The organism is Peribacillus sp. NPDC006672 (genome assembly GCF_050274955.1).
In the GTDB taxonomy this organism is placed as follows: Bacteria; Bacillota; Bacilli; order Bacillales; family DSM-1321; genus Peribacillus.
Genome location: NZ_JBNNOR010000007.1, coordinates 115,343 through 230,685, shown reverse-complemented (window position 1 = coordinate 230,685; position 115,343 = coordinate 115,343). Strand labels below are relative to the sequence as shown.

Genomic DNA, 115,343 nt, shown 5'->3' with positions numbered 1-115,343 from the left:
AACAAATGAACGAGGAAATAATGGCAGTTGTGAACGAAGCGACTGATTATGCGGAAAATGCTCCATTTGCAAATGAAGACACGCTTTCAAAATACGTTTATGCAGATAAGTAAGGAGGAAAGAAGATGGCAGTGATATCTTATATAGATGCCGTGATAATGGCTATGCGAGAAGAAATGGAACGTGATTCCCGTGTATTTGTCTTAGGGGAGGACGTAGGGAAAAAAGGCGGCGTTTTTAAAGCGACATCAGGTTTATACGAACAATTCGGGGAACAGCGGGTCATTGATACTCCGCTTGCGGAATCGGCAATCGCAGGAGTGGGCATTGGCGCGGCCATGTATGGGATGAGGCCGATTGCAGAAATGCAATTTGCTGACTTTATCATGCCTGCGATTAACCAAATCATTTCAGAAGCTGCAAAAATTCGTTATCGTTCCAATAATGACTGGCAATGCCCTATCGTCATCAGGGCTCCATACGGCGGGGGAGTACATGGTGCGTTATACCATTCACAATCTGTTGAAGCCATTTTTGCCAATCAACCGGGACTTAAAATTGTCATGCCATCTACTCCCTACGACGTGAAAGGGTTATTAAAAGCGGCAATTCGTGATGAGGACCCAGTCCTTTTCTTTGAACATAAACGTGCTTATCGCCTTATTAAAGAAGAAGTGCCGACTGATGATTATGTTTTACCCATTGGTAAGGCGGATGTAAAACGTGACGGCGAGGACGTTACCGTAATTACTTACGGCCTTTGTGTTCACTTTGCGCTCCAGGCAGCTGAAAGACTTGCCAGTGATGGCATATCTGTTCATATACTTGATCTGCGAACCGTTTATCCATTGGATCAAGAAGCCATTATTGAAGCTGCATCGAAAACAGGAAAAGTCCTATTGATTACTGAAGATAATAAGGAAGGGAGCATCATTGGTGAAGTCTCGGCAATTATTGCAGAAAACTGCCTCTTCGATCTCGATGCCCCAATCATGAGATTGGCGGGTCCGGATGTTCCAGCGATGCCATATTCCCCATCATTGGAGAAATCCTTCATGGTGAATCCTGAAAAAGTCGAAAAGGCACTGCGGGACCTGGCAGCCTATTGAACGAACCTTAAAATAGAACAAACAAAGCATCCTCCATCTGGGGGGATGCTTTGTTTGTTCCCGTGATTTACCAATTGTGATTTTTTTATTTCGTAAATTAAATTTATTCATGATAAGATAAAAAAAATAAATACTAGTAAGGTAGGGTGGAGTCAGTCAATTCTGACTCTACCTTGTTTTTTTGCCCACCCGATATTTGGAGGTTTTTTTTTGAAAGTTATCGTAAACAAATTTAAAAAAATGGGTTACAAGCATATTTCTTTGTACGCCATTATAGCACTTTGTATTGTCGCTTCTGTTTTCTTTGTTCATCACAATTATTCATTCTATGAACGTCCAATAGCCAAAGTCATCAAAACAAATCTGGAAAATACAACTGAATTGAATGATATGTATCAAAATGAAGATCGACTATTTACCCAGAGTATAATAGCCGAAATACAAAATGGAGAAGAAAAAGGAAAACTTATTCATTTAAATAATGAATATTCCTCATCCGGAGCTTATGATCAAGAATATCATGTTGGAAATGATTTATTTGTTTCGATTGATACGAAGACAGAAGAAAATTCAGAGTTAACTGGAACCATAAAAGACGTAAAGCGTGATAAATTTGTGTTGATTGTAGCATGGATTTTTATCTTGTCGTTACTTATCGTTGGCAAAAAGCAAGGGCTGTTTTCTATTATTAGTATGGCAGTTAATGCCGTTTTGTTATCATATGCTTTAGATGTTTATCTGAATACATCAGGCATTAGTTTGTTATTGATAAGCAGTATATGTATTATTCTATTTACGGTCATTTCCCTTTTACTATCTAACGGGTTTAATGAAAAAACATATGCAGCTATTGTAGTGACCCTGCTGGGAACTTTTATGTCGCTGTTTATTACTTATCTAGTTATGTATTTTACTTCCGAAAAAGGCCTTCGATATGAAGAAATGCAATTTCTCACTCGCCCTTATAAAATGATTTTTATGGCAGGGTTATTTATCGGATCTATAGGAGCTGTAATGGATGTAGCCATTACCATCTCATCTTCTATTTTTGGGTTGTATGAAAAAAATAACCAGATAACAGTTAAAGCACTTAAAACTTCAGGATTAGAGATTGGAAAAGATATTATGGGAACCATGACAAATATTTTGTTTTTTGCCTATGTAAGTGGTTCTATTCCAATGCTTATTTTGTATTTAAAGAATGCTTCTCCATTGATGTTTACCCTTTCCATGAACCTTTCATTGGAATTGACCCGGGCCCTGGCTGGTGGTATTGGAATTGTCTTAACGATTCCGATAGGTATATATACTTCTATTTTTTTCATTAATCGAAAGAGGGCAAAACAATGAATGTATTAGTGTGTCTGGCAGCCATTTTATTTATATCGATGACACTGATTGGCGGAAAAAAAGGAGCACGTTCATTTATGGCTTTATTCTTCAACTTTGGTGTGCTGCTCCTTACCATATTTATTATGACAAATCCATATGTTAATCCGATTATCTTAACATTGATTGCATGTATTGTGATTAGTTATATAAATCTATTTTATATAAATGAAGTGAACATAAAAACTATAACAGCATTTATTTCTTCTGTTATCACCATTGTTATTTTATTCATTTTTATTGTCGTTGTAACGGAAAAAACGATGATACAGGGTTTTGGTGAAGAAGAAATAGAGGAACTTGGCATCTTCTCTCTTTATATTGGAGTTGATTTTGTTAAAATTGGAGCTTCAGTGATTATTATGAGTACGATTGGCGCCATTATTGATACAGCCATGGCCATTTCATCTCCCATGAGGGAAATGTTTCATCACAATCCATCCATTAGCAAGAAAGATTTATTTACATTTGGATTAAGTATTGGGAAGGATATCTTAGGAACAAATGCGAATACATTATTTTTTGCCTTCTTTGGAGGCTATTTGGCATTGCTTATATGGTTTAAAGATTTATCCTATTCTGTTGGAGAAATCGTAAATTCAAAAATATTTAGTGCTGAAATGATCATTATATTTTGTGCTGGAACAGGTGTAGCTCTGATAATTCCTATTACTGCCTTGATTACTGCTTATTTTTTAGTGAAAACAAGAGAAAATAATGAGAAAGTTATATAGGTTTCATGGCAAAAAAGCTTATAAGCACTCATTTGTATAAGAGGAACAAATCTTTGGGTTGTTCCCTAAAAGCATTGCAAAGAGTTTCCATCTGCTCTGTTTAACCCTCTTTACTGTTTCATTTGGAGGGAAGTTTAGTTTTGCGAAGCCTTCAATAAGGGCATTATGTAAAAACAGATAGAGAAGGAGGCTGCCAATTGGCGGCCTTTTGAAAGTGTGATTCTTAACATTATCATACTTTCAAATTAAAGGGAAAAATCACCTCTTCAACTTAAGGGGAAGATTAGTAGCTAATGATTATTAATCAATCGGTTCGTCTGTTTTTTCTTGCTTTTTGAGATTCATTCAATAGATTAAAGGATAAATACAATGATTTATAGTATTCTATAGAACAATGGAATAATACGTCTTCTATATGAAAATATTTGTGTTGATTTTAAGAATTATCACTAAATTATATAGTGTTTGATATCTGAATTTTATGACTATTGATTTGATCCCAAATAAAAGGATAATGAAATAATGTTTAATAAATATTTCCATCAATATGCAATCGGTGAAACGTGCTTGTCGAAAGGACGTACTATAACCGAGGCAGATCTAGTAATGTTTTCTGCATTTAGCGGTTACTGGTTTCCCCTCCAAACTGATAAGGCGTTAAGCAATGGATAGCCCACGGAATGCTTATACTTTCGGCTGCAATCGGCCTATTTCATTTTGAACCAGGAATCGTCGTTGCATTTCTTTTGTTTTTTATGACATGAAAAAACATTTATGTGGATTCGAAATCTATGGCATTTTGATCCTTCCTTTATAAGGTTTTGTTTATCCTATAACGATTTTGGCAGAAAATAAATTTCAAGTTCATCTTATATTTTATATGAAATCCCTAACAATGTTTGTCATAATAAGAAAGTAGGAAGGGGGGAACATCATGCTTCGATTATACGGGGCTTTAATCGGCCTTAGTTTGATATGGGGTTTATCGTTTGTTTTTATGAAGTGGCTGCTCCCGCCAGCGGGCATTTGGGGGATTGTTTTTCTCCGCTGTTTGGCAGGTGCTGTTATGCTGCTCCCCATTTTATGGTTGAAGCGCAGGAGTATCAACTGGAAATTGCCGTGGAAAGCACTGGTCGTTGTCGGAATCTTCAATTGCGGATTAGCATGGGGATTAATAGCTTTAAGTGAAACAGAGATTAATAGCAGCACGGCTTCGATTCTTAATGCAACCACTCCGATCTGGACGGGGATCATCGGATTTATCATTTTTTCATATGTTCTAACCGCCCGACAATGGCTGGGCATTCTTATCGGTTTTTTCGGAATACTAGTATTGATGGATTTTCAAGTCGGTCAGCTTTTCGGCAAGGAATTCATCGGGATTGGGACAATGCTGCTAGCGTCCACCTGTTATGGTTTTGCCGGCCAATTTACGAAAAGATTTCTTTCCAATACCAGTATCTTGGTCATTACGACGTTTACGCTGCTCACGGGTGCCGTTATCGGTTTGATCGGGATGCTAATAACAGAGCCGATTAAGCCAGTGATGTTGATGGAACCGCTAACGATTTTATCCATAGTCGGTCTTGGGTGTTTTGGCTCTGGGCTCGGCCATCTGATCTACTTCTACATCAATAAAAATGGCAGCCCAGAGTTAGCCGCAACGGTTACATATCTTATTCCTGCAACCGCTATGGTTTGGGGCTATGTCCTGCTTGGAGAAGCGATTAATCCTAATGTAATTGTTGGCCTGCTGATTATTTTCGCAGGAGTTTATCTTTCTTCTAAGAAGTCAAAAGAAAAAGATGGTACAAACTCTTCATCCGGAAAACAAGGGGAATTGCGTCACGTAAAATAAAAAACAAAACGAAATAGCCCTCACGTAAAGGTATTGTTTTTTCCTGGGGGCTTTCGTATTGAAACACATTTAATTCTGATTCTTTGCCAAGACTTGAAAATGGACAAGGGTGTTTTTTTTTTGTTTAAATTATTTTGAAGTTGAGATATATTAATTTAAGGTAATGTTGTTGACAACAATTGTTATTCATGATAAATTACCTTTAAATAAAGATATATTAATTCGAGATAATAAACCTCCTTAATGAATAGGCCACTCTTATTGAAGGAAGAATGTAGGGAATTAAGGAAAAAGCTGAACATCCAAAAGTTGAATCGTTTTAATGGGAGGAATAAAATATGAACGGATTAAAAGGAATACACCACGTAACGGCCATAACAAGCAGTGCAGAAAAGAATTATGAATTTTTCACAAATATATTAGGCATGCGTTTAGTCAAGAAAACAGTTAACCAAGATGATATCCAAACGTATCACCTGTTTTTTGCTGACGATGTAGGCGGTCCAGGTACTGACATGACTTTCTTCGACTTTCCTGGTATTCCAAAAGGAGTGCATGGGACTAATGAAATTTCAAAAACATCCTTCCGTGTACCGAATGATGCAGCATTAGATTATTGGGTTAAACGTTTTGATCGTCTAGAGGTTAAAAATACCGGAATTCAAGAACAATTTGGTAAAAAGATCATTTCTTTTGTTGATTTTGATGACCAGCAATATCAATTGATTTCAGATGAAAACAATGAAGGTGTTGCTGCCGGTATACCATGGCAAAAAGGACCAATTCCTTTAGAATATGCTATTACAGGATTAGGCCCCATTTTTATTCGGATTGCCAACTTTGATTATTTTAAAGAAATGTTGGAAAAAGTTTTATTATTTAAAGAAATAGGTAAAGAAGGATCATTTCATTTATTCGAAGTAGGGGAAGGTGGGAATGGTGCACAAGTAATTGTCGAACATAATTCGATCCTTCCTCAGGCACGGCAGGGGTTTGGAACTGTTCACCATACAGCCTTCCGTGTAGAAGACCGTTCCGTTCTGGAAGAATGGATCAAAAGAATGGAAAGCTTCCAATTTCATACGTCTGGTTATGTTGATCGTCACTTTTTTGAATCGCTTTACGTACGAGTGGCGCCGCAAATTTTATTCGAGTTTGCCACGGATGGTCCTGGATTTATGGGGGATGAGCCATATGAAAGCCTTGGGGAAAAGTTATCTTTACCACCGTTCTTAGAACCGAAAAGGGGTCAAATCGAAAAATTGGTCCGTCCCATTGATACAGTAAGAAGCACCAAGGAATTCATTAAAGAATAATTGATAGCGTTTTGCGAATTATATATTGGTTTATGCCCATACTAAAACAGGTAGAAATAAAACATGGAATAAAATCATTAGAAATAGAAATCAGGTTCTGGAGGAATGAATGATGACAAAAGATTTTTACACGGCCATTAAAGAGAGACGTTCATATTATGGAATCAATAAAGAGGTTCAAGTATCGGATGAGAAAATTAAAGAAATTGTTGAATTTGCCGTAAAACACACGCCATCGGCTTTTAATTCTCAATCTTCCCGCCTTGTTGTTTTGACAGGCTCAGCACATGATAAATTATGGGATATTACGACTCAAGCGTTAAGGAAAGCGGTTGGAGAGGGAGATTTCTCTGGCACTCAACAAAAAATGGATTCCTTTAAAGCGGGATATGGTTCAGTTTTATTCTTTGAAGATGAAACTGTTGTGAAATCACTTCAAGAACAATTTGCAACTTATGCCGATAACTTCCCTATCTGGTCACAACAAACATCAGGCATGCACCAATTAGTTGTTTGGACTGCACTTGAAGCAGAAGGGATGGGAGCAACTTTACAGCATTATAATCCTCTAATTGATGATGAAGTGAAAAAAGAATGGAATGTTCCAAGTAATTGGAAATTGATTGCACAAATGCCATTTGGAAATCCAACAGCTCAACCGGGTGATAAAGAGTTCAAACCACTTGAGGATCGAATAAAATTTTATAAATAAAGTGGACTGTAAGAGAAACATTGTTGAGAGCCAATTCTAATTGGCTCTTTTTTGTTTGTGCTCATTTTGCACATGCTTTTAGTTACGGTATTTTATCACAATCCTTTGAATCAAGTTATCATATTAATCTTATTGTTTACTTCTAGGATTTCTATACCCACGACAACCCAGCTGCTGTTAAATCAAAGGGCTCTTTTCTGATACTTCAATGGTATGTGTTCCTCTGGCGGTTTTTACATAAATTCGATGAAACAGAATTTCAACTCATCACTATTACTTGATCATTAGCATTAAAAAAGGAATGTTGCATGGCGTTTCCTCATTTTAAAAGTGTATCTGATATTTTTTCAGCTTGTATTTGAGACTTTGCCTTGAAATACTAAGATGTTCCCCAGCTTTGGTAATATTTCCTTTTGTACTATTCATTGCCTGCTCGATCATGGTGCGCTCCAAACTTTCAATCTGCTCTGGTAGACTTCCTGAAAACTGTAATGACTGTTCTTTTAGCAAAAGCGTTTCTTGCTGTTGAATTTTATTTTTGAAAATAGGTGGCAAATGATCATAACCTATTGTGCGCTCATCATAAACAAGATTCAAACAGCCCTCAATGACATGTTCTAATTGACGGGCGTTGCCTGGCCAATGATAATTCATGAAATACTGAAAAATATCCGAATCTAATTCGTCAATCGTTACACCTAAAATGTCAGCGTGTTTATTAATAAAATGTTCAATTAATCCTTTTATATCTTCTTTTCGATTTCTTAGAGGGGGAATCACTAAGTTTACGACACCTAGACGATAATATAAATCTTCACGGAGTCGCCCGTTGGAAATGGCTTTTAACGGCTCTTCATTTATCGTAGCGATGACTCGAACATCCATATCAATTACTTTTGGAGAACCTAAGCGTTGAACCTTCCGTTCTTGAAGAACTCGTAAAAGCTTTGCCTGTAAGTTTGTACTCATCGAGTTAACTTCATCAAGCATGAGCGTTCCATAATTTGCTTGTTCAAATAAACCAGCCCTATCAACGGCCCCGGTGAAGCTTCCGGCAGTGGTACCAAAAAGCAAGCTTTCAAGTAAGGACTCAGGGAGGGCAGCACAATTTTGTGCAATGAAAGATTTGTCTTTTCTCGGACTTTCATTATGGATGCTTTGAGCGAAAAGCTCTTTACCAGTTCCCGTTTCACCATAGATTAAGATATTTGATTTTGATCGCGAGGAACGACGGGCTTGTTCAACAGTTTGGGCCATCTCCCGGCTAGAAAAAATAATACTTTCAAACTGAAATCGAGTATTGTTTTTTCGTGAGGAATGGGGGCATTGGGACTTTTCAGTACCTTGATCCTGTTTTTGCAGTTGCATGATTGTTTTGGAAAGTTGTTTTTGTTCGGTAATATCCTTTGAAATTTCCATGGCACCAGCAATGCTTCCATCAAAAATTAGTGGTATCGTCCGAACTAGAGACGTAATAGATTTTCCGTTGGTTGAGAATTGGGTTTCTCTATGATTAAGCGTCCTTTTGGTTCGAACGGATGTTAACAATGTGCTTGTGGTTTCATCCAAGTTCCAAACATCGTGAACCCGTTTATTTCGAACTGAATCAGGCTCCAACGTATCCAATTCACCAGACTTACGGTTATAAAAAAGGATTGTTCCATGCTCGTCAATAACACAAATTCCCTCATCTAGCTGATCAAGAATGACATCATATAATTGTTTAGTTTTATTCATTTTTTGTATTTGATGACGGAGCAACTGTATTTGTGAAATATCTTTTAAGGTTAAAAGATATGTATCATAAGTATTTTCGTTACTAAAAAAGGAAATATTTGCAATTAATTGTTTTGTACCTAATGAAATGGGTATACCTGTTTTCTCAATTTTCTGAAATTTTTTTCGGAAATCTTCAGATGGAATAATTTCGAAAATAGAAGAACCAATCAGAGTAGAAGGACTTTCCGAAAACAATCTTGTAGCTGGTCGATTTAATGAAACAATATTTCCCTCTTCACTAACAAGAATCATTGAGTCAAATGATAGATTCCAAACATCTTCTAATGAGAGCTTGGTCATCTCATTCATATAATTACCCTCCTTCGAGAATAAAAGCCACTATTAATATCTGAAAATTCCAGTATATTCATTATCTATCAAAATATTATCATAACTCCATAGGATTAAATATCATAAAAAGTTTTTTATATTGAAAAAAGCAAAAAAATTAACGCAAAAATTTTTTCTTTCGCAATTTATTTTACATCTTGATTTAGTGTAACAAGCAAAAATTTAGTGCTCAACTACCTAAATAGTAGGTTTTCAAATTTTTCTTTAATCTTTGATCAAATGGCATGATAATTGCATCTAAAAAAATAAGAAGAAAAAATATAAAAAATAAAAGGGAGAGATAAATTTGAAGGTATCATTAAAAGAAATTCAGGCGATTGATGTTCATGCACATCCATATTTAGCAAATATGGAGCCTTATACTCCCGAAGAATTTGTAAGAAAGTTATCTCTTTCTATCATTCCAAATCAAGTCCCAGAACATTATAAGCGAGTAAAAAAACAGCCCTTTCCAGGAAGTAATATGTGGGTTCAAATCCTCATACAGCGTTTAGCAAAATATTTTTCATGTGAGACAACACTTGAAGCTGTTGTAAATGAACGCAATGCAAGGGCCACTGATTTTAGAAAATATACTCGTGAGCTGTTTTCAGATGCTAAGCTAACTGGAGTGATAGCTGATTTCGGTTATCCTCAGCCGCCATTAAGTAAAGAAGATTATACTGATTTATGTGGTGCGCGAATATGGGAGATTCATCGTATAGAACCTGTCATGGTTAAATTAAGTAAAGAGTGTCAAAAATTTGCTGATTTTAGAGAGAAATATCGAACCAATCTAGCTAAAGCATTAAAACAAGATGGAGTTGTTGGGCTAAAATCGATCATTGCTTATCGAAGCGGTTTAGAAATCTCAAAAAAAGATGAAAAGCTTGCAGCTGATGAATATAAAGAATTTAAAGAAAACAGTCGTGAGAAGGCAAAAAACTTTCGAGATTATTGTCTTCATGTTGCAATGGAGGAATGCACAAAATCAAATAAAGTAATGCATATCCATACTGGAATCGGTGATGGAGAAGTAGTTCTTCCTAAAGCAAGTCCTAGCTTTTTAATCGATATGCTTAGAGATGAAAAATATGTAAATACAAAAGTACACCTCGTCCACGGTGGATATCCATGGATAGAAGAAGCAGCTTTCATTGTCAGTATTCTTCCAAATGTATATATGGATCTATCATTACAAAATCCATTTAGCGGACATGGTGTAAAGCGGATTATATCCCAGGTATTTGAATTTGCACCATTTGATAAGGTGATGTACGGTTCAGATGCCTTTACAGTACCCGAAATGAATTGGCTAGGAGTTCACTTGTTTAAAGAGTGTTTCGAAAATGTGCTAAATTCCTGGATTAAAGCGGATTATATGGATTCGGAAACAGCTCATATTATCGGTGAGATGGTGCTTTTTCGCAATTTTGAAAATGTTTATCAGAATCATTTAAGAGAGGATAAAATATGAGTAATCAAAGTGAATTAGAGCTAAATCCTCAAAAGAAATTGGGGTTTTGGGCTGTTTGGGCTCTCGGTGTTGGATCTGTTATTGGGGATGGGATTTTCCTTTTAATGGGTCAGGGAATTGCAATAGCAGGACCTGGGTCGATTGTTGCTTATGGGATAGCAGGATTTTCGCAATTATTTTTGCTGATTGCGCTGGGAGAGTTGGCTGTAGGGATGCCGAGTGCAGGAGCAATGTCGCATTGGGTTGACCGCTTCATGGGAAAATGGTGGGGGTTTTTAGCTGGATTTACCTTTGCAATCGGGTGGGTTATTGCAGGGGGGAGCGTGGGGATTGGAATAGGAAAAATAACAATGTGGTTTTTCCCGCAGCTTCAGGGTGATTTTTGGCCACTGTTTTTCTCGATCCTATTTATTTCGATTTTTGCGATCTTAAATATTCTTGGAACTGAAATCGCTGCTAAAACTCAGCTGTTGTTAGTAGCCATCATGACAATCATCATGGCACTTTTTTCGATTATTGGATTAAAGGATATTAATATAAATCATTTCACACCTTTCCTACCACATGGTGCCGAAGGGTTCTGGTCAGCTATTCCATTAGGTGCATATGCTTACTTGGGCGCAGTTACTTTAACAACCGCGGGTGGTGAAGTTAAAAATCCAAAAGATTTACCAAAAGCAATGATCTGGGCAAGTATTACCTTTTTAATTTTATATTCAGCCGCCCAGTTTGTATTACAAGGACTAATTCCCTGGAATGAAATCACGATAGATAGTTCTCCATTCACTGTAGCAGCTGAAATGGTATTTGGCATTGCTGGTGCCTACATCATGAATATGACAGCTTGGATTGCAGCGGCTACTTGTTTATTAATGGGAACATTCTATGCTTCTTCTCGTATTTTTTATGCTCAAGCAAAAAGCGGCTATCTACCTGCATTCTTTGGACGTATTCATCCAAAAACAGGGACTCCAGTATATGGGATTACAGTTGTTTGGCTTCTTTCTATTGCTTTGGTCTTCTTAGGTTCTTCGAATCCAAATTTCCTCTATATTGAGCTTTCTAATCAAATGGTATTCGCGTGGTTAATTTCATGGTCATTGGCGCTAGTAGCTGGCGTTCTGTATCGTAGAAACAATCTTCAAGAAGTGAAGCGACTCGCATGGAATCAGCCCCTTTATCCATTGTTCCCGATTCTTGGATTCATAGGGATAATGATTGTGTTTTTCGGTAGTTTCGTTGGTTCACCAATAACTTTAGTCCGTGGTGTAATTTGGATGGGGATTCTGTACATTCTATTTAAGATTTTCAACAAAACTAAAAAAAGTTCAAACACTGTTGGAAAAGGTAAATCCATGTAAGGAGGTACTACAGAGTGGTCATTAACAGAGGGGTTCAAGTAAACGAGGAACTTTCTAGTAAACTAATTGAAGTTCGTCGGTATATTCATCAGTATCCTGAGCTTTCGTTTCAGGAATATAATACTTGTGATTATATTGCAAAAATATTAAAACAATGGGGAATTCCTTATAATAAAATAGGAGAAACAGGGATTTTCGTAGACATTATTGGTGAAAATGGTGGGGGACCTCATATCGGGATTAGAGCGGATATTGATGCCCTCCCGATTCAGGAACAAACTGGTCTTCCATTTTCATCCATGAATCAAGGTGTTATGCATGCCTGTGGTCATGACGGTCATACGACGATTCTACTCGGAACGGCTTATCAACTCTTTAAGCAAAGAAGCAAATTAGCAGGACGTGTTCGTTGTATCTTTCAGCCTGGGGAGGAAGCAGATGGTGCTGCTCAGCATTTAATTGATCTCGGTGTGCTAGAGAGCCCATCCGTGGATGGAATGTTGGCGCTTCATTTATGGCCACATTTGCCACATGGGACGATCGGCGTGAAATATGGGGCAATTACTGCATCGTGTGATGACTTTGTGATTGAAATTGAAGGAGAAAGTGGACATAGTGCAAGACCACATCAAGCAATTGATGCGATTACAATCAGTTCCCAAATTATACAGGCCCTTCATACGCTTGTAACAAAATCTAGTAATCCAGTAGAACCCGTCGTTGTTCATGTAGGAAAAATAAACGGGGGTACAGCTAGCAACATCGTGGCCAATCGTGTTGTATTAGAAGGAACGATAAGAGCCGTCACATATGAAACTAGAAATAAATTAAAATCCCAGGTCAGCAATCTATGTAAACAGCTAGCAGAGGCATTTAGTGGAAAAGCTACAGTCCATTATAAGGAGGGGCTTCCCCCAGTCATAAATAGTGAGTTAATGACAAGAGCAGTTGAAGAAAGTGCAATTGGAATTTTCGGTCCTGATAAAGTGGTCCATTTAAAGGAACCATCGATGGGAGCGGATGATTTTGGAGAATTTGCTAAAAAGGTACCAAGCGCATATTTCAGGCTTGGTACAGCAATTGAAGGTAAGCAGGTATTTGATTTACACCACCCACAATTTGAATTTGATGAATCAATCATTGTGATAGGAGTCGAATTGTTCACATTTATTATATTGAACAGACTACAAAAAGGAGTCGATCAATAATGATGACAGAAGAAAAAAGCAAAGAGGTCATGACAAAAGCGAAAGTTCTTGAAATTGTAAAAAAAGAAAAAATTGAATTCATCCGGATGGAGTTTTTAGATTATGCAGGGATAACTCGTGGAAGAACAGTCCGTCCAAACCAACTTGAGGCTACTATGGATAAGGGGATTAACTTTAGTACAGCTATCATGAGTTATGATGTTTTTGATGAATACATTGCAAATCCTACATTTGGTCCCAATGATGGTGACTTTTTTGCCATCCCTGACTTAAATACATTTGCCATCCTCCCATATCGTAAAAACACTGCACGCATGCTTTGTGATCTTGTAGATCTAAACGGTGATCCATGGCATGGTTGCCCAAGAAGTGCTTTAAAGCGTCTTTTGAATGAGGTGGAAACACTTCTTGGCGGAAAAATGAATATGGCCTTTGAGCAGGAAGCATATTTATTAAAGGAACAAGACGGGCAACTTGTTCCAGCAGATAACAGCCATTGTTTTTCAATAGAAGGAGCAGACATTCAAGAGGACTTCATTCAAGATTTTGTGTATTCGCTTGAGACTATGGGTGTAGAAACCGAACAATTATCAAGTGAATACGGTCCAGGTCAACTCGAAATTAATTTAAAATATACGAATGCATTGAAAGCAGCTGATGATCAAGTTACCTTCATGCATTTATATAAACAGATTGCCCGGGACAAAGGATTAGTGGGCACATTAATGCCGAAACCATTTCAAAATCTTGCTGGAAGCGGCCTTCATGTTCATATTAGTTTATTTGACGAGAATGGTGACAACTTATTCGAAGATTCTACTGATCAACGTGGCCTTGATATGTCCGAAAAAGCCTATCACTTTATTGGTGGACTTTTAAAACATGGATCTTCCCTAATAGCAATAGGTGCCCCGAGTATTAATTCATATAAAAGAATGCAGCCAGGCTCATGGGCACCTGCACATATTTGTTATGGTTCAGGAAATCGTTCAGTATTAGTACGTATTCCTGAAAAAAGACGTACAAGAAGATTTGAATATAGGGGAGCAGACGGAACTTGTAATCCGTATCTCCTTGCTGCATGTTTGGTTGCTGCCGGTCTTCGAGGTATTCAAAACCAAATGAATCCTGGTGAGCCCATCGAATTTGATGTTAGCAAAGCGAGCGAGTTCCAATTAAAAGAAAATGAAATTAGCTGGGTTCCAAGAAACTTAAATGAAGCAATTCAAGCTCTTTCCGAAGACTCTGTATTAGCACAAACCATCGGTAGAACGATATGGGAAGAATTTATAAAGATCAAACGGACAGAATGGGATAAGTTCAGCAAACATGTAAGTGATTGGGAACGAAATCTATTTGCTAGGAGATTCTAGTTCTTTATAAATGTTCTTAATTGAGTATAGTGAGAATTAGGGCTTTTTAGGAAAGATAAGTAATATTAATATATAAACTGCAAATACCATTAAATAGCCTTTGCTTAAGGAAGCAAAGGCTATTTAATGGAGTATACTTATAGCTTTAGAACTTTTATCATAATTATGGTATTGCAGAACGTACCTTCTACTGCTTTAATCATTTCTTTTTTTTCTTTATAATGAATCGCATCAATCAATGTAGGTTTTATTTATTCCACACATAAGCTAAATTATGGATGACCTGTTTCATCTATTGAATTAGATCTTGATGATTTCTCGGAATACTCGTTTCAATCGGAGAACTTTTTTATGCTTGATGCAAGCACCTCGGTTACGTAATTCTAGGGCGATGCGGCGATACACAAAACGCCCTTTATGCATGGAAAATCTCTTCGATAAAGGATTTATTTCTGTGTATTTATCCTCAGCCCGACGTTTACCCAATAATAGAACGTACTCCTTACCATGTTAGAAATCGATAGAATTTCAAATTTAAATCAAATTGTAGTTCATGGATTACTTTCATTTTGTCTTTCTGTGGAAGGCTTCCTTTTCGTGAACGAAGGAATTCAACTTTTTAAGATAGGCATTCTCTGCACGTAAGTATTTTAATTTGGCTAGATGTGCCTCTTGAGAGCCTTTAGCTTGCGATGGTTTTCTTGGTTTCTTTTTTTAGGCCACTTTTTACACATGTTTTTTTGTTACGGTATTTTATATGTAATAATTTTGCTTGTTATTCAATTCTTTAAAAATGAGAGCTATTCCTTGTTCAAGTTTTTGTATATTTGTATTGGAAACGTTTATCTTTAATATTTTTTCCTGGTGAAAACCATCTATATAATTTTGACCTATCGTCTCTACCAGTACTTGTTGATTTTGTAAGTTTTTGATGAGGTGAGCACTATTTAAACGATGAGGCAGTATGATATGAGCGTTCATACATATGGATGATGGGCGATAAAAGCCTTGAGCAGAGTGCTTTTCTAGAGCATCATATAGCAATTTTGCACGCCCTAGATAGGACAGACGTACTTTGTTTCTATGGCGTTCAAACATACCGCTCTTTATATAGATTTCCAAGGCTGCTTGTGAAATCATTGAACTATCAATATCCGCTGTTCTTTTATATAGTTGAAAGCTGACCGCTAATGGTTTAGGCAATACCGCAACACCTATGCGCAATCCTGGAAACATTATTTTAGAGAAGCTTTTTAAATAAATGACCATGTGATGAGTATCCCCGGAAAAAATGGGGTCTACCTTCATATTCTCTTCGAAATCTGCTAAATAATCATCTTCTACAATATAGACACCATACTTTACAGCAAGTTTTAGTATCTCTTCTCGATCCTTTTTAGAATAAGAAGTCCCTAACGGATTATGGAAACGAGGCATCGTATAAAAGAATTTAATTTTCTGACTGCTGAAAATCCGCTCTAATTCCCCAAAATCAATACCTGCTGCTGTTCGTTGGATTCCTAGCACGGAAATCTTGTAGGCTTTCAATTGCTCCACAAATAGATGATAACTAGGCTGTTCAACAAGTATATGGGTACGTTCATTAGGAAATGGGATGAGCGTTAATAAGGAAAGTGCTTGTTGCACGCCAGAAGTAATGAAAATCTGTTCTTCTTTTCCGAATACCTGATACTGCTCTAATTGTTTTTGTATCACTTTAATTAAAGTGGGTAGTCCTTTTGGAGTGCCATAGATAAACAATTCTTGCTGATACGTATCGATGGCTTTGTTGATACAATGTTGAAAGTCATGATACGGAAATTGATGCCAAGAGGGGGCGGAAGTAACAAAGTCGATTTCCGCTGTTGGTTCACTTTTACCATCAAATTCTTTTTGAACGACATAATATCCACTTTTAGGAACCGCGTAGATTAAATGCCTTTTTTCCAATTCTTGCAGGGCTTTCAAGACTGTACTTTTACTATATTGATGTTGTTCGCTTAATCGACGAATCGATGGGAGTTTAAAGCCAGCTTTCAGCTGTCCATTTTGGATGAGAGATTCAAATTCATTAAACAAAGCTTCGTATTTTAACATGAATTCCTCCTAAAAACTGTACCGTTACAGATGCTTCTTATTTGTATTGTATCGTAGTGAAGCTTTTAATACGATATTAACAACCGGCCGGGTGTTAAAAAGGAGGATTGACTCAATTTGCCAGAACAAAAAAAAGTCTATTTTGCGGCGATACTATATGCTTTTATTATTGGATTTTCATTTATTTTTACAAAAATATCATTAATGGAAGCGAGTCCGCTAGATATATTGGCACATAGATTTACGATGGCTTTTTTGATCGCGATAATTTATAAGCTGTATAGGAGAACATCAGTGGAAATCAGTGCAAAGGATACTTTGAAAATTCTTCCGTTGGTGCTCCTTTATCCAATTTCATTCTTTACCTTTCAAGTGTTTGGTCTCGTATATACCTCATCTTCAGAGGCGGGTATTATCCAAGCGACCATACCAATTTTCACGTTATTATCAGCTTCATTATTTTTGAACGAATATGCGGGTAAAAGTCAAAAATTTTTCCTTTATTTATCTGTGATGGGGGTTATCTTTATCTTTGTCATGAACGACTTGCAACTTGAGGCCCATAGTCTGAAAGGAACGATACTGATTTTATTATCCTCGATTGCTGCCGCTTTCTATAATGTGGTAGCAAGGACATTAACAAAGCAATATTCACTATTTACGTTAACTTATGTGATGACGTTCTTTGGTTTTGTTGCTTTTAATAGTATGGCCATCATCAACCATATAATTAATCAATCAATTAGTAGCTTTTTTTTACCCTTAACAAGTAGTTCATTTCTCATTTCAACCGTATATCTTGGTGCATTATCGTCACTGCTTACTGGTTTTTTATCAAACTATGCATTATCTATATTACCTGCCTCTAAAATGAGCGTTTTTAGTAATTTAGCGACATTGATTACGATCATAGCTGGGGTAATTTTCTTACATGAAACCATTCACTATTATCACGTTGTAGGTGCAATGATTATTCTTGTTGGTGTAATCGGCACGAACTATTTTGGTGGAAATCGGTCAAAGCATATTAGTAAGACTATTGCCGAGCCTTTGATGAAAAGGGAGGTAAAGTGAATGAATAAATATGTGTTGTTACTCTTGATTAGTGGTATATGGGGATCTCAATTCTTCTTTATTGCATTAGTTATAGATGATGTTGGGGTTATTACTTTGTCAGCCATCAAAGCATGTATAGGTAGTATCTGTTTACTTTTCATTGGTTTGTTTTTATCGAAAGAAGAGCGAAGAGTAAATAAGAGTTATTATAAATGGTATATAATCATTGCGGTTTTCGAGGTTGTACTGCCATTCGCGTTTATTGCACAAGGGCAGAAAACGGTGCCTAGCAGTATCGCAGCGATGCTGATTGGAATGGTTCCTGTCTTTACCATCCTCTTTTTAATAGCATTTTTCAAAAGAAAAAGCACAAGGCCGGAGATTACAAGTATCCTATTCGGATTCGCAGGTATTGTTTTCGTATCCTGGCCAACACAAGGATTCCAAACCTTTTTTAATAGTATTCAGGGTAGTATTCTATTGATATTGGCTGCCATGAGTTTTGGATTATCATTGATTATCATGGAGAAATTAAACGAAGGATCTTCCGTTATTCATATGAGAAATGTATTACTGATTGCCAGTGCATTTCTAATCCCCATGTCCCTTTTGTTTGAGCAATCATTCAAATTGGATTTAGAACGATCTCAATCTATTTACTTAGTCATTTTAGGCATTTTCCATGCAGGTGTTGTTTATGCATTATTTAATAAGCTGATTCGGCAAGAAGGCGCGTTATTTACTTCATTTAGTAATTATTTAGTGCCTGTCATAGGAATGATTTTAGGCTTTTTCTTTTTACATGAAGTGTTGTCTATTCATCAGTTGGTTGGAATGGGTGTTATTATGATGTCATTAGTTTTATCGGACGAAAAAATAATAACCAAGTTGATAAGAAAGTAGTATTTTATTATATATGCTCTGGTCCGTTAGCTTTGTACAAATAAACGCAGTAATTTTAGAATTCGTAAAAATGGTGATGCCAAAGTGAGTAAAGGGAGCTGGTTTAATTTATCTTTGTAAGATGGAATTTTTGATAGAGGTAGCATAAGAACTACAAGCCATTTTTTTATTAACTAGATTCTATATCGGCGCTATTATGTATTTCAATTATGGAAGAAGAAGCAATCTACTGAGGTTAAAGCAGATGCTTCTTCTACTAAAAGGGGGGAACTGATTTATTATTGCTAACCAGAAATAAATCCTTATGTTTTTTATTCTGCAATAGATAGTGAAGCTTTTTTCTCCATCTTCATTATAATAAATCCACTCCAGGCAAACATTAAGGATGCAAGATAAAAGATGCTCCCAATCGTTAAAAAGTCGACTAAATAACCGGTTGCAATCACGGCAGCTGCAGCACCAATGGATGTCCAAACATGGTAGTTTCCAATTTCCTTACCCGCTGTAGTTTTCTTAACATACCTTGCAAGTACCGTTTTTTCAGTATTTTTTTGAACAGCGCCAAGCACCCCCATAATAATTTGCAGGAGATAGACATGCCAAATTTCATATGCGAGAGGAAAGGCAAGAAGGATTAGTGCCATCCCCCATGAATAGATAAGGAGAAATGCTTTGTCACCGGATTTATCAGTTAATTTTCCGATTAAAGGGTAACTAAGTGCTGCAGTCAGTGAGAATATGCCATATGCCCATCCGAATTGCGAATAGCTGGTACCTACATTTTTGATTAGCAAAATATAAAAAGGGAAGATCATGCTGGCGGCCATTCCAACAGTGCCTTGGTAAAAAACGAAACGTTTATAATTCATGGATGGTACTCCTCATAGAAAAGATTCATGAAGCGGTTATCAGGATCATATTTCTTTTTTAATTGAAAGAATTCCTCAGTACGAGGGTAAGCTTCAAATAATTGTGTCTTGGTTGGATACCCATAATAGGGCAAATAGTAGCTGCCATTATGGTCAAGCGTCACATTGATCATGTCGCGGATGACCCTTTCCGTATTTTCCTTACTTTCGTTATCTATCCCTTGATTGATGAGCATTACAAGAGCGAACATATCATCTTTGGCATAGGACATGAGTGATTCATCATTATGTTCCACATAACGAATGGTAATATTTAATAAATTAAAATCTTTTTCATCTAATAAAGTTTTTCTTAGATCATCGATATAATCAGCAAATTGATCTATCGGAACGAAGTATTCTTGCAGCACTTCAGTTTTGGAGGGATTGCTGTAATCCATAAAGGCAGAGTCCGACCGCATCACATTGTTCCTGGAAACCAAGTTACCATCAATATTGGCGGTGTAGGTCTCTTGAGTTTCCCAAAACCTATTTTTACCCCAGTCATTATAACGCGATAGACCAAGAAAGAATTTAGGCACGGCAACGATCGTTTCCCGTTTAAGAGTATTGTAGTTTGATAGCTGCGCTTGGTCATCTGCCCTATAATAATCCGTTACATACATTTCGTCCAAATAGGAGCCAGGAGCAACAGATATTCTTGCCAGATGCATTTTGACATCATCGTTTTGAAGAACATCACTTTTAAAATACGATGTATATTCATCATAATGGAGTGATTTAGTTTTAATTTTATAAAGTTCGTCATCGGTAAGGTGGAGGGTCACATCAAGTATCACTCCAAACAAACCATATCCGCCAATAACCGAAGAGAAGAGCTCCGGATTTTCTTTTCGGCTCACCGTCAGGATTTGTCCTTTTGCGTTAAGCAATCTAAAAGATTCCACGGTTTCTATCAAGGCATGATGACGGATATCGCGGCCATGGACATTAACGCTCAAAGAACCGCCTATGGTAAAAATGTTTTGGGATTGACTGACCTTCAGTGCAAGTCCATATGGGTTGATATATCCCTGTAGATCAGCCCAGGTTGCTCCGCTTTGGACCGTGATGCGTTTTTCTTTTACATCCAAATCAAGGATTTTATCATATTGCTTCATATCAAGCAGAATCCCTTTTGGATATAATGTCTGTCCCCCTTGGCTATGCTGCATTCCGGCAATGGAAATGGGATCATCATTTTTTGCAGCTTCCAAAACGACCTTTTTGATTGCTTCTTCACTATCTCCTGCCTTTATCGCTTTCATTTTAACTGGCATCAGCCGGCTTATATCTTCTGCAATAGGGTGGTCAAGCTTGAAATGGAAGGCCTGCAGGGAAAGACCAAATAATATTGCATATAGGATGATAAAGAAAAATCGTTTCATATAATTAGCTTTCGACTCCTCGTTAAATCTGTATGACACTCAAGTGAAATAATAAAAATGTATGAACTTTATAGAATAATTTAGTTACTCCACCAATCAGTGAGATTGCTGGGATTAATATTCATTTAACAGTCAGCAGTTTTTAAATTATGTATTGGTTCTCATTTCAGTCCATTAATGATTGTTTCGGTTTGCGGTATGGATAATGATTCCAAGCTTTTTTCTGAGTTGTTTAATCCCCAATGATAGATGATTCCCATCAAGCTTTGGGTGATAAGTGTTGAAATTTCATTTACTGATTGGTCAGAGCCAATGCTGTTTTGTTCTTTCGCATCTTCAATTAATGAACGAATAATTTGGAAGAGTGAGCGATTTGAATTTGAAAAGTAAGTATGTTCTTTCAAATCTAATGCGGAACTGTAAATCACTTTCATTAAATCTTTGCCCATTTCTTCTTCCAGAAAACACATCAATTTCCGTATGAAAACAAACAATTTCTCGGTAGAGTTCATATAAATCGGTAGGGAATGGAAGAATTCGCGATAGTAATCATCGACTTCTGTGAACCTTACTAAAAAAATATCCGATTTCGCTGAAAAGTGTTGGCAAAATGACCCTTTTGACGTGCCGCTTTTTTTCACGATTTCGTCAACTGTAACTTTATCATAACCTTTTTCGCTAAATAGCTCTAAAGATATTTTTAAAATTTTTTCACGAGTCTTTTGTCCCTATGCTGTTTCTTTCTTGGTTCAATCATGGAAAAACCTCCAAGGAATAATTGACAGAATATTCCTGCGTAGTTTAATATCAGACTACAGTCTGGTTAGAGAGCAGATAGTCTATATAATTGTGAATAATCACAACGCTTTCTTCATTTTATTAATATATTATGAAAGCGCTTTCTGACGTTCCGGATCATGTAGGGAGGGGTATTTTTACCCTGAGGATATGAACTCGTTTAATAATATTGTTGGGTTCAATGAATGTAAATGGAGGGGAGGTGGTATGGGGGTAATTTGATGGTATAGGGGAATTGAACCAAAAAGTCGGGGAGCAAGGAAAGGATCAGCAGTAATCGCATGTTTTTGGGGAAAGGGTAGCTTGAAAAGGGAGGAAATAATCATGAATCATTTTAGTGGAGAAATAGAGAAAAGAACGATTAATAAAACGATGAGACGCATTCTTCCATTTATCTTGATCCTTTATATCATTGCTTACTTGGACAGGGTCAATTTAGGCTATGCTGCTTTACAAATGAACGCAGAATTAGCCTTATCCGCTGAGGTTTTTGGATTGCTTTCCGGTATTTTCTTTATTGGCTATTTCTTCTTTGAAGTTCCAAGCAACATGATCATGCATAAAGTGGGAGCTCGGATATGGATTGCCCGTATAATGCTTTCGTGGGGACTTGTGGTCGTATTAACAGGTTTTGCGCAAACAACGATGCACTTATACATTCTCCGTTTTTTATTAGGTGTCGCCGAAGCTGGGTTTTTCCCTGGTATAATTTTGTATTTAACTTATTGGTTCAGGGCCCGCGAAAGAGGACGGGCAACAGCGGCCCTGCTTTTAGCTTTACCGATTGGCGGATTGATTGGTGCACCTGTGTCGACATGGATTCTTGACAATATTTCCTGGTTCGGTATGGCAGGGTGGAGATGGATGTTCATCCTTGAAGGCATCCCGGCCATTATTATTGGAGTTGTTGCTGTTTTCTATTTAACTAATAGACCCACTGACGCTAAATGGTTATCTAAGGAAGAAAGCGTTTGGTTAGAAGGTGAGTTGAGTGCTGAAAGAAAAGTAAGCTCGAAAATAAATAAAGTCACTAAGCTTGATATGCTAAAAGATTCGAAAATCTGGAAGTTGGCACTTTTTTATTTCGCTGGGTACACATCTATCTATGGATTGTCATTCTGGATGCCAACCATCATAAAATCTTTATCGGAAAATGCAACAACCAATTTAGAAATAGGCTGGTTAGCGATGATTCCTCCGTTAGTGGGTATACCTGCGGTTATTTTTGTTGGCTGGAACTCTGATCGGACGAATGCACATAAACCACACTTGCTCGTTTGTCTCCTGGTAGCAGTTATCGGATTTATCGGGTGCGGCTTTTCAGATGGTGTCTTTATGATGGTGCTGATGTTAACGATTACATCATTCGGGTTATACGGGTTCAGTGGATGTTTCTTTGCCTATATGACATTTTTCTTCACTGAGTCCACTGCACCCGTTGGAATAGCTCTAGTCAATTCATTTGCGGCATTAGGCGGTTTTGTAGGACCGATGATTCTTGGTACTGTTGCATTTTCTCAAGGTATGTTTATTTTATCAGGATTACTTGTGATAGGAGTCATCACTCTATTATCATTAAAATTGTCAAGTGCTCCAGAAGAAAACAAAATAAAAGAAGTTGAAGTCAATATTAATCATTTATAACAGATCCAACTGAAAACTAAATGGAAGCATTAAATGGTCTAAAAAAAGAAACATCATTGGAAACCACATGTTTCTATGGTGTTTTTTTAAATATTTTCATATAGTTATACCGTTAATAATGTGTTAAATATGGTACTTTCCTTAGATATAAAATACAGTTTGAGCATGTCAAAATTAATCTTAGAGCAGCTTCTGCTTAATATGACTTGTTTGAAGTATTCAACGGGATTAGAATGGAGATTAGATACAAGTTACTTTGTAAAGACCAGGGATTTCCTTTTCTTTCAAAGGCTGACTTCATATTTATTAGATGAAAGGAATATGAGGTGGGAATGGGGGGATGATGTGGAAATTCATTTGGTGGCAAAAGATGAGATTGAAGCTCAAGGAATTCGTTGGATAATCGAGTCGCACCTAACGGGAGTTAGACTGATCTTGTGGAAAACGATTGAAGAATTTGAAAAGGGCATTCGTAATAAGCAACCGGAATTCGTTATTTTGGATATGGATATTTGGACGGATGAAAGTGAGGCGATGGGTGTTTCGTTAAAACGGAGGGGAATTCGATGGTTAGGCATTTCGTCTGAGCGAATCTTTCAAACAGCATATCGGGCCTTGCGTTTTCGTGCGGAAGATGTCCTATTCCGTCCTTTTTCTTCAGCGGATTTGGTAAAGCATATCCAACAATTGCGTTTTCAATTAAGAAATGATCAAGGTCTTTTCTTGACAAACGCCATGGATGGTGAGAAAACACTTGATATTGGTTATCCTGATTTCTTCTTGACAGACCGGAAGCATGAAAGTCGAATAACCATGGTGGCCTTTTTGACACCTGATAACAAGACCCTTCCTTTAGTTTATGATGAACTGCAACGATATTCTTTTACTGGGAAAAATCAAACCTTCGCTTTATCGGATTTTATTTTATGCGTCCAGGAAACAAAGGAAATTGATGTATATAAGGAAGAATACCAAGCGTTCCTGGCTCACTGGAAAGAAAGAATGGATGAGCCTCTTGCCATCATAATAAAAGCGGCAAATCCTGATGAATCTTTAAAAAGGATGTACCAGCAAACACGTGAATTTACAAGACAAATCTTTTTCGATGGATATGATATCATTTTAGCCGAAAGTCAACAAACCTCGCCTCAGGAGATGGATCCATTCCTCACTCCCCTTGAACAAAGACTTTGGATAGAAATGCTCGAAAGACGGGATGCAAAAGCCATCAGGAACTGGATCGAACGTGAATTCCTTACTTTTCAACAACCATACCCTGACCCGGAAATCGTTCGGATTCGCCTTACAAGCGTATTAGCGCAGATCCGCAGGCATATGAAATCATACAATTTGCAAAATGCTTCTCTAGAAGCAATATACTATGACGTATTTCAGCAAATCGTACATAAACCAGTCATTCATCAAATAGTAAAAGAACTGCATGCGTTCACCACCCATTTACTTCTGCAGGATCATGGGCAATTACAGGAAGGGGCTCGCACACTTAGCGAAAAAGCAAGAGAGCTGATCGAGTCCAACTATTGGGACGCCCAGTGGAATCTAGCAACCTGTGCAGATACTCTGCGTGTCAATAAAAGCACACTAAGCCGTCGTTTTGCGGCTGAATCCGGCGAGTCTTTTCGCAATACGCTGCATCAAGTTCGAATTAGGGAAGCTAAACGTTTATTAAAGGAAACGGATTTATCATTGGAGGAAATCGCACAATTAGCCGGTTATTCACATCAAACTTATTTCAACGCCAAATTCAAACTTCTTGAAGCTTGTACACCATCAGCTTATCGGTCTGGATTATAAAAAGGGACGATTCAGTATATTGAATCGTTCTTTCAGAATGTAGACAAACTCGATGAAAATTGAGTTTGTCTACATTTTTTTTTGGCTTGTACAATAATTGAACGTTGATTGGAACGTAGGGGCACTCGCTTTCCGCGGACGTTGAATCCACACATGTGAAAGCCAGTGAGAATGAGCAGAAATTTGAAAAGAAAATCGTTCGTAAGGAAACACGTGCGTATCAAGGACAATTCATTTATATTGAATCGTCCTTTTTAAAAGTTTTTAATATTATTCATAAAAAAGTGAAGTTAACTACAAAGTATTGATTTATTTTATAAAATAATCATTAAATTATAATAAATTATTCTGAATTTTTCATATAGAATGAAAATATAACAAAAACAAGGAGGAAATAAAAATGAACACGATTACAAATAAGGTTATCCGCTATACAGGTACTGATTTGCATACGAAAGGATGGCAACAAGAGGCAGTGCTTAGAATGCTTATGAATAATTTGGATCCTGAAGTCGCTGAACGTCCAGAAGATTTGGTGGTATACGGAGGGATTGGGAAAGCGGCTCGTAACTGGGAATGCTTTGATGCAATCGTCAAATCACTAAAAGAGCTTGAAGAAGATGAAACTTTATTGGTCCAATCAGGGAAACCGGTGGCCATTTTTAAAACGCATACGGATGCACCACGTGTCCTGCTTGCAAATTCAAATATCGTCCCTGCATACGCGAACTGGGAAACATTCCATGAACTTGATAAAAAGGGATTGATGATGTACGGGCAAATGACAGCTGGTAGCTGGATTTATATTGGTTCGCAAGGAATCGTGCAGGGTACATACGAGACCTTTGCCGAGCTTGCAAAACAACATTTCAATAACTCGTTAAAAGGCACCATTACCCTAACGGCAGGTTTAGGCGGAATGGGAGGGGCACAGCCGCTAGCAGTTACGATGAACGGTGGTGTCTGTATCGGGATCGATGTTGATGAGACAAGAATTGACAGGAGAATTGAGACGCGTTATACCGATGTGAAAACAGATTCTTTGGATGAAGCCATTCGTTTAGCAACAGAAGCCAAACTTGCAGGGAAAGCATTATCCATTGGTCTGATTGGGAATGCTTCTGATCTTCTTCCTGAAATGATCGCAAGGAACTTTATTCCGGATGTCTTGACGGATCAGACGTCCGCCCATGATCCACTAAATGGATATACTCCTTCAGGCCTGTCAATGGAAGAGGCTGCAGAATTACGGAATGCACACCCAGAAGAGTATATTAAACTCTCTAAAGCTTCAATGGCCAAACATGTAAGAGCGATGCTTGAAATGATGGAAAAAGGAGCCGTGACGTTTGATTATGGTAACAATATCCGTCAAGTTGCGAAAGATGAAGGGGTAGAGAATGCTTTTGACTTCCCCGGCTTCGTTCCAGCTTATATCCGTCCCCAATTTTGTGAAGGTAAAGGTCCATTCCGCTGGGTGGCTTTATCTGGTGATCCAGAAGACATTTATAAAACAGACCAAGCGATTTTACGCGAATTCGCTGATAATGAACATTTGTGTAACTGGATCAGAATGGCTCAAGAAAAAATCCAGTTCCAAGGCCTGCCGTCCCGCATCTGCTGGCTTGGTTATGGGGAGCGCGCCCGTTTTGGTAAAATCCTCAATGATATGGTTGCAAGCGGTGAATTGAAGGCCCCGATAGTAATTGGGCGTGACCATTTGGATTCAGGCTCTGTTGCTTCGCCAAATCGTGAAACGGAAGCCATGAAGGATGGTTCGGATGTAGTGGCTGACTGGCCGATCTTAAATGCAATGGTGAATGCAGTGGGCGGTGCAACCTGGGTTTCCGTACATCATGGCGGCGGCGTAGGTATGGGTTACTCCATGCATGCAGGCGTTGTAATTGTGGCAGACGGCACCAAAGAAGCAGGAGCAAGGATTGAGCGAGTGTTGACAACGGACCCAGGGATGGGCGTAGTGCGTCACGTTGATGCAGGGTATGAACTGGCAGAGGAAACAGCCCGTGAAAGAGGAATTAATATCCCAATGCTTGATAAAGGAATTGATAAACAATGACAAAACCAATTTGGATAAAACATGCCACTCAGCTTGCTACGCTTACCTCTGAAAGGAAAGGTCCTCGTACCAAAGAGGGAATGTCGGAGCTTGGTTTGATAGAAGATGGAAGTATATGGATGGAATCTGGTTTGATCCAAGCTGTCGGTACGACCAGGGACTTGGAAGAACTATATGCAGATAGAATACATGAAGCTGAAGTTTTCGATGCTTCTGGTCATTTAGTGACGCCAGGGCTAGTTGATCCCCATACGCATGTTGTATATGGCGGGAGTCGTGAGCGTGAATTTGAAATGCGTCTCGAAGGTGCAACATATATGGACATAATGAACGGGGGCGGGGGCATTCATGCAACCACCCGCATGACCCGGGAAGCAAGTGAAGAAGAGTTGATGGAACAAACCACACGGCGTCTTGATTCGTTTCTTGCACATGGCGTGACTACAGTAGAAGGTAAAAGCGGTTACGGAATGAATTTGGAAACTGAGTTAAAGCAATTACGGGTGATGAAGAAGTTACAGGAGGAGCATCCGATTGACCTTGTTCCTACTTTTATGGGAGCCCATGCAGTTCCAAAGGAATATAAGGGCCGTGAGGATGAATTTGTCGATCATTTGATAAATGATATGCTTCCAATTGTCTCTGAAGAGAAGCTTGCTGAATTCAATGATGTATTTTGTGAAAAGGGGGTCTTTACCCCTGAACAATCGGAGCGGATTTTAAAGGCCGGAAAAAAATACGGCTTGATTCCTAAAATTCATGCCGATGAAATTGAGCCATACGGTGGAGCAGAACTAGCTGCCGAAATAGGAGCGATTTCAGCTGAACATTTGTTAAAGGCTTCTGATGAGGGGATTACTGCTATGGCTAAGTCAGGCACCATTGCCTGCTTGCTTCCAGCCACAGCTTTGTATTTAAGAGAAGATGCGGCTCCAGGACGCCGAATGGTTGATGAAGGTGTAGCAGTTGCCATTTCGACCGATTGCAATCCCGGTTCCTCGCCGACGACTTCTATGCCTCTTGTCATGAACCTGGCATGCATCTCGATGCGTCTTACCCCTGCTGAAGCACTTACGGCGGCAACATACAATGCTGCTTGTGCAATCAACAGACAAGAAAAGGTAGGTTCGCTTGAAGTCGGAAAACAAGCGGATGTCGTTTTATGGAACGTAGAAAACTATCAGGAATTGCAATATTTATTTGGTGTCAATCACGTTAAGTCCGTATGGAAAAATGGTGTGCAAGTAGTGAATGATAGGGTGAAGACTGAATCCAAAAGCCTGACTGGACTATAAAATTCACTAAAAGACGATAGACTATACCCATCGCCCATCATTAGGTTGACCGTATCTCTCATGAAATAACCATTTGATGGACTTCAATCAGTGTATCAGGAGCCTTTTTATATCCGCTGAAATTTCGGCGGATGTGAAAGGCTTTGATACCTACAACATGGGAAAAAACTAGATAAAGAGCAGCAATACTTACTGTTTTTATATTTAAAATCAGTAAGTATTGCTGCTCTCTAATAAACATCAAGGCGGGGATTACATGTTGAGAAATAACTATCGTTATTTTATCATTTTTATGATTATTCTTATTACAATCATTAATTATATTGATAGAGGTGCACTTTCATATGCCCAAGCTGAAATCATCAAGGAGTTCAATTTAGATCCAGTAAGTTGGGGAGCAATCCTTGGATATTTTGGATATGGTTATATATTCGGTGCACTATTTGGAGGAGCATTAGCAGATAAGAAAGGTCCTAAATTCATGTGGATCATTGCCGGAACTACATGGTCTTTTTTTGAAATCGGGACAATATTCGCAGGTCACATAGGTGCAGCATTATTTGGAGGCTCTGCCTTGGCAGGATTTGCGGTATTTCGTGTTTTATTTGGTTTAGCTGAAGGACCTACCTTATCAACGATGAACCGAACGATGGCAAACTGGGTATCCCCTAAAGAAAAAGGGTTTGCTGTAGCACTTGGATTAGTTGGAACGCCAATTGGAGCATTAATTACTGCACCCATCGTAGTAGGTCTTCTAACATTCACTAACTGGAAAGTAACATTTGTTATTCTCGGTATATTAGGCTTTATTTGGGTAGCAATTTGGAACAAAGTATTTACAAACTTACCAGAAGATCATCCAAGAGTCTCGAAAACCGAACTAGAAGAAATTAGAAGAGCAGATATTTTAATAGAAGGTGAGACGAAATTAGACGAACAAATAAATGTACCATGGTACCATTTTTTTAAGAACCCTACGTTAGTATTTAATGCCATTGGATATTTTGCCTTTTTATATGTAAATATTTTATTACTTACATGGACCCCAAAATATCTGCAAGATGAATTTAATTATTCACTTTCTTCACTTTCATATATTGGTATGATTCCCTGGGTAGGTGCTATTATCACTGGTCTATTAGGTGGTAAAATCTCGGATATATTACGTAGAAAAACAGGGAATTTACGTATTGCCAGATCTTGGTTCACGGTAGCATCCTTATTTTGTACAGCTGTTTGTTTTATGTTGATCCCAACAGTCGATAGTGCTGCAGCAGTACTTGCATTAATGTGTATAGGTAATGCCTTTAATTATTTACCAAATTCCATCTATTGGATAGTTGTCCTTGATACAGAACCAAATAAAGCAGGAACTTTTGGGGGAGTAACTCATTTTATTGCGAATCTAGCGACTATTATTGCCCCAACCCTAACAGGAAGTCTTGTTGCCATTTATGGATATAATGCCATGTTTATCGCAGCTTCAATAGCCGTAACGATCGGCATGATAGCCATGGTTTTCGTGAAACCAGGCAAACAAGGTAACTCATCTGAAACTACCAATAATCTGGTTAGCTAAGATAAGTCATCAGGTGTATTGATTACGAATATGTTTAAAATTTATTTCATTTCACTTTAAAAAGAATAAAAAAAGCCGTTACTTCATTTCAGAAGAAGTTACAGGAAGAGCATCCGATTGACCCTGAAATTCATGCTAGTGAAATAGAACCAAACGAGGGCGCGGAACTGGCTGCCAAAATAGGGGCTATTTCTGCTTAGCATTTATTAAAGACTTCCGAAGAAGTCAGGAACCATTGCCTGCTTGCTTCCAGCCACAGCTTTGTATTTAAGTAAAGATGCGGCCCCAGGACGCCGAATCGTTGAGGAAGGTGTAGCTGTTACCATTTCGACCGATTGCAATCCCGGATCCCCGCCGTCGACTTCTCTATGCCTCTTGTCATGAACCTGGCATGAATCGTGATGCGTTTTACCCCTGCTGAAGCACTTACGGCGGTAGCATACAATACTGCTTGTGCAATCAGGTTCGCTTGAAGTCGGAAATCAAGCGGATGGAATGGGCTTATAGAAGTATTTGTCCACATGTAATAGTGCTGAATCGTAGGATGGTGGATTATCATCCTACCCATTGTCAGCGTTAAACACTTTACCGCTTTACAGTGGAGAATAAATAAAGGGGTTTTAAGGAAATCGTGGAATAAAACCTTCTATGTGGAGGAGATATTATGTGGATAATTACTATCCATTCGAAGAATGGCTTTAAAATGTTTGAGTTTTATACAGAAAAGGAAGCAAGGGAGAAATTCGAGGTAATAGAAGGCTGTAAAATCCTTAGTGAAGTCATTTATTTCAATGATAAACAATTGGTCAAACCTTGAAGCTATATATTCATGATTAAAAAGACAAAAAAGTTAGAATGGTTTGATATAAGTTATAAAAAAATGCTATTTTATAATTTTCATTGCTGTAATTTCATTATAGTATTAGTCTTAACCATAAAATGAAAAACTACCTGTAAGTAAATTTCTAACTTGCATGGAGGTGTACATGGTAGGGTCAGCAAAATATCATTATTTTATGTGAACTAAAAACTTTGGGTGCTACCGGAGAATTAGTAATGGTGTTTTTTGGATTGATATATCTGAAAAATCAAAAAATGGGGGAGGTTCTTTGAACGAACAAAAATTCACAATTGACGATGCCCCATTTAATAAGCTTCATTTTCGTATTGCATGTGGACAGGGCTGATCGGCAGTTCTGCTTTAATTGGTCCTTATTATTTCAGGTAAGAGTGAGAATGATATCTCAGTATTTTCTATAAATCGATTTTAATGAAATAAGTCCTTTCCGTTTCACATCGAATGTAATTGTATACTTCCCTTTAAACTTGTAATCAAGACCGTTGCTTTCCTTATTAGTGGAAACAATGGTTTTTTTATTACTTTATATTCTACCATTTAGATTTTGAATCTAATTATATGTTAGGTTATCTAACAAAGTATTGTCGAAATTAAAAAAACATGGTAGAATATGAATATTCCGAAATATGAAACAATAATTCCGAATTTCAGAACTTTTGAAAGTGAAATACTTATTTTTTCCTACATATTTATAAGTCTTAATATTCGAAAATTCTGTAAATAGGAGAGTGTATGATGAATACAGTTGATTTGAATTCTGATTTAGGTGAGAGCTTTGGCACATATCGAATTGGAAATGATGCAGAGATTTTGGATTTTGTAACATCTGTCAATGTAGCGTGTGGATTTCATGCTGGCGATCCTACCGTTATGAGAAAAACGGTTCAACTTGCTTTAGAGAAAAATGTGAAAATTGGTGCCCACCCAGGATTACAAGATTTAATTGGTTTTGGCCGACGCAATATTAATATTTCCCCACAGGAAGCTTATGATATTGTTGTCTATCAAATAGGTGCATTAAATGGCTTCTTGCAATCTGAAGGCGGAAATATGCAACATGTTAAACCACATGGTGCTTTGTACAATATGGCGGCAAAGAATAAAGAGTTGTCCCTTGCCATTGCAGAGGCTGTATACAAGATTAATCCTGAGCTCATTTTATTTGGCCTGTCTGGAAGTGAATTAATACGTGCTGGACAAACCATTGGATTACAAACGGCTAGTGAAGTGTTTGCGGATCGGACATATCAACAAGATGGTTCATTGACTTCTCGAATGGAAGCGCATGCAATGATAGAAAATGATGATGTTGCTGTTGCACAGGTAGTTCGAATGGTTAAAGAAGGAAAGGTTTTGTCACAGCAAGGGACTGATGTGACTTTAAAGGCAGATACCATTTGTATTCATGGGGATGGAGCACATGCTTTAACCTTTGCTCGTCATGTAAAAAAATCCTTGGAAATATCTGAAATTACAGTTAAGTCTATTTCTAAATAAAAATCACAAACACCTAGGAGGCAGATTTCATTGGAGCCAATCAAGAATATAACTGACGAGAAAAAAAATCATTCTAAGCCAAAAACTAACTGGACATTATTACTAGGTGCAGCATTTCTTATGGCAACATCAGCCATAGGACCAGGTTTTTTAATGCAGACAACGGTTTATACCCAAAGTCTTGCAGCAAGTTTTGGGTTTGTTATTCTAATTTCAGTTATTCTTGATATTTTTGCACAAACAAATGTATGGCGCATTATTGCTGTATCTGAAAAACGAGGACAAGAGATTGCAAACATGGTTCTTCCAGGCCTGGGTTATGTTCTAGCGGCACTCATTGTTATGGGTGGGCTCGCATTTAATATAGGGAACATCGCAGGAGCTGGACTTGGTCTAAATGCGATGACAGGAATTTCCCCAACAACTGGAGCAGCAATTAGTGCAGTTATTGCAATATTAATTTTTGTTGTAAAAGAAGCGGGTAAAGCGATGGACCGCTTTACACAAATTGCCGGCTTTTTTATGATCTGTTTGATGATATATGTTGCATGGACGACTTCTCCTCCAGTTGGAGAAGCAGTAGTGAAGACATTCGCCCCTGATAAGATTAATATTATCGCAATCGTTACATTAGTTGGAGGGTCTGTAGGTGGCTATATTACATTTGCTGGCGGTCATCGTCTATTGGATGCAGGCGTGAAAGGTGTCGGAGCACTGCCAGAAGTCACAAAGAGTTCAGTAATGGGTATTTTAATAACCACAGTTATGCGAGTTGCTTTATTTTTAGCAGTTCTAGGTGTTGTATCTAAAGGCTTGCAAATTGATTCAGAAAACCCTGCGGCATCCGTTTTTCAACTTGCTGCTGGAAATGTTGGTTATAAAATCTTTGGTATTGTTATGTGGGCTGCAGCAATCACATCAGTAGTTGGTGCTGCATATACTTCAGTTTCGTTTATCAGAACATTCAGTGAAAAAATAAATAAAAAAGCTAATTGGATTATAATTGGCTTTATAGTCGTTTCAACAATTTGCTTTATGTTAATTGGTAAACCGGTAAAAGTACTGCTTGTAGTAGGAGCTATTAACGGACTTATTTTACCAATTGCCCTTGGAACATTATTAATTGCTGCTTATAAGAAAAACATTGTAGGTGAATATAAACATCCTTTATGGTTAACGATATCAGGTGTATTTGTGGTAGTTGTTATGGCGTTAATGGGTGGATATACTTTATTTACTCAGCTACCATTACTATTTAAATAAACAAATTAATTATATTTATTCAATAGGGCTGGTAGCTTTTCAAAGCTGCAGTTATATATAGGAGATGTATAATATGATTGACCTTTCGCAAGTAACCCCGGCTCAATTGCGCGCAATGATTCGCAACAATAAATGGGTTAAACCAACTGCTGGAATGGCAAACGGATATGCACAAGCAAATCTAGCAATCTTAAAAAAAGAGCATGCGTTTGATTTTTTATTATTTTGTCAACGAAACCCTAAGTCTTGTCCACTTCTAGACGTAACTGAAATTGGTTCCCCTATTCCTAAATTTGCTGCGCAGTCTAGTGATATACGTACAGATATTCCAAAATATCGGATATATAAATATGGTGAATTAGTGGAAGAAGTAACGGATATTTCAGATTATTGGGAAGATGATATGGTTGGATTTTTAATTGGGTGCAGCTTTACATTCGAACATGCCCTTTTGAATAATGATATATCGATTCGTCACATTGAAGAGGGATGTAATGTACCAATGTATAAAACGAATATTTCATGTATTGAAGCAGGGATATTTCATGGGGAAATGGTAGCCAGCATGCGTCCGATTCCTCAGAAAGATGTCGTACGAGCGGCTCAGGTTACATCGCGTTTTCCTGCTGTTCATGGGGGGCCGATCCATATTGGAGATCCGGAGGCGATTGGTGTTTCTAACATACAGCAACCTGATTTTGGCGATGCAGTAACGATTCGTGAAGGAGAAGTGCCAGTATTCTGGGCTTGTGGTGTAACGCCTCAATCTATCGCAATGGAAACCAAACCGGCGATTATGATTACGCATGCACCAGGACATATGTTTATAACGGATATTCGTGATGAAAAATTAGGCGTTTTATAATAGACAGAAAGAGTTGAGTTCTATGCCGGAAAAGCTTTTGAATAAAACTACATACGTACTGTCTCCCTTAGGCGATTCCGCAATCGTGATTACATTTGGGAATGAGATGAAATACGACATTCACAAAAAAATTAAAATGTTTATGGATTTGCTTGAAGATGAAACTTTTGTTGGATTTATAGAATGTGTGCCGGCTTTTACTAATTTGACGGTTTTTTACGACCCTCTAGTTATCTATAAGGATCAAAAACAAAGCAATGAAACTAAAACCATTTCTCCCTATGAAGTGGTACGTTCCATCTTGGAAACGAAATTACAGGATTTAAAAGGAGATAAAAAACTCTCACATCGAACGGTGTCCATTCCTGTGTGTTATGGGAAGGAATATGGCCCGGATTTGGAATATGTAGCCCGTTATAATAATTTAACTACTGATGAAGTCATCCATATTCATTCAAACGGTGAGTATTTGGCCTATATGATTGGATTTGCACCAGGCTTTCCATTTCTCGGTGGACTATCAGAAAAAATTTCAGCGCCTAGGCGTTCCTCTCCACGAATGACCATTCCTGCAGGGGCAGTAGGAATTGCTGGTATGCAAACGGGAGTATATCCTATATCAACACCTGGTGGATGGCAATTAATCGGTCAAACGCCAACCAAACTATTCTTACCAAATATAAATCCCCCAAGTTTATTACAAGCAGGGGACATTGTAAAATTCCATCCTATTTCTAATCAAGAGTATAAAGAAATTATTCTTAAGGAGGGGTTACAGTGAGCCTGCGTGTAATCAAACCGGGATTATTAACTAGTATTCAGGATCTTGGAAGAAAAGGATTTCAGCAACATGGAGTGATAGTAAGCGGTGCAATGGATGCATATTCCCTACGAATTGCAAATATGTTAGTTGGCAATAAAGAAGGTGAAGCTGCTCTTGAAATTACGTTAATGGGCCCGACTCTTAAAATAGAAAAAAATTGCTTGATCGCGATAACAGGTGGGAATTTATCACCTACTATTGACAGTCAGGCTGTTCCAATGTGGAAGCCTATTTATGTAAAAAAGGGAACCATTCTTCGATTCGCCGGATGTAAATCAGGTTGTAGGGCTTATTTGTCTGTTGCGGGAGGATATGCTATTTCTACAGTTATGAAAAGTAAAAGTACATATTTAAGAGGGGAAATTGGCGGCTATAAAGGAAGATCATTAAAAGTAGATGATGTTGTGGATTTTAATGAAACTTCTACTATACTAGATAACCGGGAGTTTAAGGAAGCGTTTAGTGCTCCAAATTGGTTTGTCAATGAAAAGGAGTTTATGCCAAGTCGCATGCCAGTTATTCGTTTCATAGATGGAAGCCAGTACGATTATTTTACTGAATCAAGTAAAGTTAGTTTTACAGAAAATTTGTTTAAAGTTTCAAACCAATCTGATCGTATGGGCTATAGAATATCTGGCCCTTTGCTAGAGTTACAGGAAAAACGTGAGCTATTGTCTGAAGCAGTAACTAATGGGTCAATTCAAGTTCCACCTGATGGAAACCCTATCATTCTTCTTGCGGATAGTCAAACAACGGGAGGGTATCCTAAGATAGCTCAAGTGATTACAGTTGATTTACCATTAATTGCCCAGGTCAAACCAGGGGAATCTATTCAATTTTCACGAGTAACCTTAAAAGAAGCCGAGCAGCTTTTCCTTCAAAAAGAACAACAATTAAAAGAATTAAAGGTTTCGATTTCATTAGCTCTAAAAAAACAGCACGTCTAATAGTAGCCTCATCAAAAAGTAGTAAAAGGGAAGAGAGTACTCTTATTAAAAGAGCACTTTCTTTTTTTGTTTATTCTCCGAAAACAGCCTTACCTCAAGAAAAACTTCCAACAGTATTTCCTCCTTCACAATAAAGACTAGAAAAGAGAAAATTTGAAATAAAGTACAGGCAGTTCTGCACACCAGAACTGTGAGTTTTTAGACAAAAGGGTTTCCATCTAAATGTTAAAACAAAGTGATCGGAACAGGTGTGCGAGACTCCTGCGGGAAAAGCGCGTCCAAGGGAGACCCCGCAGGCGCAAAAGGCGCCGAGGGCGGACCGCCTGCGGAAAGCGAGTGCCTGAAGTGGAAATCAACGTTCAAATTGTACAAGCCATAAAAATAGACAAACTCGATTTTCATCGAGTTTGTCTACAGTCTGGCAGTTCTGTACATCAGAACTGTTTTTTTATTTTTCAAAGATAGGGGAATTTTCCCCATAGGATAGGGAAGTTCCCCGATATGGAAAAATCGGGGCAGCTCTTACAATAAGGGTATGGTAATTGTTTGTAATGAGGAGGAATAGTAATGCAGGCAAAAGTAGCAGCAAATCAAAAAACAGGGAAATCAATTGATAATGCTTTTGCATCACATTTTGCTAAGTCTATGTTTCTAGCAGTTTGCGGACTTGTAATCTTATCGTTTGTTGGCACGAAAATGTTTACACACGTAGATTTAAACCTTTATGGCTATATGGTAGGGACGATTATTTTTATTGGGGGGTTCTTTTACAGGTTTATCGCATGGGGTGAAAGGCCTCCAACAAAGATTTTTATAAAAAAAGGCATCAAACTTCTATTTAGAAAATCAACGCCTAAAACATCAGTTGAACATTTAGCAACATACAATTTCATCTGGAATAGGGGAATTTACCGATGGACTCAGCACGTTCTAATCGGATGGGGATGTATCCTTTCCTGCTTCGTTACATTCCCTCTAGTATTTGGATGGATGTACTTCACCATGGACGACAATGGCTACTACAACATTATCGCAATGGGGATCAAGGTAATAACAGTACCAGCTAATGGGATCATTGCGAATTTATCATATAACGCTCTGAACATTACTGCTGTAATGGTTATCGCCGGAGTATGCATGGCACTTTACCGCCGTTTGAAAAATATGCAGGCAAGAGCAGAACAAAAATTCATGTATGACTTTCTTCCATTATATATGCTGTTATTGGTTAGCGTTACAGGCTTGTCACTAACGTTTATGAACATCTCTTTGCACGGTGCAGGGCAGCCAGCTATGTCCCTGATTCACCAGTGGTCAGTCATTATTACATTGATTTATCTTCCATTCGGAAAACTTGCTCACATACCTTTCCGCCCTATGAGTGTATTTGCAAGAAACTACAGAGAGCATTATGCGGAACAATCCATGAAAGGATGCAAAGTATGCGGTGTTGAGTTTGTTTCAACAGAGCAATCAAAAGATGTCGTAGAGGTTCTCGGCGTGAACGATATTGAATTTCAAACGAAGGAAGGTTATCATCTCGCTGAAATGTGCCTACCTTGCCGAAGAAAATACCGGATTGCTCAATTTTCCGGTTTCCCTATCCATGAGCTAAAAGTTAAGGAGGCAAACCAGAATGCAGAGGGATAAGTTTTTTAAAGAAGTAGAGAATGTGATACACCCGAATGAAACACTGGTCAAAACGCATTGTGCGTATTGTGGAATGCAGTGCGGAATGAATTTAAGGGTAAATAGAGCGACAAATAAAATCATTGGGGTTGAACCACGTTATGACTGGCCTGTAACGGTTGGGAAAATGTGTCCAAAAGGGGTTACAGCTTACCAGCAGACGAACCATGATGATCGTATTTTAAAACCGCTTATTCGTGATGATGCATCATTAAAGGGAACAAAGGAAGGCTTTCGTGAAGCAAGCTGGAATGAAGCATATGATTTAATCGCGAAAAAGTTCAGTGAGCTTCAAAATAAATATGGAAAAGATTCATTATCCGTTTTTAGCGGTGTATCAATGACAAATGAAAAATGCTATTTAACAGGGAAATTTGCACGTGTGGCTCTTGGAACACGCTACATTGACTATAATGGCCGTTTCTGTATGTCAAGTGCGGCCGGGGGATTCCTTCGTTCTTTCGGCGTAGATAGAGGTTCAACATTACCCTGGACAAATATTCATGAAACAGATTGCTTATTTATTGCAGGAAGTAACACAGCAGAATGTCATCCAACTTCTATGTTCAGAGTCTGGAACGTTCAAGAAAGAGGCGGATACATTATCGTGGTAGATCCCCGCGAAACGCCTATTGCGAGAAGAGCGGATGTGCACCTTGACCTGAAACCAGGAACGGATCTTGCCCTTGCTAATGGAATCTTAAATTTATTAATTCAAAATGGTTATGCTGACGAAGAGTTTATTAATAATCATACAAACGGATTTGAAGAAACAAAAGAGCTTGTAAAAGAATTCACACCGGAATATACGAGTGAGCTTACAGGTGTGGCACCGGAAAAAATCATTCGCGCAGCAGAGATTTATGGAAAAGCACCGAATGCAGTTGTCATGTTTGCCCGTGGAATTGAACAGCAGCATAAGGGTGTTGACAATGTTTCTGGATATACAAACTTGGCGCTTGTAACAGGTAAGATTGGCCGTCCGAAGTCTGGTGTAGCAACATTCACTGGTCAAGGAAATGGACAGGGTGGTCGAGAGCATGGTCAGAAAGCGGATTTATTGCCAGGATACCGAAAAATTACAAATCCTAAACATGTAGAAGAAGTTTGTAAAGTATGGAAAATCACTCCGGAAGAAATGCCTCAGCCGGGTGTTTCTGCTTATGAAATGTTTGAACTAATGGAACAAAAAACGATCCGCGGATTGTATCTGCTATGTTCTAATCCTGCAGTATCCGCGCCGAATTTAAATTTCGTCAGGAGCGCGATGAAAAACCTGGATTTTATGTTGTGTTCGGATTTCTATCTTTCTGAATCAGCAGAGTTTGCGGATGTGATCCTGCCGTCTGTAACGTGGTCAGAAGATGAAGGGACAGTTACAAACCTGGAAGGAAGAATTATTAAGATAAATAAGGCACAAGAACCAATCGGTGAATCTAAGCCCGATTGGCAAATACAAGTAGAGCTTGCAGAACGTCTCGGAAGAGGAAAATATTTTTCATATTTGAAAACAGCAAAAGATATAGCTGATGAATTCAGACTGGCTAGTAAAGGCGGATATGCCGATTATTACGGTGCTACATGGGATAAAATCGACAAACAGGATGGAGTATTCTGGCCTTGCAAGGGTGAAAATGATAAGGGAACGCCGCATATGTTCCTGGATAAAAAATTCTATCACGCAGACGGAAAAGCAAGAATTTGTGCGCTTCCTTACCGTCCCCCAGCTGAAGAACCAGATGAAAAATATCCGCTTCGTTTAACAACTGGACGTGTCGTTTACCACTACTTATCAGGGAACCAGACGAGAAGGATCCAGTTCCTTCGTGATATGTGTCCGGAGCCATACGTCGAAGTACATCCAGAAACAGCGAAAAAATACAATATGGAACATGAGGAAAGGGTCCGCCTATTTACCCGAAGAGGTGAGGCAATCTATAAAGTGAAAATTACAGAAGCAATTCGGAAAGATACTGTATTTGTTCCGTACCACTTTGGTCACGAGCAATCTATCAATCTATTAACCATTGCAGCACTTGATCCGATCTCTCGTATGCCGGAATATAAGGCGTGTGCTGCTCAATTGGAAAAAGTAGAAATAAAGAAGGTGCAATAAATGAAAAAGAGGCTCTACTTAGAACTTGAAAACTGTATAGGATGCCGTTCATGCCTCGCAGCATGTACACAATGCGGAGGGCATGAAGAGCGGAACAGAAACTATGTTTATGATGTAAACCCTATGGTTAATCGGCAAACCATGCCTCTAATGTGCCTTCATTGTGTGAATCCGGCCTGTGCAAGAAGCTGTCCAGCCCAGGCAATCCAAATTCATGAAACAGGGGCCGTGTTATCAGCTCTCGTTGAAAAATGTATTGGCTGCCAAAACTGTACAATTGCTTGTCCATACGGAATTCCAAAATTTGATACTGAACAAAACTTAATGTACAAATGCGATTTATGTATCGACCGGACAAAAGACAGTATCCCGCCAATGTGTGCAAGTGTTTGCCCGACTGATACACTTCAGTGGCTATCTGATGAAGAAATTGAAAATAAGAAAAAACAATTTAATCTAGATAATGGAAAATGGGTGACTAGCATGCCATATCTTGAAGGTGAAACGAACGTTAAAGTAAATTTGCCTGGTATTTTACAGGGGATAACAAAGCTATTTTAGGAGGGATTAAGATGCCGTCAGATAAAAATAATAAAATTCCCTTTAATGAAGATAATTACACCCATAATATTGAACGGAATAATGAAAGAAAGCTTGATAGACGTGGGTTCATGAAAACATTAGTGGGAGCTGCTGGCGTATTCGCAATTTCCTCCCTTCCTTGGGGAGCGGTAGCGGCTAAAGAATTGCTGGGGCTTGGGGAAAAGGAGTATCCTCACAAAAAAATCACAGATGTAAGCAAACTTGCAATTGGTGACGCTTTAGAGTTCAAATTTCCAGGTGATCATGATGATGCTATTTTGATCAGATTGTCAGAAAAGAAATACGTAGCTTACCAAAATGCATGCACACATCTTCGTTGCCCGGTTTTCTGGGTGAAGGAAGAAGGGGAGATGGTTTGTCCTTGTCATCATGGGAAATTTGATGTTGAAACAGGTGCTCCAACTGCCGGTCCGCCAAGAAGGCCGCTGCCCGAGATTCAGGTGAAAGTTGAAAATGGCGCAGTATACGCAGTAAGGGTGAAGCGTTATGAGGCTTAAGTTTATTGGTGTCGTGTTGCTTTGTGCCTTCTTTATGATGAATATTGTATTTACCCAATTTATGGTTCACCAATATTATTATGAAAATTATGTAAATGTATTAATATTTGGGGGATTAAACATTGTGGTGTTTCCCTTAGCGTTATTTACTTATAAAAAAACGAAAAATGAAATGGAGTGAATTAAATGAACAGTGAAACATACCTTGATTTTTGTTTTATAAAAGAAGCATCTGGAAATTTTGCTGTTGAAATCGATAAGCTCCTTTCAGACCTTTTTAAAGATGTCCGACTAAACTGGTATTTAGATGAAAAGTCAATCGATGGGGTCGATATCGTAGTTGCTGAAGTAAAAGGAATGAGCAGATGGGAGTCTGAAGAGGAAGCAATTGAATTTATCGAGATTCATGCAAAAGATACATTCTGGAAATATTTGCAGGGTTATCAAATGAATGTTTACATGGCAAAGAGAGGGTGCAATACCTGTGGAGCTCATTAAAATAGAAGATATACAACCGTTAGTATCAGAAAAAGCGAGTGTAGCCATCCTAGATGATGGTGGTCAGGATAAAGCTTCTTTCGTTACAAAAACGATTGTTAAGGTGGAGCTTTGTCCTGACACCACACATCTGCGCATTTATTTTGACGACATTAACTTTTTTGCTGTCCCATTGATATCGATTGTGACTAAAAATGTAAATGAGTGGTCTGCTTTTGATGAAAATTCGGGTTTACACTATATAATTAGAAGAGAGAGTGGTCACGATGTTTAAAAAAATTCAGCTGCCATTACAAACCTTGAATCTCGTTGTAGGATTTATGGTGTGGGTATTAATTTCTTCACTGCTGCCTTTTATTAAAGAAGATATCAATATACCGGAGGGGCAGCTTGCACTGGTAACAGCTGTTCCGGTTATTTTAGGATCTATCCTTCGTATTCCCCTTGGCTTTTACGCCAATCAGTTCGGGGCCAGGAAAATTTTCCTGATTAGCTTTATATCGCTGTTATTCCCTGTTTATTACATCAGTATCGCGGATTCTCTTGCTGATTTGTTGATTGGAGGGCTTTTCCTTGGTATTGGGGGAGCGATATTCTCTGTTGGAGTAACCTCTTTACCGAAGTATTATCCTAAGGAACGCCATGGTTTTATTAACGGAATTTACGGTGCAGGAAACCTCGGAACGGCTATATCAGCGTTTGCAGCACCTGTTGTAGCTTCGAAGTTTGGCTGGTCAACAACCGTGCAGCTTTATCTTGTGATTTTGGCAGTCTTTATTGCAGGTAACTTCCTATTAGGAGATAAAAAGGAACAGAGAGTAAAAACACCGCTTTTAGAACAGATTAAGGGTGTCTACAAAAATGAAAAACTATGGCTGCTAAGCTTATTTTACTTTATAACATTCGGTTCTTTTGTTGCATTTACTATTTATCTGCCAAACTTTCTTGTAGCGAACTTTGGATTAGATAAAGTGGATGCTGGTATAAGGACCGCAGGCTTTATTGTCCTTGCTACTCTTATGAGACCAATTGGCGGATGGCTTGCCGACCGCTTCCATTCTCTTATTCTACTCATGTTTGTTTTTGGAGTTTATACGATTTCAGCCATGATCCTATCCTTTGCTCCATCAATTGGCTGGTACACATTTGGCTGTTTAAGTATTGCTCTCTGTGCTGGAATGGGAAATGGTGTTATTTTTAAGCTTGTGCCGATGTATTTTCAAAAGCAAGCTGGTATTGTGAATGGTATTGTGTCCGCAATGGGAGGTTTGGGAGGATTTTTCCCGCCGTTAATTCTATCGTTGTTATTCAATATCACAGGCCATTATGCAATCGGGTTCATGGCATTGTCTGAAGTTGCTCTTGCAAGTTTGATTTTAGTTGTCTGGATGTATTTCCAAGGTAAAATGGGGCTTGCCAAAGAAGTGATGGACCATACAATAGAAGGCATTTTGATCACCGATATCAGTGGTAAAATCATTTCAGTAAACCCTGCGTTTACTAATATTACGGGCTATCAGGAAAATGAGGTAATTGGAAAGAATCCTAGTATACTTAAGTCAGGTAAACAGCCTCAAACTTTTTATGAGGATTTGTGGAAATCTATTAAAAAAAATGGTTTCTGGCAAGGTGAAATCTTGAATAGCCGGAAGGATGGACAACAATATCTACAATGGCTGACAATTAGTGCAATAAAAAATGATGCCGGGGATGTCGTTCAATATGCCGGGATGTTTAGTGACATTTCTAATCATAAAGTGAAAAAAGCATAAAAAATCTATGTGCAGCAAATCAATGAAATCCCAGTCTTGAAGCAGAGTTTTCGACATACACGAAGTACTAGTACAAACTTTCCCACTGGACAAGAAAATCTTCGTCAGCTTTTACATCGCACGACCAAAAGCGTAACTTTTGGGAGGACGTGGCGTTTTAGTCAGCCTGCCCGATAATTTGCGACAAACAAGTAAGGAGGGTGGGAATGAATACTCAGCCACTCAAAAAAAACATCAGTTCTTATATTATTCAAACTCATGAAGAAGAGATTAAACGAATTGCAATGGAGCTTCATGAAGGTGTGGGACAGTCCCTCTACAGTCTCTTTACGGGTATGCAGCTTATTGAAAAGGCAATCGAACAGCCTGACATGAAAAGCTATGCAGGTGATATGAATCAGCTATTGGAAAAGACAATTCAAGAAATCAGGCTCTTGGCTGTAGAATTGCATCCTCCTACCCTTACAACTCTGGGGCTGATTTCCGCTATGAAAAGCTATATAAAATTATACACTTCAACATATGGCATTGAAGTTGAGGTAGAGAATCTGGGTGTTGAATCAAAAATATCTGATAGAGATAGCATTACACTTTTCAGAGTCTGCCAGGAAGCATTAGTGAATATAGCAAGATATGCTGATACAATGAAGGCAAGTATAATATTCACATGGAAAAAAAGCAGGTTATTGATTAAGATTAAAGATTCAGGAAAAGGGTTTGAGGTGGAAACCGCTATGAATAAGTCGAGCGGGCTTGCAGCCATGAGTGAAAGAATGCATTTGATAGGAGGAAAATGTTTCATATTTTCAAAAATAGATGAAGGGACATCTATAGAGATTTCCCTTCCATTATATTAAAATGTACTAAACAAGGGGTTTGCTAATTGGGCAATCCCCGTTGTTGTTTCATATTCAACTAATAACAATACATATACGAACAGAGCAAAGGGGGGGCAGCTTTGATAAAAATTTTGCTTTGCGATGATCACGCCGTTGTAAGAATGGGCTTAAAGATGCTATTAAATAATCATGCTGATATGGAAGTCATAGCGGAAGCTTCCGAAGGGAACGAAGGAATACAGCAAGCGCTAGAGCACCAGCCTAATGTGGTAGTCATGGATTTAAGCATGCCTCATGGGAAAGATGGCTTATCAGCAACTTCAGAACTGAAAAAACTAATGCCTGAAGTATCCATATTAATACTTACAATGCATGATGATGAAGAATATTTATTCAGAGCCATTCAAGCGGGGGCTTCAGGCTGTATTTTAAAAAGTGCACCGCATGAAGAATTATTACTAGCTATTCGCTCTGTATCAACCGGAAATGCTTACCTTCATCCATCTGCAACAAAAAGGTTAATGGAGGTATACATAGGCAGTGTGAAGCAGGGGACCTCTGATATTTTCAATCTGCTTTCGGACCGTGAAAAAGAGGTACTGACATTGATTGCGAAAGGATTTTCCAATAAAGAAATTGCCGGACAACTTGTCATAAGTGTCAAAACGGTTGAAACCCATAAAGGAAACCTGATGGAGAAGCTTCAGATGAAAACAAGACATGAACTTGTTGCATTTGCTTTAAAAAAGGGGTTATTAGGGCATGGAATTTAACGTGTGCAATAAATCAAAAAAAGATCAACCATTTAAACAAACGTGTGAACAAGTATTGAAAGAGTTGGACTGTGATTTTGTTGGTCTTGCTTTACAAAACAGCAACGGTCCAGATGTAAGCTGGCATTATGCCGCCGGGAACAGAAATGATAAATACAAAAGAATAACTGTTCGATATGGGAAAGGGATAGCAGGTAAGGTCATCTCTACAGGCAGGCCGATGAAAATTGAAGATTTTCCTAATAATATCCTCGGCAAAGCACTAGAATATCCTATCATGCTCGCGGAAAATCTCAAATTCGCTTTCGCAGTTCCAATTCAATTTAAAGTTGTTCTCAAAGGAGTATTATTGGTAGGTAATAGAACAACTCAGCCTATTTCTGAAAGTGACCAGCAAACGATCCTTGATGCAGCGAAAAAATTGGAAAAGGAATTAAAGAGCTCAATTTAACGGCAACAGGAGGACTATGTATGGACTGGAATAATCATTTGGAAAAGGAAAAAGAGAATTTTTCTGGGTCCAGCGATGCGACAATTCTCGTCAATGAATCTGGCATCATCTCTTTTGCGAATCAACGGGTATATGAAAATTTTGGTTATTCAAATCATGAATTAATAGGAGAAAACCTTTTGAATCTTATGCCAGGAGCAAACCTTCTGGCAAGTGGGGAAGGAGAAATAATCCACCAGTTCGGAATCCACAAGGATGGTCATGCTTTTTCCCTTTTTTTCAGGATGAATGCCTTTTCTCTTGAAAAAGAGGTCTATTACTTAGTCGTGTTCCATAAAGTGAAAGACCAATCACGGCTTAATCAAAATCAAACCTACCCCATAAAAGAGCTGGTTGATATTATGTACGCAATAGATGAATCAACGATTGTTGCTTTTACAGATGAAAAAGGCAAGATAAAATCCTTCAATAAGAAATTTTGTGAGGTATCCAAATATTCAGCATCGGAGCTTATAGGGAAAGATCATCGAATTATCAATTCAGGTCATCATTCAAAGGAATTTATGCAAAATCTTTGGAGAACAATCACTGAAGGAAGTGTATGGCAGGGAGAGGTTAAGAACAGAGCAAAGGATGGAACCTATTATTGGGTAGATACTACAATTGTCCCTTTCTTAAATGAAATGGGGAAACCTTTTAAATACCTGGCAATTCGGAAGGAAATTACCGAATATAAACGAGTTGTAGAGGAACTGGAAAAATCCGTACATAAACTGGTCGATTTTCAATTTGCTTTGGATGCTTCATCAATTGTAGCAATAACCGATCAAAAAGGGACCATCAAATATGTTAATGATCAATTTTGCCGGATTTCCAAGTTTTCAAAGGAAGAGCTGATTGGACAGAATCATCGAATTATTAACTCGGGATTTCATTCTAAAGAATTTTTCAATGATCTTTGGAAAGTGATTTCATCCGGGAATGTATGGAAAGGCGAGATTAAAAATATGACCAAGGATGGAACTTATTATTGGGTAGATACGACAATAGTTCCTTTTCTTGATGAGCACAATAAACCATACCAGTATTTGGCGATTCGCCATGAAGTGACTAAGAGGAAGATTGCGGAAGAAGAGATTCAGAAAATGACGGGTAAAATCATTGATGTTCAGGAAGATGAAAGGAAACGCCTTTCCCGCGAGCTTCACGATGGTATTGGACAGAACCTATACAGCCATCTCATCACGATTAACAGGCTGCAGGCAGAAATGAGTCATCCTCTGTTAGATCAGATGCGAGATGAAGCAACTGAAATAATCGAAGAACTTCGACACCTATCATGGGAACTGCGACCATCAGTACTTGATGATCTTGGTTTGTTTCCTGCCATTCGCTCTTATTTGGTCCGGTTTTCAGAGCATCACCATATCAGGGTCCATTTTGACTGTTATTTAAATTGCCGTCTGAACACAAACAAAGAAATTACCATTTACCGTATAATCCAAGAAGCATTAACGAATATTCGTAAATATGCTCATACCAAGGAAGCAACAGTGACGATTCGGGAAATAGATGAAGAGATTCGTGTGGTCATAGAGGATAAAGGAAAGGGCTTTGATATTGAAAAGGTTACCCGTGGGGTAGGCTTATTCAGTATGGAGGAGAGGGCTAGAGCAGCCGGTGGAAACCTTTCCCTTCATTCAGTTGAGGAGAGGGGGACAAAAGTATTTTTGGAAATACCTTTGTAGGAAAATTCAAGTAATTTTATATGTAAGGAATTTTTAGGGGCTTTCGAAATTAAGGAAATGTTCCCATTGGGGCTGCTGTTAGAACTAAAAACTAAAGCGTTAAGAAGCTAATACGAATAAGTGCTCATATTTTATAATAAAAAACACCTATCTAATGAAATATTAACTAAAAATTGGAATCGTGAATGGAGAAAAAGTATGCAGGCACATAACAAAACCGTCGTGAAATCCATGCAGATCCTTACGCTTTTCATAAATCATCCGAAACTCACCTTTAATGAGATGATGGAACTTTCCGACCTGCCGAAAACCTCTTTGCACCGTATGGTGGGATCATTAGAAGAAATGGGATTTTTAACAAGGGACGATGTTGGCAATTATTCACTTGGACTGATATTCTTGCAGTTCGGTCAACTGGTAGGGGAGCGTTTGGATATCAGATCAATTGCCTATCCCATCATGAAAGACCTTCGGGATGATGTAGAAGAAGCAGTGAATTTAATTGTGAGGGATAAGGACGAAGCCATGTACATTGAAAAGGTGGACACATTGCATCCTGTTCGACTTTATACATCTATTGGAAGGCGTTCGCCATTATACGCTGGCGACTCTCGTATCATTCTAGCGCATTTGCCAGAAGAAGAGCGTGAAGCTTATTTGGAAAGTATTGAATTAAAACCAATTGCCATTGGAACGATAATCGATAAAGATACACTTCGTCACGCTTTGGATGAAGCTAGAATGAAAGGTTACACGATAACTTCATCGGAACTTGAGAATTATACGAAAGCGGTGAGTGCGCCGATACTCAATGGCAAAGATCAAATAGTAGCTGGTATTAGTGTGGCTGGGATTGAGGCTAGATTTCAGGAAGATCGCTTGCCTGAATTGATTGACAAAGTAACGAAAGCCGCCAAGGAAATTTCCATGAAACTAGGTTCTAAAAAAACTTAAAGAAAAATAGAAAATGATGTTTTTACAAACAATCATCATTTAAATCGATAGTTTCCTTAATTAGGATGACTTACATAAGATGGTTGATTCCTATATAAAAAATGAAAAGGGAATAACCTGCAAAGCCACCGATCATGGTGGTTTTTTGTATTTTTTGGGCTGCTCAGCAGTAAAATGATTGATGGTAGCAGCTTTATTAGGAAAGTGCTTATCATCAACCATTTAGTTACTTGATCGGGAGTGAGAACTAACTGAGGCAAGACGCATAAGTGAACCATTCGAGATGGTTCACTTATGCTAATAAAGTAGGCAATCTACAGCACTATATTCAAGCTTTTGAATCTGGTCACACTCATACGGATGATCGTTGGTCTGCCTCTAAATATGCACAAAGTCTGATTGATTTATATTTCTCGGCACCCCGATGTCAGCCATTGTAAGTAAACCTGGTTTACGGAGGGCATCAATTTGCTTAGCGGTATTGATAATCATGGCAGCCGTTGCGGTATCCCCAAAGATGCCGTTTGGAACAATCAACCTTTGGGTTTCGTTCCCCTCGATAACGATTTCATCTTCTTGTTTAATACCTGCAGACATCGTTAAATCCAGGTGAATTTCCTTTCCGTCCGTTGTCTTGCCTGTGGAAATTTGATGAAGCCCCTTAACATCCCCAGGTTTTAAGGTAGTTAGGGGAACGGTAATATTTTCGCTTGCAATCGTTGGTTCAATTGTATTGAGTACACTTGAAAGTTTCCAATTGAGCCCATAAGCGATTAGTCTGACAGACTCCTCAAGTCCTACATGTCCAATTTTATTCTGTTCAGCTAAAAATTCAAACTCTTCTTTGGTCATACCGATTCCGACCTTCTTTTGTAAGGGAAGGCGCCTTTTCGAAACATCCACTTTACGATTGACCCTAATTTTGTTAACCGTCGTCAATACTGTAGAAAAAGAAATGGCCATAGTATCCATTATGTAGCCTGGATTGATTCCGGTCCCAATGACACTAAGTCCCTTTGCTTTAGCGTAATCATCTATTTCCTGTGAAAGTGCAGGGTAGCGATGCCTAGGGAAAGAAAGCTCCTCACAGGTGGAAACCACTGAAAATCCATGATCTAACAGCTCTTTGATTTGGGGCCATACTTGTTGCGCGTTTGAACCGGTTGCATGAAGGGCGACAGGGTGGTCAGCGTCAGTCTTTACTTCCTTTATATGGGAGACTACACACTTATTCGTTTCCTTTTCATTAATGAGTGAGCCAATGTCCTTACCTACCTTATCGGGATCAATATCAACAACGCCGATAATCGATTGCGGATTGGTTTGGTAAGCACTGCGTAGTATTTCAATGCCAATGGGGCCGAGTCCAAATACTGTAAATTCAGAATATTGTTTAGCCATTCATCTCTCATCCTTTCAAAATAAGGTATAACAAAATGTTAACATTGAGAGATAAATAATAAAAATAGATAATTTTTATATATTTATAAATAATCGTTATAAAAGGAATGACCGCAATGAATGTGTGGCTATATGCAAAATAGGCTTCCAAGGTTTTACTTAGGAAAGTCGCCCCTTTTTTTGCCTGACCGAGCTTAAATTAAATAGAAAGCTTGAGGAAAGTTGAAGTAATCAACCAAATCGTAGCTTTTTATTAATAACAGGTAGTTAACAAGTATGTTAGTTGCACGTTAAAAACATATGGGATGAATAGAAAAAACCGTTCAATTTTCTGAACGGATTGAATCAAATTAGTTGTGTTAGTCATATAATTTATATTCCTGTTTTTATGCCAAAACCTATTAAAATTAAGCCAGTTGATTTTTGGAATGCTTTCTGGAATTTGGAGTTGTTCAACCATTTTTTTGCGTAATCAATTAGATAAACAAGAAATAGAAACCATAATACAGCGAGTAAGGTTAAGATGAAGGCTAATATAATCAATTGCTGGTTTACATTTCCGCTCAAATTGACAAATTGGGGCATGATTGTTATATAAACTAAAATAGTCTTTGGATTAAGAATATTATTAAGTAATGCTTGCATAAAGGAATCCTTATTATGCCGATTTAAATAATTCGTGGGTGTATTTGCTTGTGCTTGTATTTCTTTTAAAGAAAAAGCGCTTTTAGTAAAAAAACTTTTTATCCCTAAATAAATTAAGTAGGCGGCTCCCAAATATTTGATAGTACTGAAAAGAATCACAGACTTTGCAATGACAACAGATAACCCAAGAATAGCAATAAGCGTCCAAAAAGAAAGTCCCGTTGCCATTCCGAGAACGGTATAACGTCCAGCCTTTGGACCATAGCTAAGCGTGTTTTTCACTAAGAGCATAGTATCTGCTCCAGGTATAATAACCATCATTGCAACTATTGATATGTAAGTTAGTAAGCTATCCATACTATTTCTCCCCTCTCGTTATTAGTGACTACTCAAGTAACTACTCATTAAGTATATTGGATGCTTATGGAAAAGGTCAACAGATTTTGCTAAAATATTAGTTACTAAGGTAGCAACTAAGGTTGTGTTGGAGGATTTATGAAAGAAAACATTTTGGAAACATTAAAAAATCTAAATTTTACCGAATATGAAGCGAAAGCATATCTTACCTTATTGGAAGAATCGCCATTGACTGGCTATGCAGTAGCAAAAAACTCCGGTGTACCACGTTCAAGAATATATGAAATTCTAGACAGTCTTGCAATAAGAGGAGATATTTTGGTTAGTCCTGGAAACACGCCACAGTATACTCCTGTTCCTGCAAAGGAGCTAATCAAAAACCGTCGAATAAAAGCAGAAGAGAATTTTGAACTGGCTGAAAAATCATTAGCGGAGTTTGAACGTTCTGCAAATGACCGTGAAAATATCTGGAATATCACTGGCCGCAATGAAATACTCGATAAGGTAAAAGCTTGTATATTATCTTCTGAAAAAAGAATACTCTTAGAGATTTGGGAAGAGGAATTCGAAGAATTGGAGCCTGAACTTAGACAGGCAGCAACTAGAGGGGTCAATGTAACAATTATTGCTTATGGGAAAATTGTATGTGATTTTGCTAATGTTTACCTCCATTACATGGGTCATGAAATTACAGAAGAGTATGGTGGACGATGGCTTATTATTAGTGGAGATGACTCAGAAGTAGTTGCAGGTATTGTCTCGCTGGGTAAAGATAGCCGTGCGGCATGGACAATGCATGTAGGTTTGGTCATGCCAATTACAGAAGTCATGATTCATGATTTGTATCTCATGGAAATTATGGAGAAACATAGAGAGCTTTTAGAAGAAAGTTTTGGTGAAAACCTCGCCAATTTACGTAAAAAGTTTTCTATCCATCCAGATTTCAAGAAACATTACGTTGACTAGATTTGTACTATTTTTGCCTTTAATCTACCTTTTCAAGGGGTGGGCAAAAACATCTTATTTAAGGACTGAACGGTAAAGACCGATCAGTCCTTTTTTATCAATAGGATATACCCTATTGGTAAAAAGTTATTACCTTTCTAGCAATATAAAAAAGATAGGCAAAATTACTAAGGAGGAATTATTTCTTAGTCTTTTTTTGCTTACTACAGTTACTTGATTAAGCTTATCCGAGTGATTAGATTATGATTGTTAAAAAAAGTTTTGTGTTTTATTAAAACTTTTCCTATTCTCTTTTCGAATATATAAATAGAAGCAGCAATATGGGGAATATGTGGTGAAAATATGGATCAAGAGAAGCAGTGGATCAAAAAGATAAAAAGAAATGCAAACAACGAAGCAGCTAATAAGTTGATATCCAAATATTACAAGGAAATGTATGCCTTTGTGTACAAACAAACTCTGGATGCTGAGCTATCACTAGATTTAACGCAAGAAATTTTTATTAGTGTCTTAAAGTCAATCAATCGCTTTGACGATTATAAAGCTTCATTTAGAACATGGCTTTATAGGATAGCTTCCAATCGGCTAGTAGATTACTACAGGTCGAAACACTATAAATATAGGCAGCTTTCAGAGTCTATTGATGGTCATGATTTTGAGGATGAGGAGGATGTGACAGTTTCTTTGGAGTACAAAGAGGATGTTGAAAAAATCACTTCAATCGTTAATGAGTTGGAGACTAACTCACAGCAAATTGTTCGACTTAAGTTATTTGCAGAGTATACGTTGCAGGAAATTGCTGTAATTGTACAAGTTCCCCAATCAACAGTTAAAACAAGGTACTATGCGGCGTTGAAACTGATAAAAAAAGAAATGAAGGAGCATCGATATGAGTAAAGAAAAATTTCATATTCCTATCCCCGATGAACAGACAATCCAATCTGATATCAAGCATATTGTCGCTGCAGGAGTAAAACAAAAGGAGTCTTTCCCTTCCTATCTTTATAAGCTATACAAACAAATTGGAATGAAAAATTTACTGCCAACCCGTTTGGATGAAATTTGCATCATCTTATCAGTCATGGCAATTTTGATTTTCCTATCAAGCAGTTTTTCCGAATCGAAAGGGATTCGGGAACAGGATTTCTATGCCTTTACCTTTCTCCTTTCGCCTTTGCTCTATATGTCTCTTTCTGTTTATCATTTTGCACAAAAAGTTCAAACAGCTACCTATGAAGTAGAAATGGTTTGCAAATATAGTCTCTATCAGATTACAGCATTTCGAATGTTAGTTTTGAGTGTGATTTCGATTTTTATTAATATCATCAGCATCTTTTCCATTGTTATGATGTACGACGATCTGAACTTTTTTAGAGTGCTAATGATATCCATTACATCCTTGTTTTTGTTTTCCATTCTCTTTCTGTTTGCCTGTATGAAGAAGCAGTCTGTAACCAGTGCCACCTTAGTGATTGGCAGTTGGGTTGTGTTAAATTTCGGATTTAGGTTAGTAGACAGTCATTTATATGAAGGATTTCTAATGAAGGCACCTATTCTCGTTTATGTGCTTGTTCTAATTATCAGCATTTCTATCTATATCAAATATTTAAACAAGTTGGTCTACTTAAAACCATCGGAGGGAGTTCAATAATATGTTAGTCGTGAAAGATGTAAGTAAACAATATGGAAGTTTTTTAGCATTAAAAAATATGAATCTGGAGTTTAACGATGGTGTCTATGGACTTCTAGCACCAAATGGCGCAGGTAAAACAACTTTAATCAAAATGCTTGTGACATTAATTTCGCCAAGCAAAGGAGAAATTTTATATAACGGAACAAATATTGTTGATTTAGACGAGGACTATCGCGATATCCTTGGATATTTGCCACAGCAGTTTGGCTATTATAAAAACTATTCTCCGAAGCAATATTTATTATATTTAGCTGCGTTAAAAGGCCTTGACAAAAAGAACGCATTAGAAAAAATATCTGAGGTATTAGAAAAAGTGGCTTTAACAGATGTTACTAATAAAAAAATGAAGAAGTTTTCTGGAGGCATGATACAAAGGGTCGGGATTGCACAGGCTCTTTTAAATGATCCAAAAATATTAATTCTGGATGAGCCAACAGCCGGTCTCGATCCAAAGGAACGTGCACGTTTTCGACAGCTCCTTACAGGACTTGCGCGGGAAAGGCTTGTCATTATTTCTACTCATATTGTCTCTGACATCGAGTCGATTGCTAATGAAGTGATAATGATTAAAAATCAGCAACTATTATATAAAGGTTCCGTCGAAAAGATTTGCAATACGCTTGATGGACATGTTTATGAAACATCAATTAGCTATGAACGACTGGAATCTTTCCGCAAACAATATGTTCTTCTTTCAGAAAAGCAGGAATATGGAAGCATGATTGTCCGGTTTGTCCAAAAGGGAAAAACAGAGGCAGACTGGATTCCAGCAAATCCCCATTTGGAAGATGTCTTCCTTTATGAATACCATGATGAATTGTTGACGGATCTGGAATCGCCATGAGAATTATTTTTCACGAATGCAAAAAGGCATTCACTTCGCCTATTATTCTAGCTTTATTGATTTTGTTTAGTGCTTATAACATTTATTTAATCTATAACTCTTCTGATTTTAAAGATGAATTGCATGTTGCAAACGAATTGGCTGAAACATATGGAGTAAAAATCACGGACGAATCGCTCTCAAAGTTAGAGCAGGATTTACAAAAAAATCTAGCTGATTTTAACGTGATAACTGAGAAAAAATCGTCTCAGACATTTGGTAGTGCTGTCGAGTTTTTTGATCAGCTACGTTTTGAAGATCAAAAAATATATACGGAAGATGAAATACGTTTTTTCCATAATGTGTACTTAAAAGAAATGTATGCCGAAACTGCGAAAACGATCGATGCATCCTATAAAGAATTCGATATTGAACGCATTGGCGAGTCTGAAATAAGTAAATATGGATTGAGTGGTACTGCTGCAGAAACATTAAGAAAACAATATGCTAAATTCGCCGATCGATTTGATAAATTACAAGAAAATGGGGAACACACACAATGGTTTTTCGCTGAAAAACAATATTTCATGCACACACTATTATTTAAAACTGTGTTCAAACATATGATTCTTGAATCGATCATATTGATTGTACTAGCAACTGCTCTCATTACGAATTATGAGTTTGAAAATAGAACTTATCTTGTTACATACACAGCAAAAAGAGGTCGGAGATTAATGGTAGATAAATTGGTTGCATCCTTAATTGTCACAATGGGTATAACTACATTTTTACTCATGATTACGCTTGGTGTGTATTTTATGGTTTTCGATTACTCACATTTATTTAAAAGCTCAATAAGTAGTGCTTTTAATTGGGATAAGAATTTTCCTTATGTGTCATGGTGGAATATGTCGTTTTTGACCTATTTAATTTTGGGGATCGTCCTTATGTATGTTTGTATGCTTTTATTTTCTGCTTTTACCTTCACTATTTCAGTCATTATTAAAAACAGTTATTACACATTTTTTCTCTTTGGAGCTATATTTGCAGTTCTTTACATGCTTCAAGGATTCGTGCCCACTAGTTCTAATTTGATTTTTATTTCTGGTTTCAACTTATCTTCGCTTGTGTTAAATCCACAGGTATGGTTCATGAGCAGTAAAGGACTACTTTTGTTTAAGGATTATGAACTCATCACAGTCTCTGTTTGGACAATGATTATTATAGTGTTATGCATATTTTGTTTTAAAAGATTCAAAAAACAGGCTATAGTATAAGGAGAATTTTAATGCAAATGATCATAAATGAAATAAAGAAGATCCTGAATTGGAAAATGATTTTAGTTCTCTTTCTTGTCAATGCTATTTTGTACTTTTTACTGATCGATTTTCATATTAAGTACTTCCCTAATGGAAGACCTGCATTGGATTCGTACAATATTGGTGTTGAAATGATTGAAAAATACGGACCAACCATGGATGAATCAGAGATGGCTGATTTTAAAAAGACTTATAGCAATCAAGTTAAGGACGCAGACCAATTTTTACAATCAAGAAAAGACTTCAGAGATGCTGGTATCCGGTCTTATGAGGAATTCCGAAACATGGATGTTGAAAATGAGAAGCAATCAGTACTTCACGGAAAAATACTCTTCGATGAAAAAGTGGACATGTTCTGGGAACTTCAAGAACGAGAAAGATTAATAGAGTTTCATGATCAGAATAAAGATATAATAAATAACTATATTAGTAATGCGAATCCGGGACAAAAAGAAAGATTACTAGAAATAAAAACAAATGGAAGTTATGATGTTTTCCCAGAAACCGTATTTTATAACTTTAAGGATTTCATTTTGAATGTCACAATAGCGATAATTGTTAGTGTAGTTCTGGTGATGTCACCTATCATCATTCAGGATCGTTCTCGGCAATTAATCGACCTGCAATATACAGCGAAAATTGGAAGAACGCTTTATAAAAAGAAAGCAGTTGCTGGATTGCTGTCCACATTAATCGTAATCACTGCACTACTGGCAGTCTATTTCAGTATATATTCTTTAAATAATACAGCTATGTTCTTTTCAGTACCCATTTATACCTTTATCAGTGATTACTATTGGTATGATCTTTCGTTTATTCAATACATGGTGTTAACAGTGATAGCCATTTATATATTGGGAATCGTTTTTGCCTTACTGGCCATGTCCTTTTCAACTATTGCTCCTAATTTCATTGCATTGATTGGCGTTCAAATTCCAATTGTACTTGCAATGCTCGCTTTTGGGCTAAGCTATTTAATTAATAGCATGATTAGCTATGATCTTCCTAAATGGTTAGTTCCTACAAGCTACGGTGCATTAATTGCTGTGAGTGTACTATTCATATTCCTTCTTTGGAAACGGGAAAGGAAAATGGATATAGTTCAGTAGAAACTCCTACTATATCAAAATCAAATCCAAAGCCGATTCTTCCTTATCGTAAGGAAAATCGGCTGTTCACATTGGAAAATTGGCTTAGCGTATGTTTTTGTCATTATCGGTGCTAAAATACCCAATATCAACAGGGTTTGATCGAAAAACAGTCAGTAAATACATAAATATAGATCAAGTACCTCAATCATCGGAGCCTAAGGTTAGGGAGAGTAAATTAGAAGATTTTAAGCCCTATCCTCTTCAGAGAATCCAAGAAGGAAAGACAAATTGTATGGTTCTATTTGAGGAAATTCAGGCTATGGGTTATGTGGGGAAAACAACGATTCTTCGAGAGTTTGTTAAACCCTATCGGATTCAGCCAAAAAACAAGCTACAGTAGGATTTGAAACTCCACCAGGAAAGCAAGCTCAGATGGATTGGGCGGAAGTAGGAATGAAAGAAAATTAATAACAATTGGAGATTTTTACAGATGTGGCTCCTCAATCTTCGTATCGTTTCCGGACCCTCTTAAATAATGAAAACAGATAATCAATAATATTGAACCTTAAGTTAATATTATTGATTTTTTTAAATATAAAAATCAACTTTGTTATTTATATTTTTTATTTCTTGCTATATAATATAATCGAATCAACTAAAAGGAATGATTTCATTATGGCTTATAAAGTAATCACAAATTGTCCTGTTTGCAGTAAAACCTTGAAAATTACAAAATTGCAGTGCTCTCATTGTCACACTACGATTGAAAATGAATTTGAATTATCTAAGCTGGCATCCTTATCAAAGGATCAGCTTCATTTTGTGGAAGTATTTTTAACATGCAGAGGGAATATCAAAGAAGTTGAAAAGGAACTGGGGATTTCGTATCCAACGGTTCGAGGCAAGCTAACAGACATTATTTCATCCCTTGGATATGTGCAGAAGAAGAAAAATGAAGTAGACGAGAAAAAAGTTGTCACCATGTTAGAAAATGGCGAGATCACACCAGAAGAAGCCATTAAGCTATTAAAAGAGGAATAGGGAGGAATTTATCATGAAAGAGGAAATTACAAGAGTGTTAACAATGGTTCAAGAAGGGAAGATTGATGCAGATAAGGGATCAGAACTGATTCAAGTATTAAAAGAGAAAGAAGAAACAGGTAATAAGCCTTTTGAAAAACCGCCTAAATATTTAGATAAAATATTAAAAATTCATGTTGTATCAGCCGAAAATGATAACGTCATGGTCAATTTGCCCATAAAACTTGTCAAGGCAGTATTAATGGCTGGACAGAGCATCGCAGCGAGTATTCCTCAATCGGAAAAATATGTTAAAGATATAGACATAAGCCTAATTATTGAAGCAATCGAAAACGAATTAGATGGCCAAATTGTTGATATTAAATCGGCAAACGGGGATACCGTTTCGGTCATCATTGATTAGTGATTTACTTATGATGCATGTAAAAGTGAAAGCAAAAGACGTTCGGTTTACCATCCCGATTCCATATGCTATTTTAAACATAGTTATTTCAATTTTGTCTTCAAAATTTTTTCAGCAAAATGCAAACAAATGGACAAAAGAGCACTTCGAAAGAAAAAAACTGGACTTTACCTTTCCACTAATAGACAAAAAAACGCTAAAGCCTATCCTCAAGGAACTGAAAAATTATAAGGGAATCGTGCTAGTGGATGTCAAAGCTGAGGATGGTACTGAGGTTAAGGTTAAACTATAATTTATTATACACCGACTACTGACTGGCATTTTGAAGAAAAAGTCTAATTTCTCGTTTTACAATACCGAGAAAATTAGGCTTTGATTACTCTATTATCCTGCTCATAAAAATTTTTTCTTTACCCATTCTGTCTAAATCCACTAAATTTCTCCTGTAAAATGTACTCCTTTATTCTGCAAAATGGCCCGATTGTTGAATAACATGACTGGTGTTTTAAACGACTTTTTGTAAATTAAACAACTTTACTATCTCTGTACATGAACACCAATAGATTTAGCAATTGTTTGTCCTCCCTCATTACCATCTATATATTGTCTTACTACCTGTATTTTTTCTTCTGAAGAAAATCTCGCCATAATAAACGGCACCTCACTTGTTAGTTGTGTCTAACAAGTGGGGTGCAGTTCAACGTACAGGAATCGACTTTTTTTGAATTTTGCTAAGCGTAAAAATTTCCCGATCATCTTAACCCCAAAATAACTCTATTTATTTTGAAAAGATTACTTTTGCATTTCCATGGCCATTTTATTTCCTAGTGCTGAATAGTCAAGCCATGGCTAATCCGGAACTACGTATACATGTTTTCCTTTAACTGCTTTCAACCCTTTCCAAATGGGTGTATCTTCTACCTGTTTAAAAGCAGTCTGAGACTCATCGTCACTGTTTACAATGACAAATTAGCATCTGCATCGGAATCTGGAAGATCTTCTTGAGATAGAGAGCGGGTGTCAGACACCGATTGATAGTTGGAATTTATAGACTAATGACTCATTTACAAACTTTTCAGTTAAATACATAATTAGGAATATTATGAATAAGGAGGGATTATATGTATAGAAAATCACTAACAGTACTATTAGCTGCGGGTATGGTTCTATCAACTGGTACAGTATTTGCACAAACAAACGGGGCAACAAATGCCCAGTCTGACACAGCTTTTGATAACAAAGTTATCAAAAAAATTAGTGCGGACAATATGTATAATACGATTGCCTATCTATCAGAGCAACCGAGGGCTGCTGGTACAGAAGGGGAGCTCCGTGCAGTCAAATACATAGAAAGTCAGTTTAAGAGTCTTGGTTTTGAAACAAAGATTCAGCCTTTTCCCATCTATGATACGGTGCAAAATGTAAAAGTGAAAATTGGTGACAGTGATTTAGGAGGAACACCGCGTGCCCTTAGCGGCAGTATCAGCGGGAAGGTAACGGCCGAACTTGTTAATGTTGGAAAAGCAAAGCCAGAGGAAGTTGGAGAAAGTGTATCTGGGAAAATTGCACTAGTTGAACGTGGGGACATTACCTTTGTTGAAAAGGTTCAGAATGTCCTAAATAAAGGAGCGGTTGGCGTTTTAATGTACAACAACTCACCATCAGGAAATAATTTCGGACAAGTATCAGCGGGGCAAAATATACCTGCTGTAGCCATTACCCAAGCCCAAGGGTTAGAGTTGGTCGAACAGCTTAAAACTAAACAAATCACGTCCACTCTGGAAGTGGGAAAAGTTGAAAGAATCGAAAAGACATCCTACAATGTTATCGCTTCCCTAAAACCAAAAGCTAATAAGGATAATGGTCAAATCGTGACTGTTGGAGCCCATCATGATTCTGTCCCGGGCGGCCCTGGTGCAAACGATGATGCTTCGGGTGTATCAGCTGTGCTGGAACTGGCAAGGATCCTGGCCAAAACGCCAATTGACACTGAAATTCGCTTCCTCACGTTCGGATCTGAGGAAAGAGGGCTCGTTGGATCATCCTTCTATGCAGATTCCCTTCCCAAAGAGGATGTAGACCGCATGGTGGCTCACTTCCAAATGGATATGATAGGCGGACGTGATGCTGGCGAGGATAATCCTGCAGGTGGTTTGATTATGTATACCATTGATGGAAAGAAAAACCTTGTGACGGACCTGGGATCCTCAGCAGGGGCCAGAACGATGGATGTTGCGATTCCTTATGGACAGCTGGGCAGGAGTGACCACCAACCATTCCATGAGCTTGGCATTCCATCCGCCTTGTTTATCCATTCCCCTGTAGAGCCTTGGTATCACCAGCCTACAGATACACTGGATAAGATATCGAAAGAAAAATTGCAGCAAGCAGCTGAAATTGTCGGTGCCAGTGTCTATCAAATTGCCCGTCCGGAAACTCCGGCATTAACAAATGCACGTGTAGCTCCTGGTCCGGTAGACTATGATTTCGATGACCGTCCGGTAGATTAAATACTTCATTGTACAGAATTACGAGATTAATAATGGATCTTGGAGAAAATCAGGAGGGCAGCTGTGTAGTTTACAGATGCTCTCTTCTTATTATCGGACAGCGCCTCTTTGGTTCATTCACAGTTAGAACATGGATATATTACTTGCGACTTAGAAAGCGTTATGAGTTTAGTTTGTAACCTAAAATTTCAAAAAACGCTCATCCTTTAAAGTTTGAGCTGTTTTTGGATTTCTATCTATTGATTGTTGAAATTATTTCTGTGAAGTAGTTTTGGAGAGGTACACTGATAATATTGAGTATTTACAGTGGGAATGGTATTGGAGTTGAATAAGCATGTATGTTTTATTCCATATTTCATATAGGATTTTCACTAGACTTTGAGCTTAGAAATTGTGGTTGAAACGGCAAAAGAGAACGATTTGAGTCCCTATCATTATCTTCGTTATTTGTTTGAGGGCTTAATGGAACGTTCACTTCTGTTGTTGTCGATTTCTAAATGCCCTTCCAAATTAAAAAGCTTCAAGATGTTTCCATTGATTCAAACAATAAGTGATAGCTTTTCCTAGCGCACTTTTTTTATTCATATAGCCGTGAAAAAAGGTCCAGAATGGACCTCTTTTTTCCAGTCGCTGCCCATGTCGTTCTGTAGGGTCGACAAGTATTAGCTTTCATTCGATAGAATAGAGTTGATTACAGAAATACACCCCTTCGCTCGCCTTCACCTTTTTTTCCTTTCTGTGAATCAGGTAAAGCCTTTAAGGCTTCATCAAACTTACGTCTGGCATGCGCCCAACATCCCACAAGGGTGACATCCGGTACTTGATTGTAACTACTATATCCATCCACTTGTAAATAACCTTGATAACCCGTTAAAAAACGTTTCGGGTGTTCGCCTGCTCTTGTTGGTTGATAGTCATAGAGAACAATGGGGATATCATCTCGCCCTGTGCGATATAGGACTTGGTAGTTGCGGCACGACCAGGTTCACGTAAGACTTGGAAGGTTGTTTCATCCGCATGAAGGATGGTTCGAGCAAGTAGATGCTCATGCATCCGTTTATACAACACGATTTTTTAATTATTATTGTTACGAATCTCCTTATTGTTACAAGCATATAGTTTATAGAATTTATGATTATTAATGCATAAGGGGTGAATAGATTGAAAAAGGTAGGAAAAGATGATTTTGTTTCTGGGTTTGTTCCACATCATAATCATGGATCCGTTGATTATACATCTGTAGAGGACGGCCATGTCCATCAATGTCTGGATGTAACATCCCCGCCAATTCCATCACAAGAGGGAGAACATATTCACTATACAGAAGGATATGTGGTATTTGAGGACGGGCATAACCATTATTATAAGGCATATTCGGGACCAGCCATTCCTGTTGGAAATGGAATGCACGTTCATTATTATGATTTTTACACAACAGAAGATGATGGGCATAAACATCGAGTTAAAGGGGTCGACCAACCTGCTCCAGGGAATAAATAAAGGTGATGATATACCAAAAGAAAAAATCAGGGAATTGATGGCCCCCATGATTTGTCAGACTACACAATTAATACTCTTCATGCGTCTCTTCCTTTTTTGGATAATTCTAGTGGGGTTTCATCCGGTTCAATGTGCATTTATTGCCCGTGGTTCTTCAAATAAACTGTGAGAAATTATTTAACGAAGTTTAGGAGCGAAATTATTAATTGCCCCATTTCTCAGTGTCAAACGAGAAATGGGGCTTTTTTCACTTCATAATCACTCCCTTTATGCGTAAACCAAAGTTCACAAAACACAAAAAATGAATCATTTAAAAGGTAAATTATTATTAACATAAAATTGGTGCTTCTCACTCCGAGTTGTTTCGCAGCTTTTTAAGCCAAGAATCTCATATATCGTAAAAAGTCTGATCATTCTTTAACGTTTTCAAAATATGCTTAGTCAGCATTGACGCATCATCCGTGTTTTTCCAAACTGCCGATATGGAACTGGATAATTCAGAGTTATCAATGCTCAAGGCTTTAACTTTGCTTTTTCCCAACAAACTCACCATATCTTTCGGCATGAGGGCAACGCCTAAGTTATTGGATATAAGGTTAGCGATCGTTAATAATTCAGATCCTTTACATAATTCCTTAGGTGAAAATCCCGCAGTCAGACAAGCCTTTTCCAAAAGGAATTGAAGGGAGTGTGCTTGGACGGCATCATAATGGATAAAAGGTTCGTCTCTTGCTTCGTATAAGTGTATAGCATCCTTTTGGGCAAGTGGATGATCAATGGAAACGACTAATTGTAAAGGGAACCTTTTGAATTCAATCATACTTAATTCTTCATTAGCAATGTTGTTATTGTGAATGGGCGTTCGGATGAAACCGATGTGATAATTTTGTTGGTTTACGAGCTTCACCGCTCTTGAGGATGTTGTTTCATGCAGGTAAAAATCTGTTTCCGGGTATTCCCCCACTATCTTTTTCAATAACTTCGGGATATATATGCTAGCTGCAGAGGGGACAGTAGCAATCTTCATTTTAGGCTTGGGGATGGTTTTATTTTCAACTATGTAATTCACTGTTTTCTCAATATCTTCAAAGGAAGGGGCAAGTTTTTTATAGATGTACTCTCCTTCTTCCGTCAATGTAATTTTTCTTGTCGTTCGATTTAATAGTTTAAAGCCTAATTGTTTTTCGAGGGATAAAATCTGTTGGCTAAGTCCGGGCTGGGATATATGCAGGGTTTTGGAAGCCTCACTGAAACTAAGATGGTTAGAAACCTCTATAAAATATCGGAGGGATAGGAAATTCAAACAATCACCCACTTCAGTTAGATTTGAAAAACACACTCAAAATGGCTGGTAAATGGAAGGCTGGACCTTTAATATTCCCTCTCAAACAATGACAGAATATAACGATTAAAGGCTAGATATATGTTGAAAATTTGTAATTTTATAATTAAGACTTATAAGTTTATAACAATAATATATTTCTAAAACGGAAGAGTCAATATTATCCTTAAATTAAGGATAAAAATGTAATAAAGAGGAAATGAATCGTTAAATAACAGAATTTTTCGAATTCGGGCAGGTGTTTTTACGCATCTATGCTTGTTTACTTGATATAAATAAAACTTTTTAATCGATATGGGGCTTTTGGCTATTGTGTCAAATTTTGCGAAAAAAAGGAAAATTGAGGTGGCCGGTAGAATAATAATAGTATCGTCTCTTGAGATGATGAAAAACAATGAGGGGGGAGTTTTATGAAAAAGTTTAATAAGTACTTTTTATTGGTTATGATTCTGACAGTTACCGGTATTATCACGGCCTGCGGAGACAGTAAGGAAAAGGCATCCGGCAGCGGAGACCAAAATCTGAGTTTGCTGACTGGTGGAACGGGAGGTACATACTATCCACTTGGGGGACAAATTGGAAAAATCATTTCCGATAAAACAAAAGCGAAAATAACACCTCAGACATCTGGTGCCTCGGCTGAGAACATGGAAACTTTAAGAGCTGGAGAAGCTGAAATCGCTTTCTCGCAAACGGATATCGCTTCATATGCACTTGAAGGAAAAGAAATGTTCGACGGGAAACCTATAGACAATATACAAGCGATCAGCTCTTTATATCCTGAAACGGTTCAAATTGTAACGACGGCAAAGAGTGGAATCAAATCAGTCGAGGATTTGAAAGGTAAAAAGGTATCAGTAGGTGCACCGGGTTCTGGTGCTTACATCAATGCCATGCAAATCCTGGAGATCCATGGATTGACTGAGAAAGATATTAAAGGACAAAATCTTTCTTTCGATGAGTCGACGGAAGGAATCCAGGCAGGAAGTATTGACGCAGCTTTCATTACGGCCGGAACACCAACGGGTGCGGTTGATGCGTTATCCGTACAAAATGATATTATTATCCTGCCTATTGCAGAGGACAAGATTCAAGCGTTGGTTAAAAAATACCCATACTATTCAGAAGACACGATTCCAAGTGGTACGTATAAAATCAAATCTGAAGTGAAAACAGTTGCTGTTAAAGCAATGTTAGTGGTTACAAAGGATCTTGATGAAGATTTAGTGTATGAAATGACAAAAGCGGTATATGACAACACGGATAAAATCACACATGCCAAAGGCAAGTTCATTACAGCAGAGACTGCACTTGAAGGATTAGGGGATATGGAAGTTCACCCTGGCGCAGCAAAATATTTTAAAGAAAAAGGTGTTTCCAAGTAATGAAATGTGGTCGGTAGCTCGCTATATGTGGCCTATCGGCCTCGTTTTTTCTAAATGGAATTTCAGATTTTGAAAGGGGTACCTATGAGATTCAAGAGATTCATGGCTTTTGGTACACCTCTGATCATCGCTTTTCTATTATTTTTTCCGTATAAGCATGTAATTGCATTTTCCTACCAGGACCAAGGGAAATTAGTCGCATACTTGCCATTGAAAAGAGAAAAAAACTTCCAGATTAAGTATACACACTCCATCCACCTCTCGGAGGTACTGGAATCATATCGTTTATCCGATAAGCAAATCGAACAAACCGAACTAGCTTATCATGATTTTGCTGTCGGTATGCCTTCTAATGCAGAGGGGGAAGAAGTATTCGAAGAGAAAGACGGTACTTACTTCATAAAAAATATGAATCGCAGTTTCGCTTATATAGATTTACGAGTAGGAAAAGTTAGAGCTAACCATCGACTAGTATATGATGAAAAAACATACACATTGGCAGACTTTATTAAGCCTGGAACATGGGTCAGGATTTCATCGGAAAGAATTTCAATATGGGAACAGTTGAAAGGAGTGAAGATTCATGGCTGATAAGGAAAAAACCAAGTATTTAACTGAAGCGGAACAACAGGAGTTATTGGAAAAGTACGATCCTGAAGCTGGGACAAGGAAATTAACCGGCGTCTTGGGACACATTGTATTTTTTGGACTCTTAGCTTTTTCGTTATTCCAATTATATACTGCTATTTTTGGTGTTTTTACAGCACAAATCCAACGGACGATACATTTAGGGTTTGCACTCTCCTTGATTTTTTTACTTTTTCCTGCAAACCGGAAGAAGCGTCAAAAAGGAAAATTTCAAGTTGCTTGGTACGATATCATTTTAGCAATCCTTAGTATAGGCGTAGGTGTATATTGGCCATTATTTTTCGAGGATATCGTCATGAATGTAGGTCGTTTAGGCGCTGTGGATTTTGCGGTTGGCTTAATGGCCATTCTGCTAGTTTTAGAGGCAACTAGGCGTGCAGTAGGGCTTCCTATTATGGTTATTGCTTTATTATTCGTTTTCTATGGAATTTTTGGTCAGTATATGCCAGGATTCCTCTCTCATCGAGGTTTAACGCTGGAACGTTTGGTGCAAACGATGTTCTTCTCGACAGAGGGCATTTTAGGTACGCCGTTAGCGGTTTCATCGACATTCATCTTCCTATTTTTATTATTTGGTTCCTTTCTTGTCCGAACGGGTGTCGGTCAATACTTCAATGATCTTGCAACGTCTATTGCCGGTAGAAGGATAGGGGGACCTGCGAAGGTTGCGATTTTTTCCAGTGCTCTGCAAGGAACGATCAGCGGAAGCTCTGTAGCTAATGTTGTCACTTCAGGATCCTTTACGATACCGATGATGAAAAATCTTGGATACAAGAAGGAATTCGCCGGGGCAGTGGAAGCAGCCGCGTCTACTGGCGGTCAATTAATGCCTCCGATAATGGGGGCGGCGGCATTTTTAATGGTTGAATTCATTGGAAATGGGATTACGTATTGGGATATAGCAAAGGCGGCTACGATTCCAGCTATCCTTTACTTTTCAGGAATTTGGATCATGACCCATTTTGAAGCTAAACGACTTGGATTGCGTGGATTAACGAAAGAAGAAATGCCAAATAAAAAGGAAGTGATCAGCAAACTTTATTTGTTAATTCCGATCATTGCCATTATCTTCTTGCTCATGCTGAATATAACGGTTACACATGCAGCCTTGTATTCCATTATTATTTCGGTTCTTGTAGGATTCATAAACAAGGATGTCCGCATGAAATTCATCGATATCATTTATGCATTGGTTGATGGAGCCCGGACAGCACTTGCAGTTGCAGCTGCAACTGCAGCAGCCGGCATTATTGTAGGAATAGTTACGAAAACGGGGCTTGGGCTGAAATTGGCAAATGGATTAATCGATTTCTCTGGTGGATATTTAATTCCAACTCTGATGCTAACGATGGTAGCGGCAATTATTTTGGGAATGGGATCACCTACAACTGCCAACTATGTGATCACCTCGACGATTGCAGCACCTGCGATCATTTTGCTTGGCGTCCCTGATTTATCTGCACATCTATTTGTCTTCTATTTTGGCATTATAGCAGATATAACTCCTCCAGTTGCATTAGCGGCATTTGCAGCGGCGGGGGTAGCGGGCAGTGAACCGATAAAAACGGGGATACAGTCATCGAAACTTGCTATTGCTGCATTTATCATTCCGTATATTTTTGTTCTCTCTCCACAATTACTTATGATCGATACAACTTGGATGGAGGTCGCCTGGGTCGTTCTTACAGCGATGTCAGGAATGATTGCAATTGGTGCTGGAGTTATAGGTTACTGGATGAGGGGGATGCACTGGATAGAAAGAATCCTCGCTATAATCGTTGGTTTACTATTAATCTATCCTGAAACGATATCGGACATCGTTGGGTTAACTGCATTTATCGTTTTGCTGGCTTTACAATATCTTGGGAAGAGCGACAAATACGACAGCCCCAATATCTTGGAACATAAGCAAAGTATAGAGAAAAATTGAGGCTTCTTATTATCAATCCGGATGTAAAGGTTAGTTGAAGAGTCATGGTGAAAATTCGGGGGGGTGATTTTTTGAATTAAAATCATCATTGAGAGAACTTATCCAACAGCCAAAGGGAATGTGCATACTGCTTCAATTTAGAGATTAACGAGCATATTCCCGACTTGCAGATTGAGGGTCATCTGTATATCCAATTGCCGTATGGTGAAATTCCAATTTTGTTTTTGAAAGGAGACTAATTCATGAAATTCTTAAAAAGTTTTATTTTAGTTACTTTCAGTTTCTTTTGTATGATCACACCAGCTTTTGCAAGTGTCCCTGGAGTGGATAAGTCAATGGGAAAGGGTGCAACAAAAGGAATCGTATCAGTTTCTCATCCGTTAGCAGCTGAAGCGGGTATAAAGATACTAAAACAAGGTGGAAATGCAGTCGATGCAGCAGCTGCCATTCAATTATCGTTAAATGTAGTGGAGCCAATGATGTCTGGAATCGGCGGCGGTGGTTTTATGATGATCTATAATAAAAAGGAAAATAAAATAACGATGATCGATAGTCGCGAAATGGCACCGCAAAATGTTACGCCTGAACTTTTTTTAGATGCAAAGGGAAAACCTATTCCTTTTAGTAAACGGCACATAACTGGGAAAGCCGTTGCTGTTCCCGGAACACTTTTGGGGGTAGAAACTGCTCTTGAGAAATATGGAACATTGAAATTATCACAAGTTATGGACCAGGCTATTTTACAAGCGGAAAAAGGGGTAAAAGTCAATTGGGCGACAGCGCAATATATCGATGAAAATGCAAAAAAACTTGAAAATAACCCAGCCGCTGCAAAAGTTTTTGTGCCAAATGGAAAACCATTGGTAGAGGGAGATACCCTCGTTCAGCCAGATCTGGCAAAGACCCTTAAGTTAATAAAAAAACAAGGTTCTAACGTTTTTTATAAAGGTGAAATCGGAGAAGCACTCACCAAAGAAGTCCAAAAACGTGAAGGAACGATGACAAAAGAGGATTTGGAAAACTATGTGGTGAAAGAGAGAGAACCAATTAGATCGGAATATAGGGGCTTTGAAGTGGTGGGGGCAGCTTCACCAAGTTCAGGCAGTTTGACGATCCAACAAATCCTGAAGCTTATGGAAGGATACGATGTACAAAAGATGGGGGCTAACTCCCCTGAGTATCTTCATTATCTAACGGAAGCCATGCATCTCGCATATGCCGATCGAGCTGCCTATATGGCAGATGAAGATTTTTATGATGTACCTAAAAAAGGACTATTGGATGAAGATTATATAAAAGAAAGAAGAAAACTCATTAATCCAAATAGATCAACAGCTGATGTCAAAGAAGGCGATCCATGGAAGTATGAGGGCAAAGAACCGACTTCAATGAAGAAGGTAAAGGAAGAGAAGACCCCGATCGGACAAACGACTCACTTTTCTGTAATGGATAAATGGGGAAATATGGTTGCTTATACGACTACAATCGAGCAAGTATTCGGTTCCGGTATCATGGTACCTGATTATGGATTCATGCTTAATAATGAAATGACGGACTTTGATGCCACACCAGGGGGCGTTAACCAGGTGGAACCAAGAAAGAGACCAAGAAGCAGTATGTCCCCGACCTTCGTTTTAAAAGATGGCAATCCCTTCATGGCCATTGGTTCACCAGGCGGAGCGACGATAATAGCATCGGTATCTGAAACGATTATGAATGTGCTAGATCATCATATGCCAATTCAAGATGCCATACTAGCTCCACGTATTTATTCTGCTGGTTTTCCGACAGTTAGATGGGAACCGGGAATTGAACAAAATACAAGGTTGGAGTTAATGGCAAAAGGCCATGTTTATGAAGAAAAACCACAACATATCGGTAATGTGCAAGCTGTTATTTTTGATTATGAAACAGGGAAAATGTATGGAGGAGCCGACAATACGAGAGAAGGAACTGTTCAAGGAGTGTATAATGTTTCCTATAAAGCGAAAAAGCCAAAAGAAATAAAAGAAGAAAAGAAGGGACCGTTTACCTTAAAGGTTAATGGAGCCGTTTATCCTTATTCAGCTGAACAAATGAAACTGATAGATGAAAAACCCTATATTCAATCAGACAAATTGCTGCTTGGATTGGGTGTAATTGGAACAGGGGACTTAGGAATATTTAAAGCAGATAAAAAATCGTATTTACCGGTGTTAAAAGTAGCTAAATCATTAGGATATAAAACAAAATGGAACGAAAAAGACAAAGAGGCACTATTGGAAAAAGATCCTGCGGATTTTGTAGATCCCGACGATGATGGTACCATCACGAATTGATTTTATCCTGACAATATAACAAGTCCAGACAGGGATTCCTTTAGAAAGATGTAAATAAGGAAATTGGAAGTGAAATGGTTCAGACTAATGATATTCCCCTTGTGCATTGTGCAGAAGAGGAATTTTTTTTGTGCAATTTTCAGTGAAGTTTTGCTTTTTTAGTAGCCGTTTCTATCTCTCTCATTAAAAAAGCTATGTATCTCCTCAACTAACTTACATACCGCAGGAGACAGATATCGATCTTTCAAATAGGCCAGGTATACAGTCCTTTCCAAAAAATTCGAATCTATTGCACGAATTGCAGTATGGGTTGTTGCAACGGATTTTACATAGCTTTCCGGTAAAATTGTAACACCAAGTCCTTCTTCCACCAAACTGCAAGCTGTTTCAAGTCTTTCTATTTCGTAAATAATGTTTGGAAGTGCCTTTTCATTCTTGAATGCTTTTAAGATATCATCTCTTGTTTGAAATCCAGTTGTACTGATGATTAATTCTTTCTTTGCAAGGTCTTGGAAAGTGATAGACTCTTTTTCGTTTAATTCGTCATCTTTATGGACCAAAAGCACGAATTTTTCATTGTATAGGGGTGCAGACATGATTTCCTCGTTGTTAATTGGCTGATTCGTGATAGTGAAATGAACATTAAACCGATTTAACGATTCGATAACCTTTTCTTCACCCAATATTTCCCTGACCTTAAAATGGATATTAGGATAATTGATTTTAAAATTCCTGATTATCCTCGGGAACCAAACTTTGAATGATTCAATGGAACCTATAGATATTGTTCCACTTCCAACATGCTTCATCTCCTCAAGTTCCACTTGCAAATTATTGAATCTTCTTAACAAATCCACTGATCTCGTATAAAAAATCCCCCCTGCTTCCGTAAGGTCAAGTCCCCTTGTATTACGTTCCAAAAGCTGAAAACTAACTTCTTTTTCTAATTTCATTATGGCATTACTTAAGGAAGGTTGAGATATATGCAGTATTTTAGCAGCTTTAGAGTAATTCTTTTCCTGGACAACGGTAGTGAAATAACGTAGTTGGCGAAGATCCATATATCCTCCTTTCTATAGTTTAAAACTATAGATATATTAAAATTTTGTATTGGTAATTATATATTATCTCAATTATAATTTTAAAAAAAGATATTTCAGAATTTTTTTAATAAAGGAGAAATTATGTATAATAAACCGATTTTAGAATATTGGAATGGAAGGGTTGATTCCCATTCTGAAATGGACAGCTTAAGGTACCACCAAAGAGTGCGTTTGTCACCGATTTCGGAATTAACCACCTCTTCCAAAGCATCCAGAACCTTTGGAATGATTGGCTTCAAATGTGATGAAGGCGTCAAAAGGAATAAAGGCAGGATTGGTGCTGCAGAGGGCCCTGATCATATAAGGCAGTCCTTGGCAAAATTACCATGTCATTTATCCTCTCGAACCGAGCTGGTGGATGCTGGAAATGTAATCTGTGAAGGTTCAGAGATGGAGGATGCCCAATTTCAACTGGGATCAGCTGTTGCCCAGATATTGGAGAGTAAAGCGATTCCTATCATACTTGGGGGAGGACATGAAACCCTTTATGGTCATTATCTTGGGATAAGGAAACACGTTGGACCAAAGGCTAGATTGGGGATTATTAATATTGATGCTCACTTTGATATGAGGCCTTATGAAAAAGAAAGTTCATCAGGAACGATGTTTAAACAGATTTTGGACGAAGATCAGAGTTGTGGATATTTATGTGTCGGAATTCAGAAACAGGGAAATACGAAGGCCCTGTTTGAAACTGCTGAGAGGAGTAAGGTCGACTACATATTGGAAGAAGATTTGTCATTGAACGAAATGGATGAAACCAAGCAGCGGATTAATGAATTCGTTAAGAAAAATGACTTCATCATTCTTACATTATGTACTGACGTTATTGATTCAGCCTACGCACCTGGGGTAAGTGCACCCTCTCCATTTGGACTGAATCCGAAATTGGTCCGGGCCATTATTAGGCATGTCGTATCAAACGAAAAGATCCTTTCCTTTGATATCGCGGAAGTGAATCCTTCGTTGGACGAAAATAATAAAACCGTTACATTGGCAGCACATTTAATAAATGAGGTATTGCTGCATTTTAAATAATAAATTATACATCTGGGGGCAGACATATGATGAATCTGGAATTAAATCAAATCACGACTTTATTTCTCGCCGTATCACTGCTTTTGGCGGGTGGACTGTTAATTAGGAAGATCCCCATCTTAAAAAGATTTTGCATACCGGCTCCAGTAGTGGGAGGATTATTGTTCGCAATACTTGTGACAATCTTTAGACAGGCTGGATTGATCAATTTAACATTGGATACTACTTTACAAAGCCTTTTCATGCTTACTTTCTTTACAACTGTCGGTTTAGGGGCAAGCTTTAAACTTGTAAAGCTAGGTGGGAAACTGCTCGTCATTTACTGGCTGGCTTGTGGCGCTCTGGCTCTTTTTCAGAGTATGATAGGAGTTTCACTTGCAACCGTACTTGATTTAGAGCCTTTATTAGGAGTAGTAATGGGCCCCATCTCGATGGAAGGAGGCCATGGTGCAGCTACTGCATTTGGCGGGACAATTGAAGATCTTGGGGTTAGTTCCGCTTTATCCATCGGACTTGCAGCAGCAACGTTTGGCTTGGTTGCAGGAGGGTTAGCTGGTGGTCCATCCGTTAAATATTTAATCACAAAGTATAAATTACAGCCATCCGAAGCGGATATTAATGATGAAGTGGCGGCAGCCGTGGAAGCGAACGCAGATTCATCCAAAGGGATCAACGCCCAAAACTTCATGATCCAGATTCTGATTATAACATTCTGTATGGCAGCAGGTTCTTACTTAGGAGAGCTTTTCTCGAGTTCAACCGGTTTTGTTTTGCCAAGCTATGTAGGCGCAATGTTTGTAGCGGTTATCGTTAGAAATATTCTTGATGGTTTTAAAAGAGAAGCTGTCGATATGAAAAGCATCGATCTAATCGGAGACGTAACATTGGGAATTTTTCTATCTATGGCCTTAATGAGCATAAAACTATGGGAAGTGGCCGATTTAGCATTGCCGATGCTTCTAATTGTTTTCGTCCAGGTATTTTTCATAGTACTTCTTGGTACATTGGTATTATTCAGATTACTAGGTAAGAATTATGATGCAGCTGTCATGGTTGGTGGCTTTATCGGACATGGATTAGGGGCAACTCCCAACGCAATGGCAAATATGTCTGCCATTACAGGTCAATTTGGTCCTTCGAGAAGAGCGTTTCTTATTGTACCGATTGTAGGGGCATTCCTTATCGACCTTTTTGCTATCCCTATTATCATTACCAGTATAAATTTGTTGAAGTAAAAAACCTTCAGACCAGACTGTCTTTGATTTTATTCATGGACAGTCTTTTTTATCTATATGATAATTCGAATGTAAATGGAAGATTACAAGCTTCCTTTACTATGAAATTAGGGTCTCGGATTGCTTCGGGTGATTAATCTTAAAGGTAATCAAGTTAAATGGAACAACTGTATAGACTCCTTATTAATGGATTAACCACGACTCTGCTAAAGGTCAATAATGATACTTGTAGGTTTTTGGTTTATAATAACAACCATCTAGCCTTATGAGGGGGGATCCTATGAATGAATATAATGTAACGGTCAGGAATGGCAGTACCTTAATTTTGTCGGAAATCATTAAAGCTGAAGATGAAAGAGAAGTCCTTGGCACACTTTTGATTTCCAGCGAATTATTTAATCAACCATTTACCGACATCAGGATTTTAGAACGCTGATTTGTACCTGCCCGTTCCATTTGTTACACTGTAATAAATCTTAAAACGGTAGGCGATATTATGTGCGGACGTTTCACCCTTTTCACTGACATTGAAGAAATAAAAGACCGGTTCGATATTCAAGGATCATTTGATAAAGAATACCAATTCAGTTACAATATTGCACCTTCCCACTCCGTGCTCTCCGTCATTAATGACGGGGCTAGGAATCGACTTGGATATCTTCGGTGGGGACTCATTCCTTTTTGGGCAAAAGATGAAAAAGTGGGCTATAAAATGATCAATGCCAGAGCGGAATCCATTGCTGAGAAGGCAAGCTTCAAGAATGCGTATAAGATGAAACGATGCTTGATAATCGCTGATTCCTTTTATGAGTGGAAGAAGGAACCCGAGCGAAAAATACCCATGCGAATAAAGCTTAAGAATCATGCTCCATTTGGTATGGCCGGTCTCTGGGAATCCTGGAAATCTCCAGAGGGCATCAACATTTATTCGTGCTCAGTTATAACGACCGTTCCTAATGAGCTAGTGGCCAGCATTCATGATCGTATGCCTGTCATCCTTAAGCCTGAAGATGAAAAGAATTGGTTGAATCCGTCCATTAATGATCCTGCATATCTGCAGCAGTATTTAAAATCATTCGATTCTGAACAGATGGAAGCATTTGAGGTATCGACTGATGTGAACTCAACTAAAAATAATTCACCTAACCTGATACAACAAATTTGCTGAGAGGTCTTTTCATTAGACCTCTTTTTATTTTAGTTCCTTTCTGATAAAAAGACAGAATTTGGGGCATGATCCGACTATAACAAGTAAATCATTATTGAAAAAATCTTATTTACTGCACATGTAAAAGTCCATTTATAATATTAAGGTCCACATGTGAAATACTTATAAACTAAACCTTGCGAAAATACATAAAATGCTGTACTCTTATATTTGCTTTTCAATATGGCTTCAATGTCACTTCCCGAGAGGGGATCATGTAAACTTGGAGCGGTTCAGCAAGTTTTCAGCCTGCTTTTTTTCTAGTGGAAATCGATATTGATAATATCATTATATAATTTAAATCTTCTTATCAAGAGAGACGGAGGGACTGGCCCGAAGATGTCTCGGCAGCAGACTTAATAGGAGTGCTGTGCCAAATCCAGCAGGCTATTTTTTGCCTGAAAGATAAGGAGGGCGTTTTTTATAAATTAAAAGACCTCTTCTTGTTGTTGTTAAATGGAAGAGGTCTTTTTTTATGCTGACAGTTTTAAGGTGTGGATTCCATTAGTAGGAATGTCAGGTTATTATTAGCGCTATTCGCAAAAACTGTTAAAAGAATAAGGGCTGTGACACATGTCATGGGAAAAATAAAAAGAGGTGTTCATCATGAGTGCAAACAATAAAGGGAATCCCTGGGCATTGATCCCATTTGTCGTTTTTTTAATTTTATTTATAGGTTCCGGAATCATCACTAAAGATTTTTATTCATTTCCGGTGATTGTTGCGATTTCAATTGCATCAGCAGCTGCATTGGCAATGAATCGGAAAGAGACTTTCAATCAAAAGGTTGAAATCTTCTGTAAAGGTGCCGGGGATTCCAATATTATGTTAATGGTTATCATTTTCCTTTTGGCCGGCGCTTTTTCCAAAGTTGCAAGTGGCATGGGGGCAGTTGAATCAACAGTGAATCTTGCCTTAGCTGTTTTTCCGCAAAATCTATTAATGGTTGGGATTTTCATTATTGCTTGTTTTATTTCTTTATCTATGGGGACAAGCACGGGAACGATTGTTGCCCTAGCACCTATTGGGGTTGGAATTAGTGAGCAAACAGATATTTCGCTTGCCCTTTCAATGGCGGCCGTTATTGGTGGTGCTATGTTTGGGGATAACCTTTCCTTCATTTCGGATACGACAATCGCTGCAGTTCGAACACAGGGAACGAAAATGAAGGATAAGTTTAAAGTGAATTTTTTCATCGTTTTACCTGCTGCCATCATCACATGTGCCATCCTAGGAATTTTAACGATGGGTGAACAGGCCGACATCTCCCAACATTCTTATAATTGGGTGAAGATCCTTCCATATCTTTGCGTTTTAATCACTGCATTGGCAGGAGTCAATGTGTTCCTGGTCCTTTCCATCGGCATCGTATTTGCCGGAATTATCGGCTTGGCTGATGGAAGTTATCAACCATTGGGTGTTATTCAAAAAGTTGGGGAAGGAATGGCGGGAATGTATGAAATCGCCTTCCTTGCCATTTTAATAGCGGGTATGGTAGCTGTAATCAAACATAATGGTGGCATCGATTATTTACTCCACCTTGTGACCCGAAATAGCAAATCAAAAAAAGGAGCGGAATTTAGCATTGCCGGGCTTGTTGGTTTGACGAACCTTTCAACGGCAAATAACACGATTTCGATTATCATTGCCGGACCACTTGCCAAAAATATTGCCGAGAAGTATGGGATTGATCCACGTAAATCGGCGAGCTTGCTTGACGTTTTTGCCTGTTGCGTCCAAGGGTTGATTCCATATGGGGCACAACTGCTTGTTGCAGCAGGGATAGCAAAGATTTCCCCTATAAGCATCTTGCCATATTCATATTACCCAATACTTATTGGACTTTGTGGAATCGTTGCCATCTTGATTGGTTTTCCACGGTTTAAGTCGGGTAATGATGAAACGAAGGAACGTACTTCTTAAAATGAGAATAATTATGAAAAAACACCCTGAATCATTGGATTCAGGGTGTTGCTTGTATGGTTAAAAATACTAAAACATAGGCAAAAGACAATAAAAAAGCGAAGACATCCTCGCTCTTATGCATGATAAATATTAATGTTTAGAAAGTAACAAAGTCGCTCCTCATCTGAACTATAAATTCGAATTCTCCTGCCTGATATTTCTTTAATTTATGGAACCAACTTTTGCCCATCATCAAAATAACTGCCTAGTTCCGGTCCATATTGATGGACGGCGGATAATCCACGTTCATCCTTCATTTCCACAAAATCACGAAACTCAGGTTGTACCATCTCACAATTTGGAAAAATATGTTAGTTTGATAATGTTTCCATTTGAACAAATATCGTTTCAGATTTAGAGATTACATGGAAGTGTGTTGAACGTTTGCACCTGAAAAATGAGTCGTTATGAATAAAAGACAACACCAACTAATCCAGAAAGAATAAGGATATAGGCTGGATGCCAGCGTAATTTCAATAGGGCAAATAATGATAATCCAAAAACGAGTAATAAGCTTATCGTATGCCATGAAAAGTTCATAGCTATCATATGATTGGAAAGGGCAAAACTGATCGCTGCAAAGAGGATTAAACTAGTGACAATGGGTCTTAGTCCATAAAACATCGATTGTATAATTGGATAATGATTCAATTTGCTGAAGAAGGTGGCTATAACGATTACGACTATAATAGCAGGAAGCAAGATTCCGAGAGCAGATGATATGGCTCCTGCTAAGCCAGCAGTTGAATAGCCAACGAGAATGGCACTATTGGTGGTGATAGGACCGGGGGACATACCGGATATAGCGATTACATCAGTAAATTGTTGCGTCGTCATCCATCCATGCTGTGAGACTTCCGATCCTATTACGGGAATCATGGCGTATCCCCCTCCAAACGATACAAATCCGATAATAAAGAAGGTGCTAAACAACTCCCACAATTCCATCATCCTATATCCCACTCTTTCTTGAAAATTAGTTTAACAGTTTATACCGTAACAGGGAAATATCGTATACCTTTCATGGGCTATATGCCTGCACCCATGAAATATTCGAAATCATTCTCTTCTGCTTTCTTTTCATTTCGGTCCATGTTGATTTTGTAACCTAATTTCCTCTTAATAGAGATGGTCACAACACCTGTTATCGCTCCTGCTAATATAGCTAAAACAGGGTGAATGAAAAAAAGGATTGGAATCCCTACTATTAATATACCGAATGTTGATTTGTCAACAATAGCCGTTTTCCCTATCTTGATAGCCGCATAGACGATGATGGCAACTATGGAAGCTCTAATTGATATGAATGCGGATTCTATCTTTGGATTATCCTGAATGAAAAAATACAAAATGCCGAGTAGTAGTACAATTAAAAAGGTAGGAAGTGTAACACCGATCATGGCTGCCATTGCGCCCTTCATTCCGGCAATTCGATGGCCGATAAAGGTGGCGGAGTTAATGGCGACAGCTCCCGGTACAGACTGAGATAATGCAAAAACATCCGTAACTTCTTCGCTTTTCAGCCATTCTCTCTTCTCTACTACTTCTTTTTCGATTAAAGGGATCATCGCAAACCCGCCTCCGAATGTGACAGGTGCTATTTTAAAAAAGGTCCAAAATAATTGGAACAGTGTTTTCCATTGTCCTTTCATTGTCATCAGTCACTTCCTTTGCTGATCTATATAAATCTTATTATTAACATATCAAAGAAAAGGGAATGGGTAAATTGCAACAAAATCATCGGGTATAACAAAACGTAATACCTAGAAAATTTATCCGTTTTATAAAATTGAATGGATTAAGATCACCTGTTCAGGGAATATAGCGTTGTTTTTCCACTTCACCATTGCTATCATTTTATTAAACTATTTAAAGCCAAGGAGGTCGGCTTCTTGAAATTAGAAAATCTAAAAGTGTTTTGTTTAGTGGTGGATGAAGGAAGCATAAGCCAGGCAGCGAGGTTAAGTTTCTTATCTCAACCGGCGGTAACAAGACAGATTCACCAATTGGAAAATTTTTATAACACTTTGTTATTCGACCGTGAGGAAGGGAGGCTGAAGGTGACAGAAGCAGGAAAGTTGTTATACCCTTTTGCAAAAGCCATTGTGAATGACTTCAACCATTCCAAGGAAGTGATTCAGCAATCAACGGGCGCGTACAATTTAAACCTCATAGTAGGTGCATCCTTGACTATCGGCGAGTATTTATTGCCGAGATTGCTGGGGAAATTTAAAAAACAACAGCCTGAAACAAAAGTGACATTAACGATAAAAAATACCCCTCGAGTTCTGGAGGATTTATCAAACGATGTCATTGATTTGGCCTTGGTGGAGGGACTCGTGGAAAACACCGATTTTATTGTAGACAAGTTCGCAGATGACGAATTGATATTGGTTTGTCCACCCGACCACCCATGGAGAGACAGAAAAGAAATCCAGGTAGAGGAATTGGGAAATGAAAGGATGATCTGGCGTGAATCCATTTCAGGGACACGACTTATCGTAGAAAACATGTTAAGGGAGCATGGGGTTTTAGAAAAAATAGAAAACTACATGGAGATTGGAAGTACACAAGCGATAAAAAGTGCAGTTGAAGCTGGACTTGGAATCAGTATTCTGCCAAGGTTGTCATTGGCCAGGGAATTGGATCAAGGTTTTTTGAGGGAAGTCGGTATTTCCGGTATAAATATAACAAGAAATCTATGGCTAGTCAGAAAAAACAAGCGTTTTAATAAAATAGGTGTGTCTAATTTTGTGAATTTTCTTCAATAGAAATCTGAAGCATCAGTCATTTTATGGTCGCCTGCTTTCCTATTCACATAATGTGCAGCGTTTTCAGGTACTTGGTTGGCCAATCAGGATTAATGACGAGCCTTAGCACATCGTTTTGAATAAAGCGGGGGTGATTGGAACTGTTATCACTGCTGTTCATATCAGTCAGAAGGTGCAAACGTATTTCTTGGTTTTGTGTATTCCATCCTATTTGCAGCTGGCTTACTTCTAAATTACGGAATCGTGTTCTCAATCTTCGTTAACCAGTTAAAGGGGTTCTCTTATTCAGGTGAACTATTAGTTGCAAAAGTATAAAACTTCTATAATATAAAATTGTTAGAGGGATTGCATTTTAAATAAAAGCTCTTCTCATTCGAGAGGGTCGTTACATATTTTTCTAAAAGAAAATTAAAGTTGATGTTCAAATTATACTGCAAACTTGTATTCCCTATTTTGATAATCATCCGTTAAATCCCTCGGAATGACCTAATCCTAGAGAATGATACCTAGATTGTTTACGATTACATTTCTATTGAATTTCATACATTGAAACCTATTCTCCGATTAAGATGATAATTAAATTTCAGCATGGAATTATTCTTATATTAAGAGTGGTTTAAGAAAAATGATATGAAGCTAATGTTTGGAAAATAGCCTTGCTCGTTAACCAGTGAACAGAAGGTGAGATTTTTTTTGTGCTATATTAAAGATTTTGATTAATTTGGATAAAAATGGGATTCCACTGCCGTTTGGATTGAACTAAAATGAAGTGGAGGAAGAAAGATTAATATCATTAAGAAGAATACTGAAATATTATATTTTTCTATTGATTCCACCAATTCATGAATGAAAAAAATTGTGAATTAGGATATAATATAATTATTGTATTGGAGATTCATTCTGGAATTTCCTTTTTTTTATGGGCTTCATTTGTTTATCTCCCCAATGAACAGGGAAATAAATTATAGCTGTATATGTTTTTATGATAATAATATTTAAGTGAAGTAGAGGGGATTGTTTTAATGGGGATGTTAGAAAAATTTATTATTGAGACGAATGATGTGTTATGGTCATCCGTTTTGATCATCATGTTGATTGGATTGGGTCTTTATTTTTCCGTACGCACGAAGTTTGTCCAATTCAGGATGGTTGGGGAAATGTTCAGACTTTTGGGCGAAGGAGCCACGGCGGAAAAAAAGGGTGTGACGTCCTTTCAGGCCTTTTGCATAAGCACGGCTTCCCGGGTAGGAACGGGTAACCTTGCAGGTGTTGCCATCGCAATCACGATGGGCGGTCCGGGAGCCGTTTTCTGGATGTGGTTAATAGCACTGATCGGGTCTGCTTCAGCTTTCATTGAAAGTACACTTGCTCAAATCTATAAGGTCAAGGATGGGGATGCATTCCGCGGAGGGCCTGCATATTATATGGAAAAAGCTTTGAACGCCCGATGGATGGGCGTCACGTTCGCTGTGTTGATTTCGCTTACATTTGGACTTGCTTTCAACTCGGTTCAAGCCAATACGATTTCAAGCGCATTCAATGAATCGTTTGGAATCGAAAAGTGGGTTATGGGTCTCATTCTGGCTGCCGTCACAGCTGTCATCATTTTTGGCGGTATCAAAATGATTGCAAAGGTATCTGAAGTCATCGTCCCGATTATGGCCGGAGCCTATGTAATAGTGGCGTTGATTATCATCATCATGAATATTACCGAGTTACCGGGTATTTTTGTTCTGATCTTTGAAAGTGCATTTAATGGAATAAAAGAAGTGGCTGGCGGAGTACTGGGAGCTGCCATGATGCAGGGAATCAAGCGCGGCCTATTTTCAAATGAAGCCGGGATGGGTAGTGCACCTAATGCTGGAGCGACGGCCGATGTAAGTCATCCCGTCAAACAAGGACTCATTCAGTCACTGGGTGTTTTTGTCGATACGCTCATCATTTGCAGTTCAACGGCCTTCATCGTTTTGTTCTCAGGTCTTTATACATCGAAAGAAACGGATGGAATCGTCCTTACCCAAAATGCACTTGGAACGGCATTGGGATCTTGGGCAGGTATTTTCCTTGCCATTATCGTACTATTATTCGCCTTCAGTTCCATTGTCGGCAACTATTATTATGGAGAGTCGAACATCGGCTTCATCAATGAAAATAAGGTTTGGTTAAACATCTATCGTATCGCAGTAGTAGGGATGGTGATATTCGGTTCGCTTGCCTCACTGAAATTTGTTTGGGGGCTAGCTGACTTGCTGATGGCACTCATGGCCATTATCAACCTGATCGCCATAGCATTACTCGGGAAGATAGCTTTTGCTGCACTGGCGGATTATCAAAAGCAAAAGAAAAGTGGGAAAAATCCTGTTTTCCATGTAAACAATATTAAAGGTTTGAAAAATGTGGAATGTTGGGGAGACCCATCCGATAATGTGGATGTGAAAAAGGAGAGCTAAGCTTTCCTTACAATTGTAGACAAAAGGGGTTCGGAATGAAAACATTCCGAACCCCTTTTGAAATTCCCTCTACGATCTCACTATATTAAGCCATTCTTGCCATCTTCTTTACATTCATGGCAGCGAAAATAAGCATCGCCTGCATCGACAATTTTTTAACCCCTCTCAAAGTAGTCCAACGCATACCATGCTTTTCTTTTGCATCTGCGAATATACGCTTTATTGTTTCTTTACGTTTCGCATAGATAGGTTTTATATCCTTGTGATGACGAAGATGATCTGCTTCTTCCATATAATTTTGCCAGATATAGCGTGTCACCACTTTTTGATGGTCTTTGCTTTCTGTACACTGTGATAAAACAAAAGCAACAGAATACCAAAGATCAAGCTAAATGCATCACCTTTTTCATAGTTGTTTTTATCGCCTTTTTGATGAGATGGGATGCATTGATTAGAAGTATTATATATTGAAATTTCTTGATTATGTTTATTTTTCCTCTTTATCTTTTCATCTTTACAAGCAATTTTACTGTACTAAAGTTAATTATTTTACAAACTTTAATTTATATCTTTTTCGCTCCCTTAATCGTTGAAAAGGGTATTCTATGTATTCGTTTGTCCACATCAATCACTCTTAAATGTCCGTTCATTTGAACCACATAATGTACTCATCCTTCTACGCTGCTCAGTCGATTATTTTTGTAAAGCGTAAAGGAAATCGGAAAAGTAAACTCCATCGAAGCAGCAATTAAACATTCATTTCTTCTAGGTATTGTTCATCCAACACGGGTTCGGGTTCATCGTAGTAATCCTCGTCAAAATAATTTCTTAGCATTTTTATATGTTCAGGTAGCATCAGATTGGTCCATTTAATATTTCCTCTGTCTCGAATGGTCATCTAAATCACTCCTTATTTAGAATGAAAACGAACGTCCGTTCCTTGTGGGTGGCTTTTTATTTTAAGTTGCTGATCCAAGTTAGAATGAATCATCAAAATCATGCATATCAATTATGTTAAATAGACATGTTTCTTCATTAGAAAAAGTGGGTGTTTATTTATGATATATAAAACACACCTGGCTACATCAATTGCACTAAGTGCAGCATTGGTTTCAACTGTTTCTTATCCATTTACAATTAGTTTCTTAGCTGGTGTGTCATTGGGAAGTTTATTGCCAGATATAGATGAACCTAAATCTTTTATTGGAAGGCGGTCGTTTGGTTTAGCGGTAATCATAAAAAGAAAGTTTGGTCACAGAGGAATTACCCATTCACTATGTATGTGGATAGGTCTTTTGCTTTTCTTATTATTGATAGTACCTAATCCATTCACACTAGGTATTAGTCTTGGTTATTTCTTTCATATATTGGGCGATTACTTTTCTGTTTCTGGTGTCCCTTTATTTTCCCCAATTGATAATGTGCGTAGAAAATCTCCCCTAACATATAAAACTTCAGGAAAAGTTGAAACGGTAATATATTACGTTGCAATTCTGTTTTCCTTATTTTTTATTTTAAACGATAAAATGCTGACTCCATTTATTCAATCCATTTCGGATTTAGTCACTGGAATTTTGAGTCTTTTGTTCAATACACTTGGCTAGATTATCATTGATGCTCAATATTATAAGTGATGGGGAGGAGGGAGAATTTGGGGAAGCATCTGCATGAATTTTTTTTGAATGGAAAAATATTTTCTGAATCTCCAGCTAAATTAGCGGACCTTAAGTATTTGATTAAACAAGAGCGAGACCTAGATGATGAGATCCTAAAAGAATTCCCGTTGGAGGATTACGGGGATTTGAATAACTATCTCAGTATTCTTGGGAGTAAAGAATTAATTGAACAATTTATTAAAATTGATAACAGAAAGTTAGATATTAAAGAAAAGCTAGAAAACGTCTTTATAGATAAGGTCTCTTCCAATAAACAATTAGTCTTGCTGTTTACAGAGGATTCTTTAAATGCGGAAGGCGTCTATCGATTTACTTATGAGTATTTGGATATGGCATTTCAAATGGGAAAATTCTCTTCTTACTGTTTAGAAAATGATTTAGAACAACTATTGGTTGATACTACTCGGAAACTTTGTAAATTACAGCCGCTGAAAGAATTCCAGTATCGACTAATTGAAGAGAATGAAGAATGGCTAATTAGGGGAGTTACATCGGTTAGATACAATAACTACGACAATCATCTTGCCATTTATTTGACACTATTAGCATTACATAATCATGCACAGGCTACTCATCAATGGTACGCATTAGATAAGGCTTATATAAGTGATTCAGAGATTGTCATTATGTTCGATGCAATGAGCCCTAGAAAAATTGTGGGAGTTGGAAATTTATACTTTGGTTTAATCCTGACAAATAATGAAATTAAGGAAAAGGTTTTTTCCTTAGAGTACCGTTTTCGTTTGGAAGATGAGGATGGTAATGAATTTGGTGCAATACCTGAGGGTGAGGAGCCAATATTTACGATAAGGCATGATAGCAATGTAAATAGCGTTAAAGATAAGCTTAAGCAACTTAAAAATTTAGAGGAATTTAAAGATCGAATAGTTGAGTTAGTTTTAGCTATTTCTTATAGCCCGTACTTATCTGAGGACAGGATTTTTGACATTTTTAAGAAAATTAAGCTATCACGCACTAAATATTCACCTGAAACAAAACAGGCATTTAAGAATTTACAAGAAGAACAACTCATCAATAACAGTTTACATATTATTAAAGCATTTAATCGCTTAAATGAAGTAGTAACAGATGTAGAGGAAAAAATTCATCTAGAAAGGCTATTTTTTGAAGTTTGTATGGATATAAAAAAAGAGAGATCGAGAAAAAAAAGTTAGTACGGAAAGAGGGTAACTATTTATTACATGTGGGGAATTTTTCACTACTTCAAAGGTCAAAAAAATTAACTTAATATGGTTGTTAGTCATTTTCTTCTTTCTTTTTGGCTCTTTTCGTAAAGATTGTTGTTTTTAAAACGAAACTATTTAAGGTTGATTGGAGCGGAAGTGCGAGACTCCTGCGGGAGCAGCGGGACAGGTGAGACCCCACAGGCGTTTACGCCGAGGAGGCTCACCGCCCGCCCCGCGGAAAGCGAGCATCTGGAGGGGAAATCAACCACACCGTACTACTTGGTAAATAGCAACAAAGTATGCGAAAACAGCCTTCTTTTTATAGGATGTGAGAAGAGGAATAAGGGGGAACAATGAGAAAGTAGGTGAACAAGAGGCTTTGAGTAGGGCGATTGATGAAATAACGGAGATTGCTAAGGGAGTGGGACTGGATTTTTAACTGATGAGATACGAAATTTGTCCAAGTGAAATCATTTATACATTCGGTGCTTAAAGTATGCCAACACGTTATTCCCATTGGAGCTTTGGAAAACAATTTCATAAGATGAAGTTACAATATGATTTTGGTTTGAGTGAAATTTATGAATTAGTTATTAACTCTAATCCTTGTTACGCCTTTTTATTATACTCTAATTCGTTAATTTAAAATAAGTTAATTGTGGCTCATGTTTTGGCTCCATTGTGATTTCTTCAAAAATAATATTCGTTTTCAAAATACAAATCGAGATATGGTGGAAAGTATGGCGGCCAGCAAATCGCATTCGTCAATATGAAATCCAATATGGAAAAAAAGAGGTTGAAACGTTTTTAGAATTGAACCGGACTCATAAACCATCGTAAGGGGTAACACATGTTGTACTTCTTCCTCTTCATCCTTAAATGTGATGGTAGAAGCAGGACGGAGAAGAGCTGGATCAATATGCTCCTCGATTGCTAATACTGCAACCATTTTCATACCAGCCAATTAACAGCTTAATACATAAACTCTAACTTTTGGGGGTCACCTCAAAGTCAGGCTTTTTCCTCTTTTTTCTATCATGATTGAATATTGTTTTGTTTTTTACACAAAATACCTTTGTCTTTAGTACTGCTGTCAATCGATGGTTGGACAATTTGAAAACTAGGAGTGAAAACTATGGATAGCAAGCAATCAAAAAATGAATCTTCAGAAATTGCTGGAAGAATATATGATGTCAGTGATTATAAACGGGAAGATGCTGTATCTTCGGGATTGGCTACAACCCACGAACAAGTCTCGGATACTTATGCGGAAGGCGAGATAAAAGCAGCCATTGATGATGTAAATGGAAAGGATATTGAGATTAAAAAAGAAGGATCTGAGGAAGAAAGGAAATGAAGTAATTTTTATTTTTTTTAGGAACAAGAATTATCGACTGATATTTTAAGTAAATATCGATTTAAACCCCTAGCTTTATGAAACAAGCTAGGGGATATCTAATTAATAAATCCTTTCTCTCTCCATTTTTTGAAGCAACTCTTCCTTCGTTCTTGGGACAAGGTCTTTTTCTGAGGGTATCCTTGATTTAAGAAGGGCTTGAAACATTTCAAAAACCCACGGTTTCTCCAGATGTGCCCTCATCAGAACGTCTTCATCATGAAAAACGGATACAGGGTCCCCTTGGTATATGACCTTACCATCGTTCATGACAACGACTTCATCAGCCCATTGATAGGCCAAATTAACATCATGAGTTGATAGAATTATCGTTTTGTCAGGGTGGTGAATACTGTCCAGCAGAGACATGATTTGTCGGGAGAAATAAGGATCCAGTCCAGAGGTAGGCTCGTCCAAGAGCCAGACATCGGGTTCCATGGCTAGTACCCCTGCAATGGCGACACGCTTTTTTTGCCCTAAGCTCAAAAAATGGGTGGGTCTGTCCTTCAATTCCGTTACTTCCGTTTGAGCCATCGCCCATTGTACTTTCTCGTGGACTACATTTCTTTCCCATCCTAAATTCATCGGTCCAAACGAAATATCCTGTTGCACATTAGCGGAAAAAAGCTGTGAATCGGGATCTTGAAAAACGATTCCGACTTGTTTTCTTAATGATAATAATGCTTTACGGTCATATTTAATTTTCTTGCCCTTATATCTGATTGTTCCTGATGTTGGTTGTAAAAGACCATTTAAATGGAGGAACAGAGTTGATTTGCCGGCTCCATTATTGCCTAATAATGCAATCTTTTTACCTTGTTGAACCGTTAGTGAAAGATTTTTTATAGCGAACGTTCCATCTGCGAATTGATGGGTGAGGCCCTCTATATTAAAAATATGCTCTTCCATTTTTAAATTGCCTCCAATTTATATATATCCATAAATAAAGATTAAGCTTCCTAGTATGATAATGGCGATCAGCCAATTGCGGGAGGAATAGGTGTAAGTATCATCGATATATGATAGGTTCTCCTGATATCCTCTTGCGTTCATGGCCATCGTCAATTGCCCAGAGCGCTGGAATACTCCCAAAAATAATGATGAGATTAGTAACCCGAGAGATCGAATGCCTTGCCTTATCGAGCCATATCCAAGTCGTGAAGCTTGTGATAGGTGAATGGCCACAGCTGTATCTAAAAAAATAAAGATGAAGCGATAGGTCAATTCTATTAAATCGATCAATAAGGATGGCACTTTAAGTTTTCGCAGCACGGATAGAATGACGGTAATGGGTGTTGTTAAGGTTAAGAAATATAAACAGCTTATACTGCCAAATACGACAGTGGTCAAATTGATGGCTGTACCAATGCTGTCATCACTGATGAATATTTGCCAGTTTCCGACTTCCCAGGACTGCCATATATTAGATATCGGAGTGGGTTTACTTGTAAAAGAGAAAAGGATGGTAATTGTACCTGATAATATAAAGAACCCCGGTAACAAGAGTAATTTCAGATAATAAGAAAGTGGGATTCTTGCCGCAAAAATGATTAAAGCACTCATCACCGTAAAAGTGATGAGCGAAACGGCCATATCCCTTACACTTAAGGAAAAAAGCAAAAGGGAGAGTGCAAAAATCATCTTTTCCAACGGATGTACATCCTTTAGCCCATTGAAATAGGCATATTTATCAATGAGCAACATGCTTGGATTCTTCGGGCATTGCTTGTTTGGCTTGCTTATTCCTTTGTCTCATTACGCCAATGAAATATCCAATGAAACCAGCTCCGATTGCAGCTTGCAGCGCAAATAATAAGCTTTCTGTTTCTGCACCTGGCGGCTCCCAAATACTGTTGAACCATGGCTTATATTCCGGATGGATTTTAGTGATGGCCTCTTCAGCTTCGCCGTCTGCACCGCCAAATTCCGTTCCTTGTTGGGTGATTAACGGTATGGTTGCAAGAATGACGACCAGGAAAAGCAGCAGTAAACTTTTTTTCATATTAACGGGCCTCCTTAGATAAAACTCGCAGCAATTTCAATTCGCCTAGATTGTATTTTTTTAAGAAATTCATCACAACGACTGTCAATAATCCCTCGCTGATTGCCAGGGGAATTTGGGTCAGGGCAAAAATCCCTGCAAACTTAGTAAATGAGGCCATGAATCCCCCTACCTCGGATGGAAAAGCAAGAGCAAGTTGAACGGAAGTTACCACATAGGTTCCTAAATCTCCAAAAGCAGCTGCCAAGAAAACGGCAAGAGAAAAAGACCACCCCAATTTAGTTGCGCCCTTGAAGACAAAGTAAGCAATGAACGGTCCGCATACAGCCATGGAAAATGCATTGGCACCTAATGTCGTCAATCCTCCGTGAGCCAGTAATACAGCTTGAAATAACAGAACGATGGAACCCACGACACTCATGGCCAATGGTCCGAATAATATGGAACCCAAACCAACTCCTGTAGGGTGTGAAGAACTTCCCGTAACGGAAGGAATCTTCAGGGCCGATAATATGAATACAAATGCTCCAGATAGGCCGAGTATCATTTTTGTTTCCGGGTTTTCCTTTACTTTGGACCTGATGGACCGGTAACCCAAGATTAAAAATGGAAGGGTAATGGCCCACCAGAATATGGCCCATTCAATCGGTAAAAATCCCTCCATAATATGCATGGCCATAACTCGTTTTGGTACAAGAAGCAGTAAAACGACAAAATAAAGAATTTTCCAATTGGCTTTTTTCATTCTTTCTCCTTTCAGCACTTTTAATTTTTTTGAACAAGGCTTTTGAAGAAAAGCGGCGCACAACATAAAAAGCACTTCTCTAAAAAGAAAGAAGTGCGTAATGAACAGGAATTCCTCAGCATAAACCAACCACGGGCTATTCTGCCTGATCCGCACACCCATCCTCGTAGGTTGAAACAGTTTCACGCTTCATGGCAGGTCTCCTGGCTTTGGTTCATCATCCCATTACATCCTTCCCATCTCATTTGACAGTGGATTAACCTTAAGGCAATAGGACTTCCCTTTACAGTGGCGGGACCGCTCCGGATTTTCACCGGCTTCCCTTTTAAGCTGAATTTCCGAGAAATTCAACACCATAAAACTTATGTAATTATTTTGAAAAATCTCGTTTAGTTTATCATAAAGAAATAAATCCAGCTACACTCTCTTTTTTTTTGGGGGGACTAATAACGCAGAGAAGCGAGGCGTGGAGCTGGATTTACCCTATTAAACTTTTCTAAACAGTCGGAATAAACTTTGAATTTTGCTAAAGTTGTTATATGATAGATAAAGTTAGCTAGAAATGTATAATAAAACCAAATATTTCATTTTAAAAGTGCTCTTGTGTGAATTATCAAGAGATAATAGGGAAATCGGTGAAAATCCGATGCAGCCCCCGCTACTGTAAACGCTGATGAAATTGTCGATGACCACTGGCTTAATGCCGGGAAGGGACAAAGTAAAATGAAGCGTAAGCCAGGAAACCTGCTTTTGAAATTGTATGATACTTTTCGGAGGGAAAGGTAGAAGGACTATGACGATTTTGGGAGATTCAGCATATTTGCTGAGGGCTCCTCATTCATATAGTTTTTTTAAAACCTTAACTCTTATGTTAAGGTTTTTTATTTTGCCTTTTCCCTGAACTCAGGAGGAAGAAGATGACTACTTGGAACTTGAAGGGTACAAATACGCATCTGTTGATTTGCAATGGCAGCAGTTGCATGAAAAAAGGCGGGGAAGAAGTAACCCAAGCGATTCGCGATGAAATTACTTCAAAGGGAATGGATATGAAAATCCATACAACCAGGACACGCTGTAACGGAAGATGTAAGGACGCCTGCGTTGTGATTGCGTATCCCCAAGGGAAATGGTTTCGGGTGGATACCCCTGATTACGGTCGGAAGATTGTAAATAATATTGATGATGGGGAGTTTGTGCCCCAGATGATCTACCAATTCAGTGATGGGGAAATGACCCCTAATCCAGATTTTCCTGCTCATACGGGTATTTCAAAGAACAAATCGTAAAAGGAGATGTCTTAATGAGTACTAACGGTAAATTATTCGTCGTCGGCTTTGGGCCAGGGAATTTTGAACACATTACCAAACGCGCTGTCGAAGCCCTTCAAGAAAGTGACTACATCATTGGTTATAAAACCTATGTTGAACTCATTCAGGGACTGCTTACAGATCAAACGATTATTAGTACGGGAATGACTGAAGAGGTATCACGTGCTCAGGAAGCAGTGAAACAAGCGGAGCTGGGAAAGAAAGTGGCTGTAATTTCCAGTGGTGATGCCGGAGTTTACGGGATGGCAGGGTTGGTTTATGAAGTATTGATTGAAAAGGGGTGGAAAGAAGATACTGGAGTGGGCATTGAAGTCATCCCTGGTATTTCTGCAATCAACTCTTGTGCGTCTTTACTTGGGGCACCTGTCATGCACGATTCGTGTACCATCAGCCTCAGTGATCATTTAACGCCTTGGGAACTTATTGCTAAAAGGGTTGAAGCAGCTGCGATGGCAGACTTTGTCATTGCACTTTATAACCCGCGTAGCGGCAGGCGGACTAGGCAAATTGTTGAAACACAGAACATTCTCCTTCGCTACCGTTCGCCCGATACACCTGTAGGGTTGGTGAAAAGTGCATATCGCGATAGGCAGGATATTATCATAACCAATTTGAAAGATATGTTGAATCACGATATTGGAATGTTGACCACCGTCATTATTGGTAACTCATCCACCTTTTTATATGATGATAAAATCATCACACCAAGAGGCTATCAGAGGAAATATACTTTGAATTCGGAAAAGCAACCATTGAAGCCGCATCAACGTCTGCAAAAAGAAGCGGAACCGTGGGCATTAGATCAAGAAACGGCATCTATGCAGGAAGCGTACACCGAGTCGACTGGCGGAGTTGGATTGCTTACAAAAGCCCCAGAAAAAAAGCGCACTTCTTTTGAAGTGGCAATGGAAGCACTCATAAAAGTTAAGGGTCAAACAGTCCAGCAATCAATTACGCCAGCTGTTCAGCAAAAAATTGAGTCGGTATTCGAGCTTGCCGTTAGCCCAGGTGTGGCGAACAAGCAATTTACTCCCAAACAAATGATGACACTTGCAGAAGTTGTTGGAGAGAAAGGAACGATGGAATACACGCCAAATCATAAAATCGTTTTAAAGATTCCTACAACAGATCCAGAGGTTATTACTGGAAAATTGCAATCAGCAAACTTTTTATTATCACCAATTGGGGATGTACTGACATTAAAAGCCTGTGATTTCTGTGATGGTGAAAAAGCGGAATCCATTCCTTATGCGGATGAAATTCACCGGGTGCTTGGCGGAATGAAAATGCCTAAGGAACTGAACATCGGTTTTAATGGGTGTGGAATGGCTTGTTATAGTGCTGTAATGGATGATATCGGGATTGTCTTCCGAAAAGGGAAGTTCGACTTATTTCTTGGAGCTAAGCCGGTTGGAAGAACAGCCCATCCAGGTCAGCCGGTTGCTGAAGGCATTGAACCGGAACAGCTTGTTGAACTGATTACGGACATTGTCGAGGAGTATACGCAAAATGCCCATCCAAATGAGCGCCTTTTTAAATACTTTAAACGTGCAAAAAAGATTCAGAGTTTTTCTTATCAGGACATTGCTCCCAAAATAAACATAGAGCCTGCGCCTTGTGAAGACTAATTAAGAGGGGGAAAGTAAATGAAAGCAGTTTTGTTCGTAGGACACGGAAGCCGCTTGGCTTCAGGAAATGAAGAAGTCCTTCACTTTATTAAAAATATGATTTCGGCAATGGATGACGGCTTTTTGGTGGAAACGTGCTTCTTGGAGTTTGCGACACCGAATATATCCAAAGGTATTGATAATTGTGTTAAACGTGGGGCTACGGAAGTTATCGTCATTCCGATCATTTTGTTGCATGCAGGACATTCGAAATTACATATCCCAGCTGAAATAGAGGATGGGAAAACCAAGTATCCAGAAGTGAAATTCACATATGGTCAAACGATCGGGGTCCACCATGATGTATTGACGATCCTGACAGATCGTCTTGAGGAAGTCGGATTCGATACATCCTCGGAACAGCCTGAGACAGCGATTTTGCTAATTGGCCGAGGTGGCAGTGATGCTGATGCAAATAGTGATATATATAAGATTTCACGATTATTATGGGAAAAATTAAACGTGAAATGGGTCGAAACAGCCTTCATGGGTGTAACGGACCCACACGTGGATGAGGGGATTGATCGATGCATCCGGTTAGGGGCAAAAAAAATTGTGATGCTGCCATATTTCCTTTTCACGGGTGTGTTAATGGAAAGAATGGAGGATATGCTGAAAGGCTATCAAGCGCAATATCGTGATCGAGAATTTATTTTGGCGAAGTATTTTGGGTATCATCCAACCTTACAGAACATTCTGCAAGAACGTGTAATTGAAGCTAGCGAAGGCAGATCAAGTGGGGTACGTGATTTGGAAAACTATCGTAAACATGTCGAAGAACATGGACATGCCCACCATCATCATCACGATCATGATCACGACCATCACCACGACCACGACCATGATCACGACCACGATGAGCAAGTGGTGGAGACAACAAAATGATTTTGTTCTTGGCGGGTACAAGTGATGCAAGGGAATTAGCGATTGAGATGCAGCAGGTGGGATTCAAGGTTTTGGCAACTGTTGTAACCGGGTCGGCGGCGAAGAGTTTGCAAGATGCAGGAATATCCACCCGGATTGGCCGATTAACTGCAGAGGATATGACATCTTTAATTTCTGAAAAAGGTTTTCAGGCTGTAGTTGATGCAAGTCACCCATTTGCGGAAGAAGCGTCCAAAAACGCCCTTAACGGAGCAAAGGCAGCAAATGTTCCATATATTCGTTATGAGCGTGAAAGTCAACGGTTTCAGAATGACAAATTGATAGTTGTCCGTGATTATGAGGAAGCTGCCAAGCTTGCCGCTTCAAAAAAGGGAGTCATCATGCTTACGACCGGAAGTAAAACCTTAGCGGTGTTCGCAAAAGAATTAGTAGGACTCGAGAATACCAGAGTCATAGCAAGAATGCTGCCACGCATTGACAATATGGAAAAATGTTCGCAGCTAGGCATAGAACAAAAAAATATCGTTGCGATTCAAGGTCCATTTTCCAAAGAATTAAATAAAGCTCTATATAACCAGTATGGCGTCACATTGATGATAACGAAGGAAAGTGGCAAGGTCGGTGCGGTTGACGAGAAATTGGAAGCCGCGTTGGAATGTGGAATAGAGACGATTATGATATCGCGACCAAATGTCGACTATCAAAATGTCCATTCCAGTTTTGATCATGTCATTGTCGAGTTGAATAAACAGCTAAATGAAAAATAGGAGGAATGCAAGATGGATTTTAAAACGGATTTTAAACCACTAACGGTAGACCCAGACAAAATATATGATTATAGCTTTGCAATGATAGCTGAAGAAATGGGTCATCATGATTTTTCCGAAGATGAATGGAAGATCGTCCGCCGGGTCATTCATGCTTCAGCGGATTTTGAATTGGGAAGAAGTGTCATCATCCATCCAAATGCCATTCAAGCTGGTGTGGAAGCCATTCGCAAAGGCAGGCATGTCATTGCGGATGTGCAAATGATCGAGAGCGGTACAGGAAAAAAAAGATTTCAAAAACATGGCGGGGACGTGCATTGCTATATTTCAGATCCAGATGTGATGGTCGAAGCCAAACGTTTGAATACGACTAGAGCGATCATTTCGATGCAAAAAGCCGTAAAGGAAAATGAAGGGGGCATTTATGCCATTGGCAATGCACCTACAGCTTTACTTGAGCTCATTCGCCTTATTAGAGAAGGGATTGCAAAACCGGACTTAATCATTGGAATGCCTGTTGGGTTTGTTTCTGCAGCGGAATCTAAAGAGGAACTCGCTAAGATCACAGAAGTTCCATTCATTACGAATATTGGCCGAAAAGGTGGAAGTACTGTCACTGTTGCAGCATTGAACGCGATTTCCCTTTTAGCTGATAGTTAAAAAATATGGAAAAGAGAGTAAAAAAAGACCCCTCACAAATGCGTCATGGATATACGACAGGGGCATGTTCGACTGCCGTGACGAAAGCGGCATTGACCGCCTTGATCACGGGGGATGCGCTGGAGGAAGCAACAATTTCCTTGCCTATCGGCCGAGATGCCACTTTCACTATTGAGAAATATAATATATCGGAAAATGCGGTTAGTGCAGAAACGATAAAAGATGCCGGAGATGATCCCGATGCCACCCATCTGGCACATATCATTTCTACTGTCAGCTGGTCCGATGTACCTGGGATTATCTTGGATGGAGGGACTGGTGTGGGTCGTGTTACCAAACCCGGGCTTCCGGTTCCGGTAGGGGAAGCGGCCATTAATCCTGTACCGCGCAAAATGATTTTAACCACTGTGCAACAAACATTGGAAGAATTTAAGATCAATAGAGGAGTGAAAGTCGTTATTTCCGTACCCGCAGGTGAAGAAATAGCGAAAAAAACATTAAATGGCCGCTTGGGGATTGTGGGGGGCATTTCCATTTTGGGAACAAGGGGCACCGTCGTCCCTTTTTCCAGTTCGGCCTACATGGCAAGTATCGTCCAGGCTATAAGTGTCGCCAAAGCGAGTGGTTGTGAGCATCTTGTCTTAACCACTGGCGGGCGAAGTGAAAAGTATGCAATGGGCCTTCTTCAGGGTTTACCGGAGGAAGCCTTTATTGAAATGGGTGACTTTGTGGGCTTCTCACTTAAGCAATGTAAGAGGCAGGGAATTAAAAAGGTATCACTGGTCGGCATGATGGGGAAATTTTCTAAAGTTGCCCAAGGTGTGATGATGGTGCATTCAAAGAGTGCCCCGGTCGACTTCGATTTTCTGTCGGAAATAGCCCAAGGCGTTGGAGCTGGAGATGATCTTGTTCTTGAAATCAAGAATGCAAACACAGCATCACAAGTTGGGGACATGATGTCAGCGATCAATAATTTTGATTTTTTTAATAAATTATGTGAATCCTGCTGTCACTCTGCCATAAAGCAAGTGAAGGGTGGCATTGAAATGGAAACGGCGATTTATTCGTTGAAAGGACAATTACTGGGAAGGGCTGTTGGAATTGAGTCAATCGATGAAATTAATCGGGATAGGGGATAACGGTCAGGAAAGCTTACTGCCCCAATATGCCCAATGGATAGAAGAAAGTGAAGTGCTGGTCGGAGGTGAGCGGGTCTTATCCTTCTTTCCGAACTATTCTGGCAAGAAGATCGTCATAAAGGCCGGTTTGAAGAAAGTGGTGGAACAACTGCAGGATGAAACTCGTCCAACAGTTGTCTTAGCTTCCGGTGACCCATTGTTTTACGGAATGGGAGGCTATCTTTCCAGCAAAATCAACATGGAAGTTTACCCATATTTCAGTTCCATTCAGCTTGCTTTTGCAAAAATGGGTGAAAGCTGGCAAGATGCTTTCCTAGTTAGTATTCATGGCCGCAGTATGAAAGGGCTGGCCCAAAGGATTGATGGGAAAGCAAAAGTTGCCTTGCTTACTGATATCGAAAATAGTCCAAACCAACTGGCTAAATATCTCCTTTCATATGGAATGACAGAATATCGGGCATTCGTGGCTGAAAATCTTCAAGGAGAAACTGAAGACTCTGGCTGGTATGAACTTGATGAAATGATGGAGCGGGAATTCTCCCCGTTGAATGTTGTCATTTTAAAAAGAAAATCAGAAGGTCCAAGCTGGTCTTTAGGGATAGAGGATGAAGAATTTTTGCAACGGAGGCCGGATAAAGGACTCATAACCAAAAAGGAAATTCGAGTATTAAGCCTGCATGCGTTGAAACTCAGAAAAAACAGCATAGTTTGGGATGTCGGGACGTGTACGGGATCAATGGCAATTGAAGCGGCTAAGCTTGCATCAGAAGGGCAAATCTTCGCAATTGAAAAAAATGAGCCTGATTTAGAAAACTGTTATCAAAACCAACGAAAATTCCGTACCGATATAACAGCTATTCATGGAAAAGCTCCGCAAGGCCTAGAAAATTTTCCGGATCCTGATGGGATTTTTATTGGCGGGACTGGCGGCGAAATGGTAGATCTAATCAATACTTGCTGCAAACGGCTGAAAGAAGGCGGCAGGATCGTTTTAAATGCTGCAACGATCGAGAATCTTTACCGGGCTAATGAGGCATTTGCGGAAGCTGATTTTCACACTTCCATCATGCATGCGCAAATTTCCCGAAGTAAGCCAATATTGGGAATGAACAGATTCGTACCGCTTAATCCGGTTTATATCATTACTGCACAACGAAAGGAAGACATGAATGAGTAATCTTGGTACATTATATGGCCTTGGGGTGGGCCCGGGCGATCCGGAGCTTATTACAGTAAAGGCATTTCGCGTGATTCAGGAATCTCCGGTCATTGCGTATCCAAAAAAAAGAAAAGGGAGTAAAAGCTACGCCCATCGCATTGTTGAAGTTTACATTCGTCCTGAAGAGAAGGAAATGCTGGGCCTAGTTTTTCCGATGACGAAAGATCAAGCGATTTTGGATCGGGAATGGAACGGAACGGTTGAAAAGGTTTGGCAAAAATTATATGAAGGAAAAGATGTTGCTTTCGTTACGGAAGGTGATCCGCTTTTATATAGTACATTCATACATATGATGAAATTGATGCAGGAGTTGCATCCCGAAGTCGAAATCAAGACAGTCCCAGGCATTTCTTCGTTTAATGGATCAGCATCAAGGTTGGGCATCGCTTTGGCGGATGGTGATGATCATGTCGCGATTGTTCCGGCAAGGGATGATTATGAAGCGATGAAGAAGGCGATTGAGGATCATGATGCTGTAGTGTTCATCAAAGTGGCAAAAGTCATCGATTTAATGATTACTGTTTTAAAAGATTTAAACTTGCTTGAAAAGGCCTCGGTCGTAACCAAAGTCACATCCGATGAAGAAGTGATTTGGAAAATGAGTGAATTGGAAGGACTTGAACTAGAATACTTAACATTGATGGTGGTGAGAAAATGAAGATATATATTGTAGGTGCTGGCCCAGGAGATCCGGATTTGATTACTGTGAAAGGTTTGAACATTCTCCAAACCGCTGATGTGATTTTATATACGGATTCATTAGTGAATGAAGAATTGATTGCAAAGGCAAAACCCGAGGCCGAGGTGCTAAAAACGGCTGGAATGCATTTGGAGGAAATTGTTGGAATCATGGTTGAGCGTGTTAAAGAAGGAAAGATGGTTGCTAGAATCCATACTGGGGATCCTGCCATGTACGGTGCAATCATGGAACAAATTGTCCTTTTGAAGAAAGAGGGTATTGGTTATGAGGTGATCCCTGGAGTAAGTTCGGTATTCGCCTCAGCAGCGGCAATAGGGGCAGAGCTGACTATCCCGGATTTAACTCAGACACTCATATTGACGAGGGCTGAAGGACGTACGCCTGTTCCGGAATTTGAGAAGTTACGTGATTTGGCAAGCCATCACTGTACGATTGCCCTCTTCTTGAGTGCGACCTTGACCAAAAAAATCGTTAAAGAACTCCAGGAAGCCGGTTGGAAGGATGATACTCCGGTAGCAGTCATTCAAAGGGCAACATGGCCGGACCAAAAAATCGTTCGTACCACGTTAGTGAACTTAGATGATGATATGCGTCAAAATGGTATCCGCAAGCATGCGATGATTTTGGCTGGATGGGCGTTAGACCCTGCTATCCATGATAAAGATGAATACCGTTCCAAATTATATGATGCGAGTTTTACCCACGGTTTCAGAAAAGGTGTTAAGCCATGATCATTGAATTGAAGGAAGAGGAACTTGCTCCCATTAAACGGTCTCATACTTATGCGATCGTGGCAATTACAAAGCATGGTGTCGAGCTGGCACGAAAATTACATACCGTTTTTTCAAATTCCGATCTATATTACATGAGCAAGTTTGAAAAAGGGGACGAAGAGCATAAACAGATCCAGCTTTTTTCGGGCAGTGTCCGTATGCTATTACCAGCTTTATTCAAGGAATATAAAGGAATCATATTAATTATTTCACTCGGTGCAGTAGTCAGGATGATTGCTCCCATTTTGAAGGATAAGAAAACGGATCCGGGTGTCGTTGTCATTGATGATAAAGGGGAAAATGTTATCAGTGTACTGTCAGGGCATCTGGGAGGAGCGAATGAACTGACTAAGGAAGTTGCTGCAGCCCTTGACGCAAGAGCTATAATCACCACTGCTTCAGATGTACAAAAAACGATTCCTGTCGACCTATTCGGTCAGCGCTTCGGCTGGATTTGGGATTCTGCAAAAAAATTGACGCCAGTAAGTGCCTCCGTTGTAAATGAAGAGCATGTTGCCATTGTACAGGAATCAGGTGAACGGAATTGGTGGACTTATGAAACGGCATTACCTGAACGAATAATCGCATATCCATCCATTGAAGAAGCGCTTCACGCAAAGCCGCAAGCAGCGCTGGTCGTAACTCACCGTATTCTTAGCCAGTCGGAAAAGAGGATCCTTGAAAATGGAATCGTATATCGTCCAAAAGTCATTGCTCTTGGTATCGGGTGCAATAGGGGAACAGGGGCAGCTGAAATTGAGCAGGTGATTGCAGAAACACTAGCGGAATTATCATTTTCCCTAAAAAGCGTTAAAGCGATCTGTACAATTTCCTTAAAGAAAGACGAAATTGGCTTGATTGAAGTAGTTAAGAAATTTGGCTGGGACTTTGTACATTATGAACCGGAAGAGCTTAATCAAGCTCAAATCAAAGCGCCATCCGATACAGTATTTAAATATACAGGTGCATACGGTGTGAGTGAACCGGCTGTCAGGATTTATACTAAAGCTGAACAATTGGAGCTGGTTAAGAAAAAATCGGGTAACGTAACCATATCAGTTGGGATCATTCCTTTTTAAGGAGGTAGAAATATAAATGAACGATAGAAGATTGGTGATTGCAGGTACCGGAAGCGGTGTCGGAAAAACGACATTGACCATCGGAATCATGGCAGCCCTCCAGAAGAAAGGCTATACCGTTCAAGGGTTCAAATGTGGTCCTGACTATATTGATCCAACCTATCATACCGCAGTTACAGGACGAATTTCACGCAATCTTGACAGTTGGATGTTTGAACACGATACCGTCCGCGAAATTCTTAACAAAGCAAGTATTGGAGCTGATATCTCAATCATCGAAGGAGTCATGGGCTTTTTCGATGGCAAAAGTCCTTTATCCAATACAGGATCGACGGCTGAAATCAGCATGATCACCCAAAGCCCTGTCTTGTTGGTAGTCAACTGTGCCAGCATGGCGCGAAGTGCAGCTGCAATTGTAAAAGGGTTTCAGGACTTTTCAACCGGTCCGAACATCATTGGGGTAATTGCCAATCAAGTGGGAAGTGTAGGGCATTACCAAATTGTCAAAGCGGCCATCGAGCAAGAATGCGATGTTCCGGTGCTGGGATATATGAAGCGGGAATTGGATATTGATATTCCTAGCCGTCATTTGGGCTTAATTCCTGCTATTGAGCGCGGGGAACTTGACCCGTTTTTCGAAAGACTGGCACACTTAGTCATGGAAACGATCGATATCGATCAGTTGTACAGTTTGTCCATGACTAGCGCCGTTTCCAGCGGGAATTCAAATATATTTCAGCCTCAAAATAAAAAAGGCGTGTGCATTGCCGTCGCAAAAGATGCGGCCTTTAATTTTTATTATCAGGAAAACCTTGAGTTGCTTGAAGCGAATGGGGCGAACATCAAGTATTTTTCTCCATTAAAAGGGGAAGAAGTTCCATTGGATGCTGATGGTTTATATCTTGGAGGGGGGTTTCCGGAGGAATTTGCAGACGAACTTTCTGGTCATTTGGGTGCTATTAAATCCATCAGAAGCTCTATTGAAAAGGGGATGCCGACTCTAGCAGAATGTGGTGGTTTCATGTTTTTGAGCAAATCAATTGAAACAACTTCCGGAGAAACGCACCAGATGGCAGGGATGATACCAGGCAGGATTAAGATGCAGAAAAAGCTTGCAGCACTTGGATATCGTGAAATTACAGGAACACAAAGCAATTTTTTGATCAATGAAATTGAGCAGGCAAAAGGTCATGAATTCCACTATTCGACATTTGAAGCAGATGGTGATCTTACACATGCTTATGAGTCCAAAGGCAGATTCGGTTCGAAACAAGAAGGGTGTATATTGGGTAACCTTGTTGCCGGGTATACCCACTTTCATTTTGCTTCCAATCCAACACTTGCAAAGAACTGGATCGATGCTTGCTTAAAACAAAAAAAACAGATCTAACCAGGAAACTATCATCAAGTAAAAGGTATTTTTTGAAGATTAAGAGGAGGCACGAGCATGAAACCGGGAAAAGTACATCTGGTCGGTGCGGGTCCCGGAGATCCGAAACTGATTACGGTATATGGACTGGAATGTATCCAAAAGGCGGATGTCATTGCATATGACAGGCTTGTCAATCCAGAACTATTAACCTATGCAAAAGAAAATGCAGAACTGGTGTATTGCGGGAAATCACCAGGGAAACATCATTTCATTCAAAATGAAATTCATGAACTTCTTGTGGAAAAAGCCTTACAGGGTAAAAATGTCACCCGATTAAAGGGCGGAGATCCATTTGTCTTCGGGCGGGGCGGTGAGGAAGCTGAGATACTGGCTGCTAACGGGATTGAATATGATATCGTCCCGGGAATCACAGCGGGTATCGCGGCTCCGGCTTATGCAGGCATCCCGGTTACCCACCGTGAACATGCATCAAGTTATGCGATTGTGACAGGCCATGGCCGTGATTACAAGGGACAGGATAACCTAAATTGGCAGGCGTTGGCTCAAGGCATCGATACCATCGCTTTTTATATGGGAATAGGTAATATGCCGTTTATCTGTGAAAAATTGATGGGGCATGGCAGGGACGGAGAAACACCGGTGGCCGTCATTGAATGGGGTACGACAGATAAACAAAGGACGATCACCGGTACGTTGAATTCGATTCCTTTACTAGCTTTGAAAGAAGAAATTCAAAATCCGTCAATCTTCCTAGTAGGTGATGTCGTCCAATTAAGAGAAAAAATCCAATGGTTTGAAAGAGTGATTGAATCAGAGTCCATTATTGAAGGGAATGAGTCGGAATGTCCATCATTCAAGAATTGAAGGAACGCAGGGCAATAAGGAACTACGAAGATAAAGAAGTGGAAGACAAAAAAATCATGCAGTTATTGGAAGCAGCAACATATGCCCCTAACGATCGCCTGCGTGAACCGTGGAGTTTTTATGTCATCAAGGGAGAAGCGAAGCACCGTTATGAAAGACTGGCAGAAAAGTATTTACATGAACGCTTCCCGACCAAACCGAAATTGATTGACAGTTCATTGGAAGTTGTTAAGACGACACCGCTTATCATTGTCGTGACTTCCGATATTTTGCCTGATGATCCAGATTCATCCGAAGACAATGTATTTGCTTCTTGTTGTGCCGTCCATTCGATGTGGCTTGCCGCAAAAGAACTGGGTCTTGGATTCGTTTGGCGTACTAGGGGAGTGGGTCTTGTCAGGGATGAACGCCTGCACGGATTTATCGGTTCACCGGAAAACAAAAAAGTGATCGGCACCATTTTTGTCGGATACCCTAAAGGTGATCAACCTGTTCCTGCTACTAAAAGAACTTCATACATAGAAAAAACAGTTTGGTTATGAAGGTAGGCGAATAAGATGGCTCGCAGAGGACTGTTTCTTATATATACCGGAAATGGGAAAGGGAAAACGACTGCCTCATTAGGGGTGACTTTACGGGCAATCGGCAGAGGAATGAATGTCAAATTCCTTCAGTTCATAAAATCTCCAGAGCGTACATATGGAGAAGCGTTGGCTTTAAAAAAATTAGGAGTTGAAATGGAACAGCTAGGTATTGGTTTTACATGGACCAAAACTCCAGAAGAGCACCGTAACGCATTATCGTTAGCTTGGGAAAAGGCAAGACTGGCCCTTAGTGATCCTGGCATTGATTTACTTGTTTTGGATGAGTTGAACAATGCATTGGCGATTTCCAAATTTCCGATTGAAGATGTCTTGCCATTAACTGAAGTCATCGATGCGATTCGAAATCGTCCCGCTCATATGCATGTAGTCATTACCGGCAGGGATGCCAGGCCAGAGCTTATGGAAATGGCCGATTTGGTTTCATCGATTGAGGCTACCAAGCATTATTATGACGAGGGCATCGGCGCTGTCAAAGGATTAGAGTTTTAAGGGGGTGAGCGTAATGAAGGCACGATCCATCATGATACAAGGGACGTCGTCTGATGTAGGGAAAAGTTTGATTTGTACGGCATTTTGCCGGGTATTTTCCAATAAAGGATTACGTGTCGTCCCATTCAAATCACAAAACATGGCTTTGAATTCTTATGTAACCTTGGATGGCGGTGAAATCGGACGGGCTCAGGGAGTACAGGCGGAAGCGGCACGGATCACGGCAACGACCGATATGAATCCGATATTACTGAAACCAAAGCAGGATATGGTTTCGGAAGTCATCGTGCACGGAAAGCATTTTCTTGATATGAATGCAAAAAGCTATCGGTCCCAATTTGTCCAGGAAGCCATGCCCATCATCCGTAAATCGGTCGAAAAACTTCAAGAAGAATATGACATCATCGTACTGGAAGGCGCAGGAAGTCCAGCTGAAATTAACCTTAAGGACCGGGATATTGCAAATATGCGAATGGCCAAACTCGCGGATGCGGCTGTCATTTTAGTAGCAGATATTGACCGTGGTGGAGTATTTGCTTCCATCATCGGGACACTTGCCTTATTGGACAAAGATGAACGAGATAGTGTAAAGGGGATCATCATCAATAAATTTCGTGGCATGCGTGAATTGTTGGACGATGGCATTGAATGGGTGGAAAAGGAAACCGGGATTCCGGTTCTCGGGGTGCTGCCCTATCTTGACGTGAATATTGAAGCGGAAGATTCACTTGCCCTCTCTTCCTTGCGTTTTAAAAAACCTAAAAAGGCTGAGTTTCCGATCGATGTAGCCGTCTTGAGATTTCCGCGGATCTCCAACTTTACAGATGTGGATCCTTTTTTTGATGAACCCGGAGTAGGTGTCCGCCTAGTAAGCAGTGTCCATGAGTTAGGTAATCCCGATCTGCTTATTTTGCCTGGTACAAAAAACACGATGGAAGATTTAGAGTGGTTGAATCGTATGGGGTTGGATGGGGCCATCAACAAACTGCGCGAACAAGGAACGGTGATCTTTGGTATATGCGGCGGTTTTCAAATGCTAGGGACTAAACTTTTCGATCCTGACGGGGTCGAAGGTGACGGTGAGAACGCAGATGGGCTCTCGCTTCTTCCGGTGGAAACCGTATTTCAAGCAGAAAAGAAAACGGTACAAATGGAAGGTGTCCTTTCTGCCGGGATAATGGAAGGTCAAATGAATCTTAACGGCTTCGAAATACATTTAGGCAGAACGACATTGAAGTCGCAAGTAAGGCCCTTTCTTTTATTGAAGGATGGAAGAGAGGATGGAGCCATTTCCAATGACAACAAAGTAATGGGAACATATCTTCATGGGATATTCCATAATCGCCTGTTCACTAGATTACTAGTTAACCAAATTCGACGGAACAAGGGGTTGGAGGAAGTGAAGGAAAACGTTCGAAGCGACTCAGAGCGTAGGGAAGAAGCGTATAATCTCTTGGCATCCCATTTGGAGGAAAACATTGATATGGATACCATCTATCAATGGCTGCAGTTGGAAACTGCAGAAAGTTAATGTTAATCAAAGCCCTTTTTTCTTCAAAAAAGATCAATTTAGAGCTACAATTCCTTTTATTTAGCCATAATAAGTGACAGAGGCATACAAGATATGTTATGTTGTCTTCTCTACATACTTTATACAAAATAAAAGGATGAGGTGTTCATATGAATAAAACAGAATTAGTGAGCAGTGTTGCAGCACAAGCTGAACTGACAAAAGACGAAGCAAAAAAAGTAGTGGATGCATTGTTTGAAACAATCACGGCTACACTTGCTAAAGAAGAAAAAATCCAATTAGTTGGTTTTGGTACATTTGAAGTGCGTGACCGTGCTGCCCGTACAGGAAGAAACCCGCAAACTGGCGAAGAAATACAAATTGCAGCTAGCAAAGTACCCGCTTTTAAAGCAGGTAAGGAATTAAAAGAAGCTGTTAAATAAAAAAAAAAACTCTGGAGATGAGAAAAGTCTCCAGAGTTTTTTATCTATAGAACTGGGTATTAACGGGGGTTTTCCTTAAATAATAGGAAATTCCCTTTTTTATGTCGCTAAAAAAATTAACAGTAAAGTGGTTATGACTGCATCAAAAGATAATATTTCTGATGCTTGGTAAGTATAGGAACAGCTATAGGTATATTTGGCTCCCAATTAAACATGCCTTGGTTGGATTTTTTAACGGCTTTTATTGTTGGGCTATTAATATGTAAAACAGCTTGGAATATATCTAAAGAAGCTTCACATGAACTTTCAGATGGATTTGATGAAAATAAAATTCAACTTTATTTGGATGTAATCATAAATGTGGATGGTGTCAAAGGAATAAAAGAAATTAAAGGGAGAAATTACGAAAATAATGAAGTAATAGATGTATTAATCCTTGTTGACTCTATGTTAGAAATTAAAGAAGCTCATGATATAGCAACTCGTGTAGAGAGTGTTATGATTAACGATCAGGCGTGTACGATGTTAATGTCCATGTTGAGCCAAATTGATGAAGTTTTAAAGTTGTTAGATTCTTTCTTCAACTGAAATCTTTTTCCTTAATGAACTAAAAGGAGAATACTTTATTTGGAGCTGTTCCGCATCTCTTTTTCTTATGGAGTCAATACGTCATTTTGGTGGACATAAGCAGTTATTGTGCTCAGATAATAAAAGTTAAAAAGGTTGAACAAGGTGGCTATCTATTTACCGGTAATATACAAGTTGTTCCATACAGTATTGGTTAAATGAGGGGCAAGAGAGAAAAGGTGCGATACTAAAATCCCCTATAATTCTGGTATCCTATCCGCATCCTCTACAGACTCAATGGGTTTAAGGTGAAAGCCAGTTTTGTTTTTAGCAATAACGAAAGGAGTCATATACTACTGAATAGGTGGAGGACGGTTTTGTTAATGGAACGTGACCAATTGTCCTTTTGTAGAATTACGTGCTATACCTGTATCCAATTTATTTTGAATACTGACAAATTCCCCTTCATTCCACCAAGTTCATCTGCTATTTTAAGTTAACCCATCTGTTCTATTCTATAGAATGTTAGTTTATATATATCCTAGTTCATGGGAAATTCGACTGGCTGCTTCTTTTGTTTTCTTTCGAATGGTTTCTTCAAATTTCTCCTGCATTCTTGTGTTTGGACCACTTACAGTAAGAGCCGCGACAACCTTGTGAGTATAGTCAAGTATAGGATAGGAAATGCCTATTGTTTCCTCATCTTGCTCACCCTTGCTAATTGAATATCCATTACACCGTATTTGTTCAATTTCCTTATATAAAACGTCCTTATTGTTTATTGTATACGGCGTCAGTTTAGTAAAAGTCATTTTTTCCAAAAGTATTCCCTGTTCTGTCTCAGGCAAATAAGCAAGCAGCAATTTGGGACCGGAACCGAGGTATAATTCAGAACGCTTCCCAACCCTAGTATGCAGCCTTACCGCTTGGCTGCTTTCGACTTTTTCAATGTATACAGCTTCATCACCATCGAGTATAACCAGGTGCACAACTTCATTAATGTCGGCACAAAGTTCTTTCATCCAGGGTAATGAAATGGTACGCAAATCTAAATGTTCTGAAACTATGTTACCTAATTCAAGCAGTTTTAGACCCAGACGGTAGCGAACATCCTGTTCGGTATTCTTTGTTTTTACTAAAAAACCACTGACCTCCAGAGATGTGAGGAATCGGTAGGCTGATGGCTTTGGCATATTAGATTTTGTTGCTAGTTCACTAAGTGTTAACTCTTTTTTTCCTTCTAAGAAAAAATCCAGTAACCTGAGTCCTTTAATTACACTTTGGTTCATGTTTACCCTCCTATCAGTCTATACTTATCAAATATTTAATCATATTTTGAATGGTGTTTCAAATATAGAAACGATTTTTTTGCAATATTATGATAAAAATAATTTCATTAATAATGAATGAAATGTCGAGACAAAAAAATACATACTATTATTTTAAAAAATATTTGAATATTTAGTTTATTTTGTTTAAAATAAGTTTATCTACAAAAAAAGAAATGGCGTTTCAATAATTGAAACGAACAAGGAGGCTTTGGTGTTTATAGGTTATGAACGTTTGAGTTTTTATCATGCCGATTCGATTGTCGCACTGGGTGTTGATACTAGCTTTCCCTCTTTACTTGGTTTTGAAAAAAGGGACATAGGCGTTCTTTTGTTTTTGTAATGAAAAAGGTGCTTGTTGACAATGGAATTAGGGTCCATTCTGATATTCCTATATTTATGAAACCGGTTAGGAAGTTACATAAAGTAACAGGAGAGAAAGGAACTTCAGTACTACAAAGAAACCTGTGCAGACCGTGCTTATAATAAAGATGGTCATCTTGTATCTGCTGTAAACACAGAGCAGCACGATTAAATTACTCCAGCTATCAAGAGGAGAAATACGCCCTTATAGAACCCCACGTCCTATGTGAATAAAATCGGATCTGAATGAAAGGGCTTTCAATTCTAAGCTTTACCAAGAGGATTTAAAGAAATATAAAATTTACATTTTAATAAGAAAAAATGCTTGTATAGAAAGGAGAACAAATGTTTATAAAACCGAAGCGTGTTAAGAATATCCCTCCTTATTTGTTTAATGAGATCAATAAAAAGAAACAAAACTTACTTAAGCAAGGAGTAGATATAATTGATTTAGGGATTGGATGTCCAGATCTGCCCACTCCACAGCACATAGTAGATCGATTGATTGAGGAGATGAAAGACCCGGAAAATTTAAAGTATCCTGGTTATAGTGGTTGTCTTGAATTCAGAAAAGCGGTGGCCCGATTTTATAAAAACCGTTTTAATGTTGACTTGGACCCAGAGACGGAAATTCTTGCGCTAATCGGTTCAAAAGAGGGAATTGCTCATTTTATTACTGCATCGATTGATCCAGGGGATGCTGTATTGCTGCCAGACCCAGGATATCCCACATATCAATCGGCTACGTATCTAGCCGATGGTATTCCTTATACTATGCCCCTTTTAAAGGAAAATGGATTTCTACCGGATTTTACATCCATTCCCTTGCAAAAAGTCGAAAAAGCGAAGCTAATGTTTTTGAATTATCCGGGAAACCCAACGGCCGCTGTAGCGAATTTAGATTTTTTCCGGAAAGCCGTGGATTTTACGAAACGTAATAACATGGTAATTGCACATGATGCTGCTTACCAAATGGTTACATTTAACGATTATACAGCTCCAAGCATTCTGCAGGTAGAGGGTGCAAAGGAGGTCGCTGTTGAGTTTGGTTCACTTTCAAAGACATATAGCATGACAGGATGGAGAATTGGGTACGCAGTAGGAAATAAGGAAGCTCTTCAATCGCTATCTGTTGTGAAGAGTAATATGGACACGAGTCAGTTCCTTCCGATTCAAAAAGCTGCTGCAACTGCACTGGAGTCTGAACAACATTGCGTAAATGAAAACAATCATATCTATAGAGAGCGGATGGAAGGAATGCTTGCGGCGCTTCGGGAAATAGGCATTGAATCGGATACACCGAAAGGAAGTTTTTTTATCTGGGCATCTGTACCAAAAGGATACACTTCTAGCGAATTTGCAACCAAGGTGCTTGAAGAAGCCGGTGTAATTGTAACTCCGGGTGTAGCATTTGGAGAATACGGAGAGGGATATTTCAGAATCTCCTTATCCGTGCCGACTGAAAGGTTGTACGAAGCAATTCATCGAATTAAAACAAAAATAACGATTAACGTATAATTCTGTGCTAAATATAAAATGCAGTTTTGAATATTGAAAACAGAGGAAGTGGGAAAAATGGAGAAAGTGATGAATGGAGCACGTGCTATTGTAGAATGTATGAAGCTGGAAGGGATTGAGCATGTTTTCTGTGTTCCGGGAGAAAGTTATTTGCCTTTGATGGATAGCATTTATGAAACGGAAAGCATTCAATTGATTTCTACACGACATGAAGGCGGTGCCGCTTTTATGGCTGAGGCATACGGCAAAGCGACACGTAAACCGGGTGTCGCCATGGCAACGCGGGCGGTAGGTGGTGCCAATTTAGCGATTGGAATTCATACCGCTTACCAGGATTCTACGCCCATGGTTGTTTTCTTAGGCCAGGTCCATAGCAAATTCCGAGGCAGAGAAGGTTTTCAAGAGGTAGATTTGGATCGTTTTTTCGGACACATTGCCAAATGGACCGTGGAAATTAAAGACGTAGAGCGTATGCCAGAACTTGTGCAGCGAGCGTTCCGTATCGCAAAGAGCGGGCGACCGGGGCCTGTTGTGATTGCTCTTCCGGAAGACGTTCTCGTAGCAGAAGCGGAAATGTGTTTTGGACCAGTTACTCAAGTTCCGGCACCACGTCCAGGTAATCAAGAGATTGTATTCGTTCAACAATTACTTGAACAATCAGAACGCCCGGTGATTCTTGCTGGGGGTGGTGTATCTGCAGCAAATGGAGAACAGGCATTACGTAAACTAGCAGAAGAATTCAAGATTCCAGTAATGTCGTCATTTCGCCGTCATGATGTGTTTCCTAATGACCATGTGCTATATGTCGGTCACTCAGGACTTGGCACATTCGCTCCGATACTCGATACTCTTCGTCAAGCTGATCTAGTGTTGGCAATTGGCACACGTTTATCCGAAGTTACAACACAGGATTATAGCATTTTAAACCCAAAACAGAAATTGGTTCATATTGATATTGACGAGGAGACACTCGGTAAGGTGTATTGTCCACATGTTGGTATTGTTGCTGATGCGAGAGAGGCACTAGAGGAATTGCTTGAGATGAAGGTCAAAAGAAACTGGTCTAAATGGGCAAATGAGAGGCATGAAATTTATAAACATGCAGGTGTCAGAGTGGATGAAGTGAAGGAGCATAGTGTAGATAATAAAGAAATCATTCGCATTCTACAAGAAATACTTCCAGAAGATGCAATTATTACAAATGATGCCGGTAATTTTGCAAGCTGGTTACACAATTTTTATTCCTTTAAACGTTCCAAAACATATATTGGTCCAACATCTGGTGCGATGGGATATGGTTTTCCAGCGGCTGTAGGTGCCAAACTGGCAAAGCCGGATAAAACAGTAGTTTCATTATCAGGTGATGGTGGTTTTATGATGACGGCACAAGAGTTAGAAACGGCAGTCCGTTACAATATTCCGGTTATCGCACTTGTATTTAACAATAGTATGTATGGAACGATTCGTATGCATCAAGAAATGCATTATCCAAAGAGAGTTATCGGCACTGAGTTAAGTGATGTGAATTTTTCATCTCTCGGGACTGCCCTGGGTGCGCAAGGTTTTAGAGTAACCACGCACAAAGAATTTAAATACTCCCTTGAGCGTGCACTTCTTTCTAAAGGAGTAACACTTATTGAAATCATGACAAACCCTCAGCAGATTTCTGTACAATCGACCATTGACTCTATCAGAGAAAAGTCGATGCAAAAAGCATAGAAAGCCAAAATAATTACTCTTGTATATAGAAACGATTTCTGTTGGGGAAACCCTCTGGATCTTAGATATATTGATAATTTAAAGATAATAAAACTCCTTAGTTTTCACCTAGAGTCCTTAATTCTTCCACCTCAAAAATGTAAAAGCCGGTTTTCCCCTGAAGGGTAGCTGGCTTTTAATCCAAATCTTGTATTATCGATATATATCCTCACCATTTACTTTAAGTCTTGCTAAAAGGTATGAAACTATAAAAATTCAAAAATTATTTTAATGCTTAAGAAGCTGGAAATGAAGCTGATGAAACCATATTCAAGAGTCCGAAAAAATGTGGATATAAGGATAGCTTCTTATATGTTGAGTTTCAGTCCGAATTACACTGAACAAGAATGAACTACTATCTTCATTCAATTTAATATAGGGGGGATTTAATGTTTCAACTATGGAGTTGGTATAAAGAGAAATCATTTATATTAAAAATCACGACTGGCTTTATTCTCGGTGTCATTATTGGATTAATATTCGGTCAGTCGGCCGGTGTATTGGAACCTTTTGGGACGCTTTTCCTTAAGCTTCTTAAAATGATTGTTGTACCACTTATTTTGTTAACTTTAATCGTATCCGTTAACAATTCCAACCCGAAAGAGCTGGGCAGGATTGGCGGAAAAATATTCCCCTATTATTTGTTGACAACAGCTTTTGCACTGATGTTGGGTATCTGGATCGCAAAACTGGTTAAACCAGGGATAGGGTTAAATATGCCAGGAGATGCAGATTTTGAAGTTCCCGATGCCCCATCAGCGTTAGATGTTTTACTTAATATTGTACCGTCGAATATTTTTCAGTCGCTAGCTAATGGTGATATTTTGAGTGTAGTGTTTCTAGCGCTTGTGGTTGGTTTTTCGATTTCATTCATGAGGCATTCCAAGGAGAACGGAATGAGAGACAAAGGTGAGTTGTTATTAAACTTTTCAGCAGCTGGAAGTGAAGTAACATTCCGAATTTTAAATGGTATTCTTCAATATGCTCCGATTGGGGTGTTAGGCATTACGGCTACTTCTATCGGAAATCAAGGGTTCGAAACACTGCTATCTTTAGGGAAATACGTCGCTGCTTCTTTTCTCGGTGTCGGTATTCAAATGTTTATTATTTTTCCACTAATTTTGTTGGTGTTTAAAGTGCCTGTCCTGCAATTTTTTAAAAATATTAGCGAAGCTATAATAACTGCTTTCGTCACGTGCAGTAGCCTTGGCACTCTTCCTGTTACTCTCAAAGCGGCCAAAAAAGCCAAAATTAGCGATCGGGTAGCAAATTTTACCTTGCCCGTTGGCGCAACTATTAACATGAACGGCTCAGCCATTCATTTTGGTGTAGGCGTTGTATTTGCCGCAGATATAGTCGGTTACGATTTAAGCCTTGGGATGATCATTGGCATCATTTTAACAGGAACACTCGCTGCCGTTGGAACGGCTGGCGTACCTGGAGCCGGGCTGATCGGCATGTCCATCGTCTTTACGCAGGCTGGCCTTCCCATTGAGATTGTCGGTCTGACAGCAGGAGTGAACGTTCTGACGGATATGGTCTTTACAACATGTAACGTCACCGGTGATATCGTGGGGGCAGCCGTTGTTGATAAGAGCGAGAAGAAGCATAGCGACTATAATGAGCCCTTAGTAGATATTACGGCCCAAACGATGACAAAATAGTTCATATAATAAAAAACCAATGTCCAGGCAGTAAAGGTTAGCTTTTTGATGGTTGACATTTTTTAATAGAAAGGAATAATTTTTTCGCCGAAAATAATAAGCTAAGGTACCCGAAAAAAGGACCGTGTTTTCTTAAAAGGGGGATCTGATATAAAATAGCAAAACGATTAACCTACAATAGAAAGCGGTTTCAAAAATACTCTTGACAGAAAACTTAAGTTCACATATGATTGAGTTATCATAAAACGGACAACAAAATAGCATGACCAATTGGGTATGTGACTAAGCGAATCCCCACAAAAGTCGACAGATAGCTGTCGATTCTTTGTGGGGATTTTTTGTTCGTTCATTATATAGAAATGGGGAGATTACATGCCAAAAACAAGGAGAATGGCAAACATATTTGCAGAGGATGGGAAGTCAATCACACTAGCGCTTGATGGCTTTTACTTTTCGACGAATACCAGAGGCATTGATGGTACTATTGCCGAATTACCAAAGATGATTGAAAATGGTCTTGATGCAGTACTTGTCACGTATGGTATGGCAAAGACTTACACAAATTCATTTGCAAATTTGGGCATGCTTGTCCGCGCTGATTTATCGACGGGAGTGTTCGATTCGAGTGTACCCAATACAACTGGTTTGATAACCGTTGAGGATGCACTAAAGCTTGGTGCAGACGGCATTATCTCAATGACTTTTCCTGGTGCAGCAAACGAAGCAACCTCACATCAAATTGCCTGGAATATAGCCCGTGATGCCGATCAATGGAACATGCCATTTATGTGTGAGACATTGCCTTTTGGATACGCGGTTACGAATGAGGATTCCAATATTCCGGAAGTGATAGCCACTGGGGCACGCCTTGGTACAGAGCTTGGTGCTGATATTATCAAAACACGCTTTTCAGGGGAAGCAGGTGATGCAGAAATAATAAAGATGGCTCAAAGGCCTGTTCTTGCTTTGGGAGGACCAAAAACTGAACATATTCTAGACTATTTCAAGTTTGTAAAACACTGTATGGATGTCGGTGCAAAAGGGGTAGCTGTTGGTCGCAACATTACGCAAAATGAAAAGCCAGCAGGTGTCGTAGCCGCGCTGAATGTAATCATTCACGGGAATGGTACAGTAGAGGAAGCGTATGAAACATACAGAGCGTATTGAAACCATGCTACACATACAATGTGTAAGAACATGACTTGACACTTTTTTAGTAACATTTTACAATTGGGTGTTGTAAGCGCTAAATTAAAGGGTGGTCGAGATGTTTTCAGATCAGACTGTTATTCCATCAACAAGACAATTAAAAGATTTGGACAGTGCGCTCTCAAGTAAGTCGGAGTACGTATTGCTATCGGAAGCACATATCGGGAATTTAAAGGAATTGACGAAACGGTGTCATCAAGCAGGGAAGAAAGTGTTAGTCCACTTAGATTTGATTGAAGGATTAACGAAGGATGCAAAGGGTGTCAAGTGGTTAAAGGAAATGTTCAAGGTCGATGGGGTCATTTCGCCGAACCAACGTGTATTGAACACAGCTATGAAGCTTGATTTACTGGCAATTTACCGAGTTTTCCTACTTGATTCTCGTTCACTAGAACAAGCTTTGAAATCTTTAGAGAATAGTAACTTTGATGGAGTTGAGGTTTTACCTGGTCCGTTCGCGATTCATTATGTTGACCAAATTCAGTCAATAATACCAAACACTCATTTACTTGCAGGTGGTTTCCTTGATTCAAAAGATAAGATTGAAACCGTCTTTCGCGCCGGATTTTCAGCTGTGACGACGAGTCAAAAAGAACTTTGGTAAACAAATACAACAAAATAGCATGAATGGGTATAAAATCATGGAGAGTCCCCACAAAGTTGACAGAGTTTAAGCTGTCGTTCTTTGTGGTTTTTTTGTTTTAAAAAGAAGGAAAAAGGGGGAGTTTGCATGGAAATGATTAATTGGGTTATCAATTTAGGTCCTTCGGTGATGATGCCGATAATATTTTTTATCATGGCGCTCTGTTTTCGAGTGACAATTGGCCGTGCCTTTAAAGCAGCCATGCTTGTAGGTATTGGATTTGTCGGTATTAGCTTAATTATCACACTTCTTCTTGAAAGCATGGGACCAGCTGCTGAAGCGATGGTTTCCCGATTTGATTTGCAACTGACAGTCATTGACCCTGGATGGCCTGTAGCAGCGGCGATAGGCTGGGGGACGCCTATCGTACCATTTGCCGTAGCGGGAATCATTCTTATAAATATCATCCTACTATTCTTTAAAGTAACAAAAACTGTTAATATTGATATATTTAATTTCTGGGTCTTCATGGTTACAGGTGCACTTATTTATAGTATGACAAATAGTATATGGATTGCGACCTTAGCAGCACTGATTCATTTTGTCATTGTCTTGATTATTGGTGATTTGACTGCTCCACGCATTCAGTCTGACTTTCACTTAAAGGGTGTATCGTTTCCACATGGGACGACCGCGGTGTTTGTTCCGTTCGGGATAGCCATCAACTGGATCATTGAACGCATTCCATGGTTGCGCGATGTTAAGGCGGACCCTGAATCCATTACAAAGAAGTTTGGTGTGTTCGGCGAACCTTTAACACTAGGGGCAATTATCGGCGTCTTGCTTGGAATTCTTGCCGGCTTTGACGTTGGCTCAGTGATGACGCTCGGGGTGACCGTCGGTGCGGTGATGGTACTTTTACCTAAAATGGTTGACGTCCTTGTCGAAGGATTATCGATTATCCGCGAAGCAGCGGAAGCGTTCTTGAAGAGAAGGTTTCCGAACCGTGAATTTTACATAGCAATGGATACAGCGCTACTCATTGCTCATCCGGCAGTTCTGGCAACTGGACTTTTAATGATACCAACTGCGCTTGTACTCGCAGTAATCCTTCCAGGTAATCGTTTATTGCCATTCACTGATTTGGCATCGCTTTCATTTCTATTTGCGATGTGTTCACCATTCCTGAAACATAATATGGTCCGCCTTTATATTACTGGAATCGTCATCATGACTATGGTTCTCTATATTGGGACGGATATCTCGGGCGCATTTACAGAAGCTGCAAAATTGGCTAATGTCTCCTTACCAGACAATATTAGCAACACTACTGAACTCGCTAACTTAGTCGGTGGAGCTTCGACTCCGCTTGGATGGTTATTGATTAAAATCGCGTCATTCTTTGCATAGGGAGGAACGATAATGGAGAATTATTTACTGGGAATTGATAATGGTGGCACAGTCACAAAAGCAGCCTTATACACACTATCTGGAAAAGAAGTGGAGATTGCCTCGCAAAAAACAAAAATGATAATGCCGAAGCCATTTCATACGGAAAGAGATATCGATGAGCTATGGGAAGCAAACGTCAAGGTAATTAAAGAAGTGTTAAGGAAATCGGCAATAGATGCAGGGCAAATTGTTGGTATATCCATTACCGGTCACGGAAACGGTCTTTATTTAGCGACAAAAGACGGAGGATCACCTTATAACGGAATCATCTCTACTGATAATCGGGCGAAGAAGTATATAGATGAATGGTATGCAGATCCTCGCTTCGAGACTGAAGTACTTCCAAAAACTATGCAATCCGTTTGGGCGGGTCAGCCAGTAGCATTGCTAGCTTGGTTGCAAGAACATGAGCAAGCAGTAATTGATCAGACAGATTATATATTCATGGTTAAGGATTTTCTGCGCTTTAAATTGACAGGAGAAGCATACTTAGAGTTGACCGATATTTCTGGCACGAGCCTATTGAATGTTAGAGATCAATGTTTTGATGAGCAATTGCTCGACTTCTTCGGGTTACAAAAGATTCTGCCGAAGCTTCCCCCACTTAAACAATCAACGGATGTGTGCGGCTACATTACAAAAGAAGCTGCGGAAGCAACTGGGCTAAAAGAAGGAACTCCGCTTGCTGGAGGGCTTTTCGACATTGCCGCGTCAGCCATTGCATCCGGTCTTGTGGAAGAAAATAAGCTATGTATCGTTGCTGGAACATGGAGCATTAATGAGTACATCACAAAAAAGCCAGTCATTGATAAAGATTTGTTCATGACGTC

The 115,343-nt window shown here is 38.9% G+C and carries 103 protein-coding genes, 7 pseudogenes and 3 riboswitches (2 of these 113 running past the window's edge); of the genes and pseudogenes, 90 read left to right on the top strand and 20 right to left on the bottom strand.

Annotation, left to right across the window (positions count from 1 at the left end; translation table 11 throughout):
• The 8 genes from ACQKKK_RS13810 to ACQKKK_RS13775 form a co-directional block, all read left to right on the top strand.
• Positions 1–113 carry the 3' portion of a thiamine pyrophosphate-dependent dehydrogenase E1 component subunit alpha gene (locus tag ACQKKK_RS13810; RefSeq protein WP_427616702.1) on the top strand. It extends 883 nt beyond the left edge of the window, so 113 of the gene's 996 nt are visible here — the last part of the coding sequence; its start codon lies beyond the left edge, outside the window; the stop codon is at positions 111–113.
• 12 nt (positions 114–125) lie between these two features.
• The gene (locus tag ACQKKK_RS13805; RefSeq protein WP_427616701.1) at positions 126–1,109 is read left to right on the top strand and encodes an alpha-ketoacid dehydrogenase subunit beta; all 984 of its coding nucleotides are present in this window, start codon (positions 126–128) and stop codon (positions 1,107–1,109) included.
• A gap of 210 nt (positions 1,110–1,319) precedes the next feature.
• On the top strand, positions 1,320–2,459 hold the full coding sequence (locus ACQKKK_RS13800; protein ID WP_427616700.1) for a YibE/F family protein: 1,140 nt from the start codon (positions 1,320–1,322) through the stop codon (positions 2,457–2,459).
• Positions 2,456–3,232 carry a YibE/F family protein gene (locus ACQKKK_RS13795; protein WP_427616699.1) on the top strand — a complete coding sequence of 259 codons (777 nt, stop codon included), beginning with the start codon at positions 2,456–2,458 and terminating at the stop codon, positions 3,230–3,232. Before ACQKKK_RS13800 ends, ACQKKK_RS13795 begins: the two co-directional genes overlap by 4 nt.
• Before the next feature lie 522 nt (positions 3,233–3,754).
• The gene (locus tag ACQKKK_RS13790; RefSeq protein WP_427616698.1) at positions 3,755–3,904 is read left to right on the top strand and encodes a hypothetical protein; all 150 of its coding nucleotides are present in this window, start codon (positions 3,755–3,757) and stop codon (positions 3,902–3,904) included.
• A 262-nt stretch (positions 3,905–4,166) separates the two neighbouring features.
• A complete protein-coding gene (locus tag ACQKKK_RS13785; protein ID WP_427616697.1) occupies positions 4,167–5,090 on the top strand; it encodes a DMT family transporter in 924 nt (307 codons plus the stop codon).
• Positions 5,091–5,428: 338 nt separating this feature from the next.
• Positions 5,429–6,406, top strand: coding sequence for a ring-cleaving dioxygenase (locus tag ACQKKK_RS13780; RefSeq protein WP_427616696.1), 978 nt, complete (start codon positions 5,429–5,431; stop codon positions 6,404–6,406).
• A gap of 112 nt (positions 6,407–6,518) precedes the next feature.
• Positions 6,519–7,118 (top strand): nitroreductase family protein, encoded by a 600-nt coding sequence (locus ACQKKK_RS13775; protein ID WP_427616779.1) that lies wholly within the window; start codon positions 6,519–6,521, stop codon positions 7,116–7,118.
• A 324-nt stretch (positions 7,119–7,442) separates the two neighbouring features.
• On the opposite strand, the gene ACQKKK_RS13770 is transcribed toward ACQKKK_RS13775, so the two are convergent.
• Complete coding sequence (locus ACQKKK_RS13770; protein ID WP_427616695.1) at positions 7,443–9,206, bottom strand: sigma 54-interacting transcriptional regulator; 1,764 nt, start codon at positions 9,204–9,206, stop codon at positions 7,443–7,445.
• Between the two features lie 328 nt (positions 9,207–9,534).
• Between ACQKKK_RS13770 and ACQKKK_RS13765 the strand changes: the two genes are divergently transcribed.
• From ACQKKK_RS13765 to ACQKKK_RS13750, 4 genes are read left to right on the top strand one after another with little or no spacing between them, the layout of a single operon-like run.
• The gene (locus ACQKKK_RS13765) at positions 9,535–10,704 is read left to right on the top strand and encodes an amidohydrolase family protein (protein ID WP_427616694.1); all 1,170 of its coding nucleotides are present in this window, start codon (positions 9,535–9,537) and stop codon (positions 10,702–10,704) included.
• Positions 10,701–12,065, top strand: a complete 1,365-nt coding sequence (locus ACQKKK_RS13760; RefSeq protein WP_427616693.1) for an APC family permease — start codon at positions 10,701–10,703, stop codon at positions 12,063–12,065. The genes ACQKKK_RS13765 and ACQKKK_RS13760 overlap by 4 nt, the downstream gene beginning before the upstream one ends.
• 14 nt (positions 12,066–12,079) lie before the next feature.
• The gene (locus ACQKKK_RS13755; RefSeq protein ID WP_427616692.1) at positions 12,080–13,273 is read left to right on the top strand and encodes a M20 metallopeptidase family protein; all 1,194 of its coding nucleotides are present in this window, start codon (positions 12,080–12,082) and stop codon (positions 13,271–13,273) included.
• The gene (locus ACQKKK_RS13750) at positions 13,273–14,646 is read left to right on the top strand and encodes a glutamine synthetase family protein (protein ID WP_427616691.1); all 1,374 of its coding nucleotides are present in this window, start codon (positions 13,273–13,275) and stop codon (positions 14,644–14,646) included. The genes ACQKKK_RS13755 and ACQKKK_RS13750 overlap by 1 nt, the downstream gene beginning before the upstream one ends.
• 753 nt (positions 14,647–15,399) lie before the next feature.
• On the opposite strand, the gene ACQKKK_RS13745 is transcribed toward ACQKKK_RS13750, so the two are convergent.
• Positions 15,400–16,743 carry a PLP-dependent aminotransferase family protein gene (locus ACQKKK_RS13745; RefSeq protein ID WP_427616690.1) on the bottom strand — a complete coding sequence of 448 codons (1,344 nt, stop codon included), beginning with the start codon at positions 16,741–16,743 and terminating at the stop codon, positions 15,400–15,402.
• A gap of 117 nt (positions 16,744–16,860) precedes the next feature.
• On the opposite strand from ACQKKK_RS13745, the gene ACQKKK_RS13740 reads away from it, so the two are divergent.
• Both ACQKKK_RS13740 and ACQKKK_RS13735 read left to right on the top strand, forming a co-directional pair.
• Positions 16,861–17,817 carry a DMT family transporter gene (locus ACQKKK_RS13740; protein ID WP_427616689.1) on the top strand — a complete coding sequence of 319 codons (957 nt, stop codon included), beginning with the start codon at positions 16,861–16,863 and terminating at the stop codon, positions 17,815–17,817.
• The gene (locus tag ACQKKK_RS13735; protein WP_427616688.1) at positions 17,818–18,702 is read left to right on the top strand and encodes a DMT family transporter; all 885 of its coding nucleotides are present in this window, start codon (positions 17,818–17,820) and stop codon (positions 18,700–18,702) included.
• Positions 18,703–19,013: 311 nt separating this feature from the next.
• Here ACQKKK_RS13735 and ACQKKK_RS13730 read toward each other — a convergent pair whose 3' ends face one another.
• The 3 genes from ACQKKK_RS13730 to ACQKKK_RS13720 form a co-directional block, all read right to left on the bottom strand.
• Complete coding sequence (locus tag ACQKKK_RS13730; protein ID WP_427616687.1) at positions 19,014–19,571, bottom strand: MFS transporter; 558 nt, start codon at positions 19,569–19,571, stop codon at positions 19,014–19,016.
• Positions 19,568–20,998 (bottom strand): FAD-binding protein, encoded by a 1,431-nt coding sequence (locus tag ACQKKK_RS13725; protein ID WP_427616686.1) that lies wholly within the window; start codon positions 20,996–20,998, stop codon positions 19,568–19,570. The genes ACQKKK_RS13730 and ACQKKK_RS13725 overlap by 4 nt, the downstream gene beginning before the upstream one ends.
• Before the next feature lie 161 nt (positions 20,999–21,159).
• Complete coding sequence (locus ACQKKK_RS13720; protein ID WP_427616778.1) at positions 21,160–21,696, bottom strand: TetR/AcrR family transcriptional regulator; 537 nt, start codon at positions 21,694–21,696, stop codon at positions 21,160–21,162.
• A gap of 424 nt (positions 21,697–22,120) precedes the next feature.
• On the opposite strand from ACQKKK_RS13720, the gene ACQKKK_RS13715 reads away from it, so the two are divergent.
• The 24 genes and pseudogenes from ACQKKK_RS13715 (at position 22,121) to ACQKKK_RS13600 (ending at position 48,400) form a co-directional block, all read left to right on the top strand.
• Positions 22,121–23,440 carry an MFS transporter gene (locus ACQKKK_RS13715; protein ID WP_427616685.1) on the top strand — a complete coding sequence of 440 codons (1,320 nt, stop codon included), beginning with the start codon at positions 22,121–22,123 and terminating at the stop codon, positions 23,438–23,440.
• Between the two features lie 345 nt (positions 23,441–23,785).
• On the top strand, positions 23,786–25,255 hold the full coding sequence (locus ACQKKK_RS13710; RefSeq protein WP_427616684.1) for a helix-turn-helix transcriptional regulator: 1,470 nt from the start codon (positions 23,786–23,788) through the stop codon (positions 25,253–25,255).
• Between the two features lie 400 nt (positions 25,256–25,655).
• Positions 25,656–27,332, top strand: a complete 1,677-nt coding sequence (gene hutU / locus ACQKKK_RS13705) for a urocanate hydratase (RefSeq protein WP_427616683.1) — start codon at positions 25,656–25,658, stop codon at positions 27,330–27,332.
• Positions 27,329–28,627: an imidazolonepropionase gene (gene hutI, locus ACQKKK_RS13700; RefSeq protein ID WP_427616682.1), complete on the top strand. Its 1,299-nt coding sequence runs from the start codon at positions 27,329–27,331 to the stop codon at positions 28,625–28,627. The genes hutU and hutI overlap by 4 nt, the downstream gene beginning before the upstream one ends.
• 256 nt (positions 28,628–28,883) lie before the next feature.
• Complete coding sequence (locus ACQKKK_RS13695; RefSeq protein WP_427616681.1) at positions 28,884–30,206, top strand: MFS transporter; 1,323 nt, start codon at positions 28,884–28,886, stop codon at positions 30,204–30,206.
• A 122-nt stretch (positions 30,207–30,328) separates the two neighbouring features.
• Positions 30,329–30,698 (top strand): annotated as a pseudogene (locus ACQKKK_RS13690) (amidohydrolase family protein); the annotation flags it as partial.
• 172 nt (positions 30,699–30,870) lie between these two features.
• A complete protein-coding gene (locus ACQKKK_RS13685) occupies positions 30,871–31,023 on the top strand; it encodes a hypothetical protein (RefSeq protein WP_427616680.1) in 153 nt (50 codons plus the stop codon).
• Between the two features lie 777 nt (positions 31,024–31,800).
• Positions 31,801–32,562 (top strand): LamB/YcsF family protein, encoded by a 762-nt coding sequence (locus ACQKKK_RS13680; protein WP_427616777.1) that lies wholly within the window; start codon positions 31,801–31,803, stop codon positions 32,560–32,562.
• A 120-nt stretch (positions 32,563–32,682) separates the two neighbouring features.
• A complete protein-coding gene (locus tag ACQKKK_RS13675) occupies positions 32,683–33,825 on the top strand; it encodes an NRAMP family divalent metal transporter (RefSeq protein ID WP_427616776.1) in 1,143 nt (380 codons plus the stop codon).
• A gap of 73 nt (positions 33,826–33,898) precedes the next feature.
• Positions 33,899–34,690, top strand: coding sequence for a putative hydro-lyase (locus tag ACQKKK_RS13670; RefSeq protein WP_427616679.1), 792 nt, complete (start codon positions 33,899–33,901; stop codon positions 34,688–34,690).
• 22 nt (positions 34,691–34,712) lie between these two features.
• Entirely contained in the window at positions 34,713–35,471 is a 759-nt protein-coding gene (gene pxpB / locus ACQKKK_RS13665) for a 5-oxoprolinase subunit PxpB (protein WP_427616678.1), read from the top strand.
• On the top strand, positions 35,468–36,460 hold the full coding sequence (locus tag ACQKKK_RS13660; RefSeq protein ID WP_427616677.1) for a biotin-dependent carboxyltransferase family protein: 993 nt from the start codon (positions 35,468–35,470) through the stop codon (positions 36,458–36,460). The genes pxpB and ACQKKK_RS13660 overlap by 4 nt, the downstream gene beginning before the upstream one ends.
• Before the next feature lie 567 nt (positions 36,461–37,027).
• A complete protein-coding gene (locus tag ACQKKK_RS13655) occupies positions 37,028–38,110 on the top strand; it encodes a hypothetical protein (RefSeq protein ID WP_427616676.1) in 1,083 nt (360 codons plus the stop codon).
• Positions 38,097–40,265, top strand: coding sequence for a molybdopterin oxidoreductase family protein (locus ACQKKK_RS13650; protein WP_427616675.1), 2,169 nt, complete (start codon positions 38,097–38,099; stop codon positions 40,263–40,265). Before ACQKKK_RS13655 ends, ACQKKK_RS13650 begins: the two co-directional genes overlap by 14 nt.
• On the top strand, positions 40,266–40,826 hold the full coding sequence (locus tag ACQKKK_RS13645) for a 4Fe-4S dicluster domain-containing protein (RefSeq protein WP_427616674.1): 561 nt from the start codon (positions 40,266–40,268) through the stop codon (positions 40,824–40,826).
• Between the two features lie 11 nt (positions 40,827–40,837).
• Positions 40,838–41,365 carry a Rieske (2Fe-2S) protein gene (locus ACQKKK_RS13640; protein WP_427616673.1) on the top strand — a complete coding sequence of 176 codons (528 nt, stop codon included), beginning with the start codon at positions 40,838–40,840 and terminating at the stop codon, positions 41,363–41,365.
• Positions 41,366–41,551: 186 nt separating this feature from the next.
• On the top strand, positions 41,552–41,863 hold the full coding sequence (locus ACQKKK_RS13635) for a hypothetical protein (protein WP_427616672.1): 312 nt from the start codon (positions 41,552–41,554) through the stop codon (positions 41,861–41,863).
• Positions 41,850–42,137 (top strand): hypothetical protein, encoded by a 288-nt coding sequence (locus tag ACQKKK_RS13630; RefSeq protein ID WP_427616671.1) that lies wholly within the window; start codon positions 41,850–41,852, stop codon positions 42,135–42,137. Before ACQKKK_RS13635 ends, ACQKKK_RS13630 begins: the two co-directional genes overlap by 14 nt.
• A complete protein-coding gene (locus tag ACQKKK_RS13625) occupies positions 42,130–43,635 on the top strand; it encodes a nitrate/nitrite transporter (RefSeq protein WP_427616670.1) in 1,506 nt (501 codons plus the stop codon). The genes ACQKKK_RS13630 and ACQKKK_RS13625 overlap by 8 nt, the downstream gene beginning before the upstream one ends.
• 206 nt (positions 43,636–43,841) lie before the next feature.
• Positions 43,842–44,492, top strand: a complete 651-nt coding sequence (locus ACQKKK_RS13620; protein ID WP_427616669.1) for a sensor histidine kinase — start codon at positions 43,842–43,844, stop codon at positions 44,490–44,492.
• A gap of 101 nt (positions 44,493–44,593) precedes the next feature.
• Positions 44,594–45,247 carry a response regulator gene (locus tag ACQKKK_RS13615; RefSeq protein ID WP_427616668.1) on the top strand — a complete coding sequence of 218 codons (654 nt, stop codon included), beginning with the start codon at positions 44,594–44,596 and terminating at the stop codon, positions 45,245–45,247.
• A complete protein-coding gene (locus ACQKKK_RS13610; RefSeq protein WP_427616667.1) occupies positions 45,237–45,698 on the top strand; it encodes a GAF domain-containing protein in 462 nt (153 codons plus the stop codon). The genes ACQKKK_RS13615 and ACQKKK_RS13610 overlap by 11 nt, the downstream gene beginning before the upstream one ends.
• 20 nt (positions 45,699–45,718) lie before the next feature.
• Positions 45,719–47,446, top strand: a complete 1,728-nt coding sequence (locus ACQKKK_RS13605; protein ID WP_427616666.1) for a PAS domain S-box protein — start codon at positions 45,719–45,721, stop codon at positions 47,444–47,446.
• Positions 47,447–47,644: 198 nt separating this feature from the next.
• Entirely contained in the window at positions 47,645–48,400 is a 756-nt protein-coding gene (locus tag ACQKKK_RS13600; RefSeq protein ID WP_427616665.1) for an IclR family transcriptional regulator, read from the top strand.
• A 378-nt stretch (positions 48,401–48,778) separates the two neighbouring features.
• Here ACQKKK_RS13600 and ACQKKK_RS13595 read toward each other — a convergent pair whose 3' ends face one another.
• Together ACQKKK_RS13595 and ACQKKK_RS13590 are read right to left on the bottom strand one after the other, a co-directional pair.
• The gene (locus ACQKKK_RS13595) at positions 48,779–49,801 is read right to left on the bottom strand and encodes a hypothetical protein (RefSeq protein WP_427616664.1); all 1,023 of its coding nucleotides are present in this window, start codon (positions 49,799–49,801) and stop codon (positions 48,779–48,781) included.
• A 372-nt stretch (positions 49,802–50,173) separates the two neighbouring features.
• A complete protein-coding gene (locus tag ACQKKK_RS13590) occupies positions 50,174–50,803 on the bottom strand; it encodes a homoserine/threonine efflux transporter (protein ID WP_427616663.1) in 630 nt (209 codons plus the stop codon).
• 138 nt (positions 50,804–50,941) lie between these two features.
• Between ACQKKK_RS13590 and ACQKKK_RS13585 the strand changes: the two genes are divergently transcribed.
• The 9 genes from ACQKKK_RS13585 to ACQKKK_RS13545 all read left to right on the top strand — a co-directional run bounded on the left by ACQKKK_RS13585 (position 50,942) and on the right by ACQKKK_RS13545 (position 58,434).
• A complete protein-coding gene (locus tag ACQKKK_RS13585; RefSeq protein WP_427616662.1) occupies positions 50,942–51,769 on the top strand; it encodes a TrmB family transcriptional regulator in 828 nt (275 codons plus the stop codon).
• A 342-nt stretch (positions 51,770–52,111) separates the two neighbouring features.
• Positions 52,112–52,666 (top strand): RNA polymerase sigma factor, encoded by a 555-nt coding sequence (locus tag ACQKKK_RS13580; protein ID WP_427616661.1) that lies wholly within the window; start codon positions 52,112–52,114, stop codon positions 52,664–52,666.
• On the top strand, positions 52,659–53,420 hold the full coding sequence (locus ACQKKK_RS13575) for a hypothetical protein (RefSeq protein WP_427616660.1): 762 nt from the start codon (positions 52,659–52,661) through the stop codon (positions 53,418–53,420). Before ACQKKK_RS13580 ends, ACQKKK_RS13575 begins: the two co-directional genes overlap by 8 nt.
• 1 nt (position 53,421) lies before the next feature.
• On the top strand, positions 53,422–54,306 hold the full coding sequence (locus tag ACQKKK_RS13570) for an ABC transporter ATP-binding protein (protein WP_427616659.1): 885 nt from the start codon (positions 53,422–53,424) through the stop codon (positions 54,304–54,306).
• Positions 54,303–55,565: a hypothetical protein gene (locus ACQKKK_RS13565; protein WP_427616658.1), complete on the top strand. Its 1,263-nt coding sequence runs from the start codon at positions 54,303–54,305 to the stop codon at positions 55,563–55,565. Before ACQKKK_RS13570 ends, ACQKKK_RS13565 begins: the two co-directional genes overlap by 4 nt.
• 11 nt (positions 55,566–55,576) lie before the next feature.
• Positions 55,577–56,716 carry a hypothetical protein gene (locus tag ACQKKK_RS13560; protein ID WP_427616657.1) on the top strand — a complete coding sequence of 380 codons (1,140 nt, stop codon included), beginning with the start codon at positions 55,577–55,579 and terminating at the stop codon, positions 56,714–56,716.
• 657 nt (positions 56,717–57,373) lie between these two features.
• Positions 57,374–57,739 (top strand): DUF2089 domain-containing protein, encoded by a 366-nt coding sequence (locus ACQKKK_RS13555; RefSeq protein ID WP_018393054.1) that lies wholly within the window; start codon positions 57,374–57,376, stop codon positions 57,737–57,739.
• Between the two features lie 13 nt (positions 57,740–57,752).
• Complete coding sequence (locus ACQKKK_RS13550) at positions 57,753–58,142, top strand: SHOCT-like domain-containing protein (RefSeq protein ID WP_427616656.1); 390 nt, start codon at positions 57,753–57,755, stop codon at positions 58,140–58,142.
• A gap of 10 nt (positions 58,143–58,152) precedes the next feature.
• A complete protein-coding gene (locus ACQKKK_RS13545) occupies positions 58,153–58,434 on the top strand; it encodes a hypothetical protein (protein WP_427616655.1) in 282 nt (93 codons plus the stop codon).
• Positions 58,435–58,994: 560 nt separating this feature from the next.
• Here the strand turns inward: ACQKKK_RS13545 and ACQKKK_RS13540 are convergent.
• Positions 58,995–59,152, bottom strand: a pseudogene (locus ACQKKK_RS13540) (iron-hydroxamate ABC transporter substrate-binding protein); the annotation flags it as partial.
• Between the two features lie 111 nt (positions 59,153–59,263).
• Between ACQKKK_RS13540 and ACQKKK_RS13535 the strand changes: the two are divergent.
• Positions 59,264–60,652: a M28 family peptidase gene (locus ACQKKK_RS13535; protein WP_427616654.1), complete on the top strand. Its 1,389-nt coding sequence runs from the start codon at positions 59,264–59,266 to the stop codon at positions 60,650–60,652.
• A gap of 393 nt (positions 60,653–61,045) precedes the next feature.
• Positions 61,046–61,114: pseudogene (locus ACQKKK_RS13530) on the top strand (transposase domain-containing protein); the annotation flags it as partial.
• Here ACQKKK_RS13530 and tnpC read toward each other — a convergent pair.
• Positions 61,108–61,720 (bottom strand): annotated as a pseudogene (gene tnpC, locus ACQKKK_RS13525) (IS66 family transposase); the annotation flags it as partial. The pseudogenes ACQKKK_RS13530 and tnpC sit on opposite strands and share 7 nt — an antisense overlap.
• A 93-nt stretch (positions 61,721–61,813) precedes the next feature.
• On the opposite strand from tnpC, the gene ACQKKK_RS13520 reads away from it, so the two are divergent.
• Entirely contained in the window at positions 61,814–62,152 is a 339-nt protein-coding gene (locus ACQKKK_RS13520) for a YmaF family protein (protein WP_427616653.1), read from the top strand.
• Between the two features lie 388 nt (positions 62,153–62,540).
• Here the strand turns inward: ACQKKK_RS13520 and ACQKKK_RS13515 are convergent, their stop codons facing one another.
• Positions 62,541–63,455 (bottom strand): LysR family transcriptional regulator, encoded by a 915-nt coding sequence (locus ACQKKK_RS13515; protein ID WP_427616652.1) that lies wholly within the window; start codon positions 63,453–63,455, stop codon positions 62,541–62,543.
• 449 nt (positions 63,456–63,904) lie between these two features.
• Between ACQKKK_RS13515 and ACQKKK_RS13510 the strand changes: the two genes are divergently transcribed.
• The 4 genes from ACQKKK_RS13510 (at position 63,905) to ggt (ending at position 69,775) form a co-directional block, all read left to right on the top strand.
• Positions 63,905–64,879 carry a TAXI family TRAP transporter solute-binding subunit gene (locus tag ACQKKK_RS13510; RefSeq protein ID WP_427616651.1) on the top strand — a complete coding sequence of 325 codons (975 nt, stop codon included), beginning with the start codon at positions 63,905–63,907 and terminating at the stop codon, positions 64,877–64,879.
• Positions 64,880–64,963: 84 nt separating this feature from the next.
• On the top strand, positions 64,964–65,470 hold the full coding sequence (locus tag ACQKKK_RS13505; RefSeq protein WP_427616650.1) for a DUF1850 domain-containing protein: 507 nt from the start codon (positions 64,964–64,966) through the stop codon (positions 65,468–65,470).
• Positions 65,463–67,457: a TRAP transporter permease gene (locus tag ACQKKK_RS13500; RefSeq protein WP_427616649.1), complete on the top strand. Its 1,995-nt coding sequence runs from the start codon at positions 65,463–65,465 to the stop codon at positions 67,455–67,457. The genes ACQKKK_RS13505 and ACQKKK_RS13500 overlap by 8 nt, the downstream gene beginning before the upstream one ends.
• 242 nt (positions 67,458–67,699) lie before the next feature.
• Positions 67,700–69,775, top strand: coding sequence for a gamma-glutamyltransferase (gene ggt / locus ACQKKK_RS13495; RefSeq protein WP_427616648.1), 2,076 nt, complete (start codon positions 67,700–67,702; stop codon positions 69,773–69,775).
• Positions 69,776–69,933: 158 nt separating this feature from the next.
• Here the strand turns inward: ggt and ACQKKK_RS13490 are convergent, their stop codons facing one another.
• A complete protein-coding gene (locus tag ACQKKK_RS13490; protein ID WP_427616647.1) occupies positions 69,934–70,836 on the bottom strand; it encodes a LysR family transcriptional regulator in 903 nt (300 codons plus the stop codon).
• 123 nt (positions 70,837–70,959) lie between these two features.
• On the opposite strand from ACQKKK_RS13490, the gene hutG reads away from it, so the two are divergent.
• From hutG to ACQKKK_RS13465, 5 genes are all read left to right on the top strand, one after another.
• Complete coding sequence (hutG, locus tag ACQKKK_RS13485) at positions 70,960–71,916, top strand: formimidoylglutamase (protein ID WP_427616646.1); 957 nt, start codon at positions 70,960–70,962, stop codon at positions 71,914–71,916.
• Between the two features lie 29 nt (positions 71,917–71,945).
• Entirely contained in the window at positions 71,946–73,151 is a 1,206-nt protein-coding gene (gene gltS / locus ACQKKK_RS13480) for a sodium/glutamate symporter (protein ID WP_427616775.1), read from the top strand.
• Between the two features lie 280 nt (positions 73,152–73,431).
• Positions 73,432–73,587, top strand: coding sequence for a hypothetical protein (locus tag ACQKKK_RS13475; RefSeq protein WP_155727292.1), 156 nt, complete (start codon positions 73,432–73,434; stop codon positions 73,585–73,587).
• Positions 73,588–73,647: 60 nt separating this feature from the next.
• Entirely contained in the window at positions 73,648–74,319 is a 672-nt protein-coding gene (locus ACQKKK_RS13470) for an SOS response-associated peptidase (protein WP_427616645.1), read from the top strand.
• A 343-nt stretch (positions 74,320–74,662) separates the two neighbouring features.
• Positions 74,663–74,770: riboswitch (SAM riboswitch) on the top strand.
• Between the two features lie 194 nt (positions 74,771–74,964).
• A complete protein-coding gene (locus ACQKKK_RS13465; RefSeq protein ID WP_427616644.1) occupies positions 74,965–76,281 on the top strand; it encodes a Na+/H+ antiporter NhaC family protein in 1,317 nt (438 codons plus the stop codon).
• Between the two features lie 447 nt (positions 76,282–76,728).
• Here ACQKKK_RS13465 and ACQKKK_RS13460 read toward each other — a convergent pair whose 3' ends face one another.
• Positions 76,729–77,271: a chromate transporter gene (locus ACQKKK_RS13460; RefSeq protein ID WP_427616774.1), complete on the bottom strand. Its 543-nt coding sequence runs from the start codon at positions 77,269–77,271 to the stop codon at positions 76,729–76,731.
• 80 nt (positions 77,272–77,351) lie between these two features.
• Positions 77,352–77,981, bottom strand: a complete 630-nt coding sequence (locus ACQKKK_RS13455) for a chromate transporter (RefSeq protein ID WP_427616643.1) — start codon at positions 77,979–77,981, stop codon at positions 77,352–77,354.
• A gap of 234 nt (positions 77,982–78,215) precedes the next feature.
• On the opposite strand from ACQKKK_RS13455, the gene ACQKKK_RS13450 reads away from it, so the two are divergent.
• Together ACQKKK_RS13450 and ACQKKK_RS13445 are read left to right on the top strand one after the other, a co-directional pair.
• Positions 78,216–79,094, top strand: a complete 879-nt coding sequence (locus ACQKKK_RS13450; RefSeq protein WP_427616642.1) for a LysR family transcriptional regulator — start codon at positions 78,216–78,218, stop codon at positions 79,092–79,094.
• A 1,022-nt stretch (positions 79,095–80,116) separates the two neighbouring features.
• Positions 80,117–81,544, top strand: coding sequence for an alanine/glycine:cation symporter family protein (locus tag ACQKKK_RS13445; protein WP_427616641.1), 1,428 nt, complete (start codon positions 80,117–80,119; stop codon positions 81,542–81,544).
• An 85-nt stretch (positions 81,545–81,629) separates the two neighbouring features.
• Here the strand turns inward: ACQKKK_RS13445 and ACQKKK_RS13440 are convergent.
• Positions 81,630–81,902, bottom strand: a pseudogene (locus ACQKKK_RS13440) (transposase); the annotation flags it as partial.
• 390 nt (positions 81,903–82,292) lie between these two features.
• On the bottom strand, positions 82,293–82,442 hold the full coding sequence (locus ACQKKK_RS13435) for a YolD-like family protein (protein ID WP_427616640.1): 150 nt from the start codon (positions 82,440–82,442) through the stop codon (positions 82,293–82,295).
• Between the two features lie 160 nt (positions 82,443–82,602).
• On the opposite strand from ACQKKK_RS13435, the gene ACQKKK_RS13430 reads away from it, so the two are divergent.
• The 4 genes and pseudogenes from ACQKKK_RS13430 (at position 82,603) to ACQKKK_RS13415 (ending at position 85,764) form a co-directional block, all read left to right on the top strand.
• Entirely contained in the window at positions 82,603–83,148 is a 546-nt protein-coding gene (locus tag ACQKKK_RS13430) for a metal-dependent hydrolase (protein WP_427616639.1), read from the top strand.
• Between the two features lie 47 nt (positions 83,149–83,195).
• Positions 83,196–84,395 carry a hypothetical protein gene (locus ACQKKK_RS13425; protein WP_427616638.1) on the top strand — a complete coding sequence of 400 codons (1,200 nt, stop codon included), beginning with the start codon at positions 83,196–83,198 and terminating at the stop codon, positions 84,393–84,395.
• 352 nt (positions 84,396–84,747) lie between these two features.
• Positions 84,748–85,220, top strand: a pseudogene (locus tag ACQKKK_RS13420) (SpoVR family protein); the annotation flags it as partial.
• Positions 85,221–85,542: 322 nt separating this feature from the next.
• Positions 85,543–85,764: a YozQ family protein gene (locus ACQKKK_RS13415; protein ID WP_427616637.1), complete on the top strand. Its 222-nt coding sequence runs from the start codon at positions 85,543–85,545 to the stop codon at positions 85,762–85,764.
• Positions 85,765–85,866: 102 nt separating this feature from the next.
• Here ACQKKK_RS13415 and ACQKKK_RS13410 read toward each other — a convergent pair whose 3' ends face one another.
• Genes ACQKKK_RS13410 through ACQKKK_RS13395 form a run of 4 tightly spaced genes read right to left on the bottom strand, consistent with a single transcriptional unit; the run spans position 85,867 to position 88,550 of the window.
• Positions 85,867–86,712, bottom strand: coding sequence for an energy-coupling factor ABC transporter ATP-binding protein (locus ACQKKK_RS13410; RefSeq protein WP_427616636.1), 846 nt, complete (start codon positions 86,710–86,712; stop codon positions 85,867–85,869).
• A gap of 18 nt (positions 86,713–86,730) precedes the next feature.
• A complete protein-coding gene (cbiQ, locus tag ACQKKK_RS13405; RefSeq protein WP_427616635.1) occupies positions 86,731–87,507 on the bottom strand; it encodes a cobalt ECF transporter T component CbiQ in 777 nt (258 codons plus the stop codon).
• Entirely contained in the window at positions 87,494–87,805 is a 312-nt protein-coding gene (locus ACQKKK_RS13400; protein ID WP_427616634.1) for an energy-coupling factor ABC transporter substrate-binding protein, read from the bottom strand. Before ACQKKK_RS13400 ends, cbiQ begins: the two co-directional genes overlap by 14 nt.
• 1 nt (position 87,806) lies before the next feature.
• Positions 87,807–88,550 carry an energy-coupling factor ABC transporter permease gene (locus tag ACQKKK_RS13395; RefSeq protein WP_427616633.1) on the bottom strand — a complete coding sequence of 248 codons (744 nt, stop codon included), beginning with the start codon at positions 88,548–88,550 and terminating at the stop codon, positions 87,807–87,809.
• 176 nt (positions 88,551–88,726) lie between these two features.
• Positions 88,727–88,923: riboswitch (cobalamin riboswitch) on the bottom strand.
• A 203-nt stretch (positions 88,924–89,126) separates the two neighbouring features.
• Positions 89,127–89,316, top strand: a riboswitch (cobalamin riboswitch).
• Positions 89,317–89,467: 151 nt separating this feature from the next.
• Here ACQKKK_RS13395 and ACQKKK_RS13390 point away from each other — a divergent pair.
• The 17 genes and pseudogenes from ACQKKK_RS13390 to ACQKKK_RS13310 all read left to right on the top strand — a co-directional run.
• Positions 89,468–89,836 (top strand): (2Fe-2S) ferredoxin domain-containing protein, encoded by a 369-nt coding sequence (locus ACQKKK_RS13390; RefSeq protein ID WP_427616632.1) that lies wholly within the window; start codon positions 89,468–89,470, stop codon positions 89,834–89,836.
• 14 nt (positions 89,837–89,850) lie between these two features.
• Positions 89,851–91,506 (top strand): precorrin-3B C(17)-methyltransferase, encoded by a 1,656-nt coding sequence (cobJ, locus tag ACQKKK_RS13385; protein WP_427616631.1) that lies wholly within the window; start codon positions 89,851–89,853, stop codon positions 91,504–91,506.
• Positions 91,507–91,524: 18 nt separating this feature from the next.
• Positions 91,525–92,430, top strand: a complete 906-nt coding sequence (locus ACQKKK_RS13380; RefSeq protein WP_427616630.1) for a sirohydrochlorin chelatase — start codon at positions 91,525–91,527, stop codon at positions 92,428–92,430.
• Positions 92,427–93,197 carry a precorrin-6A reductase gene (cobK, locus tag ACQKKK_RS13375; protein WP_427616629.1) on the top strand — a complete coding sequence of 257 codons (771 nt, stop codon included), beginning with the start codon at positions 92,427–92,429 and terminating at the stop codon, positions 93,195–93,197. Before ACQKKK_RS13380 ends, cobK begins: the two co-directional genes overlap by 4 nt.
• Positions 93,198–93,209: 12 nt before the next feature.
• A complete protein-coding gene (locus ACQKKK_RS13370; RefSeq protein ID WP_427616628.1) occupies positions 93,210–93,857 on the top strand; it encodes a precorrin-8X methylmutase in 648 nt (215 codons plus the stop codon).
• A gap of 5 nt (positions 93,858–93,862) precedes the next feature.
• Positions 93,863–94,996, top strand: a complete 1,134-nt coding sequence (locus tag ACQKKK_RS13365) for a cobalt-precorrin-5B (C(1))-methyltransferase (protein WP_427616627.1) — start codon at positions 93,863–93,865, stop codon at positions 94,994–94,996.
• Positions 94,959–96,173: a precorrin-6y C5,15-methyltransferase (decarboxylating) subunit CbiE gene (cbiE, locus tag ACQKKK_RS13360; RefSeq protein ID WP_427616773.1), complete on the top strand. Its 1,215-nt coding sequence runs from the start codon at positions 94,959–94,961 to the stop codon at positions 96,171–96,173. The genes ACQKKK_RS13365 and cbiE overlap by 38 nt, the downstream gene beginning before the upstream one ends.
• Positions 96,166–96,873 carry a precorrin-2 C(20)-methyltransferase gene (gene cobI, locus ACQKKK_RS13355; protein WP_427616626.1) on the top strand — a complete coding sequence of 236 codons (708 nt, stop codon included), beginning with the start codon at positions 96,166–96,168 and terminating at the stop codon, positions 96,871–96,873. Before cbiE ends, cobI begins: the two co-directional genes overlap by 8 nt.
• Entirely contained in the window at positions 96,870–97,646 is a 777-nt protein-coding gene (gene cobM, locus ACQKKK_RS13350) for a precorrin-4 C(11)-methyltransferase (protein ID WP_427616625.1), read from the top strand. Before cobI ends, cobM begins: the two co-directional genes overlap by 4 nt.
• Positions 97,643–98,767 (top strand): cobalt-precorrin 5A hydrolase, encoded by a 1,125-nt coding sequence (locus tag ACQKKK_RS13345; protein ID WP_427616624.1) that lies wholly within the window; start codon positions 97,643–97,645, stop codon positions 98,765–98,767. Before cobM ends, ACQKKK_RS13345 begins: the two co-directional genes overlap by 4 nt.
• A 16-nt stretch (positions 98,768–98,783) precedes the next feature.
• Entirely contained in the window at positions 98,784–100,157 is a 1,374-nt protein-coding gene (locus tag ACQKKK_RS13340) for a cobyrinate a,c-diamide synthase (protein ID WP_427616623.1), read from the top strand.
• A gap of 57 nt (positions 100,158–100,214) precedes the next feature.
• A complete protein-coding gene (gene cobA, locus ACQKKK_RS13335) occupies positions 100,215–101,024 on the top strand; it encodes a uroporphyrinogen-III C-methyltransferase (protein WP_427616622.1) in 810 nt (269 codons plus the stop codon).
• Positions 101,003–101,566, top strand: a complete 564-nt coding sequence (locus tag ACQKKK_RS13330; RefSeq protein ID WP_427616621.1) for a nitroreductase family protein — start codon at positions 101,003–101,005, stop codon at positions 101,564–101,566. Before cobA ends, ACQKKK_RS13330 begins: the two co-directional genes overlap by 22 nt.
• A gap of 15 nt (positions 101,567–101,581) precedes the next feature.
• Positions 101,582–102,118, top strand: a complete 537-nt coding sequence (locus ACQKKK_RS13325; RefSeq protein ID WP_427616620.1) for a cob(I)yrinic acid a,c-diamide adenosyltransferase — start codon at positions 101,582–101,584, stop codon at positions 102,116–102,118.
• Between the two features lie 13 nt (positions 102,119–102,131).
• Positions 102,132–103,649, top strand: coding sequence for a cobyric acid synthase (locus ACQKKK_RS13320; RefSeq protein ID WP_427616619.1), 1,518 nt, complete (start codon positions 102,132–102,134; stop codon positions 103,647–103,649).
• A 149-nt stretch (positions 103,650–103,798) separates the two neighbouring features.
• Positions 103,799–104,071: an HU family DNA-binding protein gene (locus tag ACQKKK_RS13315; RefSeq protein WP_098371861.1), complete on the top strand. Its 273-nt coding sequence runs from the start codon at positions 103,799–103,801 to the stop codon at positions 104,069–104,071.
• Between the two features lie 103 nt (positions 104,072–104,174).
• Positions 104,175–104,622 (top strand): annotated as a pseudogene (locus ACQKKK_RS13310) (cation diffusion facilitator family transporter); the annotation flags it as partial.
• Positions 104,623–105,168: 546 nt separating this feature from the next.
• On the opposite strand, the gene ACQKKK_RS13305 reads toward ACQKKK_RS13310, so the two are convergent.
• Positions 105,169–105,927: an IclR family transcriptional regulator gene (locus ACQKKK_RS13305; protein WP_427616618.1), complete on the bottom strand. Its 759-nt coding sequence runs from the start codon at positions 105,925–105,927 to the stop codon at positions 105,169–105,171.
• A 253-nt stretch (positions 105,928–106,180) separates the two neighbouring features.
• Here ACQKKK_RS13305 and ACQKKK_RS13300 point away from each other — a divergent pair, with 253 nt between their 5' ends.
• From ACQKKK_RS13300 to ACQKKK_RS13265, 8 genes are all read left to right on the top strand, one after another.
• A complete protein-coding gene (locus ACQKKK_RS13300) occupies positions 106,181–106,309 on the top strand; it encodes a hypothetical protein (RefSeq protein WP_427616617.1) in 129 nt (42 codons plus the stop codon).
• 365 nt (positions 106,310–106,674) lie between these two features.
• Entirely contained in the window at positions 106,675–107,847 is a 1,173-nt protein-coding gene (locus tag ACQKKK_RS13295; RefSeq protein WP_427616616.1) for an LL-diaminopimelate aminotransferase, read from the top strand.
• Positions 107,848–107,916: 69 nt separating this feature from the next.
• Complete coding sequence (locus tag ACQKKK_RS13290) at positions 107,917–109,566, top strand: thiamine pyrophosphate-dependent enzyme (protein WP_427616772.1); 1,650 nt, start codon at positions 107,917–107,919, stop codon at positions 109,564–109,566.
• A 428-nt stretch (positions 109,567–109,994) separates the two neighbouring features.
• Positions 109,995–111,269: a dicarboxylate/amino acid:cation symporter gene (locus ACQKKK_RS13285; RefSeq protein WP_427616615.1), complete on the top strand. Its 1,275-nt coding sequence runs from the start codon at positions 109,995–109,997 to the stop codon at positions 111,267–111,269.
• A 390-nt stretch (positions 111,270–111,659) separates the two neighbouring features.
• Positions 111,660–112,436: a class I fructose-bisphosphate aldolase gene (locus tag ACQKKK_RS13280; protein ID WP_427616614.1), complete on the top strand. Its 777-nt coding sequence runs from the start codon at positions 111,660–111,662 to the stop codon at positions 112,434–112,436.
• A gap of 100 nt (positions 112,437–112,536) precedes the next feature.
• Entirely contained in the window at positions 112,537–113,082 is a 546-nt protein-coding gene (locus ACQKKK_RS13275) for a glycerol-3-phosphate responsive antiterminator (protein ID WP_427616613.1), read from the top strand.
• Positions 113,083–113,208: 126 nt separating this feature from the next.
• Positions 113,209–114,471 (top strand): PTS galactitol transporter subunit IIC, encoded by a 1,263-nt coding sequence (locus tag ACQKKK_RS13270; protein ID WP_427616612.1) that lies wholly within the window; start codon positions 113,209–113,211, stop codon positions 114,469–114,471.
• A 12-nt stretch (positions 114,472–114,483) separates the two neighbouring features.
• On the top strand, positions 114,484–115,343 hold the 5' portion of the coding sequence (locus tag ACQKKK_RS13265; protein WP_427616611.1) for an FGGY-family carbohydrate kinase. The gene runs 658 nt beyond the window's last position; the window shows 860 of its 1,518 coding nt (coding positions 1–860); its start codon is at positions 114,484–114,486; its stop codon lies beyond the right edge, outside the window.

Coding starts and splice junctions, on each gene's coding strand:
- ACQKKK_RS13805 (WP_427616701.1), top strand. CDS start 126: ATGGCAGTGATATCTTATATAGATGCCGTGATAATGGCTATGCGAGAA.
- ACQKKK_RS13795 (WP_427616699.1), top strand. CDS start 2,456: ATGAATGTATTAGTGTGTCTGGCAGCCATTTTATTTATATCGATGACA.
- ACQKKK_RS13790 (WP_427616698.1), top strand. CDS start 3,755: ATGTTTAATAAATATTTCCATCAATATGCAATCGGTGAAACGTGCTTG.
- ACQKKK_RS13785 (WP_427616697.1), top strand. CDS start 4,167: ATGCTTCGATTATACGGGGCTTTAATCGGCCTTAGTTTGATATGGGGT.
- ACQKKK_RS13780 (WP_427616696.1), top strand. CDS start 5,429: ATGAACGGATTAAAAGGAATACACCACGTAACGGCCATAACAAGCAGT.
- ACQKKK_RS13775 (WP_427616779.1), top strand. CDS start 6,519: ATGACAAAAGATTTTTACACGGCCATTAAAGAGAGACGTTCATATTAT.
- ACQKKK_RS13770 (WP_427616695.1), bottom strand. CDS start 9,206: ATGAATGAGATGACCAAGCTCTCATTAGAAGATGTTTGGAATCTATCA.
- ACQKKK_RS13760 (WP_427616693.1), top strand. CDS start 10,701: ATGAGTAATCAAAGTGAATTAGAGCTAAATCCTCAAAAGAAATTGGGG.
- ACQKKK_RS13750 (WP_427616691.1), top strand. CDS start 13,273: ATGATGACAGAAGAAAAAAGCAAAGAGGTCATGACAAAAGCGAAAGTT.
- ACQKKK_RS13745 (WP_427616690.1), bottom strand. CDS start 16,743: ATGTTAAAATACGAAGCTTTGTTTAATGAATTTGAATCTCTCATCCAA.
- ACQKKK_RS13735 (WP_427616688.1), top strand. CDS start 17,818: ATGAATAAATATGTGTTGTTACTCTTGATTAGTGGTATATGGGGATCT.
- ACQKKK_RS13730 (WP_427616687.1), bottom strand. CDS start 19,571: ATGAATTATAAACGTTTCGTTTTTTACCAAGGCACTGTTGGAATGGCC.
- ACQKKK_RS13725 (WP_427616686.1), bottom strand. CDS start 20,998: ATGAAACGATTTTTCTTTATCATCCTATATGCAATATTATTTGGTCTT.
- ACQKKK_RS13715 (WP_427616685.1), top strand. CDS start 22,121: ATGAATCATTTTAGTGGAGAAATAGAGAAAAGAACGATTAATAAAACG.
- hutU (WP_427616683.1), top strand. CDS start 25,656: ATGAACACGATTACAAATAAGGTTATCCGCTATACAGGTACTGATTTG.
- hutI (WP_427616682.1), top strand. CDS start 27,329: ATGACAAAACCAATTTGGATAAAACATGCCACTCAGCTTGCTACGCTT.
- ACQKKK_RS13695 (WP_427616681.1), top strand. CDS start 28,884: ATGTTGAGAAATAACTATCGTTATTTTATCATTTTTATGATTATTCTT.
- ACQKKK_RS13685 (WP_427616680.1), top strand. CDS start 30,871: ATGTGGATAATTACTATCCATTCGAAGAATGGCTTTAAAATGTTTGAG.
- ACQKKK_RS13680 (WP_427616777.1), top strand. CDS start 31,801: ATGAATACAGTTGATTTGAATTCTGATTTAGGTGAGAGCTTTGGCACA.
- ACQKKK_RS13675 (WP_427616776.1), top strand. CDS start 32,683: ATGGCAACATCAGCCATAGGACCAGGTTTTTTAATGCAGACAACGGTT.
- ACQKKK_RS13670 (WP_427616679.1), top strand. CDS start 33,899: ATGATTGACCTTTCGCAAGTAACCCCGGCTCAATTGCGCGCAATGATT.
- pxpB (WP_427616678.1), top strand. CDS start 34,713: ATGCCGGAAAAGCTTTTGAATAAAACTACATACGTACTGTCTCCCTTA.
- ACQKKK_RS13655 (WP_427616676.1), top strand. CDS start 37,028: ATGCAGGCAAAAGTAGCAGCAAATCAAAAAACAGGGAAATCAATTGAT.
- ACQKKK_RS13650 (WP_427616675.1), top strand. CDS start 38,097: ATGCAGAGGGATAAGTTTTTTAAAGAAGTAGAGAATGTGATACACCCG.
- ACQKKK_RS13645 (WP_427616674.1), top strand. CDS start 40,266: ATGAAAAAGAGGCTCTACTTAGAACTTGAAAACTGTATAGGATGCCGT.
- ACQKKK_RS13640 (WP_427616673.1), top strand. CDS start 40,838: ATGCCGTCAGATAAAAATAATAAAATTCCCTTTAATGAAGATAATTAC.
- ACQKKK_RS13635 (WP_427616672.1), top strand. CDS start 41,552: ATGAACAGTGAAACATACCTTGATTTTTGTTTTATAAAAGAAGCATCT.
- ACQKKK_RS13625 (WP_427616670.1), top strand. CDS start 42,130: ATGTTTAAAAAAATTCAGCTGCCATTACAAACCTTGAATCTCGTTGTA.
- ACQKKK_RS13620 (WP_427616669.1), top strand. CDS start 43,842: ATGAATACTCAGCCACTCAAAAAAAACATCAGTTCTTATATTATTCAA.
- ACQKKK_RS13610 (WP_427616667.1), top strand. CDS start 45,237: ATGGAATTTAACGTGTGCAATAAATCAAAAAAAGATCAACCATTTAAA.
- ACQKKK_RS13605 (WP_427616666.1), top strand. CDS start 45,719: ATGGACTGGAATAATCATTTGGAAAAGGAAAAAGAGAATTTTTCTGGG.
- ACQKKK_RS13600 (WP_427616665.1), top strand. CDS start 47,645: ATGCAGGCACATAACAAAACCGTCGTGAAATCCATGCAGATCCTTACG.
- ACQKKK_RS13595 (WP_427616664.1), bottom strand. CDS start 49,801: ATGGCTAAACAATATTCTGAATTTACAGTATTTGGACTCGGCCCCATT.
- ACQKKK_RS13590 (WP_427616663.1), bottom strand. CDS start 50,803: ATGGATAGCTTACTAACTTACATATCAATAGTTGCAATGATGGTTATT.
- ACQKKK_RS13585 (WP_427616662.1), top strand. CDS start 50,942: ATGAAAGAAAACATTTTGGAAACATTAAAAAATCTAAATTTTACCGAA.
- ACQKKK_RS13580 (WP_427616661.1), top strand. CDS start 52,112: ATGGATCAAGAGAAGCAGTGGATCAAAAAGATAAAAAGAAATGCAAAC.
- ACQKKK_RS13575 (WP_427616660.1), top strand. CDS start 52,659: ATGAGTAAAGAAAAATTTCATATTCCTATCCCCGATGAACAGACAATC.
- ACQKKK_RS13570 (WP_427616659.1), top strand. CDS start 53,422: ATGTTAGTCGTGAAAGATGTAAGTAAACAATATGGAAGTTTTTTAGCA.
- ACQKKK_RS13565 (WP_427616658.1), top strand. CDS start 54,303: ATGAGAATTATTTTTCACGAATGCAAAAAGGCATTCACTTCGCCTATT.
- ACQKKK_RS13560 (WP_427616657.1), top strand. CDS start 55,577: ATGCAAATGATCATAAATGAAATAAAGAAGATCCTGAATTGGAAAATG.
- ACQKKK_RS13555 (WP_018393054.1), top strand. CDS start 57,374: ATGGCTTATAAAGTAATCACAAATTGTCCTGTTTGCAGTAAAACCTTG.
- ACQKKK_RS13550 (WP_427616656.1), top strand. CDS start 57,753: ATGAAAGAGGAAATTACAAGAGTGTTAACAATGGTTCAAGAAGGGAAG.
- ACQKKK_RS13545 (WP_427616655.1), top strand. CDS start 58,153: ATGATGCATGTAAAAGTGAAAGCAAAAGACGTTCGGTTTACCATCCCG.
- ACQKKK_RS13535 (WP_427616654.1), top strand. CDS start 59,264: ATGTATAGAAAATCACTAACAGTACTATTAGCTGCGGGTATGGTTCTA.
- ACQKKK_RS13510 (WP_427616651.1), top strand. CDS start 63,905: ATGAAAAAGTTTAATAAGTACTTTTTATTGGTTATGATTCTGACAGTT.
- ACQKKK_RS13505 (WP_427616650.1), top strand. CDS start 64,964: ATGAGATTCAAGAGATTCATGGCTTTTGGTACACCTCTGATCATCGCT.
- ACQKKK_RS13500 (WP_427616649.1), top strand. CDS start 65,463: ATGGCTGATAAGGAAAAAACCAAGTATTTAACTGAAGCGGAACAACAG.
- ggt (WP_427616648.1), top strand. CDS start 67,700: ATGAAATTCTTAAAAAGTTTTATTTTAGTTACTTTCAGTTTCTTTTGT.
- ACQKKK_RS13490 (WP_427616647.1), bottom strand. CDS start 70,836: ATGGATCTTCGCCAACTACGTTATTTCACTACCGTTGTCCAGGAAAAG.
- hutG (WP_427616646.1), top strand. CDS start 70,960: ATGTATAATAAACCGATTTTAGAATATTGGAATGGAAGGGTTGATTCC.
- gltS (WP_427616775.1), top strand. CDS start 71,946: ATGAATCTGGAATTAAATCAAATCACGACTTTATTTCTCGCCGTATCA.
- ACQKKK_RS13475 (WP_155727292.1), top strand. CDS start 73,432: ATGAATGAATATAATGTAACGGTCAGGAATGGCAGTACCTTAATTTTG.
- ACQKKK_RS13470 (WP_427616645.1), top strand. CDS start 73,648: ATGTGCGGACGTTTCACCCTTTTCACTGACATTGAAGAAATAAAAGAC.
- ACQKKK_RS13465 (WP_427616644.1), top strand. CDS start 74,965: ATGAGTGCAAACAATAAAGGGAATCCCTGGGCATTGATCCCATTTGTC.
- ACQKKK_RS13460 (WP_427616774.1), bottom strand. CDS start 77,271: ATGGAATTGTGGGAGTTGTTTAGCACCTTCTTTATTATCGGATTTGTA.
- ACQKKK_RS13455 (WP_427616643.1), bottom strand. CDS start 77,981: ATGACAATGAAAGGACAATGGAAAACACTGTTCCAATTATTTTGGACC.
- ACQKKK_RS13445 (WP_427616641.1), top strand. CDS start 80,117: ATGGGGATGTTAGAAAAATTTATTATTGAGACGAATGATGTGTTATGG.
- ACQKKK_RS13435 (WP_427616640.1), bottom strand. CDS start 82,442: ATGACCATTCGAGACAGAGGAAATATTAAATGGACCAATCTGATGCTA.
- ACQKKK_RS13430 (WP_427616639.1), top strand. CDS start 82,603: ATGATATATAAAACACACCTGGCTACATCAATTGCACTAAGTGCAGCA.
- ACQKKK_RS13415 (WP_427616637.1), top strand. CDS start 85,543: ATGGATAGCAAGCAATCAAAAAATGAATCTTCAGAAATTGCTGGAAGA.
- ACQKKK_RS13410 (WP_427616636.1), bottom strand. CDS start 86,712: ATGGAAGAGCATATTTTTAATATAGAGGGCCTCACCCATCAATTCGCA.
- cbiQ (WP_427616635.1), bottom strand. CDS start 87,507: ATGTTGCTCATTGATAAATATGCCTATTTCAATGGGCTAAAGGATGTA.
- ACQKKK_RS13400 (WP_427616634.1), bottom strand. CDS start 87,805: ATGAAAAAAAGTTTACTGCTGCTTTTCCTGGTCGTCATTCTTGCAACC.
- ACQKKK_RS13395 (WP_427616633.1), bottom strand. CDS start 88,550: ATGAAAAAAGCCAATTGGAAAATTCTTTATTTTGTCGTTTTACTGCTT.
- ACQKKK_RS13390 (WP_427616632.1), top strand. CDS start 89,468: ATGACTACTTGGAACTTGAAGGGTACAAATACGCATCTGTTGATTTGC.
- cobJ (WP_427616631.1), top strand. CDS start 89,851: ATGAGTACTAACGGTAAATTATTCGTCGTCGGCTTTGGGCCAGGGAAT.
- ACQKKK_RS13380 (WP_427616630.1), top strand. CDS start 91,525: ATGAAAGCAGTTTTGTTCGTAGGACACGGAAGCCGCTTGGCTTCAGGA.
- cobK (WP_427616629.1), top strand. CDS start 92,427: ATGATTTTGTTCTTGGCGGGTACAAGTGATGCAAGGGAATTAGCGATT.
- ACQKKK_RS13370 (WP_427616628.1), top strand. CDS start 93,210: ATGGATTTTAAAACGGATTTTAAACCACTAACGGTAGACCCAGACAAA.
- ACQKKK_RS13365 (WP_427616627.1), top strand. CDS start 93,863: ATGGAAAAGAGAGTAAAAAAAGACCCCTCACAAATGCGTCATGGATAT.
- cobI (WP_427616626.1), top strand. CDS start 96,166: ATGAGTAATCTTGGTACATTATATGGCCTTGGGGTGGGCCCGGGCGAT.
- cobM (WP_427616625.1), top strand. CDS start 96,870: ATGAAGATATATATTGTAGGTGCTGGCCCAGGAGATCCGGATTTGATT.
- ACQKKK_RS13345 (WP_427616624.1), top strand. CDS start 97,643: ATGATCATTGAATTGAAGGAAGAGGAACTTGCTCCCATTAAACGGTCT.
- ACQKKK_RS13340 (WP_427616623.1), top strand. CDS start 98,784: ATGAACGATAGAAGATTGGTGATTGCAGGTACCGGAAGCGGTGTCGGA.
- cobA (WP_427616622.1), top strand. CDS start 100,215: ATGAAACCGGGAAAAGTACATCTGGTCGGTGCGGGTCCCGGAGATCCG.
- ACQKKK_RS13330 (WP_427616621.1), top strand. CDS start 101,003: ATGTCCATCATTCAAGAATTGAAGGAACGCAGGGCAATAAGGAACTAC.
- ACQKKK_RS13325 (WP_427616620.1), top strand. CDS start 101,582: ATGGCTCGCAGAGGACTGTTTCTTATATATACCGGAAATGGGAAAGGG.
- ACQKKK_RS13320 (WP_427616619.1), top strand. CDS start 102,132: ATGAAGGCACGATCCATCATGATACAAGGGACGTCGTCTGATGTAGGG.
- ACQKKK_RS13315 (WP_098371861.1), top strand. CDS start 103,799: ATGAATAAAACAGAATTAGTGAGCAGTGTTGCAGCACAAGCTGAACTG.
- ACQKKK_RS13305 (WP_427616618.1), bottom strand. CDS start 105,927: ATGAACCAAAGTGTAATTAAAGGACTCAGGTTACTGGATTTTTTCTTA.
- ACQKKK_RS13295 (WP_427616616.1), top strand. CDS start 106,675: ATGTTTATAAAACCGAAGCGTGTTAAGAATATCCCTCCTTATTTGTTT.
- ACQKKK_RS13290 (WP_427616772.1), top strand. CDS start 107,917: ATGAATGGAGCACGTGCTATTGTAGAATGTATGAAGCTGGAAGGGATT.
- ACQKKK_RS13285 (WP_427616615.1), top strand. CDS start 109,995: ATGTTTCAACTATGGAGTTGGTATAAAGAGAAATCATTTATATTAAAA.
- ACQKKK_RS13280 (WP_427616614.1), top strand. CDS start 111,660: ATGGCAAACATATTTGCAGAGGATGGGAAGTCAATCACACTAGCGCTT.
- ACQKKK_RS13275 (WP_427616613.1), top strand. CDS start 112,537: ATGTTTTCAGATCAGACTGTTATTCCATCAACAAGACAATTAAAAGAT.
- ACQKKK_RS13270 (WP_427616612.1), top strand. CDS start 113,209: ATGGAAATGATTAATTGGGTTATCAATTTAGGTCCTTCGGTGATGATG.